The organism is Streptomyces sp. NPDC025784 (assembly GCF_055558435.1).
This window is the reverse complement of the sequence record NZ_JBVHMN010000012.1, coordinates 1-110,931: the sequence shown is the minus strand read 5'-3', so window position 1 is coordinate 110,931 and position 110,931 is coordinate 1. Positions and strand designations below refer to the sequence as shown.

The 110,931-nt window shown below is 72.3% G+C and carries 108 protein-coding genes, 2 pseudogenes and 1 riboswitch (1 of these 111 only partly in view); of the genes and pseudogenes, 57 read left to right on the top strand and 53 right to left on the bottom strand.

Annotation, left to right across the window (positions count from 1 at the left end; translation table 11 throughout):
- On the bottom strand, positions 1 to 943 hold the 5' portion of the coding sequence (locus ACZ4IF_RS26260) for a hypothetical protein (protein WP_467566914.1). It extends 89 nt beyond the left edge of the window; only the first 943 of its 1,032 coding nucleotides appear in the window; its start codon is at positions 941 to 943; its stop codon lies beyond the left edge, outside the window.
- An 88-nt stretch (positions 944 to 1,031) separates the two neighbouring features.
- Positions 1,032 to 1,805 (bottom strand): IclR family transcriptional regulator, encoded by a 774-nt coding sequence (locus ACZ4IF_RS26255; protein ID WP_028803360.1) that lies wholly within the window; start codon positions 1,803 to 1,805, stop codon positions 1,032 to 1,034.
- A gap of 131 nt (positions 1,806 to 1,936) precedes the next feature.
- Here ACZ4IF_RS26255 and ACZ4IF_RS26250 point away from each other — a divergent pair, with 131 nt between their 5' ends.
- Together ACZ4IF_RS26250 and ACZ4IF_RS26245 are read left to right on the top strand one after the other, a co-directional pair.
- The gene (locus ACZ4IF_RS26250; protein ID WP_467566911.1) at positions 1,937 to 3,466 is read left to right on the top strand and encodes an aldehyde dehydrogenase (NADP(+)); all 1,530 of its coding nucleotides are present in this window, start codon (positions 1,937 to 1,939) and stop codon (positions 3,464 to 3,466) included.
- A gap of 74 nt (positions 3,467 to 3,540) precedes the next feature.
- On the top strand, positions 3,541 to 4,149 hold the full coding sequence (locus tag ACZ4IF_RS26245; RefSeq protein ID WP_467566909.1) for a DUF1349 domain-containing protein: 609 nt from the start codon (positions 3,541 to 3,543) through the stop codon (positions 4,147 to 4,149).
- Between the two features lie 199 nt (positions 4,150 to 4,348).
- Here ACZ4IF_RS26245 and ACZ4IF_RS26240 read toward each other — a convergent pair whose 3' ends face one another.
- Positions 4,349 to 5,731, bottom strand: coding sequence for an MFS transporter (locus tag ACZ4IF_RS26240; RefSeq protein WP_467566906.1), 1,383 nt, complete (start codon positions 5,729 to 5,731; stop codon positions 4,349 to 4,351).
- Positions 5,732 to 5,801: 70 nt separating this feature from the next.
- Here ACZ4IF_RS26240 and ACZ4IF_RS26235 point away from each other — a divergent pair, with 70 nt between their 5' ends.
- From ACZ4IF_RS26235 to ACZ4IF_RS26210, 6 genes are all read left to right on the top strand, one after another.
- Positions 5,802 to 6,776, top strand: coding sequence for a GlxA family transcriptional regulator (locus ACZ4IF_RS26235; RefSeq protein ID WP_467566903.1), 975 nt, complete (start codon positions 5,802 to 5,804; stop codon positions 6,774 to 6,776).
- Between the two features lie 20 nt (positions 6,777 to 6,796).
- A complete protein-coding gene (locus ACZ4IF_RS26230; protein ID WP_467566900.1) occupies positions 6,797 to 7,309 on the top strand; it encodes a GNAT family N-acetyltransferase in 513 nt (170 codons plus the stop codon).
- Between the two features lie 154 nt (positions 7,310 to 7,463).
- Positions 7,464 to 8,183 (top strand): DsbA family oxidoreductase, encoded by a 720-nt coding sequence (locus ACZ4IF_RS26225; RefSeq protein ID WP_467566897.1) that lies wholly within the window; start codon positions 7,464 to 7,466, stop codon positions 8,181 to 8,183.
- Positions 8,184 to 8,243: 60 nt separating this feature from the next.
- Positions 8,244 to 9,329 carry an aminotransferase class V-fold PLP-dependent enzyme gene (locus ACZ4IF_RS26220; RefSeq protein WP_467566894.1) on the top strand — a complete coding sequence of 362 codons (1,086 nt, stop codon included), beginning with the start codon at positions 8,244 to 8,246 and terminating at the stop codon, positions 9,327 to 9,329.
- Between the two features lie 67 nt (positions 9,330 to 9,396).
- Complete coding sequence (locus ACZ4IF_RS26215; RefSeq protein ID WP_095933460.1) at positions 9,397 to 9,993, top strand: RNA polymerase sigma factor; 597 nt, start codon at positions 9,397 to 9,399, stop codon at positions 9,991 to 9,993.
- A gap of 103 nt (positions 9,994 to 10,096) precedes the next feature.
- The gene (locus ACZ4IF_RS26210; protein WP_467566890.1) at positions 10,097 to 11,221 is read left to right on the top strand and encodes a maleylpyruvate isomerase family mycothiol-dependent enzyme; all 1,125 of its coding nucleotides are present in this window, start codon (positions 10,097 to 10,099) and stop codon (positions 11,219 to 11,221) included.
- Positions 11,222 to 11,524: 303 nt separating this feature from the next.
- Here ACZ4IF_RS26210 and thpD read toward each other — a convergent pair whose 3' ends face one another.
- From thpD to ACZ4IF_RS26185, 5 genes are all read right to left on the bottom strand, one after another.
- Positions 11,525 to 12,421, bottom strand: a complete 897-nt coding sequence (gene thpD, locus ACZ4IF_RS26205; RefSeq protein WP_359504512.1) for an ectoine hydroxylase — start codon at positions 12,419 to 12,421, stop codon at positions 11,525 to 11,527.
- Positions 12,422 to 12,426: 5 nt separating this feature from the next.
- A complete protein-coding gene (locus ACZ4IF_RS26200) occupies positions 12,427 to 12,825 on the bottom strand; it encodes an ectoine synthase (RefSeq protein WP_095933457.1) in 399 nt (132 codons plus the stop codon).
- 103 nt (positions 12,826 to 12,928) lie between these two features.
- Positions 12,929 to 14,203 carry a diaminobutyrate--2-oxoglutarate transaminase gene (ectB, locus tag ACZ4IF_RS26195; protein WP_359504509.1) on the bottom strand — a complete coding sequence of 425 codons (1,275 nt, stop codon included), beginning with the start codon at positions 14,201 to 14,203 and terminating at the stop codon, positions 12,929 to 12,931.
- A gap of 67 nt (positions 14,204 to 14,270) precedes the next feature.
- Entirely contained in the window at positions 14,271 to 14,816 is a 546-nt protein-coding gene (gene ectA / locus ACZ4IF_RS26190) for a diaminobutyrate acetyltransferase (RefSeq protein ID WP_467566886.1), read from the bottom strand.
- Positions 14,817 to 15,256: 440 nt separating this feature from the next.
- Positions 15,257 to 16,357: a pyridoxal-phosphate-dependent aminotransferase family protein gene (locus ACZ4IF_RS26185; RefSeq protein WP_359504518.1), complete on the bottom strand. Its 1,101-nt coding sequence runs from the start codon at positions 16,355 to 16,357 to the stop codon at positions 15,257 to 15,259.
- A 269-nt stretch (positions 16,358 to 16,626) separates the two neighbouring features.
- On the opposite strand from ACZ4IF_RS26185, the gene ACZ4IF_RS26180 reads away from it, so the two are divergent.
- The 5 genes from ACZ4IF_RS26180 (at position 16,627) to ACZ4IF_RS26160 (ending at position 21,504) form a co-directional block, all read left to right on the top strand.
- Positions 16,627 to 17,472 carry a transporter substrate-binding domain-containing protein gene (locus ACZ4IF_RS26180; RefSeq protein ID WP_359504504.1) on the top strand — a complete coding sequence of 282 codons (846 nt, stop codon included), beginning with the start codon at positions 16,627 to 16,629 and terminating at the stop codon, positions 17,470 to 17,472.
- Complete coding sequence (locus ACZ4IF_RS26175) at positions 17,469 to 18,302, top strand: amino acid ABC transporter permease (RefSeq protein ID WP_359504501.1); 834 nt, start codon at positions 17,469 to 17,471, stop codon at positions 18,300 to 18,302. Before ACZ4IF_RS26180 ends, ACZ4IF_RS26175 begins: the two co-directional genes overlap by 4 nt.
- A complete protein-coding gene (locus tag ACZ4IF_RS26170) occupies positions 18,299 to 19,099 on the top strand; it encodes an amino acid ABC transporter ATP-binding protein (RefSeq protein WP_467566882.1) in 801 nt (266 codons plus the stop codon). The genes ACZ4IF_RS26175 and ACZ4IF_RS26170 overlap by 4 nt, the downstream gene beginning before the upstream one ends.
- 35 nt (positions 19,100 to 19,134) lie before the next feature.
- The gene (locus tag ACZ4IF_RS26165) at positions 19,135 to 20,226 is read left to right on the top strand and encodes an amidohydrolase family protein (protein WP_467566879.1); all 1,092 of its coding nucleotides are present in this window, start codon (positions 19,135 to 19,137) and stop codon (positions 20,224 to 20,226) included.
- 372 nt (positions 20,227 to 20,598) lie between these two features.
- Positions 20,599 to 21,504, top strand: a complete 906-nt coding sequence (locus ACZ4IF_RS26160) for an SCO1860 family LAETG-anchored protein (protein WP_467567269.1) — start codon at positions 20,599 to 20,601, stop codon at positions 21,502 to 21,504.
- A 119-nt stretch (positions 21,505 to 21,623) separates the two neighbouring features.
- Here ACZ4IF_RS26160 and cobC read toward each other — a convergent pair whose 3' ends face one another.
- From cobC to cobM, 5 genes are all read right to left on the bottom strand, one after another.
- Positions 21,624 to 22,754 (bottom strand): Rv2231c family pyridoxal phosphate-dependent protein CobC, encoded by a 1,131-nt coding sequence (gene cobC / locus ACZ4IF_RS26155; protein ID WP_467566876.1) that lies wholly within the window; start codon positions 22,752 to 22,754, stop codon positions 21,624 to 21,626.
- Positions 22,744 to 23,670, bottom strand: a complete 927-nt coding sequence (locus ACZ4IF_RS26150) for a sirohydrochlorin chelatase (protein WP_467566873.1) — start codon at positions 23,668 to 23,670, stop codon at positions 22,744 to 22,746. Before ACZ4IF_RS26150 ends, cobC begins: the two co-directional genes overlap by 11 nt.
- A 262-nt stretch (positions 23,671 to 23,932) precedes the next feature.
- Positions 23,933 to 25,624, bottom strand: a complete 1,692-nt coding sequence (gene cobJ / locus ACZ4IF_RS26145; protein WP_467566870.1) for a precorrin-3B C(17)-methyltransferase — start codon at positions 25,622 to 25,624, stop codon at positions 23,933 to 23,935.
- Positions 25,621 to 26,931, bottom strand: a complete 1,311-nt coding sequence (gene cbiE / locus ACZ4IF_RS26140; RefSeq protein WP_467566867.1) for a precorrin-6y C5,15-methyltransferase (decarboxylating) subunit CbiE — start codon at positions 26,929 to 26,931, stop codon at positions 25,621 to 25,623. The genes cobJ and cbiE overlap by 4 nt, the downstream gene beginning before the upstream one ends.
- Positions 26,928 to 27,752, bottom strand: a complete 825-nt coding sequence (gene cobM / locus ACZ4IF_RS26135) for a precorrin-4 C(11)-methyltransferase (protein ID WP_467566864.1) — start codon at positions 27,750 to 27,752, stop codon at positions 26,928 to 26,930. The genes cbiE and cobM overlap by 4 nt, the downstream gene beginning before the upstream one ends.
- 132 nt (positions 27,753 to 27,884) lie before the next feature.
- On the opposite strand from cobM, the gene ACZ4IF_RS26130 reads away from it, so the two are divergent.
- Positions 27,885 to 28,613, top strand: a complete 729-nt coding sequence (locus tag ACZ4IF_RS26130) for a ZIP family metal transporter (protein ID WP_467566861.1) — start codon at positions 27,885 to 27,887, stop codon at positions 28,611 to 28,613.
- A gap of 11 nt (positions 28,614 to 28,624) precedes the next feature.
- Here ACZ4IF_RS26130 and cobI read toward each other — a convergent pair whose 3' ends face one another.
- From cobI to ACZ4IF_RS26080, 10 genes are all read right to left on the bottom strand, one after another.
- Positions 28,625 to 29,374, bottom strand: a complete 750-nt coding sequence (gene cobI / locus ACZ4IF_RS26125) for a precorrin-2 C(20)-methyltransferase (protein ID WP_095933443.1) — start codon at positions 29,372 to 29,374, stop codon at positions 28,625 to 28,627.
- Positions 29,371 to 30,810, bottom strand: coding sequence for a cobyrinate a,c-diamide synthase (locus tag ACZ4IF_RS26120; protein ID WP_467566858.1), 1,440 nt, complete (start codon positions 30,808 to 30,810; stop codon positions 29,371 to 29,373). The genes cobI and ACZ4IF_RS26120 overlap by 4 nt, the downstream gene beginning before the upstream one ends.
- Entirely contained in the window at positions 30,810 to 31,409 is a 600-nt protein-coding gene (gene cobO / locus ACZ4IF_RS26115; protein ID WP_095933441.1) for a cob(I)yrinic acid a,c-diamide adenosyltransferase, read from the bottom strand. The genes ACZ4IF_RS26120 and cobO overlap by 1 nt, the downstream gene beginning before the upstream one ends.
- Positions 31,409 to 33,463 (bottom strand): putative cobaltochelatase, encoded by a 2,055-nt coding sequence (locus tag ACZ4IF_RS26110; protein ID WP_467566854.1) that lies wholly within the window; start codon positions 33,461 to 33,463, stop codon positions 31,409 to 31,411. Before ACZ4IF_RS26110 ends, cobO begins: the two co-directional genes overlap by 1 nt.
- A complete protein-coding gene (cobN, locus tag ACZ4IF_RS26105; RefSeq protein ID WP_467566851.1) occupies positions 33,460 to 37,113 on the bottom strand; it encodes a cobaltochelatase subunit CobN in 3,654 nt (1,217 codons plus the stop codon). The genes ACZ4IF_RS26110 and cobN overlap by 4 nt, the downstream gene beginning before the upstream one ends.
- Positions 37,110 to 38,618: a cobyric acid synthase gene (locus ACZ4IF_RS26100; RefSeq protein WP_467566848.1), complete on the bottom strand. Its 1,509-nt coding sequence runs from the start codon at positions 38,616 to 38,618 to the stop codon at positions 37,110 to 37,112. Before ACZ4IF_RS26100 ends, cobN begins: the two co-directional genes overlap by 4 nt.
- Before the next feature lie 49 nt (positions 38,619 to 38,667).
- Positions 38,668 to 39,630, bottom strand: a complete 963-nt coding sequence (locus ACZ4IF_RS26095; RefSeq protein WP_467566846.1) for a cobalamin biosynthesis protein — start codon at positions 39,628 to 39,630, stop codon at positions 38,668 to 38,670.
- 110 nt (positions 39,631 to 39,740) lie between these two features.
- Positions 39,741 to 39,881, bottom strand: a riboswitch (cobalamin riboswitch).
- A 264-nt stretch (positions 39,882 to 40,145) separates the two neighbouring features.
- Complete coding sequence (locus ACZ4IF_RS26090) at positions 40,146 to 40,367, bottom strand: hypothetical protein (RefSeq protein WP_095933436.1); 222 nt, start codon at positions 40,365 to 40,367, stop codon at positions 40,146 to 40,148.
- 12 nt (positions 40,368 to 40,379) lie between these two features.
- Positions 40,380 to 41,633: an inorganic phosphate transporter gene (locus tag ACZ4IF_RS26085; protein WP_467566843.1), complete on the bottom strand. Its 1,254-nt coding sequence runs from the start codon at positions 41,631 to 41,633 to the stop codon at positions 40,380 to 40,382.
- A 177-nt stretch (positions 41,634 to 41,810) separates the two neighbouring features.
- Positions 41,811 to 42,560, bottom strand: coding sequence for a lysozyme (locus ACZ4IF_RS26080; RefSeq protein ID WP_359500747.1), 750 nt, complete (start codon positions 42,558 to 42,560; stop codon positions 41,811 to 41,813).
- A 196-nt stretch (positions 42,561 to 42,756) separates the two neighbouring features.
- Between ACZ4IF_RS26080 and ACZ4IF_RS26075 the strand changes: the two genes are divergently transcribed.
- The 3 genes from ACZ4IF_RS26075 to ACZ4IF_RS26065 all read left to right on the top strand — a co-directional run bounded on the left by ACZ4IF_RS26075 (position 42,757) and on the right by ACZ4IF_RS26065 (position 46,570).
- Positions 42,757 to 43,479 carry a class II aldolase/adducin family protein gene (locus ACZ4IF_RS26075; protein WP_467566839.1) on the top strand — a complete coding sequence of 241 codons (723 nt, stop codon included), beginning with the start codon at positions 42,757 to 42,759 and terminating at the stop codon, positions 43,477 to 43,479.
- Between the two features lie 361 nt (positions 43,480 to 43,840).
- The gene (locus ACZ4IF_RS26070) at positions 43,841 to 44,965 is read left to right on the top strand and encodes an alpha/beta hydrolase (protein WP_467566836.1); all 1,125 of its coding nucleotides are present in this window, start codon (positions 43,841 to 43,843) and stop codon (positions 44,963 to 44,965) included.
- A 201-nt stretch (positions 44,966 to 45,166) separates the two neighbouring features.
- On the top strand, positions 45,167 to 46,570 hold the full coding sequence (locus tag ACZ4IF_RS26065; RefSeq protein WP_467566833.1) for a hypothetical protein: 1,404 nt from the start codon (positions 45,167 to 45,169) through the stop codon (positions 46,568 to 46,570).
- Positions 46,571 to 46,601: 31 nt separating this feature from the next.
- Here ACZ4IF_RS26065 and ACZ4IF_RS26060 read toward each other — a convergent pair whose 3' ends face one another.
- Positions 46,602 to 47,015, bottom strand: a complete 414-nt coding sequence (locus tag ACZ4IF_RS26060; RefSeq protein WP_095933540.1) for a VOC family protein — start codon at positions 47,013 to 47,015, stop codon at positions 46,602 to 46,604.
- A 187-nt stretch (positions 47,016 to 47,202) separates the two neighbouring features.
- Positions 47,203 to 48,093, bottom strand: coding sequence for a KPN_02809 family neutral zinc metallopeptidase (gene ypfJ, locus ACZ4IF_RS26055; RefSeq protein WP_359500755.1), 891 nt, complete (start codon positions 48,091 to 48,093; stop codon positions 47,203 to 47,205).
- Positions 48,094 to 48,526: 433 nt separating this feature from the next.
- Here ypfJ and ACZ4IF_RS26050 point away from each other — a divergent pair, with 433 nt between their 5' ends.
- The 4 genes from ACZ4IF_RS26050 (at position 48,527) to ACZ4IF_RS26035 (ending at position 52,586) form a co-directional block, all read left to right on the top strand.
- Entirely contained in the window at positions 48,527 to 49,351 is an 825-nt protein-coding gene (locus ACZ4IF_RS26050; protein WP_467566828.1) for a PQQ-binding-like beta-propeller repeat protein, read from the top strand.
- Positions 49,352 to 49,443: 92 nt separating this feature from the next.
- Positions 49,444 to 51,042: an ABC-F family ATP-binding cassette domain-containing protein gene (locus ACZ4IF_RS26045; RefSeq protein WP_467566825.1), complete on the top strand. Its 1,599-nt coding sequence runs from the start codon at positions 49,444 to 49,446 to the stop codon at positions 51,040 to 51,042.
- A gap of 394 nt (positions 51,043 to 51,436) precedes the next feature.
- Complete coding sequence (locus ACZ4IF_RS26040) at positions 51,437 to 51,658, top strand: helix-turn-helix domain-containing protein (RefSeq protein WP_006123601.1); 222 nt, start codon at positions 51,437 to 51,439, stop codon at positions 51,656 to 51,658.
- A 136-nt stretch (positions 51,659 to 51,794) separates the two neighbouring features.
- The gene (locus ACZ4IF_RS26035) at positions 51,795 to 52,586 is read left to right on the top strand and encodes an enoyl-CoA hydratase/isomerase family protein (RefSeq protein WP_467566823.1); all 792 of its coding nucleotides are present in this window, start codon (positions 51,795 to 51,797) and stop codon (positions 52,584 to 52,586) included.
- 173 nt (positions 52,587 to 52,759) lie between these two features.
- Here the strand turns inward: ACZ4IF_RS26035 and ACZ4IF_RS26030 are convergent, their stop codons facing one another.
- Positions 52,760 to 53,491, bottom strand: coding sequence for a nucleopolyhedrovirus P10 family protein (locus tag ACZ4IF_RS26030; RefSeq protein WP_467566820.1), 732 nt, complete (start codon positions 53,489 to 53,491; stop codon positions 52,760 to 52,762).
- Between the two features lie 87 nt (positions 53,492 to 53,578).
- Between ACZ4IF_RS26030 and ACZ4IF_RS26025 the strand changes: the two genes are divergently transcribed.
- From ACZ4IF_RS26025 to amaP, 5 genes are read left to right on the top strand one after another with little or no spacing between them, the layout of a single operon-like run.
- Positions 53,579 to 54,064, top strand: a complete 486-nt coding sequence (locus tag ACZ4IF_RS26025) for an Asp23/Gls24 family envelope stress response protein (RefSeq protein ID WP_028803319.1) — start codon at positions 53,579 to 53,581, stop codon at positions 54,062 to 54,064.
- Positions 54,065 to 54,123: 59 nt separating this feature from the next.
- Positions 54,124 to 54,309 (top strand): hypothetical protein, encoded by a 186-nt coding sequence (locus ACZ4IF_RS26020; protein ID WP_345658979.1) that lies wholly within the window; start codon positions 54,124 to 54,126, stop codon positions 54,307 to 54,309.
- Positions 54,310 to 54,312: 3 nt separating this feature from the next.
- Entirely contained in the window at positions 54,313 to 54,735 is a 423-nt protein-coding gene (locus ACZ4IF_RS26015; protein ID WP_467566815.1) for an Asp23/Gls24 family envelope stress response protein, read from the top strand.
- Positions 54,732 to 55,406, top strand: a complete 675-nt coding sequence (locus ACZ4IF_RS26010; RefSeq protein ID WP_467566812.1) for a DUF6286 domain-containing protein — start codon at positions 54,732 to 54,734, stop codon at positions 55,404 to 55,406. The genes ACZ4IF_RS26015 and ACZ4IF_RS26010 overlap by 4 nt, the downstream gene beginning before the upstream one ends.
- Before the next feature lie 4 nt (positions 55,407 to 55,410).
- Complete coding sequence (gene amaP, locus ACZ4IF_RS26005; RefSeq protein WP_467566809.1) at positions 55,411 to 55,989, top strand: alkaline shock response membrane anchor protein AmaP; 579 nt, start codon at positions 55,411 to 55,413, stop codon at positions 55,987 to 55,989.
- 248 nt (positions 55,990 to 56,237) lie between these two features.
- Here amaP and ACZ4IF_RS26000 read toward each other — a convergent pair whose 3' ends face one another.
- From ACZ4IF_RS26000 to ACZ4IF_RS25975, 6 genes are all read right to left on the bottom strand, one after another.
- Positions 56,238 to 56,993 (bottom strand): SDR family oxidoreductase, encoded by a 756-nt coding sequence (locus ACZ4IF_RS26000; RefSeq protein WP_359500772.1) that lies wholly within the window; start codon positions 56,991 to 56,993, stop codon positions 56,238 to 56,240.
- 5 nt (positions 56,994 to 56,998) lie between these two features.
- The gene (locus tag ACZ4IF_RS25995; RefSeq protein WP_467566806.1) at positions 56,999 to 58,885 is read right to left on the bottom strand and encodes a glycoside hydrolase family 15 protein; all 1,887 of its coding nucleotides are present in this window, start codon (positions 58,883 to 58,885) and stop codon (positions 56,999 to 57,001) included.
- A 128-nt stretch (positions 58,886 to 59,013) separates the two neighbouring features.
- The gene (locus ACZ4IF_RS25990) at positions 59,014 to 59,805 is read right to left on the bottom strand and encodes an SURF1 family cytochrome oxidase biogenesis protein (RefSeq protein ID WP_467566802.1); all 792 of its coding nucleotides are present in this window, start codon (positions 59,803 to 59,805) and stop codon (positions 59,014 to 59,016) included.
- Positions 59,806 to 59,876: 71 nt separating this feature from the next.
- On the bottom strand, positions 59,877 to 60,110 hold the full coding sequence (locus ACZ4IF_RS25985; protein WP_078629285.1) for a hypothetical protein: 234 nt from the start codon (positions 60,108 to 60,110) through the stop codon (positions 59,877 to 59,879).
- A gap of 189 nt (positions 60,111 to 60,299) precedes the next feature.
- The gene (locus tag ACZ4IF_RS25980) at positions 60,300 to 61,283 is read right to left on the bottom strand and encodes a DEDDh family exonuclease (RefSeq protein WP_467566798.1); all 984 of its coding nucleotides are present in this window, start codon (positions 61,281 to 61,283) and stop codon (positions 60,300 to 60,302) included.
- A gap of 111 nt (positions 61,284 to 61,394) precedes the next feature.
- Complete coding sequence (locus ACZ4IF_RS25975; protein WP_359500780.1) at positions 61,395 to 62,012, bottom strand: TetR/AcrR family transcriptional regulator; 618 nt, start codon at positions 62,010 to 62,012, stop codon at positions 61,395 to 61,397.
- Positions 62,013 to 62,138: 126 nt separating this feature from the next.
- Between ACZ4IF_RS25975 and ACZ4IF_RS25970 the strand changes: the two genes are divergently transcribed.
- From ACZ4IF_RS25970 to ACZ4IF_RS25935, 8 genes are all read left to right on the top strand, one after another.
- Positions 62,139 to 62,936, top strand: a complete 798-nt coding sequence (locus tag ACZ4IF_RS25970) for an acetoacetate decarboxylase family protein (protein ID WP_467566794.1) — start codon at positions 62,139 to 62,141, stop codon at positions 62,934 to 62,936.
- A 70-nt stretch (positions 62,937 to 63,006) separates the two neighbouring features.
- A complete protein-coding gene (locus ACZ4IF_RS25965; RefSeq protein WP_467566792.1) occupies positions 63,007 to 63,891 on the top strand; it encodes an SDR family NAD(P)-dependent oxidoreductase in 885 nt (294 codons plus the stop codon).
- A gap of 10 nt (positions 63,892 to 63,901) precedes the next feature.
- A complete protein-coding gene (locus ACZ4IF_RS25960; protein ID WP_467566789.1) occupies positions 63,902 to 65,185 on the top strand; it encodes an amidohydrolase family protein in 1,284 nt (427 codons plus the stop codon).
- Positions 65,182 to 66,438 carry an amidohydrolase family protein gene (locus tag ACZ4IF_RS25955; RefSeq protein WP_467566786.1) on the top strand — a complete coding sequence of 419 codons (1,257 nt, stop codon included), beginning with the start codon at positions 65,182 to 65,184 and terminating at the stop codon, positions 66,436 to 66,438. Before ACZ4IF_RS25960 ends, ACZ4IF_RS25955 begins: the two co-directional genes overlap by 4 nt.
- Positions 66,439 to 66,488: 50 nt before the next feature.
- Positions 66,489 to 67,199: a VIT1/CCC1 transporter family protein gene (locus ACZ4IF_RS25950; protein WP_359500790.1), complete on the top strand. Its 711-nt coding sequence runs from the start codon at positions 66,489 to 66,491 to the stop codon at positions 67,197 to 67,199.
- Between the two features lie 349 nt (positions 67,200 to 67,548).
- Positions 67,549 to 68,433 carry a sterol desaturase family protein gene (locus ACZ4IF_RS25945; RefSeq protein ID WP_467566783.1) on the top strand — a complete coding sequence of 295 codons (885 nt, stop codon included), beginning with the start codon at positions 67,549 to 67,551 and terminating at the stop codon, positions 68,431 to 68,433.
- Positions 68,430 to 69,104 carry a lysoplasmalogenase gene (locus ACZ4IF_RS25940; RefSeq protein ID WP_467566780.1) on the top strand — a complete coding sequence of 225 codons (675 nt, stop codon included), beginning with the start codon at positions 68,430 to 68,432 and terminating at the stop codon, positions 69,102 to 69,104. Before ACZ4IF_RS25945 ends, ACZ4IF_RS25940 begins: the two co-directional genes overlap by 4 nt.
- Before the next feature lie 39 nt (positions 69,105 to 69,143).
- Positions 69,144 to 70,187: a zinc-dependent alcohol dehydrogenase family protein gene (locus ACZ4IF_RS25935; protein ID WP_345658960.1), complete on the top strand. Its 1,044-nt coding sequence runs from the start codon at positions 69,144 to 69,146 to the stop codon at positions 70,185 to 70,187.
- 90 nt (positions 70,188 to 70,277) lie between these two features.
- Here ACZ4IF_RS25935 and ACZ4IF_RS25930 read toward each other — a convergent pair whose 3' ends face one another.
- From ACZ4IF_RS25930 to ACZ4IF_RS25920, 3 genes are all read right to left on the bottom strand, one after another.
- The gene (locus tag ACZ4IF_RS25930) at positions 70,278 to 71,288 is read right to left on the bottom strand and encodes a CopD family protein (protein WP_467566777.1); all 1,011 of its coding nucleotides are present in this window, start codon (positions 71,286 to 71,288) and stop codon (positions 70,278 to 70,280) included.
- 100 nt (positions 71,289 to 71,388) lie between these two features.
- Complete coding sequence (locus tag ACZ4IF_RS25925) at positions 71,389 to 72,846, bottom strand: CoA transferase (RefSeq protein WP_467566773.1); 1,458 nt, start codon at positions 72,844 to 72,846, stop codon at positions 71,389 to 71,391.
- A 185-nt stretch (positions 72,847 to 73,031) separates the two neighbouring features.
- Positions 73,032 to 74,558: a S8 family serine peptidase gene (locus tag ACZ4IF_RS25920; RefSeq protein WP_467566770.1), complete on the bottom strand. Its 1,527-nt coding sequence runs from the start codon at positions 74,556 to 74,558 to the stop codon at positions 73,032 to 73,034.
- Positions 74,559 to 74,933: 375 nt separating this feature from the next.
- Here ACZ4IF_RS25920 and ACZ4IF_RS25915 point away from each other — a divergent pair, with 375 nt between their 5' ends.
- The 3 genes from ACZ4IF_RS25915 to moaA all read left to right on the top strand — a co-directional run bounded on the left by ACZ4IF_RS25915 (position 74,934) and on the right by moaA (position 78,107).
- Positions 74,934 to 75,290, top strand: a complete 357-nt coding sequence (locus ACZ4IF_RS25915; protein ID WP_028803298.1) for a DUF485 domain-containing protein — start codon at positions 74,934 to 74,936, stop codon at positions 75,288 to 75,290.
- The gene (locus ACZ4IF_RS25910) at positions 75,287 to 76,906 is read left to right on the top strand and encodes a solute symporter family protein (protein ID WP_467566767.1); all 1,620 of its coding nucleotides are present in this window, start codon (positions 75,287 to 75,289) and stop codon (positions 76,904 to 76,906) included. The genes ACZ4IF_RS25915 and ACZ4IF_RS25910 overlap by 4 nt, the downstream gene beginning before the upstream one ends.
- Before the next feature lie 211 nt (positions 76,907 to 77,117).
- Entirely contained in the window at positions 77,118 to 78,107 is a 990-nt protein-coding gene (moaA, locus tag ACZ4IF_RS25905; RefSeq protein ID WP_467566764.1) for a GTP 3',8-cyclase MoaA, read from the top strand.
- 26 nt (positions 78,108 to 78,133) lie between these two features.
- Here the strand turns inward: moaA and ACZ4IF_RS25900 are convergent, their stop codons facing one another.
- Both ACZ4IF_RS25900 and ACZ4IF_RS25895 read right to left on the bottom strand, forming a co-directional pair.
- Positions 78,134 to 78,379 carry a hypothetical protein gene (locus ACZ4IF_RS25900; protein WP_028803295.1) on the bottom strand — a complete coding sequence of 82 codons (246 nt, stop codon included), beginning with the start codon at positions 78,377 to 78,379 and terminating at the stop codon, positions 78,134 to 78,136.
- A 222-nt stretch (positions 78,380 to 78,601) separates the two neighbouring features.
- On the bottom strand, positions 78,602 to 78,988 hold the full coding sequence (locus ACZ4IF_RS25895; RefSeq protein WP_467566761.1) for a DUF3099 domain-containing protein: 387 nt from the start codon (positions 78,986 to 78,988) through the stop codon (positions 78,602 to 78,604).
- Positions 78,989 to 79,233: 245 nt separating this feature from the next.
- Between ACZ4IF_RS25895 and ACZ4IF_RS25890 the strand changes: the two genes are divergently transcribed.
- Positions 79,234 to 79,515 carry a GlsB/YeaQ/YmgE family stress response membrane protein gene (locus ACZ4IF_RS25890; protein WP_095933381.1) on the top strand — a complete coding sequence of 94 codons (282 nt, stop codon included), beginning with the start codon at positions 79,234 to 79,236 and terminating at the stop codon, positions 79,513 to 79,515.
- 67 nt (positions 79,516 to 79,582) lie between these two features.
- Here the strand turns inward: ACZ4IF_RS25890 and tyrS are convergent, their stop codons facing one another.
- The 3 genes from tyrS to ACZ4IF_RS25875 are packed head-to-tail and all read right to left on the bottom strand — an operon-like array spanning position 79,583 to position 83,818.
- Positions 79,583 to 80,851, bottom strand: a complete 1,269-nt coding sequence (gene tyrS / locus ACZ4IF_RS25885) for a tyrosine--tRNA ligase (RefSeq protein ID WP_359500811.1) — start codon at positions 80,849 to 80,851, stop codon at positions 79,583 to 79,585.
- Positions 80,852 to 80,903: 52 nt separating this feature from the next.
- A complete protein-coding gene (locus tag ACZ4IF_RS25880) occupies positions 80,904 to 82,298 on the bottom strand; it encodes a metallopeptidase TldD-related protein (RefSeq protein ID WP_467566758.1) in 1,395 nt (464 codons plus the stop codon).
- Positions 82,295 to 83,818 (bottom strand): TldD/PmbA family protein, encoded by a 1,524-nt coding sequence (locus tag ACZ4IF_RS25875; RefSeq protein WP_095933378.1) that lies wholly within the window; start codon positions 83,816 to 83,818, stop codon positions 82,295 to 82,297. The genes ACZ4IF_RS25880 and ACZ4IF_RS25875 overlap by 4 nt, the downstream gene beginning before the upstream one ends.
- 300 nt (positions 83,819 to 84,118) lie before the next feature.
- On the opposite strand from ACZ4IF_RS25875, the gene fabG reads away from it, so the two are divergent.
- The 3 genes from fabG to ACZ4IF_RS25860 all read left to right on the top strand — a co-directional run bounded on the left by fabG (position 84,119) and on the right by ACZ4IF_RS25860 (position 86,183).
- On the top strand, positions 84,119 to 84,823 hold the full coding sequence (gene fabG, locus ACZ4IF_RS25870; protein WP_028803289.1) for a 3-oxoacyl-[acyl-carrier-protein] reductase: 705 nt from the start codon (positions 84,119 to 84,121) through the stop codon (positions 84,821 to 84,823).
- 5 nt (positions 84,824 to 84,828) lie between these two features.
- Positions 84,829 to 85,596: an enoyl-ACP reductase FabI gene (gene fabI, locus ACZ4IF_RS25865; RefSeq protein ID WP_095933376.1), complete on the top strand. Its 768-nt coding sequence runs from the start codon at positions 84,829 to 84,831 to the stop codon at positions 85,594 to 85,596.
- 203 nt (positions 85,597 to 85,799) lie between these two features.
- A complete protein-coding gene (locus tag ACZ4IF_RS25860; RefSeq protein WP_359500818.1) occupies positions 85,800 to 86,183 on the top strand; it encodes a hypothetical protein in 384 nt (127 codons plus the stop codon).
- Here ACZ4IF_RS25860 and ACZ4IF_RS25855 read toward each other — a convergent pair.
- The gene (locus ACZ4IF_RS25855) at positions 86,158 to 86,853 is read right to left on the bottom strand and encodes a FadR/GntR family transcriptional regulator (RefSeq protein WP_095933374.1); all 696 of its coding nucleotides are present in this window, start codon (positions 86,851 to 86,853) and stop codon (positions 86,158 to 86,160) included. The genes ACZ4IF_RS25860 and ACZ4IF_RS25855 overlap by 26 nt on opposite strands.
- A 111-nt stretch (positions 86,854 to 86,964) precedes the next feature.
- On the opposite strand from ACZ4IF_RS25855, the gene ACZ4IF_RS25850 reads away from it, so the two are divergent.
- The 4 genes from ACZ4IF_RS25850 to ACZ4IF_RS25835 all read left to right on the top strand — a co-directional run bounded on the left by ACZ4IF_RS25850 (position 86,965) and on the right by ACZ4IF_RS25835 (position 89,660).
- Positions 86,965 to 88,305, top strand: coding sequence for a CynX/NimT family MFS transporter (locus ACZ4IF_RS25850; protein ID WP_467566754.1), 1,341 nt, complete (start codon positions 86,965 to 86,967; stop codon positions 88,303 to 88,305).
- Between the two features lie 198 nt (positions 88,306 to 88,503).
- Positions 88,504 to 88,620, top strand: a complete 117-nt coding sequence (locus ACZ4IF_RS25845; protein WP_095933372.1) for an SGM_5486 family transporter-associated protein — start codon at positions 88,504 to 88,506, stop codon at positions 88,618 to 88,620.
- A gap of 193 nt (positions 88,621 to 88,813) precedes the next feature.
- Positions 88,814 to 89,029 carry a hypothetical protein gene (locus ACZ4IF_RS25840; protein ID WP_095933371.1) on the top strand — a complete coding sequence of 72 codons (216 nt, stop codon included), beginning with the start codon at positions 88,814 to 88,816 and terminating at the stop codon, positions 89,027 to 89,029.
- 112 nt (positions 89,030 to 89,141) lie between these two features.
- Complete coding sequence (locus ACZ4IF_RS25835) at positions 89,142 to 89,660, top strand: SixA phosphatase family protein (protein ID WP_467566751.1); 519 nt, start codon at positions 89,142 to 89,144, stop codon at positions 89,658 to 89,660.
- 73 nt (positions 89,661 to 89,733) lie between these two features.
- Here the strand turns inward: ACZ4IF_RS25835 and serB are convergent, their stop codons facing one another.
- Positions 89,734 to 90,945: a phosphoserine phosphatase SerB gene (gene serB, locus ACZ4IF_RS25830; RefSeq protein WP_467566749.1), complete on the bottom strand. Its 1,212-nt coding sequence runs from the start codon at positions 90,943 to 90,945 to the stop codon at positions 89,734 to 89,736.
- Between the two features lie 196 nt (positions 90,946 to 91,141).
- Positions 91,142 to 93,061, bottom strand: a complete 1,920-nt coding sequence (locus tag ACZ4IF_RS25825; protein WP_467566746.1) for a streptophobe family protein — start codon at positions 93,059 to 93,061, stop codon at positions 91,142 to 91,144.
- A 241-nt stretch (positions 93,062 to 93,302) separates the two neighbouring features.
- Between ACZ4IF_RS25825 and ACZ4IF_RS25820 the strand changes: the two genes are divergently transcribed.
- Positions 93,303 to 95,801 carry an ABC transporter ATP-binding protein/permease gene (locus ACZ4IF_RS25820; RefSeq protein ID WP_467566743.1) on the top strand — a complete coding sequence of 833 codons (2,499 nt, stop codon included), beginning with the start codon at positions 93,303 to 93,305 and terminating at the stop codon, positions 95,799 to 95,801.
- A gap of 110 nt (positions 95,802 to 95,911) precedes the next feature.
- Here ACZ4IF_RS25820 and ACZ4IF_RS25815 read toward each other — a convergent pair whose 3' ends face one another.
- The 3 genes from ACZ4IF_RS25815 to ACZ4IF_RS25805 form a co-directional block, all read right to left on the bottom strand.
- Positions 95,912 to 96,661, bottom strand: coding sequence for a transglycosylase SLT domain-containing protein (locus tag ACZ4IF_RS25815; RefSeq protein WP_467566740.1), 750 nt, complete (start codon positions 96,659 to 96,661; stop codon positions 95,912 to 95,914).
- A 298-nt stretch (positions 96,662 to 96,959) separates the two neighbouring features.
- The gene (locus ACZ4IF_RS25810; RefSeq protein WP_467566737.1) at positions 96,960 to 98,045 is read right to left on the bottom strand and encodes an S-adenosylmethionine:tRNA ribosyltransferase-isomerase; all 1,086 of its coding nucleotides are present in this window, start codon (positions 98,043 to 98,045) and stop codon (positions 96,960 to 96,962) included.
- On the bottom strand, positions 98,042 to 98,737 hold the full coding sequence (locus tag ACZ4IF_RS25805; protein ID WP_359500835.1) for an SDR family NAD(P)-dependent oxidoreductase: 696 nt from the start codon (positions 98,735 to 98,737) through the stop codon (positions 98,042 to 98,044). Before ACZ4IF_RS25805 ends, ACZ4IF_RS25810 begins: the two co-directional genes overlap by 4 nt.
- Before the next feature lie 188 nt (positions 98,738 to 98,925).
- Between ACZ4IF_RS25805 and ACZ4IF_RS25800 the strand changes: the two genes are divergently transcribed.
- The 4 genes from ACZ4IF_RS25800 (at position 98,926) to ACZ4IF_RS25785 (ending at position 101,625) form a co-directional block, all read left to right on the top strand.
- Complete coding sequence (locus tag ACZ4IF_RS25800; protein WP_467566734.1) at positions 98,926 to 100,104, top strand: GAF domain-containing sensor histidine kinase; 1,179 nt, start codon at positions 98,926 to 98,928, stop codon at positions 100,102 to 100,104.
- Complete coding sequence (locus ACZ4IF_RS25795; protein ID WP_095933362.1) at positions 100,097 to 100,738, top strand: response regulator; 642 nt, start codon at positions 100,097 to 100,099, stop codon at positions 100,736 to 100,738. The genes ACZ4IF_RS25800 and ACZ4IF_RS25795 overlap by 8 nt, the downstream gene beginning before the upstream one ends.
- 206 nt (positions 100,739 to 100,944) lie before the next feature.
- Positions 100,945 to 101,190: a chaplin gene (locus ACZ4IF_RS25790; RefSeq protein ID WP_345658937.1), complete on the top strand. Its 246-nt coding sequence runs from the start codon at positions 100,945 to 100,947 to the stop codon at positions 101,188 to 101,190.
- Positions 101,191 to 101,385: 195 nt separating this feature from the next.
- Complete coding sequence (locus ACZ4IF_RS25785; protein ID WP_467566731.1) at positions 101,386 to 101,625, top strand: chaplin; 240 nt, start codon at positions 101,386 to 101,388, stop codon at positions 101,623 to 101,625.
- A gap of 531 nt (positions 101,626 to 102,156) precedes the next feature.
- On the opposite strand, the gene ACZ4IF_RS25780 is transcribed toward ACZ4IF_RS25785, so the two are convergent.
- Positions 102,157 to 102,945, bottom strand: coding sequence for a hypothetical protein (locus ACZ4IF_RS25780; protein WP_467566728.1), 789 nt, complete (start codon positions 102,943 to 102,945; stop codon positions 102,157 to 102,159).
- Positions 102,946 to 103,066: 121 nt separating this feature from the next.
- Here ACZ4IF_RS25780 and ACZ4IF_RS25775 point away from each other — a divergent pair, with 121 nt between their 5' ends.
- The 3 genes from ACZ4IF_RS25775 (at position 103,067) to ACZ4IF_RS25765 (ending at position 105,511) form a co-directional block, all read left to right on the top strand.
- Positions 103,067 to 103,858: an ABC transporter ATP-binding protein gene (locus ACZ4IF_RS25775; RefSeq protein ID WP_095933425.1), complete on the top strand. Its 792-nt coding sequence runs from the start codon at positions 103,067 to 103,069 to the stop codon at positions 103,856 to 103,858.
- 127 nt (positions 103,859 to 103,985) lie between these two features.
- On the top strand, positions 103,986 to 104,420 hold the full coding sequence (locus ACZ4IF_RS25770) for an NfeD family protein (RefSeq protein ID WP_467566725.1): 435 nt from the start codon (positions 103,986 to 103,988) through the stop codon (positions 104,418 to 104,420).
- Positions 104,421 to 104,551: 131 nt separating this feature from the next.
- Complete coding sequence (locus ACZ4IF_RS25765) at positions 104,552 to 105,511, top strand: SPFH domain-containing protein (RefSeq protein ID WP_467566723.1); 960 nt, start codon at positions 104,552 to 104,554, stop codon at positions 105,509 to 105,511.
- An 84-nt stretch (positions 105,512 to 105,595) separates the two neighbouring features.
- Here ACZ4IF_RS25765 and ACZ4IF_RS25760 read toward each other — a convergent pair whose 3' ends face one another.
- From ACZ4IF_RS25760 to ACZ4IF_RS25750, 3 genes are all read right to left on the bottom strand, one after another.
- Positions 105,596 to 106,102 carry an HNH endonuclease gene (locus ACZ4IF_RS25760; protein ID WP_095933357.1) on the bottom strand — a complete coding sequence of 169 codons (507 nt, stop codon included), beginning with the start codon at positions 106,100 to 106,102 and terminating at the stop codon, positions 105,596 to 105,598.
- Positions 106,103 to 106,271: 169 nt separating this feature from the next.
- Positions 106,272 to 106,805: a YbhB/YbcL family Raf kinase inhibitor-like protein gene (locus ACZ4IF_RS25755; RefSeq protein WP_467566720.1), complete on the bottom strand. Its 534-nt coding sequence runs from the start codon at positions 106,803 to 106,805 to the stop codon at positions 106,272 to 106,274.
- Between the two features lie 70 nt (positions 106,806 to 106,875).
- On the bottom strand, positions 106,876 to 107,661 hold the full coding sequence (locus ACZ4IF_RS25750; RefSeq protein ID WP_467566717.1) for a sporulation protein: 786 nt from the start codon (positions 107,659 to 107,661) through the stop codon (positions 106,876 to 106,878).
- A 209-nt stretch (positions 107,662 to 107,870) separates the two neighbouring features.
- On the opposite strand from ACZ4IF_RS25750, the pseudogene ACZ4IF_RS25745 reads away from it, so the two are divergent.
- Positions 107,871 to 108,128: pseudogene (locus ACZ4IF_RS25745) on the top strand (DNA-3-methyladenine glycosylase); the annotation flags it as partial.
- 14 nt (positions 108,129 to 108,142) lie between these two features.
- Positions 108,143 to 108,754: a DNA-3-methyladenine glycosylase gene (locus ACZ4IF_RS25740; RefSeq protein WP_467566714.1), complete on the top strand. Its 612-nt coding sequence runs from the start codon at positions 108,143 to 108,145 to the stop codon at positions 108,752 to 108,754.
- Positions 108,755 to 108,965: 211 nt separating this feature from the next.
- Here ACZ4IF_RS25740 and ACZ4IF_RS25735 read toward each other — a convergent pair whose 3' ends face one another.
- From ACZ4IF_RS25735 to ACZ4IF_RS25725, 3 genes are read right to left on the bottom strand one after another with little or no spacing between them, the layout of a single operon-like run.
- Complete coding sequence (locus tag ACZ4IF_RS25735) at positions 108,966 to 109,358, bottom strand: Scr1 family TA system antitoxin-like transcriptional regulator (RefSeq protein ID WP_467566711.1); 393 nt, start codon at positions 109,356 to 109,358, stop codon at positions 108,966 to 108,968.
- Positions 109,359 to 109,361: 3 nt separating this feature from the next.
- Positions 109,362 to 109,565: a hypothetical protein gene (locus ACZ4IF_RS25730; RefSeq protein ID WP_467567266.1), complete on the bottom strand. Its 204-nt coding sequence runs from the start codon at positions 109,563 to 109,565 to the stop codon at positions 109,362 to 109,364.
- Entirely contained in the window at positions 109,550 to 110,086 is a 537-nt protein-coding gene (locus ACZ4IF_RS25725; protein ID WP_467566708.1) for a recombinase family protein, read from the bottom strand. The genes ACZ4IF_RS25730 and ACZ4IF_RS25725 overlap by 16 nt, the downstream gene beginning before the upstream one ends.
- 76 nt (positions 110,087 to 110,162) lie before the next feature.
- On the opposite strand from ACZ4IF_RS25725, the pseudogene ACZ4IF_RS25720 reads away from it, so the two are divergent.
- A pseudogene (locus ACZ4IF_RS25720) lies at positions 110,163 to 110,549 on the top strand (DNA-3-methyladenine glycosylase); the annotation flags it as partial.
- A 129-nt stretch (positions 110,550 to 110,678) separates the two neighbouring features.
- A partial coding sequence (locus ACZ4IF_RS25715) for a hypothetical protein (RefSeq protein WP_467566705.1) occupies positions 110,679 to 110,931 on the top strand: 253 nt, incomplete at its 3' end.

Below are 110,931 nucleotides of genomic sequence, written 5' to 3'. Positions count from 1 at the left end.
TCTGCACAGAGTAGGTGAGGTTCACCAGGCCCGTCGGGCGATCGGCGTCGTCCCCACCGCCCAGGCCCGCCAGCGACATCCAGCCGCCCCAGCACGCCACCGCGCCGGAACCTGCCCAGCCGAGGGCGAGCGGCACGGCCACGGGCAGGTCCCGGCCGCGCCGGAAGGCGAGCATCCAGGCGCCCGCGACCGTGCACAGCAGATAGACCACGTACATCGCCTCCAGCACCCGGAAGTCCCCGGACCGGTCGGCGATCCGCCCGGCGCTCAGCCCCGCCGTGCCGCCGCAGGCCCACACCAGGTGCGTGGTGAGCGGGAACAGCGTGAGCACGGCGGCGGCGACCGCCGTGGCCCGCCGGGCGGCGCCGACGGGACCGGCGGACAGCTCCCGCACCCGGCCCCGCCACAGGTGGGCCCAGCGGTCCCGCGCGTACAGCACGAACAGCGTGCCCAGTGCGAGGCCCTGCACGATGAACCCGGTGTAGACGACGCCGAAGACCCATTCGTCCAGGAACGGTTCGCGGCCCGCGCCGGCCGGCTCGCGCCCCGAACCACCGAGGAGCCGCACGAGGAGCTGCATCGGGTAGCCGGTCATGATCGGCGTGAGCAGGCCGGTCGCCACCCACATGGGGAAGGCGAGCAGCCAGGAGGGGACGCGCAGGCCCCATGGCCGGGTCAGCAGCAGCGCGAGCACGATCACCGCGCTGTCGAGCAGCACGCTCAGACCGTTGGCGACGGCCATGCCGACGCGGTGGTCCAGCAGCGAGCTGCCTTCAGGTATGCCGATACGGCTTCCCGCCACCCAGGCGATCTTGAGGGTCAGATAGGGCACGCAGGAGACGACGGCGACGGTGCGAAGGGCCCGGCGCGCCCGGCCGGGCCCTCCCCAGGACGGTTCCGACTGCGGCGGCGTGTCCGGCCCGGCGGTGGATGTCTGCGTCATGCCCTCCACGCTGCCGTGACGGGTCCCGCCGCACGTCGTGCCCGGCGACGATCCGCCTCCGCCGCGCGGGGGAGACGTGCCTGACCCGTCAGAGCCGGCGCGTCGCCAGGGTCAGACGGTCGCGCGCGTCGAACAGCGCGTCCTTGACCATCTGTTCGTGCGCGGGGGTGAGCCGGGCCACCGGCACCGAGCAGCTGATCGCGTCGCGGGCCGGCGTGCGGTAGGGGATGGCGACGCCGAAGCAGCGCAGCCCCAGTGTGTTCTCCTCGCGGTCCACGGCGAAGCCCTGCTCCCGTACCTGGTGCAGCTCCTCGATGAGCTTCTCCCGGTCGGTGATCGTGTGTTCGGTCAGTGCGGGCAGGGTCTCCGGGAGCATCTTGCGGACCTGCTCGTCCGTGTGCGTGGCGAGCAGTGCCTTGCCCAGCGACGTGGAGTGCGCGGGGAGCCGGCGGCCCACCCTCGTGAACGGGCGCAGGTAGTGCTGGGACTGGCGGGTGGCGAGGTAGACCACGTTCGTGCCGTCCAGGCGCGCGAGGTGGATGGTCTCCGTGGTGTCGTCGGACAGCCGGTCGAGTGTGGGCCGGGCCGCGGCCACCACCTCGTCGCCGTCGATGTACGACGTGCCGACGAGCAGCGCGCGCACCCCGATGCCGTACCGCGTGCCCGTCGCGTCGGTCTCCACCCAGCCGAGCTCCACGAGCGTGCGCAGCAGCATGTACAGGCTGGACTTGGGATAGCCGACGGCCTCCTGGACCGCGGCCAGGGAGTGCATTCCGGGCCGGCCGGCGAAGTACTCGAGCAATTCCACGGTCCGCACCGCGGACTTGACCTGCGCCCCGCCGCCTGTCTCGCCTGCCGACATCGCCCTTGACCCCTTCGTTGGACGGGAAATAGTCTCCGACAGCATATTCATCATCAGAGACAGCGTTCAGTATATCGAACGCCCTGGTGAGTGACACAAGAACTGCGGCATCACATCTGGAGGGACCCGCGGTGGCAGCAGCACCAGTCTGGAGTGTCGACCCCCGTACCGGGAAGCAGCGTGAACAGGTTGCGGTGGAGGCCACAGCCCAGGAAGTGGACGACGCCGTCCGCGCCGCCCACGCCGCCCGCCCGGCCCTCGCCGACCGCACCGTGCGCGCCGCGTTCCTGCGCACCGCCGCGGACGTCCTCGAAGGCGCCCGCGAGCAGCTCGTCGAGGCCGCCGACGCGGAGAGCGCGCTCGGCCCGGTCCGGCTCACCGGGGAACTCGCCCGCACCTGCTATCAGTTGCGAGCCTTCGCGGACATCGTCGACGAGGGCGCCTTCCTCGACGTGATCATCAACCACCCCGACGACACGGCGACCCCGCCCGTCCCGGACCTGCGCCGCTACAAGGTGCCGCTCGGCGTCGTCGCCGTCTACTCCGCCTCCAACTTCCCCTTCGCGTTCTCGGTCGCGGGCGGCGACACCGCGAGCGCGCTGGCGGCCGGCTGCCCGGTCGTCGTCAAGGCCCACCCGGACCACCCCGCCCTCTCCGAGCTGGTCGCGGCCGTCCTGCGCCGGGCCGCCGCCCGCCATGACATCCCCGAGGGCGTCATCGGCCTGCTGCACGGCTTCCAGGCAGGCGTCGACCTGGTCAAGCACCCCCTGATCGCCGCCGCCGGGTTCACCGGTTCGGTCCGCGGCGGCCGGGCCCTCTTCGATGCCGCCGCCGCACGCCCCGTGCCGATCCCCTTCCACGGCGAACTCGGCTCGCTCAATCCCGTGGTCGTGACCGAGGCCGCCGCCGCCGAGCGCGCCGAGGCGATCGGCGCCGGCCTCGCGGGCTCGATGACGCTGGGCGTCGGCCAGTTCTGCGTGAAGCCCGGCCTCGTGCTCGCGCCCGCCGGAGCCGCCGGCGACCGGCTGGTGAAGTCCCTGACCGACGCCGTCAGCGACACCGACGCCGGTGTCCTGCTCGACCACCGGATGCGCGACAACTTCATCGCCGGGGTCGCCGAGCGGGCCGAACTCCCCGAGGTGGAGACCCCGGTGACCCCGGGCGCCGGCAGCGAGCACACGGTGAGCCCCGGCTTCCTGACCGTGCCCGCGCACCGGCTCGCCACCGAGGGCGAGCACGACCTGCTCCTGGAGGAGTGCTTCGGACCCCTCACGGTGGTCGCGCGCTACGAGGACGAGTCCGAGGCGAGCGCGGTCCTCTCCCGGCTGCCCGGCAACCTCACCGCGACCGTCCAGCTCTCCGCCGAGGAGGCCGCGGGCGAGGGCCGCGGCGCCGAGATCCTCGCCGAGCTGACCCCGCTCGCCGGACGCGTCCTGGTCAACGGCTGGCCGACCGGTGTCGCGGTCGCCCCGGCACAGCACCACGGCGGCCCGTACCCGGCGACGACGTCCACCTCGACCTCCGTCGGCGGCACCGCCGTCGAGCGGTGGCTGCGGCCGGTGGCGTACCAGAACGCCCCCGAGGCGCTGCTGCCGCCGGAACTGCGCGACGACAACCCGCTGGGGCTGCCGCGCCGCTTCGACGGGCGCCTGGAGCGGTAGCAGCGCCGGAGCCGCGTCTGCCACTTTCCCGCGCCCCCTCCGGGGCGCGGGGACGGACCTGAGAGACTCGCGCAATGGACGTCGAACTCCCCGAACTTCCCTTCTCCCTGCGCACGTACGGACCCGACGGTCACTGGTCCTACGAGGACGGGGTGCTCGCCGGCTGGGCGGGCCCCCGCCAGGACCGGTTCGTGACGCCCACCGGTGAGGGGCTCGACCCCGCCTCCGACGCGCCCAGGCTGCTGGGCGCGCCCGAGGGGGACTTCCAGCTGATCGCCCGGGTCACGGTCGGCTTCGGGGCGGCCTTCGACGCGGGTGTCCTCTACGTCCACGTGGGCGAGCGTGCCTGGGCGAAGCTCTGCCTGGAGTACTCGCCGGACGTGCCGACGGTGTGCACGGTGGTCACCCGTGGACACTCCGACGACGCCAACTCCTTCACGGTGGAGGGCAGTTCCATCTGGTTCCGGGTCAGCCGGACCGGGCGGGCCTTCGCCTTCCACGCCTCGCGCGACGGCAAGCGGTGGACCTTCGTCCGGCTCTTCACGCTCGGCGAGGAGAAGGAGACCGGGGCGGCCCTCGTCGGCTTCATGACCCAGTCGCCCATGGGCGAGGGCTGCGTCGTCACCTACGACGGCATCGAGTACCGCCCGCACTGGCCGAAGGACCTGCGCGACGGCAGCTGACCCGCGGACGACGGCCGGCAGGGCGCCCGCGGGGTGCAGCCGGAGACAGCGCCCGCGGGGTGCAGCCGGAGACAGCGCCCGCGGGGTGCAGCCGGAGACAGCGCCCGCGGGGTGCAGCCGGAGACAGCGCCCGCGGGGTGCAGCCGGAAGCAGGGCGCCCGCCGGGACCGGCCATGGACGAGGCGCCCGCGTCCACCGGCTAGCGAGGCGTCCGCAGGCCGACCGTCGCCGCGGCCGTCACCGCGAGCAACCCCGCGCTCAGCGCCAGACTCACCCGCATCCCGGACTCGAAGTCCCCGGACACCAGGGAGCCGAAGGCGGCGACCGCGAGCCCGCCCGACACCTGGCGTGCCGAGTTGAGGACGCCCGCCGCGAGCCCCGCGCGCGCGGACGGCAGCGCGTCCATCATCGCGGCCGTCAGCGGCGGGACCGTCAGGGCGCACCCCAGGGCCGTCGGCACCAGCAGCAGCGCCACCGCCCAGGGGCGCGTCGCCGGACCGACGGCCAGCAGGAGCAGCAGTCCCCCGGCGGCCAGCGACTGCCCCAGCAGCATCGGCAGCCGCGGCCCGAACCGGCCCGCCAGCTTGCCCGCCACGACGTTCGTGACCGCGATCAGGCCGGTCATCGGCAGGAACATCAGCCCCGCGTACAGCGGGGAGCGGCCCTGGACCTGCTGGAAGAACAGGGAGAACACGAACACCACACCGTAGAAGGCCACACTGCACGCGGCGCCCGCGGCGACCACGACGGTCACCTGCCGGCTGCGGAACAGTCCGGGCGGGACCACCGGTTGCGGCTGCCGCGCCTCGACGCGGACGAAGACCACCCCCGCGACGACCGCCACCGCCAGGGCGACGAGCCCGGTCCCGCCGCCCTCGATGACCGCGAAGGTCAGCGCGGCGAGCGCCACGACGGCCGTCAGCTGGCCGGGCAGGTCGAGCGGCGCGGGCCGGGGACGGGACCGCGGCGCCCGCACCAGCAGGGCCGAGGCCACCGCGCCGAGCGGCACGTTGATGAAGAAGATGCCGCGCCAGTCCCACAGCGTGGTCAGCGCACCGCCCGCCACCGGGCCGAGCGCCACCGCGACCGAGCCGCCCGCGGCCCACAGGGACACCGCCCGCGCCCGACGGGCCGCGTCCGGATACGCCTGGCGCACCAGGGCGAGCGACGCGGGCAGCACCACGGACGCCGCGACACCCTGCGCGACCCGCGCACCGACCAGCACCGGCAGGTTCGGCGCCAGCCCGCAGGCCATGGACGCCAGGGTGAACACCGTGATCCCGATGCCGTAGGCCCGGCTCGCCCCGACCCGGTCGGAGAACGCCCCGGTGGACAGCATCAGCGCCGCGAACGCCAGCGTGTACGCGTCGACGACCCACTGCAGGCCCGACATCCCGCCGCCGAGATCGGCCCGGATCGACGGGAGCGCCACGTTCACGACGGACGCGTCGAGGGTGATGAGCGCGAAGCCGAGCAGGGCGGCGACGAGGGTGAGCGAGGCGGACTGCCCGGGCGACCGGCCCGGTACGGACGGGAGTCGGGTGTCGGACGGGGGCGCCTCGGTGGCCGGGTTCGTTGACATGCCCTCATGCTGCGGAAGAGCGTCCGCCTACAGTAGTGGCCCGAATGCCATACGTCCGGAGGTTCTGGCCATGTCCGTCACGCAGGGGACACCGCACCGCATCGCCGTCATCGCCCCGTCCCCCGTGTCGATGTTCAACCTCGCCATCCCCGAGCTCCTCTTCGGGAAGGTCGAGGCCGGCGGACGGCCGGGCTACGAACTGGCCGTGTGCACCCCGCGCCCGGGCCCGATCGCCACCACCGGCGGACTCGACCTGCACGTCGGACGCGGCCTGGACGCGGTGTCCGACGCGGACACGGTGATCGTCGCGGGCACCGGGCGGCGGTACGAGCCGGATCCGGCCACCGTGGCCGCCGTGCGCGAGGCGGACGCCGCCGGCAAGCGGATCGCCTCCATCTGCAGCGGCGCCTTCGTGCTCGCCGAGGCGGGACTCCTCGACGGCCGGAGCGTCACCACGTACTGGCAACTCGCGGACGAGCTGCGCGAGCGCTACCCGGCCCTCGACCTCAAGGGCGACGTCCTGTACGTCCAGGACGACCGGATCATGACCTCGTCCGGATACGCCGCCGGAATCGACCTCTGCCTGCACATCATCCGCACCGACTACGGTGCCGCGGCGGCCAACCGGGTCGCGCGGCTCGCGCTCGTCGCACCCGTACGGCCCGGCGGACAGACCCAGTTCACCCAGACCCCGCTGCCGCCCGAGCGCGGTGAGGCCTGCGCCGACACCCGCGGCTGGGTGATGCGCAACCTCGACAAGCCGCTCACGCTCACCGACCTCGCCCGGCACGCGGGCGTGAGCGTGCGCACGCTCACCCGCCGCTTCCACGCGGAGAGCGGAGTGAGCCCCTTGCAGTGGCTCCTGCACCAGCGAGTGGAACGGGCCAAGGAACTCCTGGAGACGACCTCGCTCCCGATGGACCAGGTGGCCCGCGCCTGCGGTCTGGGCACGGCCGACTCGCTGCGCGGGCACCTGGTCCGGCGCACCGGGCTCACCCCGAGCGCCTACCGCGCCCAGTTCAGCAGGCTGGGAACCGCGGCCTGACCGGGAGCGTCCTGGCCTGCATGATCGAAGACCGTGTCAGCTGTGTGAGCCGTGTGATCAGAACCGCGCTGCCCGCCGAGGCCGACGTCGTCGCGGCACTGCACGCCCGTGCGCGGGCCACCTACTACCCGGACGGCGTACCGCAGGACGGCACGGACTGGCTCGCCGCCTGGCGCGGCGCCATCGAGCGGCCGGACGGCCACGTGCTCTGCGTCGTCGAGGGCGGCCGGATCACCGGCGTCGCCTCCTTCCGCACCGCCGAGGGCGCCGCGGCCGACACCGTCAAGCTGTTCCAGTTCCACGTGGACCCCGACCACTGGCGGGCCGGGATCGGCACCGAGCTGCACAGGGCGTGCGTCGAGGAGTGGAGCGCCGACGGAAAGCGCACGGCCACCCTGGACGTGCACGTCGACAACCGGCGCGCGCAGGCCTTCTACGCCCGCCAGGGCTGGTTCCCGGACCCGGAGAACACGCCGGCCGAGGGGGACCACCACCTCTTCCTGCGGTACGCGGTGCCGGCGCCGGGGAAGTGACCGGGCGCCCCTCGCGGAGAGCCCGGGGGAGCGGTCTCGCGACACCTCGGGGTGCGGACCGGCCGGCACGGAATACGACGAGCCGCTTGAACGTTCACACACCGACCCGCCCGAGGGTCCGCCGGTACCCGCACGACCTGGAGAGAGCCGAGACATGCGCGTCGAGATCTGGAGCGACATCGCCTGCCCGTGGTGCTACGTGGGCAAGGCCCGCTTCGAGAAGGCGCTGGATGCCTTCCCGCACCGCGACGACGTCGAGGTCGTGCACCGTTCGTTCGAGCTGGACCCGGGCCGCGCCAAGGGCGACATCCAGCCCGTGCTCACGATGCTCACCAAGAAGTACGGCATGAGCGAGGCACAGGCGCAGGCCGGCGAGGAGAACCTGGGCGCGCAGGCCGCCGCCGAGGGCCTGGAGTACCGCACCCGGGGCCGCGACCACGGCAACACCTTCGACATGCACCGCCTGCTGCACCTCGCCAAGGAGCAGGGCCGCCAGGACGAGCTGATCGGCCTGCTCTACAAGGCGAACTTCGCGGAGGAGCGGACCGTCTTCGACGACGACGAGCGGCTCGTGGAGCTGGCCGTCGCCGCCGGGCTCGACGCCGACGCGGCCCGCGCGGTGCTCGCCGACCCGGCCGCGTACGCCGACGACGTCCGTGCCGACGAGCGCGAGGCGGCGGAGCTGGGCGCGAACGGCGTCCCCTTCTTCGTCCTGGACCGTAAGTACGGCGTCTCCGGCGCCCAGCCCGCCGAGGTCTTCACCCAGGCGCTCACCCAGGCATGGGGCGAGCGCGAGCCGCTGAAGCTGATCCAGCAGGGCTCCGCCGACGCGGAGGCCTGCGGGCCCGACGGCTGCGCCGTGCCCGGGCACTGAAAATCGCAGGTCGGGGCGGACGTATAAGGGTTCCTTGGCGGAACCACGCAGAAATCCGCAATGGACGGGGAGTTCCCGGGGCCGCAGAGTGGACCCATGGAGACCTTCGAGACCCTCGTCCGAGCCGAGTTCGCCCCGAAGAACACCTATCTGAACACCGCGAGCACCGGACTCGTACCGGCCCGCACGGTGACCGCCATGCGGGCCGCCGTCGAGTCCGTCGCCGCCGGGCAGCCCTCCGACATGTTCGCCGACGTGGAGGCCGCCCGCGCGTCGTTCGCGCGGCTCGTCGGGGTTCCGGCGAGCCGGGTGGCCGCCGGGGCCTCCGTCGCCGTGTACAGCGGCCTGATCGCCGCCTCACTGCCGCCGGGCGCCGAAGTCCTGACGGCCGAGGCGGACTTCAGCTCCGTCGTCACCCCCTTCCATGTCCGCGGCGACCTCAAGGTCCGCGCCGTACCGCTGGAGCGGATCGCCGAGTCCGTCCGTCCCGGCACGGCGCTCGTCGCCGTCAGCGCCGCGCAGTCCGCCGACGGCCGGATCGCGGACCTGGAGGCGATCCGCGACGCCGCGCGGACGCACGGGGCGCGTACGTACATCGACGCGTCCCAGGCCGCCGGATGGCTGCCCCTGCGGGCGGACGCCCATGACTACGTCTCCTCCGTCGCCTTCAAGTGGCTCGTCTGCCCGCGCGGCGTGGCCTTCCTCGTCGTCCCGGAGGACCTCGGCGGCCTCACGCCGGTGTTCGCGGGCTGGGTCGCGGGCGAGGCCCCCTGGGACAGCTGCTACGGCCCGGTCGAGGAACTGGCGCACTCCGCACGGCGGTTCGACGAGAGCCCCGCGCTCTTCTCCTACGCGGGAGCGCGACGGTCGCTGGAACTCGTCGAGGAGCTGGGCGTGGAGCGCGTGCACGCCCACGACCTCGCCCTCGCCGACCGCTTCCGCGCGGGCCTGCTCACGCTGGGCAGGCAACCCGTCCAGGCCCCCGGCTCGCCCATCGTCTCCGTCCCCGGGCTCGGTCACCGGCAGCCCGATCTGAGCCGTGCCGGGGTCGAGGTCTCCGACCGCGCGGGCAACCTGAGGGCGGCCTTCCACCTGTACAACACGGCTGCGGACGTCGACCGCCTGCTGGACGTGCTGTCCGGCTGAGCGACCGTGCGCCCGCCCCGGCCCCCTGGCGCGGGGTCCGGCGGGGCGCTAGGAAGGGCACCACGAGGTGGTGGTGCCGGTGGAACCTACGCTCGTCGACGCCGAGTTGCATCGGCGGCTGGTGTACGGGGACGAGTCCGCGCTGGGCGAGGCGTACGCCGCCTACGGCGGGCTGGTCCGGCGGGTCGCCCTGCGCGTCACGCGCAGCCAGGCCGCCGCGGAGGACGTGGCGCAGGAGGTCTTCGCCCACCTGTGGAGCCGGCCCTACGCCTTCGACGCGCGCCGGGGTTCGCTGCGCACCTGGCTCTCCATGCTCGCCCATCGCAGGGCCGTGGACTGGGTGCGCAGCGAGGCCCGGCACCGCAAGGACGCCCGCGCCGACGACTCCGCGCTGCACGCCATCCCCGACTCCGGGCCCGGTCCCGACGAGACCGTCGTCGACCGCGAGCGCGCCCTGCTGCTGCACAGTGCGCTCGCCGAACTCCCGCTGCCCCAGCGGGAGGTGGTCCATCTCGCCTACTTCGCGGGTCGCACCTACCGCCAGGCGGCGGTGGAACTGGGCATCCCGGAGGGCACCGCGAAGACCCGGCTGCGATCGGCCCTGCGCAAGCTCGCCGAGTCACTGGCCGATCCGCCGGACCCGGCCCTGGAAAGGGGCGCGTGATGGCGGCGCGGACGGTCCCGGCCGGGCCGGGCGTGCGTATCGTGGCCCCAGCGGGGCGGGGCCCGGCCGTGCTGCCGGCCGTGCCCCGGAAGGGCGGTGGACGATGAGCGGCGAGCACGAGGCGGTACGGGACCTGCTGGCGGCCTGGGCCGTCGGCGCGTTGACCCCCGCCGACGAGAGGACCGTCCCCCGGCATCTCGCCGCGTGCGAGTCCTGCGCGGCGGAGGCGGAACGCCTGCGTGAGACGGTACGGCTCCTGGACGGCCCGCGCGCCACACCCCCCGGCCCGGCGGCCGGCCCGGTGAACGGGGCGGGGACCGGCCGCGCGGCACGGGGCGCCCGGGACAAGGCACCGGCCGGACGGGGCCGGCCCACGGGACCCGACGGTGCGGCCGGCCTCCCGCCCGCCCTGCTCGCCGCGGCCCGCCGCGCCCGCCCCGCCGCTCCCCGCGTCGGCGCGCACGCCGCCCCGTACGCGGCGGCCGTCGCCGGGCTCGGAGCGCTGCTGCGGGAGCTGGACGACCCGAGGCGCTGGTCGACGCCGGTCGTGCACGACTGGGACGTGCAGGCCACGGTGGCCCATCTCATCGCGGCGGACGAACCGTTGGCGCGACGGCTGGGGCTCGCGCCGCTGGTGCCCCGGTCCGGAGACGCCGAGAAGGAGGGTTGGGAAGCGGCCTGGGCCGCGCGGACCGCCGAGGTGATCGCGCACGAGCGGGCCCGGCCCCCCGCCGAGACCGTCGCCGTCTGGTCCGCGCAGGCCGCCGCGCTCCTGGCCGCACCGGAGGCGGCCGACGCCGGACGGGCGGCGCACGCGACCACGCTGATGGGCGTACGGCTTCCCTTGGCCGACCACTTCGTCGTGCGGGCCTTCGAGGCGTGGATCCACACCGACGACATCGGCCGGGCCCTCGGGGTCGCCGTGCCCCCGCCGCCCGAGCCCCACTTGTGGCAGCTCGTCCGGCTGGCGGTGCGCATCCTCGGCAGGGCGCTCGGCCCCACGGCGGCGCCTGTCCTGTTCGCGCCGGCGGGCGGCGGGCGCGACGCGCAGTGGGTGCTCGGCTCCGAGGACGAGCCCGTGGCGGCGGAACTCGTGCTGGACCCGGTCGACTTCTGCCTGCTGATCGGCGGACGGTACGCGCCCGGCGAGGTGCCCCGGGGCGCGGTGGGGGACACCGCCGCCGTCACGGCCGTGCTGGAGCGCGCCGCGTCACTGGCGTGGCTCTAGTGCCGCGGCAGGCAACGTTCGCCCCGTCGCGACGCCCGGCACGCACTCTCGCCGCACCGGCCGAAAGCCCAAGTACGTCCGGTACGAGGACTTCCGGCCGGCACACCGAGAGCACGCACCGGACGCCGCTCCTTGACGGGCAAACGTTGCCTGCCGCGGCACCAGCACCCGGACCGCTGATGGGCCGCATCCGGCTCCCCGGCCCACCGTCGGACTTCAACTCCCGCTCCTACGAAGCTCTTTGCCCGGACACGCGCGTGGCCGGTGCCTCCCCACCCGGGAGGCACCGGCCACGCGCGGACGTCACTTCACCGGTGTGAAGTCCCGTGCCCCGATGAACTCGGGCCTGCGCACCGGCGCCGCGAACGGCTCCACCGCCGCGTTCTCCACGCTGTTGAACACGATGAAGACGTTGCTGCGCGGGAACGGGGTGATGTTGTCGCCCGAGCCGTGCATGCAGTTGCAGTCGAACCAGGTCGCCGAACCGGCCCTGCCGGTGAACAGCTTGATGCCGTGCCGTGAGGCGAAACGGGTGAGCGCCTCGTCGGACGGCGTGCCCGCGTCCTGCATCTGCAGCGACTTCTTGTAGTTGTCCTTCGGCGTGGCCCCCGCGCACCCGAGGAACGTCTTGTGCGACCCCGGCATGATCATGAGTCCGCCGTTGGTGTCGTGGTTCTCGGTCAGCGCGATCGACACGGACACCGTCCGCATGTTCGGCAGACCGTCCTCGGCGTGCCACGTCTCGAAGTCCGAGTGCCAGTAGAAGCCGCTGGCCCCGAAGCCCGGCTTCACGTTGATCCGCGACTGGTGGACGTACACGTCCGAGCCGAGGATCTGGCGGGCCCGTCCGACCACGCGCTCGTCGCGCACGAGCCGGGCGAAGACCTCGCTGATGCGGTGCACCTCGAAGACGGAGCGGATCTCCTGGGACGCCGGCTCCACGATGGACCGCTCGTCGGCGCGGATCGCCGGATCGGCGACGAGGCGCTCCAGCTCCTGTCGGTAGACGGCGACCTCGTCGTCGGCGAGCAGTTCCTCGACGGGCAGGAAGCCGTCGCGCTCGTAGCACTGGAGATCGTGCACCGTGATCGGGCCGGGCTCGCCCGGCGCGCTCCACACGACCGGGTCCTTGCGGGGTACGGACACCTCCGTGGCGCCGCGGCTGGGGTAAAGATCGGTGACTTCGGCGACGGTGGTCATCTGTCTCACACCTCCTCGGTGATCAGCGGGTAGACGCCGTTCTCGTCGTGGTCCTCCCGTCCGGTGACGGGCGGATTGAAGACGCAGACGCACCGGAAGTCGGTCTTCGGGCGCATGGTGTGGCGCTCGTGACCGTCCAGGAGATACATGGTCCCCGGGGTGATCCAGTGCTTCTCGCCGGTCTCGTCGTTGGTCAGTTCGGCCTCGCCCTCCACGCAGAGCACGGCCTCGATGTGGTTCGCGTACCACATCGACGTCTCGGTACCCGCGTAGAGAGTCGTCTCGTGGAGGGAGAAGCCGACCCGCTCCTTGGCGAGCACGATGCGCTTGCTCTCCCAGGTGCCGGACTTCGCCTTCACATGACGGTCGGTTCCCTCGATGTCCTTGAACGATCGGACGATCACGGTGCGTTGCTGCCTTTCTGCTCTGCTGGTGCGGGCTGCGCACGGCCGCCGCACGCGGGGGCGTACGGCGGACGTGGGCGCGTCGTACGGCTGCCGTACGCGGTCAGGCGGCCGTCTCGTGGACGGCGCGGGCGAGGGTGCGCAGCCCCTCGTCCAGCTCGTCGGGGGTGATGGTGAGCGCCGGGAGGAGTTTCACGACCTCGCTCTCCGGACCGGACGTCTCGATGAGCAGCCCGAGTTCGAAGGCGCGCTGCGCTACGCGGCCCGCGCGCGCCTTGTCCTTGAACTCCAGACCCCACACGAGTCCCCGGCCTCGGTACTCCTTGACGTCGGCCAGGTTCTCCTCGGTGATGGAGATCAGCGCCTGCTCGATCTGCTCGCCGCGGGCGCGGGTCTGCTTCTCCATGGCGGAGCCGTCGGTCCAGTACGTCTCCAGTGCCGCGGCGGCGGTGACGAACGCCGGGTTGTTGCCGCGGAAGGTGCCGTTGTGCTCGCCCGGCTCCCAGATGTCCAGCTCTGGCTTGAACAGGCACAGGGACATGGGCAGGCCGTATCCGCTGATGGACTTCGAGACGGTGACGATGTCGGGCACGACCCCCGCCTCCTCGAAGGAGAAGAAGGCGCCGGTGCGGCCGCAGCCCATCTGGATGTCGTCCACGATGAGCAGCATGTCGCGGCGGGCGCAGAGGTCGGCGAGGGCGCGCAGCCACTCGGGGCGCGCGACGTTGATGCCGCCCTCGCCCTGCACGGTCTCGACGATCACCGCGGCGGGCTGGTTGAGGCCGGAGCCCTGGTCCTCCAGGAGCCGCTCGAACCACAGGAAGTCCGGGACCTGGCCGTCGAAGTAGTTGTCGAAGGGCATCGGGGTGCCGTGCACCAGCGGGATGCCCGCGCCGGCCCGCTTGAACGCGTTGCCGGTCACGGCGAGCGACCCGAGGGACATGCCGTGGAAGGCGTTGGTGAAGGACACGATGGCCTCGCGCCCCTTCACCTTCCGCGCCAGTTTCAGCGCGGACTCGACGGCGTTGGTGCCCGTCGGCCCGGGGAACATGACCTTGTACGGCAGGTCGCGCGGGCGCAGGATCAGGTTCTGGAAGGTCTCCAGGAAGCCGCGCTTGGCCGTCGTCGACATGTCGAGGCCGTGCGTGACGCCGTCGCGCTCCAGGTAGTCGATCAACGCCCGTTTCAGTACGGGGTTGTTGTGGCCGTAGTTCAGGGACCCCGCGCCGGCGAAGAAATCCAGGTACTCGTGGCCGTCCTCGTCGTACATCCGGCTGCCCCGGGCCCGGTCGAAGACGGTGGGCCAGCCTCGGCAGTAGCTGCGCACCTCGGACTCCAGGGTCTCGAAGACGCTCAGGTCGGGCTGGGTGATGGTCACAGCGAATCGCTCCTCGGAACGTGGGGGGAGGGGGATCGGCGAAGTCTCGAAGGGAGGTCGGCGCGGGTCACAGGGAGAGCGGGCCGATGCGGTGCAGCACTTCCGGCTCGTGCGGTCCGTCGGGGAAGTGGGCCGTCCCGAACAGCACTTCGCGCTCGACGGTCGCGCCGTGGCGTCGGGCGTACGACGCGAACAGGCGCTCGGAGGCGGTGTTGCCGGGCGTGATGGTGGTCTCCAGGGCGGTCGGCGCCTGGGTGCTCTCCTCGGCGAGCCGGGCGGTCAGGCCGTCGAGCAGGGCCGCGGCCAGTCCGCGTCCGCGATGGGCCTCGTCGACGGCCACCTGCCAGATGAGCAGGGTGCGGGGGCGCTCGGGGCGGACGTACCCGGTGACGAAGCCGACCGGCGTCCCTTGCGCGTCGCGTGCGACCGCGGACGTGCGGGCGAAGTCACGGCACCAGAGGAGATAGCTGTACGAGGAGTTCAGGTCGAGGGTTCCGGAGTTCTTGGCGAGATGCCAGAGCGCGGCCCCGTCGGCCACCTCGGGACGGTCGATCCGAAGGCCCTCCGGCATTTCCCGGAATTCCGCTGGCAGGTCTGCTTGTGCGGCGGTCATGCGAATTGAATTTACCGAGGGAAAGCTGAAATTGCATCGCCGCGAGGGGTTACGGGAGGCTTGTCTGTGTGTTATCACGCGCCCGCGGGTGAGCGCGCGAGAACGCGATGTTAGATACCGTTCTGTCCGGAAAATACCGCACGAAAGGGATGCGTTGTGGAGTGCGTCACAGGAGATTAATGTGTAAGAGACCTGCCCGAATTACGCCGGTTGGCGTTCGCGAAATCTTTGCGTTTAGGGCCAGAAAAAGCGGGCAGAAGAATACGGGAAGCTGCACTTGATTAATATATGGATAAGCGGACGGAGTGGCCCTGAATTTCTTTTCGGTGAGTGTTCCGTCCGACCCGTTCCCGTCACCGTCGCGGAGGGCCGCGGGTCGCTACGGGCAGGGCGGCGTCCGGTGGAGGCGCTCCACCGGACGCCGGGGAACCGGCGGGAGCTCAGTCCCAGGCCTGCGCCACGGCCCGGCGTGCCCCCTCCAGGTCCACCGGGAAGCCGGACTCGGCCAGCGCGGCCCCCAGTCCCGCGAGGCTGGAGTGGACGACGCCCCGCGTCGCGTCGGGCCCGTAGTGGTTCACCCGGATCATCTCCTTGGCGAGCGCACCCCCGCCCGCGACCAGCGGCAGCACCGGGTCGGCGGCCAGCGCCTTCGCGACCAGCGCGGACGCGTCGGCCCCGGCGGGCACCCGCAGCGTGGTGGCGACCGGCGCCGCGTCGGAGGCCGCGTACACGTACGGCTCGAGGCCGCCGCCCAGGGCGAGCGCCCCGGCCCGGGTCGCCGCCGCGGCCGAGGCGTGGCGGTCCATCACCGCGCCCAGTCCCTCGCTCTCGATGCGCTCGACACAGGCCTCCAGCGCCAGCATCTCCAGCTGCGCCGGCGCGTGCAGCAGCGCCTTGCGGCCGCCGTCGACCCATCGCTGCTTCCAGTCCAGCAGCGACAGGTACGACCGGCGCGGGGCCGCCGGGTTGGCGGCCATCCGTGCCCATGCCCGCTCACTCACCGAGACCGCCGACACGCCCGCGGGGCCGCCCATCGCCTTCTGCGCCCCGATCACGCACAGGTCGACGCCCCAGGTGTCCGGCAGCACCGGCTCGGCGCCGATCGACGCGACCGCGTCCAGGTAGAACAGAGCGCCGTGCTCCCGGACGACCTCCCCGATCTCCGCGACGGGGTTGGTGTTGCCGGTGGCCGCCTCTGCGTGCACGAGCGAGACGAAGTCGATCGACGGGTGCTCGGCGAAGGCCTCGCGGATCTGCTCGGCGGTGACCGCCGAGTGGAAGGGCACCGCCAGGTCGATCACGGTCGCGCCGCAGTCCCGCAGCCAGTCGCCGAAGGTCTGCCCGTACGGGCCGGTGATCACGTTGAGCGCGGTCGTGCCGGGACCGGCCGTCGCGCGGATGGCCCCCTCCAGCGGGAGCAGCGCCTCGCCCTGCATGATCACGACGTCCTGCTCGGTGGAGAGCAGCCCGGCCACGCGGTCCTCGATCGAGGCGAAGTGCGCGGCGCTCAGCGGCGCCAGGTCCAGGAAGGGGTGGGTCACGGCGGTGCTCTCTTCGCTCACGGGTCCGGTACGCGGGTGCGTGCCTCCAGCGCGGGTGCGCGGGGGGACTCGTCGTGAGCGTAACCGGAGGCCGCCCCGGCGACCGGACCGTCCGTCGCCGCCCGCGCGGGACGCGTGAGCGGTGGCCGGGCGGCCCTTCCCGGGTGCGGGATCCGAGGCCGGACGGCCACCTGACCATCGGATTGATTTGAGCAACCCAAACCTTTCCTTATAATCGGAACCCACAGTTCCCCCACAGGAGGTCCCCCGTGAACTCGGTCCTCGGACGCCGGACGCGCATTCTGGCCGCCACCACCGCCACGGCCGGGCTGCTGCTCGTGGCCGGTTGTTCCTCGGACGGCAAGGACGGCGGCACCGCCAAGGGCGTCCCCGTGGTCAAGGCGGGCAAGCTCACGACCTGCACCCACCTCCCGTACCCGCCGTTCCAGTCGGAGATCGACGGCAAGGTGCAGGGCTTTGACGTCTCGCTGATCGACCTGGTCGCCAAGGACCTGGGCGTGAAGCAGACCATCGTCGACACCCCCTTCGAGAACTTCAAGACGGGCGCGTTCCTCAACTCCGGCCAGTGCGACCTCGCGGCGGCCGGCATGACGATCACCGAGGAGCGCAAGAAGAACGTCGACTTCTCCGACCCGTACTTCGACGCCACCCAGGCCGTCCTCGTCGACAAGAAGAGCGGCATCGACTCCCTCGCCGACGTGAAGGCCAAGGGCAAGAAGCTCGGCGCCCAGGCGCAGACCACCGGCGAGGAGTACGCGAAGAAGCAGGGCTTCGACCCGGTCTCCTTCGAGTCCTCCGACGCCGTCATCAACGGCCTGCGCACCGGCCAGGTCCAGGCCGTGGTCATCGACTACCCGGTCGTGCAGGGCTGGCTGAAGGACAAGGCCACCGCCGACGCCTTCAAGGTCGTCGACAACCTCGACACCGGTGAGCAGTACGGCTTCACGGTGAAGAAGGGCAACACCAAGCTCGTCGACGCCATCAACAAGGCGATCAAGGACGCCAAGGCCGACGGCACGTACAAGAAGCTGTACGAGAAGTGGATCGGCCCGTACGACGCGTCCGCGGCCGCCGCCTCCCCGTCCGCCTCATGAGCGGTGCCGACACACAGGTCCGGCCCCGCAGGTCCGGCCTGACCCGCCGGCAGAAGCGCGCGCTGTCGCGCGGCGTCCAGTACGCCGTCTTCATCGCCGCCGTGGCCGTCCTCGCGGCCACGGCGGACTGGGGACGTCTGAAGAACCAGTTCGCCCAGTGGGACCTGGTCCAGCAGATGTTCCCGGACGTCATCACGCTGGCGCTGAAGAACACCGTGCTCTACACGATGTCCGGCTTCGTGTTCGGTCTCGTGCTCGGCATGGTCATCGCCCTGATGCGGCTCTCGCCGGTGGGTCCCTACCGCTGGCTCGCCGGCATCTACATCGAGATCTTCCGCGGCCTGCCCGCCCTGCTGATCTTCGTCTTCGTCGGCGTCGCGGTGCCGCTGGCCTTCCCGGGCACGGAGATCCCCGGCGGCACCTACGGCAAGGTCGCGCTCGCGCTCGGTCTGGTCTCGGCCGCGTACATGGCCGAGACGATCCGCGCCGGCATCCAGGCGGTCCCCAAGGGACAGATGGAAGCGGCCCGTTCCCTGGGCTTCTCGCACGCGCGGGCCATGGTCTCGATCGTCGTCCCGCAGGCGTTCCGCATCGTGATCCCGCCGCTCACCAACGAACTGGTCCTGCTGTTCAAGGACTCCTCCCTGGTGCTGTTCCTCGGCGTCACGCTGGAGGAGCGCGAACTCACCAAGTTCGGGCGCGACCTGGCGAGCCAGACCGCCAACTCCACACCGATCCTGGTGGCGGGCCTGTGCTACCTGCTGGTGACCGTGCCGCTCGGATTCGTCGTACGACGTCTCGAGGCCAAGGCGGGGGAGGCCACCCGATGAGTGCAAGCGGTGCTCCGGAGATCCAGGTCCGCGACCTGCACAAGTCCTTCGGCGACAACGAGGTGCTGCGCGGCATCGACCTGGAGATCCGGCAGGGCGAGGTCGTCTGCGTGATCGGCCCGTCCGGCTCCGGCAAGTCGACACTGCTGCGCTGCGTCAACCTGCTGGAGGAGCCCACCGAGGGCCAGGTCTTCGTCGGCGGCACCGAGGTCACCGACCCGGACGTCGACATCGACGCCGTACGCCGCCGCATCGGCATGGTCTTCCAGCAGTTCAACCTCTTCCCGCACCTCTCGGTGACCGAGAACCTCACGCTGCCCCAGCGGCGGGTGCTGAAGCGGGACAAGGCCGAGGCCGCCCGGATCGCGGCGGCCAACCTGGACCGCGTGGGCCTGGCCGAGAAGGCGGACGCCTACCCCTCCTCGCTGTCCGGCGGCCAGCAGCAGCGCGTGGCCATCGCCCGTGCGCTCGCCATGGGCCCCGAGGTGATGCTCTTCGACGAGCCGACCTCGGCACTCGACCCCGAGCTCGTCGGCGACGTGCTCGCCGTCATGCGGATGCTCGCCGACGAGGGCATGACCATGATGGTCGTCACCCACGAGATGACGTTCGCCCGCGAGGTGGCCGACCGGGTCGTGTTCATGGACGGCGGCGTGATCGTCGAGGACGGCACCCCGGCCCAGGTCATCGGTGCCCCGAGCCACGAACGCACCCGCCACTTCCTGTCCCGGCTGCTCGACCCCGCGATGGCGGACGTCGAGGAGGAGGCGCCGGACGCGGCCGAAAAGGGCTCGTAGCGCCCGCCCGTACGGCACGAACTAAGGTGCGGTGCATGAGCGATCGCGCGGTGCTGCACGTCAAGGGGCGGGTGCTCGTCGGGCCCGACGACGTCCGGGACGACCTCTGGGTCGTCGGCGGGAGGGTCACGTACGAGCGCCCGGCGGGAGCCCGTGACGTGCGCACCGTCGAGGGCTGGGCGCTGCCCGGCCTGGTGGACGCGCACTGCCACGTCGGGCTCGACGCCCACGGCCCCGTCGAGCCGGACGTCGCCGAGAAGCAGGCCCTCACCGACCGCGAGGCCGGCACCCTCCTCATCCGGGACGCGGGATCGCCGTCCGACACCCGCTGGATCGACGACCGCGAGGACCTCCCGAAGATCATCCGTGCGGGCCGTCACATCGCCCGCACCCGCCGCTACATCCGCAACTACGCCCACGAGATCGAACCCGAGGACCTCGTCGCGTACGTCGCCCGGGAGGCCCGGCGCGGCGACGGCTGGGTCAAGCTGGTGGGGGACTGGATCGACCGGGGCACCGGCGACCTGAGCGCCTGCTGGCCGCGCGACGCTATCGAGGCCGCGATCGCCGAGGCGCACCGGCTGGGCGCGCGGGTCACCGCACACTGCTTCGCGGAGGACTCGCTCCGGGACCTCGTCGAGGCGGGCATCGACTGCGTCGAGCACGCGACCGGGCTGACCGAGGACACCGTCCCGCTGTTCGCCGAGCGAGGCGTCGCCATCGTCCCGACCCTCGTGAACATCGCCATTTTTCCGCGCCTGGCGGCAGGCGGCGAGGCCAAGTACCCGCGCTGGGCGGCCCACATGCGGCAGCTGCACGCACGGCGCCACGACACCGTGCGCGCCGCCTACGACGCAGGAATCCCCGTGTACGTGGGCACCGACGCGGGCGGCACCCTCGCGCACGGGCTCGTCGCGGCGGAGGTCGCCGAACTCGTCACCGCGGGCATCCCGCCCGTGGAGGCCCTCTCCGCCACCACGTGGGGCGCCCGCCGCTGGCTCGGGCGGCCCGGCCTCGACGAAGGAGCGCCCGCGGACCTCGTGGTCTACGAGGGCGACCCCCGCGAGGACGTCCGGGTCCTCGCCGCTCCGCGGCGGGTGGTCCTGAACGGGCAGGTCGTCGGCTGACCCGGCGCCCTCGGGCCGACTCAGGTCGCCCGGCTCGGCCGGCGCCCGCCCGCCGACCGTGTGGACCGGCGTCCGTCCGCCGACCCGGGCCGGCCGGCACGTGTCCGTCGGCCGGACTCCGTCCGTTGACTGACGGTGACGGGTGGGCCGGGCCGCTCGTTGTGCACTGCTGCGCGCACTCCGGCGCTCCGACCGGCGCTTTCGCCTCCTTGGGGTGGTCCGGGTGACGGTGGGGAACAAGCGTGCCGGGAGATTCGAATAAGTTCGCGGAATTCCCACGTTGGAGTGAAGTGGCGGAAGGTCGCTGACTGTTCACTCTCAGTGCGCAATTCTTTCCGGGTCCCGAGCTTTTCTCCCATGGGGGTCCCACCCGTGAACACCAACAGCTTCCGCCTGCCCGCACGCCGTCTCGCAGCCACCGCGGCCGCCACCGCCCTCGCCGCCGGTCCCGCGGCGCTGGCCGGCGCGGGCACCGCCCACGCGACCACCGACCACGGTCGCGCGAGCGCCGTCGTGCTCCGCACCGGACTCGACGTCTCCCTGCTCAACAAGACCGCGGACGTCCCGCTCGCGGTCTCCCTCAACGAGGTGCAGGCACCGCAGAGCGCGCAGAAGACCGCGCTCACCGCCCAGTTGGACGGGGTCGACGGAGGACGCCCGTTCAGCGTGCTGCGCGCCGACGTCGCCACCGCCAAGGCCACCGTGTCGGCGGACAAGGCCGAAGGCTCCACCACCCTCGCGCACGCGGCGGTCCACGTCCCCGGACTGCCCCTGCTCTCGGTCATCGAGGTCGAGCAGGTGACGTCGAAAGCGACGTGCGAGGCCGGGAAGAAGCCCGTCGCCACCGCGAACCTGCTCGGATCGGTCACCGTGCTCGGCAAGAAGGTGACGCTCTCGGCGGGCGGGCCGACGGAGGTCAAGGTGCCCGGCGTCGGCGAGGTCCGCCTCGACCTGTCCAAGACGCGGACGACGACCCGTACGGCCGCCGCCTCCGCCCTCGAACTCAAGGTCTCCATCAACCCGTTGAAGCTGAACGTGGCCGAGGTCGAGGGCACCCTGACCCTCGCGGGCGCGACCTGCGAGGCCCCGTCGGCGCCGGCCGCACCGGCCGGGCCCGGCGACCCGGTGGCCGACGTGAAGCCGCAGGGCGCGCCCGCGGAGGCGAATCTCGCGGAGACCGGGGGAAGTTCGACGACCCCGTACATCGCCGCCGGGGCGGCGGCGCTCCTCGCCACGGGCGCCGGCGTGGTGGTCCTGGCCCGCCGCCGCCGGGGCTGAGGCCGCCGGGGCGGCCCCGCCGAGGAACCGTGCCGGCCCGAACGGCCCCGTCCCCGGGTGCCGGGCGGGCTTCCCGGCCCGTCCGGCACCGGCGTCGCGGGCCCGGGGGCGAAGACCCCTCAGTCCCGCGACAGCGTGATCGCGCGATCGACGGCCTGGAGCAGCCGGTTGACCGTCGTCCGGTCCCGGACGGCGATCCGGAGCCAGTCCTCGTCCAGCCCGGGAAACGTGTCGCCGCGCCGCACCGCGAACCCGAGGTCGCGCAGATGCCGGCGCACCGCGGCCGCCCGTGGAAGACGGACCAGCACGAACGGTCCCTCCGACGGCTCCACGACGTACAGCCCGTCGGAGGCGAACTCCCTGAGCCCGGCCACGAGATGGGCCCGGTCCGCGGCGATCCGGTGCGCCGCGTGCGCGGCCTCAGCGAGCGCCTGGGAGGACACACAGGCCTCGGCGGCGGCGAGCGCGGGCGTGGACACGGGCCACAGCGGCTGGGCCCGCTCCAGCTCCTCGACCGTCCCGGGATCGGCGAGCACGTACCCGACGCGCAGCCCGGCCAGCCCCCACGTCTTCGTGAGACTGCGCAGCACGACGAGCCCGGGGACGTCCGTGCGGCCGGCCAGCGCCTCCCGCTCCCCGGGCACCGCGTCCACGAAAGCCTCGTCGACGACCAGCACCCGCCCGGGCCCGGCGAGCCGCGCGATCGACGCGGCCGGGTGCAGCACCGACGTCGGGTTGGTCGGATTGCCGATCACGACGAGGTCCGCGTCCTCGGGCACGGCCGCCGGATCCAGCCGGAAACCGTCCTCGGCCCGCAGCAGGACCCGGTCGACGGTGTGCCCGGCGTCCCGCAACGCGGCCTCCGGCTCCGTGAACTGCGGATGCACGACCACCGGCCGGCGCACCTTCAGGGCACGCGCGAGCAGCACGAACGCCTCGGCGGCCCCGGCGGTCAGCAGCACCCGCTCCACCGGGAGCCCGTGCCGCGCGGCCACCGCGGCCCGCGCCGCCCGCCCGTCCGGGTAGGCGGCCAGCCCGGTCAGCGACGCGGCGATCCGCTCGCGCAGCCACGGGGGAGGCGTGCCGGCCCGGACGTTCACGGCGAGATCGGTGAGCGCGGAGCCGTCGTCGCGCACCTCTGCGTCACCGTGGTGACGCAGGTCGTGGCCGCCGTCGCCCGCGGCCGGAGCGTCCGCCCCGGGGGCGTCCACGCGGCCCGCACCGCCCCCGTGCCCGCCGTCAGTGCGCATGCGAGTGCGAGTGGCCGCCGTGGTGGTGTCCGTGGTGGTGACCGTCGTCGTCGGGGTGGAAGTGCGGCTGCTGGGGGAGCCCCACCTTGTCCTCGAACCCGGGCATCGCGATCCGGTACACGCAGGAGTCGCAGTTCATCCGCAGATCGCCCCTGACGGCCTCCTCGTACCGCTCCATGACGAGGTCGAGCAACTCCGGCTCGGGTCCGATGACATCGGCGGAGCGCACCTCGACGTCAGGGTGCGCGGCGGCCCAGCCCTCGGTCTGCTGCCGCACCCGGTCGGGGAGGATGCCGGTGAACAGGAAGTAGGGGAGCACGACGATCCGGCGGGCGCCCAGCCTCACGCACCGGTCGAGCCCGGACGGCACGTCCGGCGCCGCCAGCGACACGAACGCCGTCTCGACCCCCGCGTACCCGCGGCCCTCCCACAGCAGCCGGGCCGCCTTGTGCACCTCGGCGTTGGCGTCCGGGTCGGTGGAACCGCGCCCCACGAGCAGCACGGTCACGTCGGCACGGTCCTCGGGCGTCCGCGCCGTCCCGCCGAGCGCCTCGTCGAGCCGCCGTTCCAGGACGGCGAGCAGCGACGGGTGCGGGCCCAGCGGACGCCCGTACGTGTACGAGATGCCGGGGTGCCGCTCCTTCTCGCGGGCGAGCGCCGCCGGGATGTCGCCCTTGGCGTGCCCGGCGGACACCAGCATCAGCGGTACGGCCGCGAAGCGCCGCACGCCCCGTCCGACGAGCTCGGCGACGGCCTCACCGAGCGGCGGCGGCGAGAGCTCGATGAACCCGCCCGCGACGGGCAGGTCGGGGTGGCGACGGCCCAACTCCCGTACGAAGTCGCGGAAGGCCTCGGCTCCGGCCTCGTCCCGGGTGCCGTGTCCGGCGATGAGCAGGGCGGGGGCAGGGGTGGTCACGATGTCTCCTTGGCGGATGGTGAAGCCTCGGTGGCCTGTGGAACGGGGTGGTACGGCAGGACGCCGGCTGCGGCGGTGACCGCCGGCCGGAGCCCGCCGGACACGGTGCGGGCGGCGGTCCGGCCGCTCGCGACGTGCGGTTCGGGTGCGGGGACGCCGGGCCGGCCGGTGCGCGGCCACCGGCGGGACGCCCGCCCGACGGACCGCGCCGGGCGGTCCGGTCCTTCGGTGTGCGGGACCCGCGCCCGCCGGGAGCGCGGGCTCATCCGGCCGTCTCCTGCCAGCGGTAGCCGCGCGGCGTCACCATGCGCCCGGCGATGTCACGGGTCGCCGTGTTCCCCACGGTGACCACGGTCATCATGTCCACCGTCGCCGGGTCGAGAGCCGAGAGGCTGGTGAGCCGGCTCGACTCGTCCGGACGCGACGCGTTGCGCACGACGCCCACCGGTGTCCGCGGCTCCCGGTGCTCGGCGAGGATCGCCAGCGCCTTCGGGAGCTGCCAGTCGCGGCCCCTGCTGCGGGGGTTGTAGAAGGTCACCACGATGTCGGCCTCGGCGGCGGCCCGCACCCGGCGCTCGATGACCTCCCAGGGCGTGTGCAGGTCGGAGAGGCTGATCGACACGTGGTCGTGGCCGAGCGGGGCACCCAGGATCGCTCCCGCCGCCAGCGCCGCCGTCACCCCGGGCACCCCGACCACGTCGATGTCGTCGGACGCCTCGGCCAGCGCGGGCGACGCCATCGCGTACACGCCCGCGTCGCCGCTGCCGATCAGGGCGACGGCCTGCCCGCGCCGGGCCTCGGCCACCGCGGTCCGCGCCCGCTCCTCCTCCGCACCCAGCCCCGACTCCAGGACCCGGGTGCCCGGGCGCAGCAGATCGCGGATCTGGTCGACGTACTGGTCGAGCCCGACGAGCACCGACGCCCGCCGCAGTTCCTCCTTGGCGCGCGGGGTGAGCAGGTCACGGGCGCCCGGTCCGAGACCGACGACCGCGAGCCGGCCGCGGGCCACCCGCCGCACGACCGCGCAGGTCGCCATCGCGGGCCGCCCGTCCGCGCGCTGCGACTTGCGCTTGGGGACGAGGAGTTCGCCACCGCCGACGAGGGCGGCGGCCTCCGCCACCGAGGGGGTGCCGACGGCGGCGAGCGGTGCGCCCGACGGGTTCGGCGCGTCCACGCGCGCCAGTTCGTCCGCGGCGTACGTCACCAGCGGCACCCCGAGGCGCTCGGCGGCCCCGACGATGCCGGGCTCACCCGCCTTGGCGTCCACGGTGGCGAGTTCGCCCACCGACCGCACGGACAGCCCGGCCTCCCGCAGGGCGTCCTCGACGAGCCCCAGCACCTCGTCGACGGGCGCGCCGCTGGACGCGCCGACGCCCACGACGAGCGACGGCGGACGCAGCACGACCTCCCGGTCGGCGGCCGGCACGAGCCGGTCGGTGACCCGGATCGTGCACACGCCCTCGTCCGTGACCGGCAGCGGGGGCAGCGGCCACGCCAGCTCGGCCGACAGCCCGACGGGCTCACCGTCCAGCAGGGCGCGGGTGACACCGGCGACGTCCCCCTCCACGGGGAAGCCGAGGGTGTCCAGACCGGGGACGCCCACCGCGTCGGTCGCCGTGGTCACCACGGGCGCGGCGCCGAGCACCTCGCCGACCTCGCGGGCCAGTTCGTTCGCCCCGCCGCCGTGACCGCCGACGAGGGACACCGCGAAGCGCCCCGCCTCGTCGACGCACACGATCCCCGGGTCCGACGTCTTGTCGCCCAGCAGCGGTGCGACGAGCCGTACGACCGCGCCGGTGGCGAGGAAGCACACGAGCTGGTCGCACTCCGCGAACGCCCGCCGCACGGCGTCGGCGACGGACCCGTCGTACACCCGCGTACGGGAGGGCCAGGCCGCGGCCAGCCGGTCACGCGCCGCCGCGCCGGCCGCCGTGGCGGAAATCAGGCCGATCACTGGGGGACTCCTTCGATACGGGCCGGGGGCCTGACACCCCACAGCAGGAAGACGGGGTTGGTGGCGGCGAGCCGGTCGACACCGCCGGGCAGCGGCGCCAGCCGGGACGACTGCAACAGCACGCCGTCGCAGTCGAAGCCGGCGGCGACGAGTGCGTCACGGGCCGCCGGCACCCGGTCCAGCGCGGCCATGGCCACCACCACGGCACGCCGGGCCCGCCGCGCGCACGCCGTGACGATGACGGGCAGTTCACGTCCGCCGCCGCCGATGAACACGGCGTCCGGATCGTCCAGGTCGGACAGCACCGTGGGCGCCGCCCCGTGCACGACGCGTACGTCCACGCCGTGCGCCTCCGCGTTGGCGCGGATCCGCTCGACACCGTCCACGGTCTTCTCGACCGCGGCGACCGCGGCGCCGAACCGCGCGCACTCGACGGCGACGGACCCGGAGCCCGCGCCGACGTCCCAGACCAGGTCACCCGGGCGCGGACCGAGCCGGGCCAGCGCGAGTGCCCGCACCTCGAACTTGCTGATCATCGAGTCGCGATGGGCGAACTCACTCTCGTCCAGGGCCCATCGGTCCGGCCCCGGCCGGGGCCCGGCGACGGTCCGCACCGGGCCGAGGGCGCGCGCCTCGTCCAGGCACAGCACGACGCTCACCGCCGTACCCCAGTCACGGGCGGCGGCCTCGGCGGGCGTCACCCGCTCCACGCGCTCGCGGCCGGGGTCGCCGAGGGCGCTCGCCACGACCAGGACACGTGTCCCGCAGCGGTGCGCGAGGGCCGCGCCCAGCTCGGCAGGACCGGAGCCCGGGCCGGTCAGCACGGCCACCTTCGGATGGGCGCGGCACACGTTCACGGCGGTGCGCACATCACGTCCGTGCGCGCTCACCACCACCGCGTCGTCCCAGGGCACTTTGAGCCGCGCGAACGCGGTGGCGACGGACGAGACTCCGGGGTGCACGTCCAGCCGGTCCGGCCCGAACCGCCCGGCCAGCGCCCGCACGATCCCGAAGAACCCCGGGTCGCCGGAGGCGAGCACCACGACCCCGTCGCCGTGCGCGCCGTCCGGCTCCCCGTCCGGCCGCGCGGACCCCGCCGCCCGCTCCGCGGAGCGTTTCTCCACGTACTGCTCGATCGCGTCCAGCGCGGGCGCCAGCGGCCCGAGGACGATCCGCTCCACCGCGTCCGGCAGCCCTGCCGCCGCCAGATGACGGCGCGCGCCCACCACCAGCCCGGCCCCGGCGAGCGCGGCCTCGGCGTCCGGCGACAACGGCGCCCCCGTCCCCGTACCGACGACGGTGATCACGACGAACCGCTCTTGCGCGCCGCGCGCAGCTCCGCGCGCGCCTGCGGGTCGGCCTTGCGGAAGCCGTGGAAGTGGCCGGGGTGGTAGAGGTGCGAGCGGGTGCCGCTCGCGTCGAGCGCCGGACCGACCAGGAACAGCGTGTGCTTCCACAGCTTGTGCTCCTTGACCGTCTCCTCCAGAGTGCCGATCGTGCACCTGACGACCAGCTCCTCGGGCCAGGTCGCCTGGTAGGCGACCACGACCGGCGTGGACGTCGGATAGCCGCCCTCCAGCAGCTCCCGGACGAGCTGCCCGCTGCGCGCGGCCGACAGGAACAACGCCATCGTCGTCCCGTGCCGGGCGAACTCCCGCACCTCCTCCCCGGGCGGCATCGGCGTCTTGCCGCCGCCGAGCCTGGTGAGGATCACGGACTGCGCGACCTCGGGGATCGTCAGCTCGCGCTGAGCGAGCGCGGCGACCGCGGAGAAGGAGGAGACACCGGGCACGATCTCCGTCTCGATCCCGAGGGCGGCACACCGGTCGACCTGCTCCTGCGTGCCGCCCCAGAGCGCCGGGTCGCCGGAGTGGATCCGGGCCACCCGCAGCCCCTGCGCCGCGGCCCGCTCGTACACGGCGACGACGTCCTCCAGGGACATCGCCGCGGAATCCAGGATCTCCGCCCCCTCCCGCGCGTGGTCGAGGACCTCGGCCTGCACCAGGCTGGCCGCCCAGATCACGACGTCCGCCTCGGCGATGGCGCGCGCGGCGCGGAACGTCAGCAGGTCGGCGGCGCCGGGGCCGGCACCGACGAACGTCACCTTGCCGGTGGGGGCTTCGGCCATGGGAATCGGTCCTCTCCTACACAGTGCGAGTACTACGGCTGCGGGCACCGCGGATGCGGTGATCGCGAAAAGTCAGCGGATGATCCGCTGTCGGACGTGCGCGAACGGGGGTTGATCGGATAGCAAGGGCGTATGGCGGTCCTCGTAGCGCTCGGCGCGTTCCTGATGACGCTGGCCGGCGGCTGGACGGCACAGCGTGTGACCGACCGCCGCCACCTGGTCCTGGGCCTGGCCGGCGGCCTGATGCTCGGCGTGGTCGGCCTGGACCTGCTGCCCGAGGCGCTCCAGGCGGCGGGCGAGGAGGTCTTCGGCGTACCGGCCGCGCTGCTGCTGTTCGTCGCGGGGTTCCTGCTGGCGCACCTGGTGGAGCGGCTGCTGGCGCATCGTCAGGCCGCGCACGGCGGCGAGGAGGACGGCGGACGCGCGCCCGAGGTGGGCCTGACGGCCGCCGCGGCGATGGTCGGCCACAGCGCGATGGACGGCGTCGCGATCGGCGCGGCCTTCCAGATCGGCGGCGGGATGGGCCTCGCGGTCGCCCTCGCGGTGGTCGCGCACGACTTCGCGGACGGCTTCAACACGTACACGATCACGAGCCTGTACGGGAACGCCCGCCACAAGGCGATCATGATGCTCGTCGCGGACGCCTGCGCCCCCGTGGTCGGCGCGGCCTCCACGCTCTTCTTCACCATCCCGGAGCAGGTGCTCGGCTGCTATCTCGGGCTCTTCGGCGGTGTGCTGCTCTATCTCGCCGCCGCGGAGATCCTCCCCGAGGCGCACCACGAGCACCCGGCCCGCTCGACCCTGCTGTGCACGGTCGCGGGCGTGGGCTTCATCTGGCTGGTGGTCGGCATCGCGGGCTGAGCCCGGGCGGTTCACAGTTTTCCGCCTCGGGTGCCGTCACGTCGCGCGGGCGCGATGAGCGTCGACAGGTAGGGGAGGGCGGCACCGTCCAGTTCGGCCGCGGAGCGGATGGACTCGCCCTCCAGGCCGAGCGCGGAACCCCACACGGCGTCGTCGATCCGGCCGGTCTCCCGCAACGCCTCGGCCACCTCCCGCGCCTGCCGCCCGAACTTGTACGCGACCACGGTGCCCGGTCCGCCGAGGGCGTCCTTCAGCACGGTGGCCCCCGCGGTCACCGGGACCAGCACCAGGGGCTCGGTCCCCTCGGTCAGTACCGCGCCCGACCGTGCGGCGAGGTCCTGCATGGCGGTGATCCCGGGCACGGTCTCGATCACCGTCCCCGGGACGAGCTCGCCGATCGTCTGAGCGAGATAGGTGAACGTCGAATACACGTTGGGGTCGCCGATGGTCGCGAACGCCACCGTGGCGTGCCGGGTGAGGAGTTCGGCGACCCGCCCGCCGGCGGCGTCCCAGGCGGCCTCGCGGCGTGCCCGGTCGGTCCGCTCGTTGAGCGCGAACACGACCCGTACGACCTTCTCCTCGGGCACGTAGTGCAGCACGGTCGCCTCCGCACGCCCGGGCTCGCCGCCGTCCTGTCCGTCCGGCGCGGCCATGACGGGTACGACGACGACCTCGGCGGCGCGCAGGGCGTTGACACCCTTGACGGTCACCAGCTCGGGGTCACCGGGGCCGACCCCGACTCCGATCAGCTTGCTGCTCATGACGTCAGGCACCTCTCCACGAACCGACGGGCGACACCGGGCTCGGACGCCCAGTGCGTGTGCAGATAACTCGCGTGCACACCTTGTTGTACGAAACCTTCGAGCCGCCGCTCAGGGGCGCGCACACCCCAGGCGGGAGCCGCCCCGGCGCCGGGGTCGACGACGGTCCGGTGGAACTCGTGCCCGCGCATCCGTGTTCCGGCCGCGGCGAGCACACTGTCGGACACGGCGACGGCATCGCGGTAGCCCAGCGTCAGCCGTTCCGTCATGCGTGCCGTGGCGTCGAGCACCCCGCACATGGGCCGCCCGTCGAGCTCACGGCACAGGTACAGCAGTCCGGCGCACTCGGCGGCGACGGGAGCACCGCTCAGCGCCAGCTCCGCCACGGCCTTGCGCAGCGGCTCGTTGGCGGACAGCTCGGCCGCGTACACCTCGGGGAAACCACCGCCGACGACCAGTCCCGCGGTGCCGTCCGGCAGTTGCTCGTCGTGCAGCGGGTCGAAGGTGACGACCTCGGCACCGGCGGCGGCCAGCAGCTCACCGTGCTCGGCGTAGGAGAAGGTGAACGCGGCGCCGCCCGCGACGGCGATCCTCGGCCGCGGCCCGTCCGCCGCCCGGGGGCGGGAGCGTCCGGGCGGCCCCGAGGGGCCCGCGGGCCCGGTCTCCGCAGACGGGCCGGGCCGGGGCTGAAGGAGAGGACCGGCCACGGCGTGGGCCGGATCCCACGCGGCACCCGGCAGTGCCCCGGCGCCTCGCGCCAGCGCGGCCAGGGCCTCCAGGTCGCACCCCTCGGCCACCTGCGCGGCCATGGCCGCCACGGCCTCGACGGCGGCGGCCCGCCGCTCGGCGACGGGCACCAGCCCGAGGTGCCGCGACGGCGTGTCCACCTGCGGAGCGCGGCGCAGCACGCCGAGCACGGGCACGCCCGCCGAGTCCAGCGCGTCGCGCAGCAACGCCTCGTGCCGGTCGGAGCCGACCTTGTTCAGCACGACCCCGGCGACCCGGACCTCGGGGTCCCAGGAGGCGAAACCGTGCACCAGCGCGGCCACCGACCGCGACTGCGACGAGGCGTCGACGACGAGTACGACCGGCGCCCGGAGCAGCTTCGCGACCTGCGCGGTGGACGCCAGCTCGCCCTCCCCGGCGGCCCCGTCGTACAGACCCATCACGCCCTCGACGACCGCCAGGTCGCAGCCGCGCGCACCGTGCGCGAACAACGGCGCGACGAGTTCCGGCCCGCACAGGTACGCGTCGAGATTCCGTCCCACGCGCCCGGTGGCGAGCGCGTGATACCCGGGATCGATGTAGTCCGGCCCCACCTTGTGCGGGGACACGGCGAGCCCCCGCGCGGCGAACGCCGCCATCAGCCCCGTGGCAACGGTGGTCTTGCCGCTGCCCGAGGAGGGCGCGGCGACGACCAGCCGGGGGACGGACATCACCACTCGATGCCCCTCTGGCCCTTCTGACCGGCGTCCATGGGGTGCTTCACCTTGGACATGTCGGTCACCAGGTCCGCGAGGTCCACGAGCTTCTCCGGCGCGTTCCGCCCGGTGATCACCACGTGCTGGGTCCCCGGCCGGTTCCGGAGCACGTCGACGACCTCGTCGGTGTCGACCCAGCCCCAGTGCATCGGATACGCGAACTCGTCGAGCACGTACAGCCGGTACGTCTCGGCGGCCAGGTCCCGCTTGACCTGCTCCCAGCCCTCCCGGGCCTTCTCCTCGTTGTCCAGCTGCTCGTCGCGCTGGACCCACGACCAGCCCTCGCCCATCTTGTGCCAGTCGACGGTCCCGCCCTCGCCGGAGGCGCCGAGCACCTTGAGCGCGTTCTCCTCGCCGACCTTCCACTTCGCCGACTTGACGAACTGGAACACCCCGATGGGCCACCCCTGGTTCCAGGCGCGCAGCGCGAGCCCGAACGCGGCCGTGGACTTGCCCTTGCCGACGCCCGTGTGCACCACGACCAGCGGACGGTTGCGCCGCTGACGCGTCGTCAGACCGTCGTCCGGCACCACGCTCGGCTGTCCCTGCGGCATTACGCGGCCCTCCTGTCGCCCTGAACTTCCCTGACCAGCCCGGCGATCGAGTCCGCCCGCAGCTCGTCCAGCGTCACCGCCGTACCGGCCAGCTCGCCCGCGAGCCGCCCGGCGAGACCCAGCCGTACCGGCCCCGTCTCGCAGTCGACGACCACGGACGCGATCCCGTCGGCCGCGAACAGCCGCGCCGCGCGCCCCGCGAGCGCGACCGGCTCCGTCCCGCCCGTCGCCCGGCCACCACCCCGGCCCGGGGCGCTTCGCGCCGCCCCTCCGTCCGTGGCCCGCCCGTCCGTCACCAGGACGACCAGCGGCCGTCGTGCCGCGTCCCGCAGCCGCTCGACCCGCAGCACCTCGTGGGCCCTGAGCAGCCCCGCGGCGAGCGGCGTGCGCCCGCCGGTGGGCAGCGACTCCAGCCGCGCCGCCGCCGCGTCCACCGACGACGTGGGCGGCAGCGCCACCTCGGCGGCCGACCCGCGGAAGGTCACCAGCCCCACCTTGTCCCGCCGCTGGTACGCGTCGAGGAGCAGCGACAGCACGGCACCCTTCACCGCGCCCATCCGCTGCCGGGCCGCCATCGAACCGGAGGCGTCCACCACGAAGAGGACGAGGTTCCCCTCGCGGCCCTCCCGCGTCGCCTGCCGCAGATCGTCGCGCCGGACGACCAGACCGGGCCCGGACCGCCCGCGCGCCCGCTGGTGCGGCGCCGCCGCCCGTACGGTCGCCGCCAGGTGCAGCTTGGTCAGGGCACCCCGGGGCCGCCGCGACCCGGTCGTGCGGCCGTGCTCGGTCCGCGCGCGCGAACGCCGCCCGGCCGCGCCCTCCCCGAGCCCGGGAACGCTCAGCATCTTCGTGCGGAACGGCTCCGCGGCCCGCACCGGCGACTGCTCGCCCGCACCGGAGGCCTGCGGCTCCCCGCCCTCCCCGGACTCGGGACGGGCGGCCGTGTCGCCACCGGCCGGACCCTCGTCCGGCGCCGGCCGCCCTCCGCCACCGGGTCCGTCCGGCCCGGGGTCCGGATCGTCGTCGCCCTGGTCCGTGTCCTGACCGCCGAACTCCTCCAGCGTCTCGTCGAGCTTGTCCTCGTCCAGCCCGGGCGCGTCGAAGGGGTTGCGGCGCCGCCGGTGCGGCAGCGCCAGCAGCGCCGCCTGGCGCACGTCCTCGGCGAGCACCTCGGTGCGCCCCGCCCACGCGGCGAGCGCGGTCGCGGTCCGCGCCATGACGATGTCGGCCCGCATGCCGTCCACCTCGAAGGCCGCGCAGGTTGCCGCGATCTGCCGCAGCGCCCCGTCGCCGAGCCGCACCGACGGCAGCAGGGCGCGCGCGGCCACGATCCGGGCCCGGACCGCGTCCTCCTCGTCGGCCCAGCGCGCGGCGAAGGCCTCCGGGTCGTCGTCGTGGGCGAGCCTGCGCCGGACGACCTCGACGCGCTGGTCGGGCTCCCGGGACGCCGCGACCTCGACGGTCAGCCCGAACCGGTCGAGCAACTGCGGCCGCAGCTCGCCCTCTTCCGGGTTCATCGTCCCGACCAGCAGGAAACGGGCGGCGTGCCGCACCGAGACGCCCTCGCGCTCCACGTACGAGGCGCCCATCGCCGCCGCGTCCAGCAGCAGGTCGACGAGATGGTCGTGGAGGAGATTGACCTCGTCGACGTACAGGATGCCGCGGTGCGCGTCGGCCAGCAGGCCCGGCTCGAAGGCCTTCACGCCCTCGGCGAGCGCCCGCTCGATGTCGAGCGCCCCCACCAGCCGGTCCTCGGAGGCGCCGACCGGCAGCTCCACCATGCGGGCCGGACGCGACTCGGACGCCCCCGGCCCGTGGGGCCCGTCCGGGCAGGCCGGGTCGGGGGCCGCCGGGTCGCAGGAGAACCGGCATCCGGAGACGACGTCCACCACCGGCATCAGGGCCGAAAGGGCGCGCACGGCCGTGGACTTGGCGGTGCCCTTCTCGCCGCGCACCAGCACGCCGCCCACCGCGGGCGACACGGCGTTCAGCAGCAGCGCGAGCCGCAGGTCGTCCTGGCCGACGACGGCCGTGAACGGGAACGGGGTACTCACTTCTCGTCGCCCTCCAAGTCGCCTTCGAGCTCCAGATAGGTGGCGCGCAGCTCTTCGATCGTGTCGGCGTCCGGCTCGGCCCACAGCCCGCGGTCGGCGGCCTCCAGGAGCCGTTCGGTGATGCCGCGCAGCGCCCACGGGTTGGACTTCTTCATGAAGTCCCGGTTCTCGGCGTCGAAGACGTACTCCGCGCTGAGCTTCTCGTACATCCAGTCGTCCACGACCCCGGCGGTGGCGTCGTAGCCGAAGAGGTAGTCGACCGTCGCCGCCATCTCGAAGGCGCCCTTGTAGCCGTGGCGGCGCATCGCCGCCATCCAGCGCGGGTTGACCACCCGGGCGCGGAAGACGCGGTGGGTCTCCTCGCCGAGCGTACGGGTCTTCACCTGGTCAGGGACGGCCGAGTCGCCGACGTACGCCTCGGGGGAGGCCCCCGTCAGGTGCCGCACCATGGCGACCATGCCGCCGTGGTACTGGAAGTAGTCGTCGGCGTCCACGAGGTCGTGCTCGCGGGTGTCGACGTTCTTCGCGGCCACCGCGATCCGCCGGAACGCGGTCTCCATGTCCCCGCGCGCCGCCCGCCCGTCGAGCCCGCGCCCGTACGCGTAACCGCCCCACACCGCGTACACCTCGGCGAGGTCGGCGTCGGAGCGCCAGTTGCGGGCGTCGATCAGCGGCAGCAGACCGGCGCCGTACGCGCCCGGCTTGGAGCCGAAGACCCGGGCGGTCGCCCGCCGCCGGTCTCCGTGCTCGGCGGTGTCCTCGTCCGCGTGCGCCTTCACGAAGTTCCGCTCGGCGGACTCGTCCAGCTCGGCCACCGCCCGCACCGCGTCGTCGATCAGCCCGACGACGTGCGGGAACGCGTCCCGGAAGAAGCCGGAGATACGGACCGTCACGTCGATGCGCGGCCGGCCGAGCTCCTCCAGGGGCACGATCTCGAAGCCGGTGACCCGGCGTGAGGCGTCGTCCCAGACCGGACGGCAGCCCAGCAGCGCGAGGATCTCCGCGATGTCGTCGCCCTGGGTGCGCATCGCCGAGGTGCCCCACACGGTGAGCCCGACGGAGGTCGGGTACGCGCCCGTGTCCTGGAGGTAGCGCTGCACCAGGGAGTCCGCGAGGGACTGCCCGACCTCCCAGCTCAGCCTGGACGGGATCGCCTTGGGGTCGACGGAGTAGAAGTTCCGGCCCGTCGGAAGGACGTTGACCAGCCCGCGCGTCGGCGAACCCGAGGGCCCCGCCGGCACGTAACCCCCGTCCAGCGCCTTGAGGATGTGTCCGATCTCGTCCGTCGTCCTGGCGAGCCGTGGCACCACCTCACGGCAGGCGAACTCCAGCACGGCCACCGCGTCCGGCAGTTCGGTGCCGACGACCTCCCGGACGAGGCCCGGGCCCTCGGCGACCGCCCAGCCGCGCTCCTCCATGCCCTCCGCGATCCGCCGGCACAGCTGCTCCAGCAGGTCGATCGCGTCCGCGCCGGTCCGGGAGGGCCCGGCGACCAGATCGGTCAGCCCGTCCGGCACCTTGACCGGCGCGCCCGGCTCGGCGAGCAACTCCTTCTCGACCAGGCCGAAGTGCGCGGCCAGGCAGGCCCGCAGACCCGGCAGGGCGTTCGCCGTGCCGCCCCACACCTGCGAGGCGCGCAGCACGGCCAGCACCAGGTTCACGCGCGGCTCGGCCTCGGGACCGCCACCGAGGACGTGCAGGCCGTCCCGGATCTGCACGTCCTTGATCTCGCACAGATAGCCGTCGATGTGCATGACGAACTCGTCGAAGTCGTCGTCGCCCGGCTGCTCGTCGACGTGCAGGTCGTGGTGCAGCTCGGCCGCCTTGACCAGCGTCCAGATCTGCGCGCGCACCGTCGGGGCCTTCGTCGGGTCCAGGTCGGAGACGAGCGCGTACTCGTCGAGCAGCTGCTCCAGCTTGGCCAGGTCGCCGTAGGTGTCCGCGCGCGCCATCGGCGGCACGAGGTGGTCGACGACGGTGGCGTGCCCGCGGCGCTTGGCCTGGGTGCCCTCGCCGGGGTCGTTGACGATGAACGGGTAGATCAACGGCAGCTCGCCGAGCACGGCGTCCGGCGCGCAACCCCCGCTGAGGCCGAGGCCCTTGCCCGGCAGCCACTCCATCGTGCCGTGCTTGCCCATGTGGACGATCGCGTCGGCGCCGAAGCTGTTCTCCAGCCACCGGTAGGCCGCCATGTAGTGGTGGGAGGGCGGCATGTCGGGGTCGTGGTAGATCGCGATCGGGTTCTCGCCGAAGCCGCGCGGCGGCTGGATCATCACGACGACGTTCCCGAACTGCAGGGAGGCGAGCACGATCTCGTCCCCGTCGACGTACAGGCTGCCCGGCGGCTCGCCCCACGCCTCCAGCATGGCGTCCCGCAGCTCCGGGTCGAGCTCGTCGAACCAGGCCCGGTAGTCGGCGAGCGGCACCCGCGCGGGAGCGGCGGCCAGCTGGTCCTCGGTGAGCCACTCGACGTCGTGACCGCCCGCCTCGATCAGCCGGTGGATCAACTCGTCGCCGTTGTCGGGGTATTCGGTCAGCGAGTACCCCGCGCCCCGCAGTGCGTCCAGGACCCGCACCGCCGAGGCGGGCGTGTCCAGGCCGACCGCGTTGCCGACCCGCGAGTGCTTGGTCGGGTAGGCGGTGAAGACCAGCGCGAGCTTCTTCTCCCCGTTCGGCTTGTGCCTGAGCCGGGCGTGCCGCACCGCGATCCCGGCGACCCGCGCCGCCCGCTCGGGATCGGCGACGTACACCGGGACGTCGTCCGGGCCCTGCTCCTTGAAGGAGAACGGCACCGTGATCAGCCGCCCGTCGAACTCCGGGATGGCGACCTGCATCGCCGCGTCCATGGGGGACAGGGCGGCGTCCGAGGCGTCCCAGGCGCTCCGCGAGGAGGTCAGGCACAGCCCCTGGAGGACGGGCACGTCCAGGTCGGCGAGCGCGCCGATGTCCCACGCCTCCTCGTCGCCGCCCGCGGACGCCGGGGAGGCGTGCGTGCCGCCCGCCGCGAGCACGGTGGCGACCAGCGCGTCGGCCCTGCCGAGGATCTCGTACAGGCCCGGGTCCGCGCCGCGCAGCGAACCGCAGAACACCGGCAGCGCGTTGGCGCCCCGCGCCTCGATCGCGTCGCACAGCGTGTCCACGAACGCGGTGTTGCCGGACAGCTCGTGGGCCCGGTAGAACAGCACGCCGACCGTGGGACGGCCCTCGGCGGCCACGCGCTCGCCGTGCACACCGAACTCGGCCGTCCGGTGCGGCTCCTCGAAGCCCTCCCCGGTGAGCAGCACGGTGTCGGAGAGGAACCGCGCCAGTTCGGTGAGGTTGGCCGGGCCGCCCTCCACCAAGTAGCGCAGCGCCTCCGCGACCACACCGGCGGGCACCGACGACTCGGCCATCAACTCGGCGTCGGGCACGGACTCGCCGCCGAGCAGGACGGTCGGCACACCCGACGCCCGCAGCACGGCCAGGCCCTCCTCCCAGGCGCGCTTTCCGCCCAGCAGCCGTACGACGGCGACGTCCGCGCCGTCGAGAAGAGCGGGCAGCTCCGTCACGACGTCCACCCGGGTCGGATTGCCGATCCGGTACGGGGCGCCGGAGGCACGGGCCGCCAGCAGATCCGTGTCGGCGGTCGACAACAACAACACTGTGCTCATGCGGGCGCTCCCGGTGGAATGAAAGGCAGTCCTTGCGGCGCGCCCGACTCGATGAGCCGCAACAGCGCTTCCGTGTCCGCGTGTTCGTCGATCAGATCGCCGAGCCGGTCCAGCTGCTCCTCGCGCAGCGCCGCGAACGACGTGTCGGCGGCCAGCACGAAGCGGCGGCCCGCGGCGGCGGCTACCTCGCGCAGGAAGGCCCGCCGGAATCCGTCCGACTCCAGCGAACCGTGCCAGTGGGTGCCCCACACGGAGCCGACGCGGCATCCGTCCAAGAAGGGTTCCCCGCCGGTGACATCGGCGACACCGTGGTGGATCTCGTACCCCTCGACCCGTTCGCCCAGGGCCTCGCCGACCGGTCTGGTCAGCGTCTTCTCGTGCGCGAACCGCACCCGCACCGGGAGCAGTCCGAGCCCGTCGACGTGGCCTGCGCGGCTCTCCACGTCGTCCTCGATGTGCTCGCCGAGCAGCTGGAAGCCGCCGCAGATGCCGAGCGTGGGCCGCCCCTCGGCGGCCCGGCGCAGCAGCGCGTCGGCGAGGCCGCGCTCGCGCAGCCACTCCAGCGCCTTCACGGTTCCCCGCGTCCCGGGCACGACGACCAGGTCGGCGTCGGCGAGTTCCTCGGCCCGGTCCACGAACCGCACGACCACGCCGGGTTCGGCGGCCAGCGCGTCGACGTCCGTGAAGTTCGACATCAGCGGCACCGCGCAGACGGAGACCCGCAGGACGTCCTCGCCGACCGGGGCGGTGACCTCCGACTCGCGGACCGCCCCGCGCAGCGACACCCGCAGCCCGTCCTCCTCGTCGATGCCGAGGCCGTGCCGGAACGGCAGCACGCCGTAGGAGGGCCGCCCGGTGAGGTCCTTCAGCATGTCGAGACCGGGTTCCAGCAGCGACACGTCGCCGCGGAACTTGTTGACGAGGAACCCGGCGACGAGCGCCTGGTCCTCGCGCGACAGCAGCGCGACGGTCCCGAAGAACGAGGCGAACACACCGCCGCGGTCGATGTCGCCGACGACGAGCACGGGCAGCCCCGCGTTGCGGGCGATGCCCATGTTCACGATGTCGGTGCGCCGCAGATTGATCTCGGCAGGGCTGCCGGCCCCCTCACAGATCACCGCGTCATACGTGCCCCGCAACTCGGCCAGACAGTCCAGGACCGTGCCGAGGAGCGCCTGTTGGCGGCCCCCGTGGTAGCCGCGCGCGCTCATCTCGCCCACGGGCTTGCCCATGAGCACGACCTGACTGCTCCGGTCGCTGCCCGGCTTGAGCAGCACGGGGTTCATCAGCGCGGTCGGCTCCACGCGCGCGGCCTGCGCCTGCATGGCCTGCGCGCGCCCGATCTCGGCACCCTCACGGGTGACGAAGGAGTTGAGGGACATGTTCTGCGCCTTGAACGGCGCGACCTTGACGCCCCGTCGCACCAGCCACCGGCAGATCCCGGCGGTGACGACGCTCTTGCCGGCGTCGGAGGTCGTCCCGGCGATCAGCAGTCCGCCGCTCATGACACTGCTCCTTCGCGCGCTCCGGCATCCATGGCGTACCCCTCCCCGGTCATGCCCCGGCCCCTCTCCGCCGAGCGGCGGCGCGCCCGACGAGCGTCCGCCCGACGGCGCACGCGCCCAGCGCCAGCCAGCCCACGCGGCGCGACAGCCGTACGGCCCGTTCGATGTCGGCGACGGCCACCGCACGGCCGTCGCCGTTGAGGACGGGCCGGTGCTCGACCCGGCCCGCGTACGAGAGCGTCCCGCCGAGCCGCACCCCGAGCGCCCCCGCGAACGAGGCCTCCACCGGACCGGCGTTGGGACTCGGATGCTTGTGGGCATCCGTGCGCCAGGCGCGGGCGGCGCTGCGCGGGGCGCCACCGGCGACGGTCGCGAGCACGGCGGTCAGCCGCGCCCCCGGCCAGCCGGCGACGTCGTCGAGCCGCGCCGAAGCCCAGCCGTACCGGCGGTACTTGGGCGACTTGTGTCCGACCATCGCGTCGAGCGTGTTCACGGCGCGGAAGGCGACCAGACCGGGCGCACCGCCGACGGCACCCCACACCAGGGCTCCCACCACGGCGTCGGAGGTGTTCTCGGCCACGGACTCGACGACGGCCCGCGCGATCCCGTCGGCGTCCAGCGCCTGGGGGTCGCGCCCGCACAGGTGCGGCAGCCGTTCCCGGGCCACCTCCACGTCGCCGGTGGCGAGCGCCGAGCCGATCGCCCGTGCCTCACGGCCGAGTGTGGTGCCGCCGACGACGGCCCAGGTGGCGGCGGCGGTCAGCGCGACGGAGGCGGCGGGGGAGGGCCGGACGGCACGGTGGGCGAGGGCGGCGAGGGCGGTGGCACCGCCCACGCACACGGCGGCGTGCAGCGCACCCCGTCCGCGGTCGTCCCGCCACAACACCCGTTCCACGGCGCCCGCGGCCCGCCCGAACACGGCGACCGGATGCCCCCGGCGAGGATCGCCGAGCAGCAGGTCGCCGAGAAGGCCGGCGGCGGCGCCGTACGCGAAGACGCGATCGGCACGCATCGGTTCAGCCGGCCGTCAGGTCGGTCTCAACCGTCGTTCGCGTCCTGCGCAGAGCACTTGGGCAGCCGTGCATGGCGACATGTCCTCACTCAGGGTGTCCACGCCCTGGTTCGACGAGACCGGCGGTGAGAGTTCCTGGCTCCCGGGACATCTCTTCCCCGGTGACAGTGGCGGGACCGCGCCGGACTTGCACCGGCTTCCTCTCTTGCCGCCGTACTTGGCTCCGGCAGTCCACCACGGGGCGAGAACAGCCGTCAACTTGCTGTTGACCTGCGAGGAGAGAGTGTGCTGAGCCCCACACCGCCACCACGCCCGGCTGCCCGCCAAGACCGAATTGCGCCGTTCTCCGGGGCCGTTGCACAGGCCCGCGGACCGCCCTCCGACGACCCGGAACGCATCCCGCCGCGCGCGTCCGCCTGTCGTCCCCTCGCGCCGGAGGGCCCCGGCACGACGAAGGGCGGGTACGGGACTACGTGTCCCGTACCCGCCCTTCGTGCGGCAGAGCGTCGCCCGTGTCAGGAGACGATGATGAAGATCCCGTACGCCACGGCCGCCGCGCAGGCCGCGAAGCAGGCGTACGCGCCGGTGACCGCGAGGGCCGCCGAGTCGCCCCGGGCGGACGCCGACTCACGCTTGGAGAGGCCGACGATGCCGAGGGTGAAGAGGCCGACGAGTGCCACGGTGGCCCCGAGGCTGACTCCGAAGACGGAGCCGAGAGCTGCCCAGTCGATGTTCATGCTGTTCGTTCCTTACACCGTGGCCGGGCGGGTGGGTTCGGCGGAGGGGCCGGGGTCCGGCACCGGGATGGTGGCCTTGAGCTCGGTGTCGGCCGCGGTGACCGGGCCGGCCGGCGGCACGGCGACGGCGGCCATCGCCGTGGTGACGACGCCGGCGGGCTCGGCGTCGACGTCGTTCACGTTGTCGACGGTGACCGGCTGGCGGCGCGACAGCGTCCAGATGACGCCGGCGCCGGCGACCAGCAGCACGCCCGTGAGGACGATGCCCCAGGTGCCCTGCTTGGTCAGGAACTCGGCGGAGGCACCGGCCAGACCCGCGGCCGGCAGGGTCAGACCCCAGGCCACGAACATGCGGGTCGCGGTCGACCAGCGGACCACACCGCCCTTGCGGCCGAGGCCCGAGCCCATCACGGCGCCGGAGCAGACCTGGGTGGTGGAGAGGGAGAAGCCGATGTGCGAGGAGGCCAGGATGGCCGTCGCGGCGCTGGTCTGGGCGGCGAAGCCCTGCGGCGGCGCGAGATCGGTGAGGCCCTTGCCCATCGTGCGGATGATGCGCCAGCCGCCCAGGTAGGTGCCGAGCGCGATGGCCATACCGGCCGAGACGATGACCCAGGTGGGAGGGTTCGAGCCGGGGGCGATGACGCCGCCGGTGACCAGGGCCAGGGTGATGATGCCCATCGTCTTCTGCGCGTCGTTCGTGCCGTGGGCGAGGGAGACCAGGCCGGCGGAGGCGATCTGGCCGGCGCGGTAGCCCTTGGCGGTCGCCTTCTCCTCGACGCGACCGCCGATGCGGTAGGTCAGCCGGGTGGCCAGCATGGCGGCGATTCCGGCCACGATCGGCGCGGCCACCGCGGGGATGAGCACCTTGGTGACGACGGTCGAACCGTTCACCGACGACCAGCCCGCCGACATGACGGCGGCACCGATGAGGCCGCCGAAGAGTGCGTGGGAGGAGCTGGAGGGCAGACCCAGGAGCCAGGTCAGCAGATTCCACAGGATGGCGCCGACGAGCGCCGCGAAGATCACTTCGGTGCGTATGCCCTCTTCGTTGATGATTCCGCCGGAGATCGTCTTGGCGACCTCCACCGAGAGGAACGCACCGACGAGATTCAGCACGGCGGACATGGCCACCGCCGTCTTGGGCTTGAGAGCGCCGGTCGAGATGGTCGTCGCCATCGCGTTGGCAGTGTCGTGGAAACCGTTCGTGAAATCGAACACGAGAGCGGTGACGATCACGATTCCGAGGAGGAGCGTGATGTGTTCCATTTACCCAGGCTTCTGTTGGACGTCAGTGGCATGTGGACCGTAAGCAACCTGGGTGAACGGAAGATGAACTGAGGCAGGCTGTGGGGTGTCTCAATCGGTGGGATGCCCCTCCGTTTGTGCCGGAGGGGTCCCTCGTTCCTCGAACGCAGGCGGAATATCGGGCTCCGCTACCAGTGTCTAGCCTCGGGTGAGCCTCTTGAGTCCGGTTATGGACCCATTGAAGAGATTTTGGTCACCCGGCAGGCTGCCGCTGTTGTCGTACTGCCAGAACGTCCAGTAGGACCAGCCGGCCGGCAGGGCGCCGGCGTCCGCGGAGTCGTAGCGCGCAAGCCACAGGGCGTGGTTCGCGCCGAAGGCCCGGCTGGCGCCGGTGCAGGTGTTCCACCAGTGCGTGGTCGTGTAGATCACCGGGCGGCGGCCGGTCTGCCGCTTGACCTCGTCGCTGAACGCCTTGATCCAGCTCACCATCCTGGCCTTGCTCAGGCCGTAGCACTTGCGCTTGCCGTACGGGTTGTACTCGATGTCCAGCGCGGGCGGCAGCGTCCAGCCGTCCGCGCGCCAGGCGCCGCCGTTGCGTACGAAGTACGCGGCCTGGGTGGTGCCGGAGGACTTGTCCGGCACCGCGAAGTGGTAGGCGCCGCGGAGGATGCCCGCGTTGCGCGCGCCGTTGTACTGCCGGCTGAAGTAGGGGTTGCGGTACGTGTGGGACTCCGTCGCCTTGACGTAGACGAACCGGGCGCCCTTCGCCCTGGCGCTCCGCCAGTCGACGTTCTTCTGGTGAGAGGAGACGTCGTGCCCCTTGGGCTTGCCCGCGGCGCTCGCCGGGAGCGCGGTGAGGGCGGTGCCCGCCGCGGTGAGCGCCGCCACGACGGCCGTCGCGGCCGTGGCGCGGACATGGTGATGGAGTGGTTTGTGATCACGGGCCATATTTCCCCCCGGAATGGCGACGTGTACGACAAATCCCCCAGAGGCTACTGGAAGATCGGTGATCAGAGGTCGATCACCGGCCAATCCGCCTCGGAGGGTGATCCGTGCCCATATGCGCCCTTACGGAGGCGTGGGCTCCGGCCTAAAGTGCCCTCGCCCGCGACACGGCGAGGTCGCCTGCTGGCAGGATCGCGGCATGGCTGAACAGCGGCGGGACGCACGGGACGTGCGGGAGGAAGCACAGGCCGCGGGTGCGCGGGACGCGAGGGGCGCGGGGGACGCGGTGGCGCGGGCCTGGGAGGAGCTCGTGGCGACGGCCCGTCGGACAGTGGCCGACGGGCTGGTCGTCGGAACGTCGGGCAACGTCTCGGTCCGGGTCGGCGACACCGTCCTGGTCACGCCGACGGGAGTGCCGTACGACCGTCTCGCGCCGGAGGACGTCGTCGGCGTCGGCCTCGACGGGCGGCAGGTGCTCGGTTCGCTGCTGCCGACGAGCGAGCTGCCGATGCATCTCGCGATCTACCGCGCCACGGACGCCGTCGCCGTCGTCCACACCCACGCGGCCCACGCGACGGCCGTCTCGACGCTCGTCCCCGAGCTCCCGCTGATCCACTACATGGCCGGCGCCCTCGGCGGACCGGTCCGTGTCGCCCCCTATGCGACGTACGGCACCGCGGAGTTGGCCGAGAACATGCTCCGGGCCCTCGACGGCCGCACCGCCTGCCTCCTCCAGAACCACGGCACCGTCGCCCACGGCGCGTCCCTGTCCCAGGCGTACGACCGCACGGCCCAGCTGGAGTGGATGTCCCGCGTCTGGCTCCTCGCCGCGTCGGTCCCCGGTCTCACCCCGAACCTGCTGACTCCGGCCCAGGTGACCCGGGCGGGCGAACACCTGAGGACCTACGGCCAGAAACCCTAGCCCCGACCCTCACCCTCACTCCTCCGGCCGATTCCGGACACGGGGGCCGCGCAGGCAGGGCATCCCGGGCGGGGGACGCCTTTCGCTCCGCTGTGGCGCCCTGCCGGGGCCGCCTTTCCCACCGCCGTGGCGCTCGGCCGGGACGGACTGTTCCGGCGGAGCCGAGCCCGCGCTCGGGTGGAGCCCCGCCCGCCCGGCCAGGGGAGAGATTCCCTCCCACCGACGCGGCGCCCGGCCGGGACGGGCCACTCCGGCGGTGCCGAACCCCGGCGCGCCCAGCCCCACGGAACGAACCCCCGCCCTCGGATGTGCCCCCGCGCTCCCACTGGCCGACCACGGGCTCCCCCGGGAGACTGAAGCCGTGCGCACTGTCAAAGCGACGGCCGCAGCCGTCACCGTAGCCATCGCCGCGGGCGCAGCCTCCGTGGCGGCGGGCCGGTTCGCCAGCGACGCCGCACTGAAGGCGTCACCCGGCCGGCCCCTGCCCACCGAACCCCGGCTCACCGTGCACGCCACGACGTCCGGCGGGATCACGCTCACCCGCGACCTGGCCTCACTGCGTCCGGGCACCTACGGCCTCGCCGGCAACGGCTCCCACGCGGTCGTCGGCCCGGTCCTGCGTGGCACGCCCCACCCCGCCGACACGGTCGTCCGCCGCCTGGAGCGCGTCACCCACGGCGCCCTGGAGCCCGGCGACAAGGTGTGGCTCACCCCCAACCTGCACATCGGCGACCCGAGCTCCGCCCTCGGCCTGGAGACCGCCGACGTCGACGTCCCCGGCGAACTCGGCGCACTGCCCGCCTGGTTCGTGCCCGCCGTCCGCGACACCTGGGTGATCGCCGTGCACGGCCTGGGCACCACCCGCGAGCACCCCATGAACGTCATGGAGTTCCTGAACCGCTACCACTTCCCGGTGCTGGACATCGCCTACCGCGGCGACCTCGGCGCCCCCCGCCCCCAGGACGGGCTGAGCCACCTCGGCGAGACCGAGTGGCGCGACCTCGACGCCGCCATCCGCTACGCCGTGCGGTACGGCGCCGAACAGGTCGTCCTCTACGGGTGGTCCACCGGCGCCACCATGGCCCTGCTCGCCGCCACGCGCTCAGCCCTGCGCGAGCGGATCTCCGGGCTCGTCCTGGACTCCCCGGTCCTCGACTGGAAGGCCACACTGCGCGCCCTCGCCACGGCCCGCCACACGCCGGGCGCGCTGCTGCCCCTCGCGGTGCGCGCCGCCCAGGGCCGCACGGGTCTGCGCGACGAGCGGCTCGACGGCGCGCATCCCGACCACCTCAAGGTGCCCACCCTGCTCGTGCACGGGCCGGACGACACCATCGCCCCCTGGGGACCCTCGCGCCGCTTCGCGCAGCGCCGCCCCGACCTGGTCACCCTGCACACCGTCCCGCAGGCCCCGCACGGCGCCATGTGGAACGCCGACCCGGAGACCTACGAGGAGGCGCTGCGCCGCTTCCTCACCCCCTTGATGTAGCCCGGGGCCGGCTCTTCCGCCACTTCGCGGGAACCCCTCCGGCGGGGCCGCACACCCGCTTCCGGTTCGGCGTCGGACGACTCCCGCGACGGCCCGTTCCCGCGTGTGAAGAGCCCCCGGAGCCCCGCCCCGCGAGCACCCCCGTCGCCCTCCGCGGCATTCCGTTTGGGTTTTCGGACCGTCAACCGGAAGACTGCACCCGTGACGTCCCGTAATCCGCGCGACTCCAGGCTCCGACTCGTCAGCCCACGGCCCCTGGCCGCTGCCCCCCGAGCGGTGACCCAGCGCCGCACGCGCCGCCCCGCACCGCGGCCGCCCGAGGGCACGCCCCCGCCCGCGGAGCTGGCGCGCATGGCGCGCACCCGCCTGGCCGGCGCGGCCCGTGTCGCCCGCTGGGCGGACGCCGCCCTGCGCCCGGGTCGTGACGGCGGAACCCCCGACGGCAAGGGCACCCTGTCCGAGGCCACCGCCGAACGGGCGGCGGCCGACCTCGCGCTGAGCACGGTTCAGGTCCGCGCGGACTGGGACACGGCACGCCTCGCGGGCCTCGTCGAGGTGCACGGCGACAGCGCCCGTCCGGGATGGCGGCTGCGCGCCTGGAACCGCGACGACAGCGCCGTCCTGCGCGGCTGGGTCGCCCTCTTCGACGCCTGGTCGCTCGCCCATCCGGAACCCGAGGACCGCGAACCCGCCGCCGTCGCCGAGGTCGTCTCCGCGATGCCCCAGGTGCTCTCCTTCCTCCAGCTCTCCGCCGGGCCCGTCCCGATGGAGCAACTCCTCGACCTGCTGGAGCAGCGCGTCACGGAACTGCGCACCGCGCGCTGCGAGGTCTCCTACGGCCCCCAGCCCGAGGCGGCGCCGGAGGGCCCCGAGGTCGCGGACGCGGAACTCGCCCCCCTCCTCGACTGGGCCCTGCACGCCCTGGCCTCCGTCGGTGCGCTCACCTACGGGGACGGACAGGCCACCCTCACCCCGCTCGGCAGCTGGGCGGTCTGGGTCAAGCTGGAGCAGATCTGCGTCGCCGCGCAGAGCCCCGCCGGGAACATCGAGCAGTCCGCCGAGGACATGCTCCGGGGCTGCGCCCAACTGCGCCCGAACGCGGCCCGTGCCGAGTACCGCGCCTGGCTCGCCGCCCGTCCCGTCGGCAGCGCGGTCACCGAACTCCTCGACGCCGCCCGTGGCGAGGACGCCCTCACCCGCGGCCTCGCCTTCGAAGCCCTGCGCGTCGTCGGCGCCCCCGCCGAGCCCGATGTGCGTGCCGTGGCCGGCGAGACCCCGCTGCGTCCGTACGCCCTGCTGTGGCTGGCCGAGCACGACGGCCACGACCCCGAGGACGCCCACGAGGTGCTCACCCGGGAGGAAGCGACCTGGCTGTGGGTGGACACCGCCGCCGCCGTCGCCGACCACGGCGAAGCCCCGCTCCTCGTACGGCACTTGGAGTCGGCCGTGCAGCCGACCGTGCCCGCGCTCCTCGACGCGGTCCGCGCGGTCGGACACCCGCGCACGGTGCAGGTCCTGGTCGCGCTCGCGGCCGCCCACCCGGATCCGGCGCTCGCCAAGGCCGTACGCCGGGCGGCCTTCCAGGTGCACACCGGAGGCAGCTGACGGGCGCGTCCCGCGAGCCGGTCCTGGAGCCCTACGCCCCTGTCTCGGGGGCGTAGGTGCCGAAGCTCCAGATGTTGCCCTCCAGGTCGCGGGCCATGTAGTCGCGGGAGCCGTAGTCCTGGTCGGTCGGGGGCATCACGATCTCGGCACCGTGGTCCACGGCCCGCTGGTGGTGGGCGTCGATGTCGTCCACCACCACATACACCCCGGCGGGGCCGGCGTCCTTCATCGCGGTGTCGAACGCTCCGCCGCGGCCCTTGGACCCCAGCATCACCGCGCCGTGGCCCTGGACCAGCTCGGCGTGCATCACCGTGCCGTCCTCGCCCTCGTACACCGACGCCTCGGTGAAACCGAAGGCCTCCGTGAGCTGCCTGATGGCCGCTTTCGCGTCCGCGTACAGCAGGGTCGGGTAGATGCTCGGGCGCCCGCCGTCCAAACCTGCCATGCCGATCACTTCCTCTGGTCCCGCCGCCGGATCTCGACCTGCCGCCCAGTCTTGCACCGGCCACCGACAACGCCCCGCCGATCGCGGGCCGCCACGACGGCGACCGGCGGCACGTGCGACCCGGCGGAGCCTGGAAGCCACCGGAGCACGTGATCCGACGGGGCGTACGGACCGGGGGAGCGGCGGCTCAGCGGAACGTGTTGCACTGCGCCATGTCGCCGCTGCTGAAGCCCCGGTAGAACCACTGCTGCCGCTGCTCGGAGGAGCCGTGCGTCCAGGTCTCCGGGGTCACCCGGCCCTGGAACCTCTCCTGGATCCGGTCGTCCCCGACGGCCGCCGCCGCGTCCAGGCCGTCGCGGATGTCGGCGTCCGTGAGGCTGGTCAGCAGCGCCTTGCCGGTCACCGGGTCCTTCGTGGTCGTCGCGTGGCTCGCCCACACCCCGGCGTAGCAGTCGGCCTGCAGCTCCGTCCGCACCGAGTTGCTGTTCGCGCCGGTCACGCCGTCCTGTGCCTTGGCCAGCGTGCCCATCAGGTCCTGCACGTGATGCCCGTACTCGTGCGCCACCACGTACGCCTGGGCGAACGGCCCGCCGCTGGAGCCGAACTTGTCGCGCAGTTCGTCGAAGAAGCCGAGGTCCAGGTAGACCTTCCGGTCTCCCGGGCAGTAGAAGGGCCCGACGGCGGACGTGGCCGTGCCGCACGCGGTGCCGACCCTGTCGGTGAAGAAGACCGTCGGGGAGGGCGTGTAGGTGCCACTGCGGCGCGCGAACTCCTGTGTCCAGAAGTCCTGGACGCTGTTGACCACCGCCACCATGCGGCAGTCCTCCTTGGTGTTCGCGTCGCTTCCCTTCTTGCAGGTCTGCTGGACCTGCGCGAGGGAGGAGCTGGCCGCGTCCGGCTGGCCGTCGCCCGAGGACAGGCCGAGCTGGTCGGGGCCGACCCCGAAGAACAGACCGAGGATCAGGGCTATGAGCGCGGCGACGCCGCCGCCGACGGTCGCTCTGCCGCCGGGGATTCGACTGCCGCGCACATCCTGGACCTCGGAGGTGTCCAGGTCGGCGTCGTCGTCGAACTGCATGCGCACACCATCCTCTGCCGCACGTCTCTCCGTGCCGCCATCCTCGTACGCCCCCGGACGCCCGGCCATTCGGGCGGAGGTCCGAACGGGCTACGCGCCGGCCCCCGCCCGTCGTGTCGGCGGCCTCCTGCGGACCGCGGCGTCTACGCTTTGCGCCTGTCCCGTGGGACGGCCCGTGACCGTCGGAACACCCGGGACGGTCCGTGTTCCCTGCGCGGGCCGCCGAACATGGCCGTCGGGGCGAGGGGGCAAGGTGGTCGTCGCGCGCATCGGTGTACCGGACGCGCCGCCCACGGCCCCGGACACCTCGCCCGCCCCGACCGCTCCGGCCCCTGCCGGTCCGGCAGCACCGTCAGCCTCTCCAGGTCCGGCCACGTCGAACGTCTCCGCGGGTCCGGCCCAGCCGTCCGTCCGCGCCACTCCGGCCGCCCCGGTGACCCTGGCAGCACCCACCGCCCTGGTGACCTCGGCCGCCTCCACGGGCCCGGTGACCCCGGCCCCGCCCACCGTCCCACGTACCACCCCTCCCGACCGCCGGGACGCCCGGCGCCGCAGCGCCCGCGCGTTCCTGCCCGTCGCCCTCGTGATCCTGCTGGTGGTGCCGCTTCTCGTGGCGGCCCACAAGGCACGCTCCGCGCCCTTCGGGGACCGCCTCACCGTCCACGCGCGCGTGGAGCACGGCCCGCGGCCCGCGCTGCGCGCGCGGGCGGCGACGGTCGAGGCGTACGACACGGCGACCGGGCACCCCCGCTGGACCTACGCGCGCGAGGGGCGGCGGCCGCTCGTCGTGCTCCCCGCGCGCGGGGACGCGATCGCCCTCTGGGACGACGGGCTGGTCACCGCGACCGTGCGGGACGACGGCCGTGCGGTCCGCTGGCACCGGGCGCTCCCCGGAGCCGCACCCTGGCTCGCGGGCCGCGGGGGAGCGGGCGTGCTGCGTGTCCTCGGTCCCCGTGTGCTCGCCGTGGTCACCCCGCGGCGCGTCGCCGCGTACCGCCTCGCCGACGGCGACCTGCGCTGGGTACTGCCCGCCCGCCCGGGCTGCGCCTTCGCTCCCGCGCGCGCGGTGCGCCACGACGGCGCCCTGCTCGTCGCCCAGCCGTGCGCCACCGCGGCCGACTGGACCGGCGAGATCGTCGCCGTCGACGAGCTGGGCAGGATCACCCCCGACCGCGCCCCCCTGGGCGGCGAACGGCGGGGCGAGCATCACAGTGCCGAACACCCGCACGCAGAAAAAGTGCTTGCACGGCCCCGTTAGACTTGGCCCCATGGCCATTCTCCTCGCGCAATAGACGGCGGGAACGTCCTCAGCCGCCCATCCCGCCACCCATCCGCCCCAGGAGCATGTCCGTGATCTCCGCCTCCGCCATCGAGCTGCGCGCCGGCGCCCGTGTCCTCATCGAGTCCGCCACCTTCCGTATCGCCAAGGGCGACCGCGTCGGTCTGGTCGGTCGCAACGGCGCGGGGAAGACGACCCTCACCAAGGTCCTCGCGGGGGAGGGCATCCCCGCCGGCGGCACCGTCACCCGCTCCGGAGAGGTCGGCTATCTGCCGCAGGACCCCCGCACCGGCGACCTCGACGTGCTCGCCCGCGACCGCATCCTGTCCGCGCGCGGCCTGGACACCCTGATCCGCAAGATGCGGCAGAACGAGGAGCGGATCGCCACCGGCACCGGCGCCACCCGTGACAAGGCCATGCGACAGTACGAGCGCCAGGAGACGGAGTTCCTCACCAAGGGCGGGTACTCCGCCGAGGCCGAGGCCGCCACCATCGCCGCCGCGCTCAACCTGCCCGACCGTGTGCTCGGCCAGCCGCTGCACACGCTCTCCGGCGGTCAGCGGCGCCGTATCGAGCTGGCCCGCATCCTGTTCTCGGACGCCGACACCCTGCTGCTGGACGAGCCGACGAACCACCTCGACGCCGACTCGATCGTCTGGCTGCGCGACTACCTGAAGACGTACCGCGGAGGCTTCATCGTGATCTCCCACGACGTCGACCTCGTCGAGACGGTCGTCAACAAGGTGTTCTACCTCGACGCCAACCGCTCCCAGATCGACGTCTACAACATGGGCTGGAAGCTCTACCAGCAGCAGCGCGAGGCCGACGAGAAGCGCCGCAAGCGCGAGCGCCAGAACGCCGAGAAGAAGGCCGCCGCACTGAATGCGCAGGCCGACAAGATGCGCGCCAAGGCGACCAAGACGGTGGCCGCGCAGAACATGGCCAAGCGCGCCGACAAGCTGCTCGCCGGCCTCGAGGCGGTCCGCGTCTCGGACAAGGTCGCCAAGCTGCGTTTCCCCGAGCCCGCGCCCTGCGGCAAGACGCCGCTGACGGCCGAGGGGCTGTCGAAGTCGTACGGCTCGCTGGAGATCTTCACCGACGTCGACCTGGCCATCGACAAGGGCTCGCGCGTGGTCATCCTCGGCCTCAACGGCGCGGGCAAGACGACCCTGCTGCGGCTGCTCGGCGGCGCCGAGCAGCCCGACACCGGCCAGGTCGTCGAGGGCCACGGCCTCAAGCTGGGCTACTACGCGCAGGAGCACGAGACCCTCGACCCGGAGCGCACGGTCCTGGAGAACATGCGCTCCGCCGCCCCCGACCTCGACCTGGTCGAGGTCCGCAAGGTGCTCGGTTCGTTCCTGTTCTCCGGCGACGACGTCGACAAGCCGGCCGGTGTCCTCTCCGGTGGCGAGAAGACCCGTCTTGCCCTCGCGACCCTCGTGGTCTCCTCGGCGAACGTGCTGCTGCTCGACGAGCCGACGAACAACCTCGACCCGGCCAGCCGCGAGGAGATCCTCGGCGCGCTGCGCACCTACAAGGGCGCCGTCGTCCTCGTCACCCACGACGAGGGTGCCGTCGAGGCGCTCCAGCCGGAGCGGATCATCCTGCTGCCGGACGGCGTCGAGGACCTGTGGGGCGCCGACTACGCGGACCTGGTCGCCCTCGCCTGACCCCCCGTGACGCGGCCACGGCCCGTCCCCGCCACGAGCGGGCGGGTCAGCCGCGCTTGATCGCATGACTGATCCACTGCGTATGGATCATTCGGCCGATCCGTGATCCATCATCTGTGTGAGATCTCCTCGTACCGAGGTGTGTCGTACATCGATTTTGCGGCCGAGTCCTTTGTTCCCAAGGGCTCGGCCGTCCTGCGTCGCTGACCAGGTACTTCGCCGAAGAACCCGTTCGGGTGTACGGAACGCGACAGCCGGAACGCAAGATTCCACTCGTGGGGACGGGCTCCTGTCGTCAAAACCTTGTCTTACGGACCTTGCCGAATGGGTGGCCATGACGCCCAGGAGGGGTGATCATGAGAGTCCAGAGCGCACTTCCCATGAGGAGGCACGGGTGGCCGAGACTCTGAAGAAGGGCAGCCGGGTGACCGGCGCCGCGCGCGACAAGCTCGCGGCAGACCTGAAGAAGAAGTACGACTCCGGTGCGAGCATCCGGGCGCTGGCCGAAGAGACCGGCCGCTCGTATGGCTTCGTGCACCGGATGCTCAGCGAGTCGGGCGTCACGCTCCGAGGGCGTGGCGGAGCGACGAGGGGCAAGAAGGCCGCCTCGGCCTGAGGCCGGGCGTCCCCATCGGCTTCGGTGGTGGCCACCCGGTCGGTCGCGCGATCGGCCGGGTGGTTACTGTGCAGTCACTTAGGTGTGTCTCCTGTGGGCACGCACCTGATCCGACCGCACCCATCGGAGGCGCCCCATGGCTTCGCTCGACCCGGTACTCGACAAGGACGGCGTACGGCTCACCGTCGACGACGCGATCGCCACGGTGACGCTGACCAACCCGGCCAAGCGCAACGCCCAGAGTCCTGCTCTGTGGCGGGCGTTGACGCAGGCCGGCCGGTCGCTGCCGGGCTCCGTCCGGGTGGTCGTCCTGCGCGCCGAGGGCAAGTCCTTCTCCGCGGGGCTCGACCGGCAGGCCTTCACGCCGGAGGGGTTCGACGGGGAACCGTCGTTCATCGATCTGGCGCGCGGCTCCGACACCGAGCTCGACGCGACCATCGCCGAGTACCAGGAAGCGTTCACCTGGTGGCGGCGCAGCGACATCGTGTCCATCGCCGCTGTCCAGGGGCATGCGATCGGCGCAGGGTTCCAGCTCGCTCTCGCCTGTGATCTGCGTGTCGTCGCGGACGACGTGCAGTTCGCCATGCGCGAGACCAGTCTGGGACTCGTCCCGGACCTGACGGGGACGCATCCGCTGGTGGGCCTGGTGGGCTATGCCCGTGCGCTCGAGATCTGCGCGACGGGCCGGCTCGTGACGGCCGACGAGGCCGAGCGCACCGGACTCGCCAACCTCGCCGTGCCCGCCGACCAGCTCGACGAGGCGGTACGGGACCTGTCCGCCGCGCTGCTCGCCGCACCGCGCGACGCCGTCATCGAGACGAAGGCGCTGCTGCGTGGTGCCCAGGAGCGGACGTACGAGGAGCAGCGCGTCGCCGAGCGGGCGGCGCAGGCCCGACGCCTCCGCGACCTCGCCGGCGTGGGCGACTGACACCGCGGCACCAGCAGCGAGGCACCCGTCCGCACGGTGACCCGCGCCGCCGCTCCGTGGGCCGCGGCGCCCCGCACTCGCCGTACGTCTTGCGGATGAAGGGCACCCCGGCACGCCGTGGTGCCCTTCGCGCGTCCCGCCTCACTCCCGGGCAGCATCGCGCCCGGCGGGGATCAGTCCGTCACCGCCGTCACCAGGACCGTCACCGACGGGGCGTCCGGGAGGGCTCGGGCCGCCGCCGCCCTGACGGCTCCCACCACCTCGACGGCGTGGCTGCGCGCGGTCACCGCCAGTTCGACGCGCACATGGCGTCGGGGCAGCGCCGCGTCACCGCCGGGACGGACCTCGATGTGCACCGGGTGGCCCAGGACGTCCGTCAGACGGCTCACCCCCGGCACGGACCGCGCCGCCGCGGCCACCTGTGCCTCCTCGGGGTCCGTCGGCTCGGGCGCCGGCCGCGGAGCGTCAGGGTGTTCGGCGACCGGCACCTCGTCCTCCTCCAACAGTCCCGTGATCCGCAGGTCGACCCGTGCGACCACCAGGCCGAGACGGTCCGCCGCCCCGACGAGGGCCGACCGCAGCCGCGCCGCGGTGGCCGGCAGCGGCTCGGCACCCGGCGCCGTCGGATCCGCGGAGGCCCGGAACTCGGCGTCGATCCGCAGGGGCCCCGGCGGCAGCGCGCCGGGCGGGGGCACCACGACCGGGTCGTACACCTCGTCCGGATCGGCGAGTGCGATCCGCAGCGCGCCCACCCGTACCCCGCGCACGCGCCCCGCCGCGCTCCGCAGGACCGGTCCGGCCGCCGCCTCCGCGATCCACGCGCCGTCCTGCGGGAGCCCCAGGGGCAGCAGTCTGCCGAGCCCGAGCTGATGCCGCACCACCTGATTCCACCGGTCCGCCGTCATTGCTCCAGCCTGCCCCATCCCCGGCGCGCGACCACGCAACCGCACTTACTGTGGGCACAGGAGGACGACCGAAAGGGACGTACGGCCATGACCGACATGACGGAGCCGAACCGGACGGGGAGCCCCGAAGGCGGGACGGAGTCGCCGCAGATCCGCAAGCCCACCAGACGCGGCGGCGGGGACCCCGCGACGCGCGGACGCACCACGATCGCCGACGGTGTGGTCGAGAAGATCGCCGGGCTCGCCGCCCGCGACGTGCTCGGCGTGCACGCGATGGGCAGCGGACTGAGCCGGACCTTCGGGGCGGTGCGCGACAGGGTGCCCGGCGGCGGCTCGAAGTCCGTCACACGGGGCGTGAAGGCAGAGGTCGGCGAGCTGCAGACCGCGCTCGACCTGGAGATCGTCGTCGACTACGGGGTCTCGATCGGTGATGTCGCCCGCGCCGTACGGGAGAACGTGGTCGCGGCCGTCGAGCGCATGACGGGACTCGAGGTGGTGGAAGTCAACATCGCGGTGAGTGATGTGAAGCTTCCCGAGGAAGAAGACGAGGAGCCGGAGTCGAGGCTCCAGTGACCACCCGGCCACCGGACCACCGGTGATCACTCGGCCACCGAACTGCTGAGGAGCGCACCATGAGTTTGGCCGTGATCGGCATGATCGCCGGAATGGCGCTGGGCTTCGCCGGATATTTCGGGGGTTTCGGAGCCTTCCTCCTGGTGGCCGCCCTGGGCGCCGTCGGCTTCGTCGTCGGGCGTTTCCTCGAAGGGGACCTGGACGTCGGCGACCTGTTCCGCACCCGCGACGACCGGCGGCGGTGACGCGTGCCAGGTCAGGCGGACCGGCTCGGTGAGAGGCGGCGGCCCCTGACGGTCGTGCCGGCCGGCGAGCGCGGCGCGACCCGGATCGCCGACCGGGTCGTCGCGAAGATCGCCGCACAGGCGGCCCGCGAGGTACTTCCCGCGCTGCCCGCGGAGGCCGGGGCCCCGCACGCCACCGTGGTCGTGCGTCGCCACGAGAAGGGCTCGGGCCGGTCGGCGGACGCCCCGGCCGAGAGCGCCCACGTCCGGGTCAGCCTCGAACTCGACTACCCCTCCGACATCGGCGGCCGCTGCGGCGCGGTGCGTCGGCACGTCGCCGAGCGGGTAGAGGCGTTGGCGGGGATGGAAGTTCCGGAGGTGGCCGTCCAGGTGGAGCGGTTGCACCTGGCACAGACGCCCGGCGCGGCACAGGGGAGGACGCGATGAGCGAGCCCCAGGGCTCGGAGAACACCCGGCGCATGCCCGTCATGGAGAAGGCCGGCGAGAGCGCACTCGGCCAGTCCGCCTCCGCGGCGGACTACGAACCACTGCGCACCGACGCGGACGAGGACGGCGGCCAGGGCCGCTTCTGGTCCGCCCGCCGGATCCCGGCGGGCGTCCTCGCGGTGCTGATCCTCCTCTGCGCGGGCGCCTTCCTGTACGACGTGGCGGCCGTGCGCGCGCACCGGCCCGCCATGCGCTGGCGCAGGACCCTGGCCGACTCGCTCGCCGAACGGCCCCTGGACGACACCTGGGTGCTCGTCGGCGCGGGTGTCGCCGCGGCCGTCGGACTGTGGCTGATCGTCCTCGCGGCCACACCGGGACTGCGGGACGTCCTGCCGATGCGGCGCACCCACACGGACGTCCGGGCCGGGCTGCACCGGGGCGCCGCGGCGATGGCGTTGCGCGACCGGGCCATGGAGGTCGCCGGCGTGCAGGCGGTCCGGGTCCACATGGGCCGGCACAAGGCTTCCGTGCGCGCGCTCTCGCACTTCCGCGAACTCGACGACGTACGTGCCGACCTGGACGCCACACTCGCCGACGGCATCCGGGGGCTCGGGCTCGCCCGGCCGCCCTCCCTGTCGGTGCACGTCAGGCGCCCCGGACGGAAGGGGTGAGACAGTGCTGCGCGTCGTCAACCGCGTACTGATCGGGATCATCGGTCTCGCGCTGCTCGTGCTCGGCGGATCCGTGCTCGCCGTCGGGCTCGGCGTGCGCCCGCCGTCGTGGTGGATCCACGAAGGGCGGCACGACGTGCTGCTCAGCGACGCCGACCGGGCCCGTTGGCGGGACCACGGGTGGTGGTGGCCGACCGTCATCGCCGCCCTCACGGTCCTGCTGCTCCTCGCCCTGTGGTGGCTGGTGGCCGTGCTGCGGCGCCGTCGGCTCGCCGAGGTGCTCGTGGATACCGGCGACGGCGAGGGCGCGCTGCTGCGCGGACGGGCCCTGGAAGGCGTACTGGCCGCCGAGGCGGGCAGGCTGGACGGCGTCGCGCAGGCGCACGTGCTGCTGACCGGACGGCGCAGCACGCCGGAGGCACGCGTGCAGCTCCAGCTGGAACCGCACGTGGACCCCGGGGACGCGCTGCATCTGCTCACCACGGAGGCGCTCGCGCACGCGCGGGACTCGGCGGGCCTCGCCGCGCTCCCCGCGGAGGCGCGCCTGCGCGGGGTCAAGCACCGGGCCGAGCGCGTGAGCTGACCCGCCGAGCCGTCCGTGCGCCGGCCGGCAGCCGTGCCGCACGGCGGTGTCGAGCGGCCGTACCGCGCACCGGTGTTCAGAGGCGGGACCGCCCGCTCGTGCCGAGCAGCCGTGCCGCACGGCCGCGTTGTGCAGCCGGCACGGCCCGTGGTGCAGCCGGCACGGCCCGTGGTGCAGCCGTGCCGCACAGTCGCGTTGCGCAGTCGTACCGCACAGCGGTGTTCGGAGGCGGAACCGTCCGTCGGCGGTCAGAAGCCGTGCCGCATGCCGCCGTCCACCGGCAGCATGATGCCGGTGAGGTAGGAGGCTGCCGGCGAGAGCAGGAACGCGGCCGCGCGGCCGAACTCCTCGGGAGTGCCGTAGCGGCGCAGCGGGATGCGCGCCTCGTTGGCCGCGCGGGTGGCCTCCGGGTCGGCGGACAGACCGTCCAGCTCGCGGACGCGGTCGGTGTCGATGCGCGACGGCAGCAGCCCGAGGACGCGGATGCCGCGCGGGCCGAGCTCGTCCGCGAGGGACTTGGCGAAGCCCGCGAGGCCGGGACGCAGGCCGTTGGAGATGGTCAGCCCGGGGATCGGTTCGTGCACCGAGCCGGAGAGCACGAACCCGATGACCCCACCCTCGCCGAGTTCCGCGGCGGCCGTGCGGGCCAGTCGCACCGCGCCGAGGAAGACCGAGTCGAACGCGGCCGTCCACTGCTCGTCGGTGTTGTCGGCGACGAATCCCGGCGGCGGTCCGCCGACGCTGATCAGGATGCCGTCGAAACCACCGAAGTGCTCATGGGCCGCCGCGACGAGCCGGGTCGCGGCCGCCGGGTCGCCGTTGTCGGCGGCGACGCCGACCGCGTTCGGGCCGAGCGCGGACGCCGCCTCGGCGGCGCTCTTCTCGTCGCGCCCGGTGACGATCACCTTCGCGCCGTCGGCGACGAGTTCACGCGCGGCGGCGTTGCCCAGCCCGCGGGTGGCTCCCGTGACGACGTACACACGGTCCTTCAGTCCAAGATCCATGCCCCCTATCCTGCCCGGTCGCCCCCGAACAGGGCGAGGGCGGTGCTCACCAGGCCGATGTGGCTGAACGCCTGGGGGAAATTGCCGAGCTGGCGTCCGGCGACGGGGTCGTACTCCTCGGACAGCAGACCCACGTCGTTGGTCAGCGCCACCAGCCGGTCGAACAGCTCGCGGGCCTCCTGCTTCCTGCCCGTCGCGTGCAGCGCCTCCGCGAGCCAGAACGAGCAGACGAGGAACGTTCCCTCGCCGCCGGGGAGCCCGTCGACGACGTGCCTGCCGGGGCTGCTGAGGGACATCTCGGTCTCGCTCAGGGACACCTCGGTCTCGCTCACGGACACCTCGGCCTCGTCGACGGACACCTCGACGGCGCCGGACGGGTCGATGTCGTAGCGACGCAGGAAGCCGTTGTTGTCGAGCTCCGCCCGGACGGCGTCGATCGTGCCGACGACCCTCGGATCGTCGGGCGGCAGGAATCCGACGCGGGGGATCAGCAGCAAGGAGGCGTCCAGCTCGCGCGAGCCGTAGGACTGGGTGAACGTGTTCCGTTCCGGGTCGAAGCCGCGCTCGCACACCTCGCGGTGCACCTCGTCGCGCATCGCGCGCCAGCCCTCCAGGTCGCCGCCGAGTGCCGGCTCGCTCTCCAGGGCGCGCACCGCGCGGTCGGCGGCCACCCAGGCCATCACCTTGGAGTACACGAAGTGCCTGCGCGGGCCCCGGACTTCCCAGATGCCCTCGTCGGGCTGCCGCCACGCCGTGCGCACGAAGTCCATCAGGGCGCACCACACCCGCCACATGTGGGGCTTGAAGGGCAGACCCGAACGGCGTGACAGCGCCAGCGAGTCGATGACCTCGCCGTACACGTCCAGCTGCAGCTGCTCCACGGCGGCGTTGCCGATCCGGACCGGGGTCGAGCCCGCGAAGCCGGACAGCCACGGCAGCTCGAACTCGGTCAGCCGGCGTTCCCCGGACAGGCCGTACATGATCTGCAGGTCCGCCGGGTCGCCCGCGACCGCGCGCAGCAGCCAGTCGCGCCAGGCCTCGGCCTCCTCGTGGTAGCCGGCCGACAGGAGCGCGCCGAGGGTGAGGGTGGAGTCGCGCAGCCAGCAGTACCGGTAGTCCCAGTTGCGGACGCCGCCGAGCTCCTCGGGCAGCGAGGTGGTGGGAGCGGCCACGATGCCGCCGGTCGGCGAGTAGGTGAGGGCCTTGAGGGTGATCAGGGAGCGCACGACGGCGTCCCGGTGCGGGCCGTCGTAGCGGCAGCCCGCCGCCCACGCCTGCCAGTCCTCGACGCTGCTGCGCAGCGCCTCGAAGGGGTCGCCCAGTGGCGGACGCGGTTGGTGCGAGGGGTGCCAAGTCAGGACGAAGGCCACCTTCTGTCCGGCCTCGACCGTGAACTCCGAGTACGTGCGGAAGTCCTTGCCCCAGGTCCGCACGGGCGGCTCGCTGCGCAGCCAGACCGAGTCGGGGCCCGCGACCGCCACCCGGTGGCCCTCCGCGCGGCGCATCCACGGCACGATCGAGCCGTAGTCGAAGCGCAGCCGTAGCTGGCTCTGCATGGTGACCCGGCCGCTCAGCCCCTCGATGACGCGTACGACGTCGGGGGCGACGTCGCGTTGCGGCATCAGGTCGGTCACCCGGACCGCCCCCTCGTCGGTCTCCCACTCGGTGTCCAGCACGAGCGTGTCCGGGCGGTAGGCGCGCCGGGTGCAGGCGCCGGCGCCCTTGGGGGAGATCCGCCAGTGGCCGTTGTCCTCGTCGCCCAGCAGCGCGGCGAAGCAGGCCGCCGAGTCGAACCGGGGCAGACACAGCCAGTCGATGGAGCCGTACCGGCTCACCAGGGCCGCGGTCTGCTCGTCCCCGATGAGCGCGTAGTCCTCGATGCGTGGGTCCACGTGGGGCGAGTTCCCCGGTCGGGGGCGGAGTCAATCCGGGCGGGGGCCGACCGGGTGACCTCCGGTCGGGACCGCCCGGCCCGGGGCGTGGGCGGGCGGCGCGACGGCCGCCGGCCCGGGGCGTGGGGCTACACGCCCGCGGGGGCCGCCTCCGGAGCGGCCTCCGCCTGCGCGGACGCCGCCCTGTCACGGCGTTCACGGCGGACCAGGACCGCCCAGCCCACGGGAACGCCCGCGGAGAACAGCCACCACTGGATCGCGTAGGCCATGTGCGGGCCGATGTCGCTGTGCTCGGGATCGGGGATCAGCTCGGGGGAGCCGCCCTTCGGCCGCGGCGCGGTCTGCTCGATGTAGCCGCCGAGGACCTGCTTGCCGAGCCGTCGGGCCTCCTGCCCGCTGTCGATCAGCATGACCTGCCGGTCGGGCAGGCCCTTGACGTTCTTGATGCCGCTGTCGGCGGTCGTCTGGTCGGCCATCAGCCGTCCGGTGACGGTGGTCTCGCCGCGCGGCGGAGCCGGGATCCTGGGGAACTGGGTCTGTGCGCCGTCCGCCGGGACCCAGCCCCGGTTGACCATGAGCACCCGGCCGTCGTCGAGGACGAACGGGGTGAGGACGTGATAGCCGACCTCGCCGTCGGAGTTCGTGCGACGGCGTACGACCTCTTCGTCTGCCGTGTCGAAGCGACCCTTCGCGGTCACCCGGCGGTACAGGTCGTCATGGGCGATCTGCCGTCCCGGCGCGGTCAGTGACGCGGCCGGTACCGGATCGGCGGCGAGCGAGTCGGAGATCACCTTGTTCAGTGCGACCTTGTGCTCGTGCCGGTGCAGCTGCCAGTAGCCCAGCTTGATCATCGTCGGGATGAGCGCGAGGGTCACGAGGGTGAGGATCACCCACTGCCGGGACAACAGGAAGCGGTACACCCCATTGACGGTACTCGGCACGATTCGGCCCCCGACGGGAGGGTCCCGTCGGGGGCCGTGCGGCCCGGCGGTCAGACCTTGTCGATGATCCCCACCTTCCCCTCCGCGCGGGCGCAGTGCGCCCCGCAGAACCAGTGGCCCTCGACCTCGACCCCCTGGCCGATGATCTGCACGCGACAGTGCTCGCAGATGGGGGCCATCCGGTGGATCGCGCAGGAGAAGCAGTCGAAGACGTGCACCGAGCCCTGCGCGTGCACCTCGAACGTCATGCCGTAGTCATTGCCACATACTTCGCATCTCGCCATGCGCCACAGGGTGAGGCGCCGACGCGGCGCGGGCGAGCGGGAGCCGGGCGAGTCGTGCGCCAATCACCCGTACGTCCGTCAGTGGCCCGCGCCCCGGCTCCGCCCGTTGCCGCGGGTTCGCGTCCCCGGGACGAGGCGTCCTTCCGCGGTCGAGGGGCCCTCGCGCGGCGGGTCCGTCCCCGCGGCCGGTCACCCCTCGGTGGCCGGCTCCACGTCCCGCAGGAGCTGGCCGAACGCGGCCTCGTCGATCACCGGTGTGCCGAACTGCCTGGCCTTGACCACCTTGGACGTGCCGGAGTCCGGGTCGTTGGTGACGAGCAGGCTGGTGAGCCGGGACAGGCTCGTCGCGACGTGCAGTCCGGCCTCGACGGCGCGGTCCTCCAGCAGCTCGCGGTCGACGGACGTGTCCCCGGAGAACGCCACCCGCATGCCCTGCTTGAGTGGTTTGCCCTCTTCGTATCGCCCTGGGTTGGGATAGGGGCATGCGGGGCGCTTGCGTGAAGGGCGCCAACTTCCGGACGGATAACCGCCGGACTGCCGGCCGATCCGCGGCGCGGCCGGACTGTCGGACCACTCCTTGAGCGGCCGGCACTCCAGCAGCGGCAGCCGTACCCCGTCGCGGGCGGCGGCCCGCAGGCTCGGCCGGAACGCCTCGGCCAGCACGCGTGCGTCGTCCAGCGCGTGGTGCGCGCGCTGCTGCACGACGCCGAAGTGCGCGGCCAGCGACTCCAGCTTGTGATTGGCCAGCGGCAGCCGCAGCTCCTTGGAGAGGGCGATGGTGCACAGCCGCTGCCGCACGGGGGCCTCGCGCTCCACGCGCGCGTACTCGCGGGCGATCATGGACCAGTCGAAGACCGCGTTGTGCGCGACCAGCACGCGGTCCGCGAGCCGGGCGGCGAACTCCTCGGCGACCTCGTGGAAGAACGGGGCCCCTTCGAGCATCTCGCTCGTCAGCCCGTGGATCCACACGGGGCCCGGATCGCGCTCCGGATTGACCATCGTGTACCAGTGGTCCTCGACCTCGCCGCGCGCGTCCAGCCGGTAGACGGCGGCGGAGATGATCCGGTCGTCGCGGGCCAGTCCGGTGGTCTCCACGTCAACGACCGCGTATCCCTGCGGATACGCGGCCGGCCAGGAGGCTGGGGACGCTGCGGTCGTGAGGTCTTCGAGCATGGTCCATGAGGATACGGGCCGCGACTGACAGCCCGGGCCCCGCCTTCCCGGAAGCGGAGAGCGCTCCGGCGTACCGCGGGCCGCCGCGGCACGGCCGTCCCGGGCCGCCGCTCAGCGTGCCAGGAGTCCGTCCACCAACGCCCGTACGGAGGTGACGAACAGCCTCTCCTCGTCCACCGGACGGGCGAGCGCGCGGGCCAGGGCCGCGTCCCGCCCGGCGGTCTCGGCGTCCCACGCCTCCTCCTCGGCGGGCCGCTGCGCCGGCGCGCGTTCGCGGTTGCGTTCGACGAGCACGAAGCCGACGACCTGGAACTGCACCGCGCGCACCACCTCGGCCGCCCGCGCGCCCTCCAGCCCCGCCGCGTGCGCCTCGCGCACCAGGGCCTGCCGGGCGGGCAGGAACATCCGCTCGGTCAGACCGCGTTCGTGCACCATCGCGACGAGGTGCGGATGGGCGCGCAGCTGCCGGCGCAGGGCGCGGGCCAGCGACACGATGCGCTGGGCCGGGGTGCGCCCGGTGGGGCGCAGCGCACCGAGGTCGGCGACGGTCCGCTCGACGAGGGCGTCGAGCAGCGACTCGCGGTTGCCGACGTGCCAGTAGATCGAGGTGACGGCGGTGCCCAGCTCGGCGGCGAGCTTGCGCATCGTCAGAGCGTCCGGGCCGTGCTGGGTCACCAGACCCGCGGCGGTGTCGAGCACCCGCTCGCGGGTGAGTACCGGTCTGCTCACGGGCGCCCCCAAGGCTTTGTCACGCACACGTATTTACCCTTCGCGGACTCTGCTGTAACTGTGTTACAGGCGCCAGTGACGGACCATCAGAAACCTTCCGAAGCACCTGACGAAGGGCGGTACGACATGGCACGCGTGAGGTACGGCGCGCGGACCGGGGCGGAGATCGCCGCCGCGCGCGCCGCGAGCTCCAGGCTCCCCGACATCTGGTCCACCGGCGTGGTGGCCGTCTGGGAGAGCGATCCGGACGCGGTCGCGGCGGTCCTGCCGCCGCCGCTGAAACCCACCGGTCGCCCCCTGGTGCGGGTCAACATCAGCAAGGTCGACCTGCCCGGATATCCGCTGGGCGCGGGTTCGTTCGCCGTCGCCGCCGCACACGACGGTGTCGAGGGCTGGTATCCGCTCGTCATGCCGATGACCCACGAGCGGGCCCTGATCGGCGGCCGTGAGGTCTTCGGGGAGCCCAAGAAGCTCGGCGAGGTGACGGTCGAACGCGACGGCCTCGTCGTACGCGCCGCGCTCGCCCGGCACGGCATCGCGTTCGTCGAGGTGCGCGGCGCGGTGAGCGGTGACCTCCCGCTGCCCGGGCCCGTGCAGAAGACCGACTTCTACTTCAAGTTCCTTCCCGCGGTGGACGGTTCGGGCTTCGACGCCGATCCCGTCCTCGTGCACTGCGTGCGCAACGAGAAGGTGCGCAGGCTGGAGCGCGTCACCGGGGACGTCGTGCTGCGCGAGTCCATGTACGACCCGGTCGCCGACCTCCCCGTGCGCGAACTCGTCGAGATCACCATCGGCGAGAAGACCACCGACCAGCAGGGCAGGGTCGTGGAACGCGTCAGCGCCCAGGCCCTGATGCCGTACATCCACCAGCGCTACGACGATCCGCAGCAGATCCTCGACGGACCACCCGAGGGGAGCGTCTGATGCCGCGTCCTCCCGGTGCGCACCACTCCCAGGACCACCCCACGGGGCCGGCACGGAAGGGCGGGCGGCCATGGAGCTGACACCGGGCCAGGTCGCCGTGGTCACCGGCGCCGCGAGCGGCATCGGTCTCGCCATGGCGCGCCGTTTCGCCGCGGACGGTCTGAAGGTGGTCCTGGCGGACGTCGAGGAGGGCGCCCTGGAGGACGCCGCCGCCGGGCTGCGCAAGGACGGCGCCGACGTGCACGCGTGCGTGGTGGACGTCGCGGACCGCGCGCAGGTGGAGGCGCTCGCCACCGAGACGTACGAGCGGTACGGCGCCGTCCACGTCCTGTGCAACAACGCCGGTGTCGGCTCCGGCGCCGAGGGCCGCATGTGGGAGCACGACCCCAACGACTGGAAGTGGGCGTTCGCCGTCAACGTGTGGGGCGTCTTCCACGGCGTCCAGGCGTTCGTCCCGCGGATGATCGCCGGGGGAGAGCCGGGACACGTCGTCAACACCTCGTCCGGGGACGGCGGTATCGCCCCGCTGCCCACCGCGTCCGTGTACGCCGTCACCAAGGCGGCCGTCGTGACGATGACCGAGTCGCTCTACGCGCATCTGAAGGCGGAACGCGCGCGTGTGGGAGCGTCCGTGCTCTTTCCCGGTCCCCACATGCTCCGTACCGGCCTGTGGGAGTCGCACCGCAACCGGCCCGCGCGCTACGCGAAGCAGAAACCCAGGAAGACCCCCTACCGCAGCCTCGGCCAGTGGGAGGCCGCCATGAAGGAGGCCGGCCACGAGGTGCGGTTCACGCCCGTCGAGGACGTCGCCGACCTCGTCGCCGAGGGCATCCGCGCCGGCCGCTTCTGGCTGCTGCCCGAGAGCGAGCACAGCGACCGGCAGATCCGCGCGCGGTCGCAGTCGATGCTCGACCGGGCCGACCCGTCGTATCTCGAACACTTCATCCTGGACTGAGGGAGCCGTGATGCCGGACCAGGACCCCTACCTGATCATCTCCTCCGACTGTCACGCCGGACTCCCCACCGAGGAGTACCGGCCCTATCTGGACTCCCGCTTCCACCGGGACTTCGACGACTTCCTCGCGGGCCGGGACCGGCGCCGCGAGGAGATGACACGGCTCGGCATCCGCAACGAGTCCTTCGCGAACAAGTGGTTCCAGGACAACGAGGAGGGGCTGCGCGGCGGCTGGGACACCGCGCAGCGCCTCAAGGAGCTGGACGGCGACGGTGTGGCGGCCGAGGTGGTCTTCCCCGACGCGGACGCCGTGGACAGTCGGACCGCCGCCCCCTTCGGCGTCGGTCTCGGCCTGTCCGGCGACCACGACCCGGAGCTCGGCATGGCCGGCGCGCAGGCCCACAACCGCTGGCTCGCCGACTTCGTCTCCGAGAACCCCGAACGGCACTGCGGGGTCGCCCTGCTGCCGGTCACCGCGGACACCGGGCGGGTCGTCGCCGAGGTGCACCGGGCGAAGGAATCGGGACTCGGCGCCCTCATGATCCCCTCCATGTGGGTGGACAAGGAGCCGTACCACGACCGCCGTTACGACCCCGTGTGGGCGGCGGCGGCCGAGTGCGGGATGCCGGTGGTCACCCACTCCGGGGCGGCCCCGCGCCACGAGTACGGCGACCACCTCGGCATCTACGTCAGCGAGGTGACCTGGTGGCCCGCCCGCCCCCTGTGGTTCCTGCTCTGGTCGGGCGTCCTCGAACGGCACCCGGGCCTGCGGTTCGGGGTCGCCGAGTCGGGCTGCTGGTGGCTGCCGAACCTGCTGTGGTTCATGGACCGCCTCTACCTCGGCGCGCACGGCGGCAAGAAGCTGTCCCCCTTCGCCGAGCTGAAGCGGCCCCCGCACGAATACCTGGACCGCCAGCTCTTCATCTGCGCGACCAACACCAAGCGCCGCGAACTGGCCCAGCGCTACGAGATCGGTGTCGACAACATCCTCTGGGGCAGCGACTTCCCGCACCCCGAGGGCACCTGGCCCGACACGCGCGCGTGGCTGAGGAGGACCTTTCACGACATCCCCGTCGCCGAGACGCGCCGCATGCTCGGCCTGGCCGCCGCCGAGGTCTTCGGCTTCGACGTGGAAAGGCTGGCACCGCTCGCCCGGCGCATCGGCCCGACGCCCGGCGAACTCGGCCAGCCGGACGACCAGTCGGCGGTCGAGGCCTCCTGGGCACACTCGCGCGAGGTGGGCCGCCACTGGCTCACGGACCATGACTTCCCCGCCCTGGGGGTGACCCCGTGACGGAAGCCCGACACGACCCGGGCGGGCCGGACGACCGGTACACGGTGATCTCCGCCGACTGCCACGCCGGCGCCGATCTCCTCGACTACCGGCCGTACTTGGCGGCGAGACACCACGACGCCTTCGACGCCTGGGCGGCCACCTACGTCAACCCCTACGCGGACCTGCTCGCCGACACGGCCGACCGGAACTGGAACTCCGAGCGGCGCGTCGCGGAGCTGGAGGCGGACGGAATCGTCGCGGAGGTCGTCTTCCCCAACACCATCCCGCCGTTCTTCCCCTCCGCCTCCCTGATGGCGCCCGCCCCGACCGCGGAGGAGTTCGAGCAGCGGTGGGCCGGACTGCGCGCCCACAACCGCTGGCTCGCGGACTTCTGCGCGGCCGCCCCGGGACGCCGGGCGGGCGTCTTCCAGATCCTCCTGAACGACGTGGACGAAGCGGTGAAGGAGATCAGGTGGGCGGTCGGCGCGGGCCTGCGCGGCGGCCTGCTGCTCCCCGGCACACCGCCGGGCTCGGGCCTGCCCGAGCTCTACTCCTCGGTGTACGACCCGATCTGGGCGGTCTGCGACGAACTGGACGTCCCCGTCAACCACCACGCGGGCTCGGCGTCACCGCCCCTGGGCGACGAGCCGGCCGCCCGCGCGGTGTTCATGGTGGAGACGACGTGGTTCTCGCACCGGGCGCTGTGGCACCTCGTGTTCGGCGGCGCGTTCCGCCGCCACCCCGGCCTGAAGCTCGTCCTCACCGAGCAGGGCTCCGGCTGGATCCCCGGCGTGCTGGACATGCTGGACTACTACCACGGGCGACTGGTGGCCGCGGCCACGAAGGCGTCGACGGCCGAGTCGAAGTTCGGCGCGGGACTCGCCGCGGCGATGGGCAAGGGGCCCTCGCAGGTCTGGCGGGAGAACTGCTTCGTCGGGGCCAGCTTCATGCGTCCGCACGAGGTGCCGCTGCGCGACCGCATCGGCCTCGACAAGATCATGTGGGGCAGCGACTACCCGCACGACGAGGGCACCCACCCGTACTCCCGCGAAGGGCTGCGCATCGCCTACGCGGGCCTGCCGCGGGACGAGGTCGCGGCGATGGTCGGCGGCAACGCGGCGCGCGTGTACGGCTTCGACCTGGACCGGCTGGACGAGATCGCGGCGAAGGCAGGGCCGACGGTGGCCGAGATCGCCGAGCCGCTCGGCGCCCCGCCCGCGGACGCGACCAGCCCGGTGTTCGCGAAGGGGGGCTCCGTACGGGTGTGGTGACCGAAGCGTCGGTACGCCGACGGCGGCGCCCGGGGTGGGATCCTCGCCGTGTGACGGAACCGACGCACGACGAGGTCCACCCAGGCGCACTCGGCACCCGGCTGAACTGGCTGCGGGCCGCCGTCCTCGGCGCCAACGACGGCATCGTCTCCACCGCGGGCCTCGTCGTCGGCGTGGCGGGCGCCACCGACGACCGCGCCGCGCTGCTCACGGCCGGGCTCGCGGGCCTGCTGGCCGGGTCGATGTCGATGGCCGCGGGCGAATACGTGTCCGTCTCCACCCAGCGCGACTCGGAGCTGGCCGCCCTGGCGGCGGAGAAGCGCGAGCTGAAGGAGCAGCCGGAGGCCGAGCTGGAGGAGCTGACCGAACTGCTGGAGGAGCGCGGCCTGTCCCGGGCGGTGGCCCGTGAGGCGGCGCAGCAGCTCACCGAGCGGGACGCGCTCAGAGCTCACGCGCGCGTGGAGCTCGGCATCGACCCCGACGCGCTCACCAATCCGTGGCATGCGGCGTGGGCCAGCTTCCTGGCGTTCACCGTGGGGGCGCTGCTTCCGCTGCTGGCGATCGTGCTGCCGCCCGCGGAGTGGCGGCTCGGGGTCACGGTCCTGTCGGTGCTCGCGGCACTCGTCCTCACCGGGTGGAGCAGCGCCCGGCTGGGGGCGGCCGACGCGAGGCGCGCGGTGCTGCGCAACGCCGCCGGGGGCGCGCTGGCGATGGGGGTGACATACGCGGCGGGAAGCCTGCTGGGTGCCGCGGGGGTGTGAACCCCGTCGGACACACCGGACTTGCCGGACACGGCCGTTGGGGTGCGGGGGAGCCCGCCGGCCGCGCGGCGCGATGGCCGGGGGAACCCCGCGGGTCGGCCCGCGCGGTGGCCGTGTGGAGCCTGCGGGGTGCCCGGCGCGGTGGGCGTGTGGAGCCCGCGGTGCCGCGCGGTGCGGTGGCGGGCGAGCCCCGCCGGGCAGCCGGCCGGTGAACCCGCTGGTGGGCGGCGTGCGGCGGGTGAGCGCCGGGACTTTGGCGGAGATCGCCAACAAGCAAGCGCGTACCGGCGGTAATACTTGTCGGTAACCACCCCTAGCCGCAGCCGATCAGCGGCTCTACGGTGCACCCATGCCGAACCTCCCCGACGTCGTGGTCTGGTCGATCCCCGCCTTCGTGCTGCTCAGCGTCATCGAGATGATCAGCGTCCGCATCCACCCCGACGAGGACGCGGCAGGGTACGAGGCGAAGGACGCCGCGACCAGCGTCGGCATGGGCCTCGGCAGTCTCCTGTTCGACTTCTTCTGGAAGATCCCGATCGTCGCGGTCTACTCGGCGGTCTACGCACTGACGCCGCTGCGGGTGCCCGTCCTGTGGTGGACGATCCTGCTGATGCTGCTCGCGCAGGACTTCTTCTACTACTGGTCGCACCGCGGGCATCACGTGATCCGCATCCTGTGGGCCTGCCACGTCGTCCACCACTCCAGCCGGAAGTTCAACCTCACCACCGCGCTGCGCCAGCCGTGGACGTCCTGGACGTCCTGGCCCTTCTACCTGCCGCTCGTGGCGCTCGGCGTGCATCCCGCCGCGCTCGCGTTCTGCTCGTCCGTGAACCTCGTCTACCAGTTCTGGATCCACACCGAGCGCATCGACAAGCTGCCCCGGCCCTTCGAGTTCGCCTTCAACACGCCCTCCCACCACCGTGTCCACCACGCGTCGCAGGGCGGCTACCTGGACCGCAACTTCGGGGGCATCCTCATCGTCTGGGACCGCCTCTTCCGGTCGTTCGTCGCCGAGACCGAGCGACCCGTGTACGGACTCACCAAGAACATCTCCACGTACAACCCCCTGCGCGTCGCCACCCACGAGTACGTCGCCATCGCCAGGGACGTGAAGGCGGCGACGAGTTGGCGCGAGCGGGCCGGGCGGGTCCTGCGCGGGCCCGGCTGGCAGCCCGTACCGGCCGCCGCCGGCACGCCCGTCGCGGAGCCGTCCGTCTCGGAGTCCGTCGCGTGAGCCGGAGCCCCGCGCGGGTGCTGCTCGCCGCGTTCGCCGCGGCGACCGCCGTGGACCTCGTCTCCCTGGTCACCGGCTTCGACCCGGGTCACACGGTCGCCAAGCCCCTCCTGCTCCCGCTGCTCGCCGTCCATGTGGTCGTGCGCGGCGGCCCGCGCCTGCTCGTCGCGGCCCTGCTCTGCGGGTGGGGCGGCGACGTGCTGCTCCTGTCCGACGCGGACGCCGCCTTCCTCGCGGGCATGGCCTCCTTCGCCGCGGGCCACGTCTGCTACCTGGTCCTCTTCCGCAGGACCGCACCCGCACGGGCCGGCCTCCCGCTCGCCGGGGCGTACGCCCTCGCGCTGACCGCTCTCGTCGTCCTGCTGTGGCCCGATCTGCCCGCCGGCCTCCGCGTTCCCGTCGCCGGCTACAGCCTGCTGCTCACCGCGATGGCGTACAGTGCCACGCGGCTCGGACCGGTCGCGGGTCTCGGCGGTGCGCTCTTCATGGTCTCGGACACGCTCATCGCCACCGGCGTCGCCGACTGGCCGCAGCTTCCGGAACCAGCCTTCTGGATCATGCTCACGTACGCCGCCGCCCAGTTCCTGCTGGTCCGCGGCGTGCTGGGCACCCTCGGCGCGCGGCCCGCGCCCGCGGCGGCGTACGGTGAGATGCGCTCAACCACCCCCTGAGCGCATCCACCGACGCCCCGCACGAGAAGGACCCTCGCCATGCGCGCCACCACCATCCACGCCCCGTTCGACATGCGCGTGGAGGACGTTCCCGAGCCCGTGGTGCAGCTGCCCACCGACGCCGTCGTACGCGTGCTGCGCTCCTGCATCTGCGGCAGCGACCTGTGGGCGTACCGCGGTGAGGCGGAGCGGCAGCCCGGCCAGCGCATCGGGCACGAGTTCCTCGGCATCGTCGAGGAGACCGGCTCCGAGGTCGGCACCGTCCGGCGCGGCGACCTGGTCGTCGCGCCCTTCATGTGGTCCGACGGCGTGTGCGACTACTGCCGTGAAGGACTCACCACCTCGTGCGAGCACGGCGGCTTCTGGGGCTCCGTCGGATACGACGGCGGCCAGGGCGAGGCCGTGCGCGTCCCGTTCGCCGACGGCACCCTCGTCCAGCTGCCCAAGGAGGCGGCCTCCGACGACCACCTGCTGGCGGCGCTGCTGACGCTCTCCGACGTCATGGGCACCGGCCACCACGCGGCCCTGGGCGCCGGTGTCCGGGCGGGCTCCACCGTCGCCGTCGTCGGCGACGGGGCCGTCGGGCTGTGCGCCGTGCTGGCCGCCAAGCGGCTCGGCGCCGAGCGGATCATCGCGCTCGGCCGCCACCAGGTGCGGACGGACATCGCCCGCCGCTTCGGCGCCACGGACGTCGTCGCCGAGCGCGGCGACGCGGCGGTCGAGGCCGTCCGTGAGCTGACCCGCGGGCAGGGCGCGCACTGCGTCGTCGAGGCGGTCGGCACCGAGCAGTCCATGCGGACGGCCGTGAACATCACCCGTGACGGCGGCGCCATCGGCTTCGTCGGCGTGCCGCACGGCAGCGGCACGGGCCTGGACCTGGGCGTCATGTTCGACCGGAACATCGCCCTGCGCGGCGGTGTGGCGCCAGTGCGCGCCTACATCCCGGAGCTGCTGCCCGACGTCCTCGACGGGACCATCGACCCGTCGCCCGTCTTCGACATGACCATCGGCCTCGAAGGCGTGCCGGAGGGCTACAAGGCCATGGACGAGCGCACGGCCCTCAAGGTCCTCGTCGCGAGCTGAACCACCGCTGAACCACCCGGCCGGCACCGCGAGCCGGGACCGTACCCGGTCCGCCTCGTCGCGCGCGGAGGCCGACCACCCTCGCCGTGGTCACCACCTGATGGGCAGCGGCAGGGCCGTCAGTACGCCCGAGACCGCGACGACCACGCCCAGCGCGACGACCTCCGCGCGCGCGGGGGAACAGGCCCCGAGCGGGTCCGCCGCCCGGCCCATCCGCAGACGGGCCCACAGGGCCAGGACGGCGACGACGGCGACGACGAGCACCTTGGCGAGCAGGGTGCGCCCGTACGCCGTCGTCGTCAGCTGCTCCAGGACCGTTCCCGGTGGCATGCGGCGCAGCGCGCTCCATGTGCCCGTCGCGGTCAGCACCGCGAACAGGACGGCCGCCACGCGCGCGTAGAGGCCGAGGAGCGCGGCCCCGGCCTCCCTCGCGCGCCAGGTCCGCAGCAGTCGCAGGACGTGCAGCAGACCGCCCACCCACAGGGCCGCGCAGGTCACATGAAGGAACGTCAGGCCGGAGCCGATCAGCGGGTCGTGCTCCGCCGCGGGGTGGACGCGCAGCGCCTCCGCGACCGCCACCACGGCCGACGGCCACGCCCGGACGGCCGGCCGGCGCGAGCGGGCGCACAGCCAGGCGGCCGCGAAGGCGTTGACCTCCAGGAGCGCCGATTTGCCGTCCCTGGTCCGGTACAGCCCTCCGACGTCCATGTCGGAGAGGTGCTGCGGCAGCAGATTGCCCGTGGCGACGACCGACGCCAGCCCGAGGGAGGCGACGAGCCCGGCGGCGGCCGCGAGGGGGGCCCAGCTGCGCGGCGCGTCCTCCGGCGGGGCGCCCGGCACACGGCGGGCCAGCCGGGCCGCGAGGAGTTCGCCCACGGGCACGCACAGCGCGGCGAACAGCACCGTACGCAGCAGGGCTATGCCGCCGGTGCCGGGTGCCGCCGCCTCGCCCGTCCCCTGCAACGCGCCTCGTGGGCCCAGCAGCGGTATCAGTGCGGCGACGGCCACCAGACCGAGCACGGCGACGGCGCGCCCGGCGGAACCCGGCCGGCCCGGCCCGGCCCCGTCCGCCGACCGGGCCGTCGGTCTCGTCGACGTCACGTCACGATCCTCACCAGGTGCCGCTGATGCGGGCAAGCACGGAGGAACAACTGGGGCGGCACCATTCCGCCCACAGGTACGTGTCCGGTCGGCGGGACGCTCATGACCACCGGGCCGTGTCCGCACCCCAGGTCCCCGGCGGCCGTGCCCAGTCGGCCGGTCCGCCGGCGAACGAGACGGGGGACCGGGCGTACCTGAGACGCCCGAGCGGGCTGTCCGTCACGGCGAGCCACGGATCGGGGGTGTCGTATCGGCCCGCGTTGTCGGCCTGCCCCGCACCGCCCGTCCCGCCCACGGGTACGGTCCTGTTCGCGGCCGCGTTCTCGCCCGCGGGCACGGCCCCGTCCGTGGTGCCGTCCACGTCGTCCATCAGCCAGGCCGCCGTCCGCGCCAGGGCGAGCCGCACGGACCGGCTGCCGCCGTCACCGGCCTGTTCCGTCAACGCCCGCAGCACTCCCGCGGCGAGCAGGTATCCCGTCCCGTGGTCGAGCGCCTGCGCGGGCAGCGCGCCCGGCCGCTCCGGCGACCCTTCCACGGCGGCGATGCCCGTGGCGACCTGCACCAGACTGTCGAAACCCCGGCGTCCCGCCCACGGACCGCGGTCGCCCCAGGCCGACAGCTGCGCCACGACCAGTCCTGGCCTGCGCTCGGCCAGCGCCTCGGGCGAGAGACCGAACCGGTCCAGGGTGCCCGGGCGGTACCCGGTGACGACGACGTCCGCGGCGGCGAGCAACTCCTCGAAGGCCCGCCGGTCGGTCGCGAGGTCGAGGACGGCGGACCGCTTGCCGAAGCCCGTGTCGGCGTGCGCGTCGGCGAGTTCGGGCAGCCGCGGCGAGTCCACGCGCAGCACGTCGGCCCCCAGCAGGGCGAGCGTCCGGGTGGCGACCGGGCCCGCGATCACCCGGGTGAGGTCGAGGACGCGCAGACCCGCCGCGGGCAGCAGCGGATCACCGTGGTGCGCGGGGAGCCCGCGCACCGGCGCGTCGTCCAGTCGCTCCCGTCCCAGCAGCGGTCCGTGCGCCACGGCGGCGCCCTGTTCGTGCGCCCTCCACTCCTTCGCCGTGCGCAGCGCGACGGCTAGGCCCCCGGCGGCGTACACCGTGTCCTCCACGGCCACGGCGGACCGCTCCGAGAGATGCGCGGCGACCGTGTCCACGGAGGCGTCCCCGGGCAGCCCCAGCGCGCCCAGCAGCCGTGTCCGGTGGTGCGGATAGTTGGCGTGCGTGCGCACCCACCCGTCGGCGGTGCGCCAGAACCGCGACACCGGCGCGAAGGTCACGGGCGCCCGACCGTCGATCAGCAGATGCCGCTCGCTGACGAACGCGGTCGCGACGGCCCCGTCGTCGACCCGCACCTCCGGCACGTCCGTGCGCCCCGCCCGCAGCGCCCCGAGCTCGGCCGCGGCCAGCGCGCAGCCGCCCACGCAGGCCCGGGCCATGGCACGTACGGGGAGCCGCGACTCCAGAGCGCCTTCACGCGGCACGGTCGACACCCGGGGGAGCAGCGCGGGATCGCCGCCCAGTCCCTCCCACACAGCAGCTATCGGCGAATGCTTCATACCAGGCACTATGCAGGGTGGACCGGATCAACATGAGAGGCGGCCGCCCCCACGGGCGCGGTTCTTCGCGCACGTCCGAGGAGTTCCTCCCCCCGGTGGACGAACCGGGCCGGGCGGTCGCGCCGCCCGGCCCGGTTCGTCGAGGTCGTGCCGCCTGCACGGCGCGACCGGCTTTGCGGTGACGGCTACTTGACCGCCCGCAGCGCGTTGACGATGCCCCAGCCGTAGAAGCCGTTCACACGCTTGCCGCCCGAGCAGGTGGCGTCGACGACGCCGTCGCCGTTCCCGTCGTACGGGTCGGTCGGGCAACCCGGGTTGTCGGCCTGCGCCTTGAGCAGCGCCTGGAGCTGTGCCGGGCCGGCCCAGGGGTACTTGGACTTCAGCAGCGCGGCCACACCGGCGACGTGCGGTGTCGCCATCGAGGTGCCCTGGAGGTAGCCGTACTGGTTGTTGGGCATGGTGGACAGGATCCGACCGTTCTTCGACGGCGTGTCCGGGATCTGGTACCGGTCGCCGCCGGGCGCGGACACGTCGATGACGCCGTCGCCGTAGCTGGAGAAGTACGACTTGGCGCCCTTCACACCGGTCGAGCTGACCGTGACGACACCCGGCAACTGGGTCGGCACGTCGAAGCACTTGTGGGGGTCGACGGTGCGGGTGACCGGTGTCGAGTCGTCGGGGCTGGACGCGTCGGTGAGGGCGTCGGAGTCCAGGTCGTCGTTGGAGTTGCCGGCCGCGGCGACGTTCAGCGTGCCCTTCTTCTGGGCGTAGGTCTGGGCCCGGTTCACCGCGTCGACGATGGCCCGCTGGTCGGGGTCGTCGAGGCAGTTGTAGAGCCACGGGTCCACGTAGTAGCTGTTGTTGGTGATCTCGACACCGTGGTCGGCGGCGAACACGAAGGCGCAGACGACGCTTTCGGGATAGAAGAGCTGCGTGGAGTCCGGCTGGGCCACCGTGATGCCCGAGACCTTCACTCCGGGCGCCACACCCGCGACGCCGACGCCGTTGCGGGCCGCCGCGATCTCGCCCGCGACATGCGTGCCGTGGTAGTGGTCGGCGTCGACCGGACGCCAGGAACCGTACGTGGTGTCCGGCTTGCCGCCCACACAGTTCGCGGACTGCGACGGCGAGAAGTTCGGGGCGATGTCCGGGTGGGTGTCGTCGACGCCGACGTCGATCACGGCGACCGTCACCTTCTTGCTGCCCGGGTTGATCTTCGCCGCCTTGTCGGCGCCTATCGCGCGCAGGTCCCACTGGTCGGCCTCGAGGGGTTCCTCGTCCGCCGTGGCGGCGCGCGAGACCTTGGCGGCCTCGGCGGCCGACAGCACCTGCGCGGAACCCTCGTCCGTCGTCCCCGCGGGCGTCAGCGGCGAGGTGCGCGTCGCACCCGCGGACTGCACTCCGCGCACCGTCCGGATCTGCTTCCCGAAGTCCGGGTTGGCGGAGTGGACGACGATCACACCGATCTGCTCGTACGCGATGACGACACTGCCACCGGCCGCCTTGATCGCCTTCCTCACCGACTCGATCGTCCGGTGGTCCGTCCGGGTGTTGACCACGTACGACAGGTTGGGTCCGTCCGCGGTGGTCGCGGCGGGAGCGCCGAGGGGGGCGGCGGAGGCGGCACCCGGCAGGAAGCCGAGCGAGGCCGTGAGCGACAGCACGACCGGTACGGCGAGGCCGAGGCGGCGTCTGGATCGCAGATGAGCCATGGGATCTCCACATCATCCGGAAAACGAAGCTGCCCGAACACAGGTGGTGCCCGGGCAGGTGCATGACGGAGTGGTGCAGGGCGAAAGCTATCCCCGGTCCGAGCTGGGCAGCAACGACTTCCGGCGATGACTTCCGAAAGAAGTCGGGGGAGTTGAACCGGTCCACGCGTGGCGCCGTGACCTTGAGCAGGGAGCCCGAGGACGATCGAGCCCCCTGACGGATCACTTACGAGAGCCTTATGATCACGCCCCGTCATGTGATCCATATCACTGTGAGGTCAGAACTGCATGTCCGTAAGCGAGCCGTCCCCGTCCGCGAGCCCCGGCTCGCCCCCGTCCACCGTCGCAACAGCACCCGCAACGCGAGGAGACAACGTGGCCACCGACGCACCGCCACCCTCGAAAGCCGGAACACCCCTCCCCTCCACCGAGGAGTTCGTCCAGGTGCAGGAGAGCGCCGAATTCGGTGAACTGCGCAGCTCCTACCGCTCCTTCGCCTTCCCGCTGACCGTCGGTTTCATCGTCTGGTACCTGCTGTACGTCCTGCTGTCGAACTACGCGGGCGACTTCATGGGCACCAAGCTGTTCGGCAACATCAACGTCGCCCTGGTGCTCGGCCTCGGGCAGTTCCTCACCACGTTCCTCATCGCCTGGTGGTACTCGCGGCACGCCGCCGCCAAGCTCGACCCCAAGGCCGAGGCGATCAAGTCCCGGATGGAGGGCGGCGCATGAGCCCCGCGATCACCCTGGCCGCAGGCGAGGCCAGCGAGCACCGGCCGCTGATCATCACCCTGTTCGCGGTGTTCGTCGCCGCGACCCTCGTCATCACCGTCTGGGCCGGCCGCCAGACCAAGGACGCCTCCGACTTCTACGCGGGCGGCCGTCAGTTCACCGGCTTCCAGAACGGTCTCGCGGTCTCCGGCGACTACATGTCCGCCGCGTCCTTCCTCGGCATCGCGGGCGCGATCGCCCTCTTCGGCTACGACGGCTTCCTCTACTCCATCGGCTTCCTGGTCGCCTGGCTGGTGGCCCTGCTCCTGGTCGCCGAGCCGCTGCGCAACTCCGGCCGGTACACCATGGGCGACGTCCTCGCGTACCGCATGCGCCAGCGCCCGGTGCGCACCGCCGCGGGCACCTCCACGATCGTCGTCTCGATCTTCTACCTGCTGGCCCAGATGGCGGGCGCGGGTGTCCTCGTGTCCCTGCTCCTCGGCATCACCAGCGACGGCGGCAAGATCGGCATCGTCGCCCTCGTCGGCGTCCTGATGATCGTGTACGTCACCATCGGCGGCATGAAGGGCACCACCTGGGTGCAGATGGTCAAGGCGGTGCTGCTCATCGTCGGCGCCCTCCTGCTCACCTTCCTGGTTCTGCTGAAGTTCGACTTCAACATCTCCGACCTGCTCGGCAAGGCCGCCGACAACAGCGGCAAGGGCGCGCCCTTCCTGGAGCCCGGGCTCAAGTACGGCGCGACCTCGACCACCAAGCTGGACTTCATCTCGCTGGGCATGGCGCTGGTCCTCGGCACCGCGGGCCTGCCGCACATCCTGATCCGCTTCTACACCGTGCCCACGGCCAAGACCGCGCGGAAGTCCGTGAACTGGGCGATCGGCCTCATCGGCGCCTTCTACCTGATGACCCTCGCCCTCGGCTTCGGCGCCGCCGCGCTGATCAAACCGGACGAGATCATCGCGTCCAACAAGGCGGGCAACACGGCGGCCCCGCTGCTCGCGCTGCATCTGGGAGGCGTCGACTCCAACTGGGGCGCGATCCTGCTCGCCTCCATCTCGGCCGTCGCCTTCGCCACGATCCTCGCCGTCGTCGCGGGACTGACGCTCGCCTCGTCCTCGTCGTTCGCGCACGACATCTACGCGAACGTCATCAAGAAGGGCCAGGCGTCGGAGAAGCAGGAGATGAAGGCCGCCCGGTACGCGACGGTCGGCATCGGCGCCGTGTCCATCCTGCTGGGTGCCCTCGCCCGCGACCTGAACGTCGCCGGCCTGGTCGCACTGGCCTTCGCCGTCGCCGCCTCCGCCAACCTGCCGACGATCCTCTACAGCCTGTTCTGGAAGAGGTTCACCACGCAGGGCGCCCTCTGGTCGATCTACGGCGGTCTGGTCACCGCGGTCGGCCTGGTGCTGTTCTCGCCGGTCGTGTCCGGCAAGCCCACCTCGATGTTCCCGGACGTCGACTTCCACTGGTTCGCGCTGGAGAACCCGGGGCTCATCTCCATCCCGGTCGGCTTCCTGCTGGGCTGGCTCGGCACGATCCTGTCGAAGGAGGAGCCGGACGCCGGGAAGTACGCGGAGCTGGAGGTCCGCTCGCTCACCGGAACCGGGGCGCACTGAGCACGCGCCGCCACGGCCGCCGGGACCGCACCGGGCCCCGGCCCGGCCCGTACCGGTTCCCCATCCGGACCGTACCGCTCGCGGCCGCGTCGTAGATCCCTACGACGCGGTCGCGTCGCACCTCGTGGGATCGGGCCGCTGTCGATGTCCGTCCCGTCACGTAGGCTCGCAGTGTCAGGCAAAGTGATCCGCATAGCGGGAGGGGGCCCACGTGCTCATCGACACCTACGGCCGGGTGGCCACCGACCTGCGTGTCTCGCTGACGGACCGCTGCAACCTGCGGTGCACGTACTGCATGCCCGAGGAGGGCCTGCAGTGGTTGTCCAAGCCGGACCTGCTCACGGACGACGAGATCGTCCGGCTGATACGCGTGGCTGTCACCGATCTCGGCATCACCGAGGTCCGTTTCACCGGCGGTGAGCCCCTGTTGCGCCCAGGTCTGGCCGGCATCGTGGAGCAGGTCGCCGCGCTCGACCCCCGCCCCCAGATGTCCCTGACGACCAACGGCATCGGCCTGAAGCGCACCGCGACGGCCCTCGAGGCGGCGGGCCTGGACCGGGTGAACGTCTCGCTGGACACCCTGCGCCCCGATGTCTTCAAGACCCTCACGCGCCGTGACCGCCACAAGGACGTCCTCGAAGGTCTCGAAGCCGCCCGGGACGCCGGCCTGACCCCGGTCAAGGTCAATTCGGTCCTCATGCCCGGACTGAACGACGACGAGGCACCCGACCTGCTCGCCTGGGCGGTGGAGCACGACTACGAACTCCGCTTCATCGAGCAGATGCCCCTGGACGCCCAGCACGGCTGGAAGCGCGAGGGCATGGTCACCGCCGGTGACATCCTCGCCTCACTGCGCACCCGGTTCGAGCTCACCCCGGAGGGTTCCGGCGAGCGGGGCTCCGCCCCCGCCGAGCGCTGGCTCGTCGACGGCGGACCGCACCGCGTCGGTGTGATCGCCTCGGTCACCCGCCCGTTCTGCGCGGCCTGCGACCGCACCCGGCTCACGGCCGACGGCCAGATCCGCACCTGCCTGTTCGCCACCGAGGAGACCGACCTGAGGGCCGCGCTGCGCTCGGACGCCCCCGACGAGGAGATCGCCCGGATCTGGCGGCTCGCGATGTGGGGCAAGAAGGCGGGCTCGGGCCTGGACGACCCGTCGTTCCTCCAGCCCGACCGACCGATGTCCGCGATCGGCGGCTAGTTCCGGGAGAGGTCGTCCGGCACTCCTTAGGCCCCTTCGGGCGCTTCCCAGTCCGCCAGTTTCACGACGTCCTTGAGGAACCCGCGCACACCGAGGAACTGAGACAGGTGCTCGCGATGCTCCTCGCACGCGAGCCACGTCTTGCGCCGCTCCGGCGTGTGCAGCTTCGGATTGTTCCAGGCGAGCACCCACACGGCGTCGGCACGACAGCCCTTGGCGGAGCACTGCGCGGTGGCGGGAGCGGATGACGGATCGGGCAGCGGGAGGTTCACGCCTCAACCCTAGACGGCCCCCAAAAGGCGACGCCGAGCAGCCACGGGGGGAGCTGCCCGGCGTCGGTCCGTCGCTCCGACGGGGGATGCGGAGCGCGTACGAAGTATGTCACGGGTAACCCGTCGCCCGGCACCGGAACAACATGATTGATCTGAGCTTTTCTTGAGCTTGATGCGCGACGGCGTTCCGTTTCGGAAGGAGTCCCGGTGGCCGGGCCGGGGTCAGTTCATGTCCTGCCGTTCGGCCCGCGAACCCCTGTCGGGATCGGCCGTGACGTCCTCCGGAACGTCTTCCGAAGGGGCGTCCTCACGCGGCGGCGCGATCATCGGACGGGTGGGGGCGGCGACGAATGTCGAGGGGAGCGACGGCGCGTTCTCGCGCCCCGCGTTGGCGATGACCACCGCGATGTAGGGGAGCACCAAGCCGAGCACCAGCGCGACGATCGCGACGTGCCGCTCCACGTTCCACAGGGTGGCCGCAAGGATCACGGAGACCGTGCGCACGGACATCGAGATGACGTAGCGGCGCTGCCGTCCGCGTACGTCCTCGTCCAGTCCCTGCCTGGCTCCGGTGATCCGGAAGACCTGGACATTGCTCTGCTTCCGCATCACGTTCCACCACCCGCCTGTGTCGGACGCTCCCCGGTCCGTACCCGGCCCGGACCTCGTCGAGGAAGCAGGTCCGAACAGCTCCACGTTACGCCGCGGCTGCGCCGCCTTCGAGACCGGGGCGGAGACCCGACGGGGTGGACCGGATGCGCCGTAGCGCGTACGGCGCCGCCCGACATGCGCCGTATGGCGGACAGGCCGAGACTGGGCGTACTGCTCATAGGGAGCCGCACTAGGAGGCAGACATGGGCTGGTTGTGGGCCATCATCGTCGGGTTCGTGCTGGGTCTGCTGGCCAAGGCGGTCCTCCCGGGCAAGCAGCACAGCCCTCTCTGGCTGACCACCATCTTCGGCATGCTCGGCGCCATCGCCGGCAACGCGATCGCCCAGGGGCTGGGCGTCGCCGAGACGCGTGGCATCGACTGGAGCCGGCACGCCTTCCAGCTCGTGGCGGCGATCATCATCGTCTTCCTCGGCGACATGGCCTACATGGCGGTGTGGGGCAACAAGAGGAAGCAGCGCGCCTGAGCGGGGCGCGTACGCACGGCGAAGGGGGCGGTCCCGACGGGACCGCCCCCTTCGTGCGTGTTCCGGCTCAGCCGCCCGTGACCTCGACGGCCGCCAGGTTCTTCTTGCCGCGGCGCAGCACGAGCCAGCGCCCGTGCAGCAGGTCCTCCTTGGCGGGGACCGCGTCCTCGCCGACGACCTTCACGTTGTTCACGTACGCGCCGCCCTCCTTGACCGTGCGGCGCGCGGCGGACTTGCTCGCCACCAGGCCGACCTCCGCGAAGAGGTCCACGACGGGACCGAGCTCGGCGACCTGGACGTGCGGCAGCTCGGAGAGGGACGCGGCCAGCGTCTTCTCGTCGAGCTCCGCCAGCTCGCCCTGGCCGAAGAGGGCCTTCGACGCGGCGATCACCGCGGCCGTCTGGCCGGCGCCGTGCACCAGCGTCGTCAGCTCCTCGGCCAGCGCACGCTGCGCGGCACGGGCCTGCGGACGCTCCTCGGTCTGCTTCTCCAGCTCCTCGATCTCCTCACGGGACCTGAAGCTGAAGATGCGCAGGAACTTGGAGACATCCCGGTCGTCCGCGTTCAGCCAGAACTGGTAGAACGCGTACGGCGTGGTCATCTCGGGGTCGAGCCAGACCGTGCCCGACTCCGTCTTGCCGAACTTGGTGCCGTCCGCCTTGGTGATCAGCGGAGTGCCCAGCGCGTGCACCACGGCGTCCGGCTCGACCCGGTGGATCAGGTCGGTGCCCGAGGTGAGGTTGCCCCACTGGTCGCTGCCACCGGTCTGCAGCGTGCAGCCGTACCTGCGGTACAGCTCCAGGAAGTCCATGCCCTGCAGGATCTGGTAGCTGAACTCGGTGTAGCTGATGCCCTCCTGGGACTCCAGGCGCCGGGCGACGGCCTCCTTGGTGATCATCTTGTTGACGCGGAAGTGCTTGCCCACGTCACGCAGGAACTCGATGGCCGACAGGCCCTGGGTCCAGTCCAGGTTGTTGACCATGACCGCCGCGTTCGGCCCCTCGAAGTCCAGCAGCGGCTGGATCTGGGCGCGCAGCCGCTCCACCCACTGGGCGACGACCTCGGGCGCGTTCAGCGTGCGCTCGGAGTTCGGCTTCGGGTCACCGATCAGACCGGTGGCACCACCGACCAGGCCCAGCGGACGGTTGCCCGCCTGCTGGATGCGGCGCATCGTCAGGATCTGCACGAGGTTGCCGAGGTGCAGGCTGGGCGCGGTCGGGTCGAAGCCGCAATAGAACGTGACGGGACCGTCCGCGAACGCCTTGCGCAATGCGTCCTCGTCCGTGGAGAGGGCGATCAGCCCGCGCCACTTCAGTTCGTCGACGATGTCCGTCACGGTCTTGTGTCTCCTTGAAAGCGAAGGATGGGCACCGGTCAGTCTAGGCGGGTCACACGCCCTGGCTGACCGAGCTCATGTTGAAGTCCGGCACCCGCAGCGCCGGCATCGCAGCACGAGTGAACCAATCGCTCCATTCACGCGGCAATGTCTTTTCCGTGCGCCCCGCCTCCGTGGCCCGCCCCAGCAGGTCCACCGGCGACTCGTTGAAGCGGAAATTGTTCACCTCGCCGACGACCTGGCCCTTCTCCACGAGGTAGACGCCGTCCCTGGTCAGCCCCGTCAGCAGCAGCGTCGCCGGGTCGACCTCGCGGATGTACCACAGGCAGGTCAGCAGCAGACCGCGCTCGGTGGCGGCGACCATCTCCTCCAGCGAGCGGTCCTCGCCCCCGTCCAGGACGAGGTTCCCGATCGACGGCGCCACCGGGAGCCCGGTCAGGTCCGCGCTGTGCCGGGTGGTGGACAGACGGTGCAGCGTGCCCTCGCGCACCCAGTCCGTCGCGGCCAGCGGCAGCCCGTTGTCGAACACGGAGGCGTCGTCCCCCGAGGAGTGCGCGAGGACGAACGGGGCCGTCTCCAGGCCCGGCTCGTTCGGGTCGCTGCGCAGCGTCAGCGGCAGCTCGGTGAGTTTCTCGCCGACGCGGGTGCCGCCCCCGGGCTTGCTGAACACGGTGCGGCCCTCGGCCGCGTCCCGGGCCGCGGCCGACCACATCTGGTAGATCAGCAGGTCGGCGACGGCGGTCGGCGGCAGCAGCGTCTCGTAGCGCCCCGCGGGCAGCTCGACGCGCCGCTTAGCCCAGCCGAGCCGCACCGCCAGCTCCGCGTCCAGCGCCGCCGGGTCCACGTCCTTGAAGTCCCGGGTCGAGCGCCCCGCCCACGCCGACCGCGTACGGTCCGGCGACTTGGCGTTGAGCTCCAGCGTGCCGTTGGGCTGGTCGTGCCGCAGCCGCAGCCCGGCCGACGTGCCCAGGTAGCTGGAGACCAGCTCGTGGTTCGCGAAACCGTACAGCTCGCGGCCGCCGTGCCGGGCGCGGGCGAAGGACTCGCCGAGCGCCGGCGCGAAGTCGGCGAAGACGGCGGACGACGTCTCGGCGGGCGCGTCCGTGAAGTCCGGGGACTCCGACACTCCCGTCACGAGCGGCTGTGCGTCCTCGGCGGGACCGGCACCGCGCGCGGCGGCCTCGGCGGCCCGCACCAGCGGCTCCAGCTCGTCGGCGGTCACGGCCGAGCGCGAGACGACCCCGGACGCGGTGCCCTCACGGCCGTCGACGGTCGCGATGACGGTCAGCGTGCGCCCGCGGGTGACGCCGTTCGTGGTGAGCGCGTTGCCCGCCCAGCGCAGGTTCGCCGTGGACTGCTCGTCGGCGATCACCACGCAGCCGTCGGCGCGGGACAGTTCGAGGGCGCGCTCGACGACCTCGTGCGGCTTGTTCGTACGAGCGGTCATCGACCGGCCTCCTGCGTGGTGTTGAGGATGTTCACGCCCTTGAAGAGGGCTGCCGGGCAGCCGTGCGAGACCGCGGCGACCTGGCCCGGCTGGGCCTTGCCGCAGTTGAAGGCACCGCCCAGGACGTACGTCTGCGGGCCGCCCACCGCGGCCATCGAACCCCAGAAGTCGGTGGTCGTGGCCTGATACGCGACATCCCGCAGCTGGCCGGTGAGCCGGCCGTTCTCGATCTTGAAGAAGCGCTGGCCGGTGAACTGGAAGTTGTAGCGCTGCATGTCGATCGACCAGGACCGGTCGCCGACCACGTAGATGCCGCGGTCCACGCTCCCGATCAGGTCCTCGGTGGACATCCCGGCCGGGTCCGGCCGGAGCGACACGTTGGCCATGCGCTGCACGGGCACGTGTCCGGGGGAGTCGGCGTACGCGCAGCCGTTGGACCGCTCGAAGCCGGTCAGCCGCGCGATGCGCCGGTCCAGCTGGTAGCCGACGAGCGTGCCGTCCTTGACCAGGTCCCAGGACTGTCCCGCGACACCCTCGTCGTCGTACCCGACGGTCGCGAGTCCGTGCTCGGCGGTGCGGTCACCGGTGACGTTCATCAGCTCGGAGCCGTACCGCAGCTTGCCCAGCTGGTCGAAGGTGGCGAAGGAGGTGCCGGCGTACGCCGCCTCGTAGCCCAGCGCGCGGTCCAGCTCGGTGGCGTGCCCGATGGACTCGTGGATCGTCAGCCAGAGGTTGGAGGGGTCGACCACGAGGTCGTACACGCCGGCGTCGACGCTCGGCGCCCGCATCTTCTCCGCGAGCAGTTCCGGGATCTGCGCGAGCTCCGACTCCCAGTCCCAGCCGGTGCCCGTCAGGTACTCCCAGCCGCGCCCGACCGGCGGCGCGAGGGTCCGCATCGAGTCGAACTCGCCGCTGGACTCGTCGACGGCCACGGCCGTGAGCTGCGGGTGCAGCCTGACCCGCTGCTGGGTGGTCACGGTCCCGGCGGTGTCGGCGTAGAACTTGTTCTCGTGCACGGTCAGCAGCGAGGCGTCGACGTGGTTGACGCCGTCGGCGGCCAGCAGCCGCGCGCTCCAGTCCGCGAGCAGCCCGGCCTTCTCCTCGTCGGGCACGGAGAAGGGGTCGATGTCGTACGAGGAGACCCACGTCTTCTCGGCGTGCACGGGCTCGTCCGCCAGCTCCACGACCTCCTCGGACCCGGCGGCCCTGATCACCTGGGCGGACAGCTTCGCCATCGCCACGGCCTGCGAGGCGACCTTCGCGGCGGCGTCCATCGTCAGGTCCACACCTGACGCGAAGCCCCAGGTCCCGCCGTGCACCACCCGCACCGCGTACCCGAGGTCCGTGGTGTCCGACGAACCGGCGGGCTTGGCGTCCCGCAGCCGCCAGGACGCGCTGCGCACCCGCTCGAAGCGGAAGTCCGCGTGCTCGGCGCCCAGGGCCCGCGCCCGCGCGAGCGCGGCGTCGGCCAGGGCGCGCAGCGGTAGCGCCGTGAAGGCTTCGTCGATGGAATGAGGCACCGAGGTCTCCCTGCTGTCGTGGCCTGTCGGATCCGATCATGTCGCGCGGGCGGGCCCGGCGGCCATGCCTTTCCTCCAGCAGGCGCAGGTTTCGGGCCGGTACGTCCGGCGGGCCGCGGGATTCGGCGGGCCGGCCGGGTCCCGGCCCCTGCCGAGCAGGGATTTCTGTAGGGACCCGACAGCGACTCCCCGGCGCCACTGTCGGTGCCCGATTCTCCGAGCGGCCTGCCGGACCGATAGGTTTCCGAGGAAGGCGCCTGTCTTGCAGGGGTTCCAGTCCGCTATCGAAAGGGTGATCCGTTGAGCCGCTCGGTTCTCGTCACCGGAGGAAACCGGGGCATCGGCCTCGCCATCGCCCGCGCGTTCGCCGACGCCGGCGACAAGGTCGCGATCACATACCGTTCCGGTGAGCCGCCGTCCGGCTTCCTGGCCGTCAAGTGCGACATCACCGACACCGAGCAGGTGGAGCAGGCCTACAAGGAGATCGAGGCCGAGCACGGCCCGGTCGAGGTCCTCGTCGCCAACGCCGGCGTCACCAAGGACCAGCTCCTGATGCGCATGTCCGAGGAGGACTTCACCTCGGTCATCGACACGAACCTCACCGGTGCCTTCCGCGTCGTCAAGCGCGCCAACCGCGGCATGCTGCGCGCCAAGAAGGGCCGCGTCGTCCTGATCTCGTCGGTCGTCGGACTGCTCGGTTCGGCGGGGCAGGCCAACTACGCCGCCTCCAAGGCCGCCCTGGTCGGCTTCGCGCGTTCCCTCGCCCGGGAGCTCGGCTCGCGCAACATCACCTTCAACGTCGTCGCGCCCGGTTTCGTCGACACCGACATGACCCAGGCGCTCACCGACGACCAGCGCGCGGGCATCGTGTCGCAGGTGCCGCTGGGCCGCTACGCGCAGCCCGAGGAGGTCGCCGCGACGGTGCGGTTCCTCGCCTCGGACGACGCCTCGTACATCACTGGAGCCGTCATCCCCGTTGACGGCGGACTGGGAATGGGTCACTGATCACCATGAGCGGAATTCTCGAGGGCAAGCGCGTCCTGATCACCGGTGTGCTGATGGAGTCCTCCATCGCCTTCCACACCGCCAAGCTGGCCCAGGAGCAGGGTGCCGAGATCATCCTGACCGCGTTCCCGCGGCCCACGCTGACCGAGCGCATCGCCAAGAAGCTCCCCAAGCCCACCAAGGTCATCGAGCTCGACGTCACCAACGAGGAGCACCTCGCCCGCCTCGCCGACGTCGTCGGTGAGGAGCTCGGCGGCCTGGACGGCGTGGTTCACTCCATCGGCTTCGCCCCGCAGGACGCACTCGGCGGCAACTTCCTCAACACGCCGTTCGAGTCGGTCGCCACGGCCATGCACGTCTCGGCGTTCTCCCTGAAGTCGCTGACCATGGCCTGCCTGCCGCTGATGCAGAACGGCGGATCGGTCGTCGGCCTCACCTTCGACGCCCAGTACGCGTGGCCGCAGTACGACTGGATGGGTCCGGCCAAGGCGGCCCTGGAGGCCACCAACCGCTACCTCGCCCGGGACCTGGGCAAGCAGAACGTGCGCTCCAACCTGATCTCGGCGGGCCCGATCGGCTCCATGGCCGCCAAGTCCATCCCGGGCTTCAGCGAGCTCGCCGCCGTGTGGGACACCCGCGCGCCCCTGGAGTGGGACCTCAAGGATCCGGAGCCGGCCGGCCGTGGTGTCGTCGCCCTGCTGAGCGACTGGTTCCCGAAGACCACGGGCGAGATCATCCACGTCGACGGCGGTCTGCACGCGATCGGCGCCTGACACCTCGCGACGCGTCGCCCCGGGACACCGGCGAGGCCTCCCGGCACGGCCCCGCGGACGCTCGTACCCGACGCCCCGTTCCCCGCAGCCGCGGGGGGCGGGGCGTCCCCCGTTCGGCCCAACAGACCGGGCGCCCGGGGTGGCCCGGCACGCACGATTGGAGTAGCACCGCCCCGCAGCCGTACGGCCGAGGAGGTCCCCTTGTGCGCCTGTCCCGCCGCTTTGCCCCGGTGTTCGCAGCTGTCGCTCTCGTGATGGCCGTGCCGTACGACGCGATACCCCACGCGCGCGTGGGACACGACGACGCCCAGAACCCCTCGACCGACGACGGCCGGCCCGCCGATCCCGAACCGTTCGGTGCCGAGTGCCGTACCACCATCGACGGCTCGCACGCCGTCGCGTACTGCCACAACCCCTATGTGGACACCGACCGCGTCCGTCTGCACGTCGAGTGCGACCGCTGGTGGGACATCGACACCGACAGCGCCCCGGCCGACGCCGGTGCAGCGGCCACGGTGAAGCTCACCGGCCGGTGCTGGAAGGAGATCCGTTCCGTCTGGGTCAGTCACCAGAAGCAGCCGAGCTGAACCTCCCGGGACGGCACAGGAACGGATAGCCCGCGGCCTCCGTGGCCGCCGCCTCCGCGTCGCCCGTGCGGATGGCGTCGACGAGCCGCGTGTGGTCCATGTACGTCTCCGGCGTCAGCTCCTCGCCGACGTCCTCGCGCAGCCAGTCCCGGAGCACCTCGCCCAGGTCCGCGTACATCGCCCTCATGACGTCGTTGTGGGACGCGGCCACCACCGCCAGGTGGAAGGTCGCGTCCGCTGTCACGAACGCCTCCGTGTCGCCCGACTCCCACGCCTCCTCGCGGCGCAGGAGCAGGGTGTCCAGCTGCTTGAGATCACGCTCGGTGCGCCGCTCGGCCGCCAGCTTCGCCGCGCTCGACTCCAGCGTGGAGCGCAGTTCGGCGATGTGCCGCGGGTCCGCGTCCGCGAAGCGGCGGTGCATCACTCCGGCCAGTTCGCTGGTCGCCACGACGTAGGTGCCCGAGCCCTGACGGATGTCGAGCAGGCCGTTGTGGGCGAGGGCACGGACGGCTTCGCGGACGGTGTTGCGGGCGACGCCCAGCTGCTCGACGAGCTCCGGCTCGGTGGGGATGCGTGAGCCGACCGGCCACTCGCCCGAGGTGATCTGCGTCCGCAGCTCGGCGATGACCTGCTCGGACAGGGCCGAACGGCGTGGGTGGCTCAGCGGCATGTCGGTCCTTCGTACGGGCCCGGTGTGGTCGGTCGCACGGGGCCGGAGGTTTCGGAGATTAACGCAGGCGGATTGGACAGCCAATCATCCCATGATTCTATGATGGGCGACATGCCAAGCGAGGAGACCCGGACGATGACGTCCACACCGATACGCAGCTCCGAAGGGAGCACGGAATCCCGATCGCCCGCCACGCGCGCGTGGACGACGCGACTCGTGGTCGTCGGCATCGTCCTCACCGCGCTCAACCTGCGTCCGGCGATCACCAGCCTCGGCGCCCTCCTCGAAGAGGTGCGCGACGGCCTCGGCATGAGCGGCAGCCTCGCAGGGCTGCTCACCTCCGTACCGCCGCTCTGCTTCGCGGTCTTCGGTGTCATGGCGCCGCGGCTGGCCCGCCGCTTCGGGTCGGGCGCGGTCGTCTGCGCGGGCATGGCCGCCATCGCGGCGGGCCTGGCCATCCGCCCCTACGCGGGGAACACGGCCGGCTTCCTGGCCGCCAGCGCGCTCGCGCTCATGGGCATCGCCGTCAGCAACGTCCTGATGCCGGTCATCGTCAAGCGCTGGTTCCCGGACCGGGTCGGCTCCATGACCGGCCTGTACTCGATGGCCCTGGCGCTCGGCACCTCGGCCGCCGCGGCGGTGACGGTGCCCATGGCCGATGTCCTGGGCGGCAGTTGGCAGTCCGGGCTGGCGGTCTGGGCGGGGCTCGCGGCGGCGGCCGTGCTGCCGTGGCTCTTGCTCGCGCGCGCACGGGACGCGGAAGCCGGTGCCGGCCCCGCCCGGCGCGCCGGTTCCCGGGACGCGCGGGCGGACTCCGGGGCCGCCGCGGCGGCGGGATCCGAGCCGGACGGGCTGCGCATCACCCGCAGCCGTACGGCCTGGGCGCTCGCCGTCTTCTTCGGGCTCCAGGCCACCGCCGCCTACATCACGATGGGCTGGATGGCGCAGATCTTCCGCGACGCGGGCGTCTCGGCCGGCACCGCCGGACTGCTCCTCGCCGTCACGATGGTCATGGGCGTTCCGCTGGCCTTCCTCATCCCGCGCCTCGCCACGCGCCTGCCCCACCAGGGGCCGATCGTGCTCGCCCTCGGCGTCTGCGGGCTCGCCGGGTACGCCGGGCTCTACTTCGCGCCGGCGGGCGGCGCCTGGGCCTGGGCGCTGCTCCTCGGCGTCTCCAACTGTGCCTTCCCCCTCGCGCTCACCATGGTCGGCATGCGGGCCAGGACCGGGGCGGGCGTCGCCAAGCTGTCGGCCTTCGCCCAGAGCACCGGTTACCTGCTCTCCATCCCGGGCCCGCTGCTCGTCGGCGTGCTCTACCAGCACAGCGGCGGCTGGGGCCTGCCCCTCGCCCTCATGGCCGCGCTGATGATTCCGCAGATGGCGGTGGGCGTCCTGGCCGGCCGCGACCGCACGGTGGAGGACGAGGCGGCGGCGCAGGGCGCGCAGGGCTGAGACCGCGGCCCTGGGACGAGGCCATGGCCCGCGGGAGAGGCCGTGGTCCCCGGCCGAGACCGTGGCCCGCGGGGGAGGCCATGGCCCGCCAGGGGAGGAGGCCACGGCTCGGGGCGTGACGGCGGGGCCCGCACGCTGGCGGCCGGCGTCCCGGACCCCACCCTCCGAGGCCCGGACGAAGGGTGCGAGACTGGCCGTATGCCTGCGCTCGACCCGAACCCCCAGAACGGCCAGAAGAAGCTCCTGCTCGTGTTTGGAGCGATGCTGGCCATCACCGTGATCATCGGCATCATCGCGTCGATCGCCTCGCCGTGACCCGAGGCCCCCTCGGCCACCCGGGCCACGCGTCCCACCGCGATGGTGGGGCTATCCCCCCTGTCCCCTAGGGGGTGAGTGTCAGGGTCAAGTGGGTGGATCACCGGATGGGTTGAGCGCGCCCGAGTCCGTAGTTTCGAGATGTGGCCGCGAGGACGCCGGTCACGGACCACTCGAAGACCACGGAGGCGGCATGTCGGCCCGAACGCACACCCGGCCCCACCCGGCAACCCCGGGCCGCGTCGACATCCGTCTGCCCTGGTGGGCCCTGGCCCTGCCCACGCTCGCCTTCGTCACCCTGCTGCTCCTGATCCTCAACCCCGCCGACGCGCACGCCGCGGGCGGCGACCCCGCGATCACCCACGTCTTCGAGCAGGTCCAGCAGACAGTGCTCCACCGGGCGCCCTGAGTCACCGCACGTCCGGCCCGGCCCGCGCCGTCCGGGGGACCTCATCACCCCTGGCGGGTGAGCACGTCAACTCCCAGCGCCCCGTGGCGTGTTTCATGCGAAGCTGGAACGCATGAGCGTCGCAGAACCCCGCAGGATCATCCTCTTCCGGCATGCGAAAGCCGACTGGCCGCAGGTGGCCGACCACGAGCGGCCGCTCGCTGACCGGGGCCGCATGGACGCGGCCGTCGCCGGACGCAAGCTGGCCGACACCGGCATCACCTTCGACCTGGCCCTCTGCTCCACCGCGATCCGGACCCGCGACACCTGGAAGCTCGCGGTCCACGAACTCGCGCACCGGCCGAAAACAGTCTATGAGGAGCGGCTCTACGAAGCCTCGCCCGGCGAGCTGATCGCCGTGCTCAACGAAACCCCCGACGACGCGCGCCAGGTGGTCCTCATCGGCCACAACCCCGGGGTGCACGGCCTGGCCGAGATCCTGGCCGGCCAGGCCGAGGGCGACGCCCGCACCCGGATGAACAGCAGAGGGTTCCCCGCCGCCGCCTTCGCGGTGCTCACCTTCGACGGCTCCTGGAAGACCCTGGAGCCCGGCGTGGCCACCCTCGTCGACTACTGGGCGCCGACGGAGTGACCCGCCCGCCCTCGTGACGAAGGGGGGTCCGGCACCTTGTGCCGGACCCCCCTTCGTCATATCACCGGACGGGTCAGTGGTCGTCCGTGTGCATGTCCGCCGCCTCGACCTCTTCGCGGGTGACGCCCAGCAGATAGAGGACCGTGTCGAGGAACGGGAAGTTCACCGCCGTGTGTGCGGCCTCGCGCACCACCGGCTTCGCGTTGAACGCCACGCCGAGCCCGGCCGCATTGAGCATGTCCAGGTCGTTGGCGCCGTCACCGATCGCCACGGTCTGCGCGAGCGGGACACCCGCCTCGGCGGCGAACCGGCGCAGCAGCCGCGCCTTGCCCGCCCGGTCCACGATCTCGCCGGTGACCTTGCCGGTCAGCTTCCCGTCGACGATCTCCAGCGTGTTGGCCTGCGCGAAGTCGAGCCCGAGCCGTTCCTTCAGGTCGTCCGTGACCTGGGTGAACCCGCCCGACACGACGCCGACTTGGAAACCGAGCCGCTTCAGCGTACGGATGAGGGTGCGCGCGCCCGGCGTCAGCCGCACCTCCTCGCGCACCTTGTCCACCACGGAGGCGTCGAGCCCCTTGAGCAGGGCCACACGCGCGTGCAGCGACTGCTCGAAGTCCAGCTCCCCGCGCATCGCCGCCGCCGTCACCTCGGCGACCTCGGCCTCGCAGCCCGCGTGCGCCGCGAAGAGCTCGATCACCTCGTCCTGGATGAGCGTCGAGTCCACGTCCATGACGACCAGACGCTGGGCCCTGCGGTGCAGACCGGCCGCGACGACCGCGATGTCGACACCCAGCGCCGCCGCCTCCGTCACCAGCGCGGTGCGCAGCGCCTCGGTCTCCGTACCGGACACGGCGAATTCGACGGCCGTCACCGGGTACTTGGCGAGCCGGAAGATGCGGTCGATATTGCCGCCGGTCTTCGTGATCCGCGCGGCGATCGCGGCGGTCGACTCCGCGGTCAGCGGATGTCCGAGCACCGTGACGAGCGAACGTCCGAGCCCACGGGGCCGGTTGTCGCCGTGACCGGAGATGATCTCCGCCTGCATCTTCATCGACTCCGCCCAGCTGTGGACGGTGGCCCGCAGATCACCCTCGAGCCCGACGTGCGGCTCGGTCACGAGCGCGCACAGCACGATCCGGCCACGGGTGACGACCTGCTCGATGTCGACCACGCCGACGGAGAAGGCGGCGAGGGTGTCGAACAGTCCGGCGGTGATGCCCGGCCGGTCCTTGCCGAAGATCTTGACGAGGAGAGTGGGGACGTCGGAGGTCTGCGAAGCGCTCATGGTGCTTCCACCGTATCCGGCACCGAGTGCCTTCCGCCTTCCTGGTCCGCCTGGCGGACGGGGAACACTGGATGTCACCTGAGTGGCGCGCTCATGACCGTCCGCCGACGCCGTACCGCCCTCGCGTGCGCAAGGCGCCCGCACCCAGCGGGAACGGGGTCGTGCCGGTCGGACGCACGCGCGCGACGCGGGCCTGTCAGCGTCCTCCGCGGGGCCGGCGCGGAGGGGGCGTCCCCTCGTCCGGAGGCGGAGGCGGGGGAGGCGGCGGCGTCCCGCCCAGCCCCTGCCCGCCCGGCCGGGGCCGACGCGGAGGCGGCGGCCCGATGGGCCCGGCCACCGTCGGCGCACCGTACACATCGCCGGGCGCCGGTCCGCTCCCCGGCGACCGCGTGCCCTCGGAGGGCGGTCCGCCGTCCCGCGGTCCGGCTTCTCGTGAGGGCGGTCCGCCGTCCCTGGGTCCGGCTGCCCGCGAGCGCTGCCCGTCGCGTCCCGGTGCCGTGCCCGGCGCGGGCCCCCGCGCCCTCGCGCCGCCCGGCCTCCGCAACTCCTCCGGCAGCTGGAGGTAGGGATTCGTGTCCGGGTTCGGCGGCCGGTAGGAGGCCTGCGGACGGTAGGGCCCGGACTCCCCGGCAGGCACGGCGTACTCGGCCGCGGCCACCGGGCGACCCCCGACGTCACCCGGTGCCGAAGGCGCGGCCCTTCGTCCCGCGGCGCCGCTCGCGTACGCCAGCAGCGCCCCGGCCGCGCCCGCACCCGCACCCCACGCGACGCCGAGCAGCAGCGCGATGCCCAGGCGTCCGTGCAACTCGATCCCCGCGCCGAACGCGTCGAAGCCGAGCACCGACAGCGAGGCGTCCGCGGACACCTCCGTCAGCCACGCCATCAGGGGCAGTGCGGCCGCGGTCACCACCGCGAGCGGAAGAGCGCAGCGCCCTGCGAAGGACAAGGCACCCCTGCCCCGTACGTCTGCGGCAGCCGCGCCTCCCGCGACGGCGGCACCCGGGTCCCGTACAAAAGGCGTACGCGTCGCCGTCAGAACGCCCGCGAACAGCATCATGAGGGCGGTCGCGACACCCAGCAGCCACACCCGTCCGTCGAGTTCGGCGAGACGGCCCAGGGTGACGGGCCGGCCGGAGTCGACACCGAGCAACCGGTCCAGCGGGTCGGGGAGCAGCTTGGCGAGTTCGCCCGTGGCCCTGCCGTCCCACGGCACGAAGAGGCCGACGGGCACGCCGAGCCACACGCCGTTGGGCGCACCGAGCAGGGCGGCCCCGGCGATCCGCTTCGGGTGGTCGTCGCCGATCGCCGCGTACGCCGCCGCGGCGAGCCCGGCCAGGACGGCGACCAGCAGCACCGTGACGAGTGCGGAGGCGGCCGGCCGCACCACGCGGTGCACGACCTCCCAGCCGCGCGGCAGCGGTGTGCGCCGCGAGGCCAGCAGAGCGATCACCAGGACCCCGGCCGCCCACGCCGCACCGCCCAGCAGCGTGGGCACCGTGTCGACGGTGAACCCCACGGCCGCCTTCGCGTCGACCAGGTCGCCGATCCTGTCGGGGAGCAGTCCGCCCAGGTCGCCCAGTCCGCCGGGGAGTTTGTCGGTGATGTCGCCGAGTCCGCCCCCGCCCGCGACCCGGTCGAGCCCGAGCTTGCTCCCGTCGATCGTGATGACGTCATGACCGGCCCAGGCGAGGCCGCCCAGCGTGGCGACGAAGAGCACCACCACCGAGGCCCCACGCGCGAGGAGTTCGGACGGAGAGATCACAACTCCCGCCCCGCGCAAGGACCTCAGGAAGAACCAGGCCAGCAGCAGCGCACCGACCAGGCCCACACCCAGCGGTGTGACCTGGATCGTGGTGTGCGCCTCCGCTCCCTTCAGGCCGAAGGCCGACACGTCGCCCGACGGCTTGACCGCGCCGTTCGCCCCAAGTGCCACCACCGCCGCGGTCATCGGCCCCAGCGAGCCCGCCGAGTCCGCCCCGAGCAGATGCAGACCGAGCGCGGCCGTACCGGCCATGCCGATCAACGCCCAGCTCACGGAGGCGATCGCGGACAGTGCCACGTCTCCCCACGGCACGCTCCTGGTGCCCGCCTCGTGGTCCGCGGTCCCGATGCTCATCGTCAGACCCCCCGATCCGCGCCGCGGCGATCCACCGCGGATGTCCCCCTCGCGTGGGATTACCACTCTCCGGGCCGGTTTCAACCCCGTCAACGGAAACGGGCAACCCGCCCGTACTCATCCTTCACAAGGCCCGACTTTCGGTCGGGGGGCTCCTACTGAAATAGTTCCCCACGATGTTCGACATCCCTAGACTCCCTGTGATGGGGGTAACTCGGGGGACAACTCAGTGGGGCATGGAGTGCCGGAACTCGTACTGGAATTGAATGGACGGACCTGGACGCTCGATGCGTCCAGGCCACACACCCTCGGACGCGATCCGCAGGGGGACATCGTGCTCGACGACGCCAGGGTGTCCTGGCGTCACGCCACGATCAGCTGGGGCGGCCGCAGTTGGGTCATCGAGGACCACGGCAGCACCAACGGCACATTCGTGCAGGGCCAGCGGATCCACCAGATGGAGATCGGCCCGGGCTCGGCCGTGCACCTGGGCAACGCGACCGACGGGCCGCGCCTGAACGTGTCGGGTGCCGCCGCCTCGGTCGCGCAGCCGCAGCAGCAGCCGTACGCCGCGCAGGGCGCGAGCCCCGGCTGGGCTCAGCAGCCGCAGCAGCAGGCGCCCGACCAGAGCTGGCAGCAGCCGCAGCAGTCGGCACCGAGTGTGCCGCAGCAGCAGGGACCCGGTGGAGCCGCGGGGGCGCCGCCGGTCTACGGCGACCGCAGCCCGACGACCTTCCACCAGTTCTCGCTCGGCCGCGTGATGCGCATCGGCCGTGCGCTGGAGAACGAGCTGGTCGTCTCCGACCTCCAGGTCTCGCGCCACCACGCCGAGTTCCACGCGACGCCCGACGGCCGCTTCGAGATCCGTGACCTCGGCTCGCACAACGGCACGTACGTCAACGGTATGCCGATCGCCAAGGGCGGTTCGGCGCTGCTCGGCCCGAACGACATCGTCGGCGTCGGCCACTCGACGTTCCGCCTCGTCGGAGACCGCCTCGAGGAGTTCGTCGACACCGGTGAGGTCTCCTTCTCGGCCCGCCACCTGACCGTGACGGTCGACGGCGGCAAGCAGATCCTCAAGGACGTCTCCTTCGGCGTGCCGGAGAAGTCGCTCATCGCGGTCATCGGCCCGTCCGGTTCCGGCAAGTCGACGCTGCTGAAGGCGCTCACCGGCTACCGGCCCGCCAACCAGGGCGACGTCCTCTACGACAACCGGAACCTGTACAAGCAGTTCGCCGAGCTGCGTCAGCGCATCGGTCTGGTCCCGCAGGACGACATCCTGCACAAGGAACTGACCGTCAAGAAGGCCCTCAAGTACGCGGCCAAGCTGCGCTTCCCCGCCGACACCACGGCCGAGGAGCGCGAGGCCCGCATCGACGAGGTGCTGCGCGAACTGAAGCTGGACATCCACAAGGAGAAGAAGGTCACCTCCCTCTCCGGTGGCCAGCGCAAGCGTGTCTCGGTGGCTCTGGAGCTGCTCACCAAGCCGTCGCTGATCTTCCTGGACGAGCCGACCTCCGGCCTCGACCCGGGCATGGACCGTGACGTCATGCAGCTGCTGCGCGGCCTCGCCGACGACGGCCGTACGGTCCTCGTCGTCACGCACTCCGTGGCCGAGCTGGCGATCTGCGACAAGCTCCTCGTCATGGCGCCCGGCGGCTCCGTGGCCTACTTCGGCCCGCCGGAGGAGGCGCTGAACTTCTTCGGCTACGACACCTGGGCCGATGTGTTCTCCGCCTTCGAGAACTACCGCGACTACGACTGGGCGGGCCGCTGGAAGGGCTCGCAGCACTACCAGATGTACGCCGCGGACATCGACGCGGTCGCCCCGCAGTCGACGCAGATGCCGCCGCCGCAGGCGATGAAGCCGCCGAAGCCGCAGAGCTGGGGCTCCCAGCTGATGACCCTGATCCGCCGCTATGTCTCGGTGATCGCCTCCGACAAGGGCTTCCTGGCGCTGACGGTGATCCTGCCGGCGGTGCTGGGCGCGGTGAGTCTGCTCATCGACTCGGACAAGACGCTGCTGGTCAACCCGATCATCACGAAGGGGGGCTTCCACGTCGCCAACGGCACGGCCACGACGGTGCTCCTCATCCTCGCGGTCGGCGCGTGCTTCGCCGGCGCCGCCAACTCCGTCCGCGAGCTGATCAAGGAGCGGGTGATCTACGAGCGGGAGCGCGCGACGGGTCTGTCACGTTCCGCGTATCTCATGTCCAAGGTCATCGTCCTCGGCGTGATCACCATGCTGCAGGGTGCCTTGATCGGTGCCATCGGCTTCGGCAGCCGCACGGTCCCGGAAGAGGGCCTGATCCTGACGGGCCTGCCCAAGGTCGAGCTCACCATCCCGATCATGGCCCTCGGCTTCGCGTCGATGATGTTCGGCCTGGTCATCTCCTCGCTGGTGAAGACCGCCGAGAAGACCATGCCGCTGCTGGTCATGTTCGCGATCGTCCAGGTCGTCTTCACCGGCTGTCTGTTCATCCTGAACGGCACGCCCGGCGTCAACCAGTTCTCGTACCTGATGCCGGCCCGCTGGGCTGTCGCCGCATCCGGTACGACGCTGGACTTCAACAACATCTTCCCGAACCAGGACGACCCGAGCAGTACGGACCCGCTGTGGGACCACACGGCCGGGGCCTGGACCCTGGACATGGTCGCCCTGATCGTCCTCGGCGTGCTCTGCGGCTTCTTCGTGGCCCGCTTCCTGCGCCGCCACGAGCCCGAGGTCATGCGCAAGTAGTCGCGCGGACCGGCTGCCCGCAGACGCGGTCCGGCCGGCACGGGCGAAGGGCGGCACCCCGACCGGGGTGCCGCCCTTCGGCGTCTGCGTGGGAGCTCCGCGCCAAGCCCTCAGTAGGCGCTGTTGACGTTGTCCATCGAGCCGTACTTGTCGGCCGCGTAGTTGGCGGCGGCGGTGATGTTGGCGACCGGGTCGTAGATGTTCCACGAGGTGCCGGGCACGTGATAGGCGTTGAAGGTCGGCTGGATGACCTGCAGCAGACCCTTCGACGGGATGCCGTTGATCGCGTTGATGTCCCAGCCGTTGATGGCGTTCGGGTTCCCCGACGACTCCCGCATGATGTTGCGGTACAGGCCGTTGTAGGTGCCCGGGATGCCGTGCTTGGCCATGATCGAGAGGGACTTGCGGATCCAGCCGTCGAGGTTGTTGGTGTAGGTCGTCGCGGCGACCGTCTCGACGTGGATCGGCGCGGAGCGGCCGGCGGCCAGCGTCGTCACACGGGATTCCGCGGCCTGCTGCTCGGCGAGGGCCTCGGCCTTCTGCGCGGCCTTGGCGGCGGCGGCCTTCTTCGAGGCGGCGGCGTCGGCGACGGCCTTCTGCTTCGCGGCGATGTCCTGGGTCTTCAGGTCCTTGGCGGCCAGCTGGTCGGTGATGCGGGCCTTGACGTCCTGGATGTGCGTCTCGCTGTAGGAGACCGGGGCCGGGGCGACGGCGACGTCGGTCGTGGTGGTCCCCGAGTGACCCGGTACCAGCGAGAACCCGAGGGCAGCGGCGCCGAGGGTGGCGACACCTGCGAGCGAGAGCTTGCGGACCTTGGTCAGCTTCGGACTATGTCCAGGAGTGGTGTTGTTCTTGGGCATGGCTGATGGACCTCTTCGAATAGCGCGGAGGTCGCTCGGGGCCCGGTGGGGGACAAATCGTTTCCGGAACGAACACCGTGGGGCGAAACCCTCGGTGCTGAGCGACGGAGGCAATTCTTAGCGGCCGCAAAATCCTGTGGCAAAGGTGTGACGTACGAAGCCGGATAGTGGGAGCGGAACGGGCAAATCGGGGCAGACTGTCACGTCTGCCCCGGTCAATGCGTCCTGTTTATCTCCTATGCTCCCTCGTACGTGATGTGTGCCCTATGTGCGGGCTCACACCGCTCCCTCCCCGATATCACCAACAGTTGCCGGAGCAATGCCGAGAGCGAGCACCCTCCTCGGGGAGGATGAGGTGGACGTCCCCGAACTCGTGCCAGAGGTACAGCCCGCGCAGCGCCTCGTCGTAGCTGCTGTCGATCGCAGCGCGGCCGGCGACCGCCTCCAGCATCAGAAGATGCGAGGCCTCGGGCTCGTGCAGCCCGGTCAGCAGCCCGTCGACGACCCGCACCCCGCGCTCCGGGGTCACCACCAGATCGGTCCAGCCCTTCGCCGCCCGCACCACCCCGTCGGTGCCGGTCGCGGACTCGACGGCACGCACCGCGGTCGTGCCGATCGCGATGATCCGGCCTCCGCCGGCCTTCGCCGCGTTGATCAGCCGGGCCGAAGCCTCCGGCACCTCGTACCTCTCCGGATACGGCGGCTCGTGCGACTCCGCCGACGCCACCCCCGTGTGCAGCGTGATCGGCGCGAACTGCACGCCCCGGCTCACCAGCTCCGCCACCAGCCGAGCGGTGAAGGGCCGCGCCGCGCTCGGCATCTCCGCACTGCCCGCGCCGTCGGCGGACGGCAGCGCGAACACCGTCTGGTACACGGACAGCGGCTGGTCCCTGTCCGTATAGGAGTAACGAATGGGTCGCCCGTGCCGCCGCAGCAGCCCCAGGACGTCGGCCTCCGACACCCGTCCCCACCACAGCCGCGGGCTCCGCGAGGTCAGCGGCTCCTCCAGGACGAGCCGCACGTCCCCGGGCAGACACACCTCTGTACCCGCAGGCCCGCCCGCCCGCGCGCGCGTAGTACCAGCACCGTCGGGATCCCGCAGCTCGACGGCCCACCGCCCGTCGTCCCCTCGTGTGGAGAAGTGGACGACCACCCGCGCGTCCCCCACCCGCCCGTCCACCGCCGCCGCCAGGGTGGCGGAGGTGTTGACCACGAGCAGGTCACCCGCCTTCAGCTCCCGGGGCAGCTCCACGAACTCGTGATGCGACACCTCTGTGCCGCGCGACACCAGCAGCCGTACCGAGTCCCGGTCCAGGCCGGGACCGCGCTGCTCGGCCGGCACCCGCGCCGACAACTCCTCCGGAACCCGCACCGCCGTCGTCATCGCTCCTCCAGGAGGGCCGGAGCGGAGTAGCGTCCACTCGCCGGCCGTTCGTCGATCAGTCGCAGAAAGGCAGGAACCACGCTGTCCGGCGCCGGCCGTGGATCGTCGTCCTCCGGTACGGCCGCCGCGTACAGGTCCGTACCCATGTCCCCGGGGTCGACGGCCCAGACCCGAAGACCGGGCTCCTCCTCGCCGAGGACCGCCGACAGATGGTCGAGCGCCGCCTTAGACGCGCCGTAGCCGCCCCACGTCTCGTACGCCTCGGCGGCCGCGTCCGAGCTGATGTCGACGACCGTGCCCGCCTCCGCGGCCCGGAGCAGCGGCAGCGCCTCCTGGACCAGGCCCAGCGCGGCCACCACATTGACCTCCAGCGCCTGCCGCAGCCCGTCCAGCGTCAGATCCTCCAGACGCACCAGCGGCTCGGCGCCGAGCGCGCTCGCGTTGTTCACCAGCAGATCGACACCCCCGAGCTTGCGGGCCGTCGCCACCAGCTCCGCGCGGTGCCCCGCGTCCGTGACATCCCCGGGCAGAGCCTCGACACGGGTCCCGTACGCGGACAGTGCCACCGCGGTCTCCTCCAGAACCCCGGCCGTCCTGGCGTCGAGCACCAGGTCCCAGCCGCGCTCCGCCAGGGCCGCACCGAGCGCCCGCCCCAGCCCCTTCGAAGCCCCCGTGATGATCGCTACCGGCATGACAACCGTCCCCTCATCCCTTGACCGCCTTTCCCGGCGGGTGTCTTCAAGGTAGGAACCGGGCCCACCCCGGCGCCTCGTGCGCGGGCCGCAATGATCCGGGTTCCTTCGTCCTAGGCCCACCGGCCTAGGCGGGGGCCACCACAGGTCCGATACGCGCCGTCACACCCCGCCGGTACCTTGAGGTCATGAGCCAAGGACCCCGTTCCGGCCTGTCCGCGGTGAGCTCCGCGCTGCTGGCCATGAGCAGGCACCTCGAGGTGCGCGACGTCCTCAAGACGATCGTCGCCTCGGCCCGTGAACTGCTCGACGCGCAGTACGCGGCGCTCGGCGTGCCCGACGACCACGGCGGCTTCGCCCAGTTCGTCGTCGACGGCGTCAGCGACGCACAGTGGAAGGCCATCGGCCCGCTCCCGCGCCAGCACGGCATCCTCGCCGCCATGCTCCACGAGGCCCGCCCGGAACGCCTCGCCGACGTGCGCAAGGACCCCCGCTTCGAGGGCTGGCCCTCCGCCCACCCGAACATGTCCGACTTCCTGGGCCTGCCCATCCGCGACGGGGACGAGGTCATCGGCGCACTGTTCCTCGCCAACAAGGTGCGCCCCTCCGCGGGCCACGGACAGGACGTCCCGGCACCCCGGACGGGCGGCGGCTGCGGATTCACCGAGGACGACGAGGAACTGCTCACGATCCTCGCCCAGCACGCGGCGATCGCCCTGACCAACGCCCGCCTGTACGAGCGCAGCCGCGAGCTCACCATCGCCGAGGAGCGGTCCCGGCTCGCCCATGAACTGCACGACGCGGTCAGCCAGAAGCTTTTCTCCCTGCGCCTCACCGCGCAGGCGGCAGCCGCCCTCGTCGACCGCGACCCGTCACGCGCCAAGGGCGAACTCCAGCAGGTGGCCGCGCTCGCCGCGGAGGCGGCGGACGAACTGCGCGCCGCCGTCGTCGAGTTGCGCCCCACCGCGCTCGACGAGGACGGCCTGGTCGCCACCCTGCGCAATCAGATCCAGGTCCTCGACCGCGCCCACTCGGCGCGGGTCGCGTTCTCCAGCCGCGGGGTCCGCGCGCTGCCCGCGGCCCAGGAGGAGGCCCTGCTGCGCGTCGCCCAGGAGGCCCTGCACAACGCGCTGCGGCACTCCGGCGCCACCCGGGTCGACGTCACCCTGGAGAAGCACGGCCCGGGTGCCGTCCTGCGCGTCACCGACGACGGCGGCGGTTTCGAACCCGCCGCGATACGCAGCGCCGGCCGCCACCTCGGACTGGTGTCGATGCGCGACCGGGCGAGCGGGGTCGGCGGCAACCTCACCGTGGAATCGGCGCCCGGAAAGGGCACCACGATCGAGATGGAGGTCCCTGGTGGCTGACGCAATCAAGGTGCTGCTCGTCGACGACCACCAAGTGGTCCGCCGCGGTCTGCGCACCTTCCTCGAAGTACAGGACGACATCGAGGTCGTGGGAGAGGCCTCCGACGGTGCCGAAGGGGTCGAGCGCGCCGAGGAGTTGAAACCCGACGTCGTCCTCATGGACGTCAAGATGCCGGGCATGGACGGCATCGACGCGCTGCGCCGGCTCCGCGAACTCGCCAACCCGGCACGGGTGCTGATCGTCACCAGCTTCACCGAGCAGCGCACCGTCGTGCCGGCCCTGCGCGCCGGAGCCGCCGGCTACGTGTACAAGGACGTGGATCCGGACGCCCTGGCCGGCGCCATCCGCTCCGTGCACGCCGGACACATCCTGCTGCAACCCGAGGTCGCGGGTGCCCTGTTGTCCCAGGACGAGGCCAACTCGGGTCAGGGGAGAGGCGGTTCGCTCACCGAGCGGGAGCGTGAGGTGCTGGGCCTGATCGCTGACGGCCGCTCCAACCGGGAGATCGCCCGCGCCCTCGTCCTGTCCGAGAAGACGGTGAAGACCCATGTCTCGAACATCCTGATGAAGCTCGACCTCGCCGACCGGACCCAGGCCGCGCTCTGGGCCGTGCGGCACGGCGTCGGGGGCTGAGGCCGGGGCCGGTCACCAGGGAGAGGGCGCTCCGGCGCACTTCCCTGGACGGTCGGCGTCCGGCAATTCGGAGGGTTCCGCTCCGGGATGAGATTCATACCGTCGTGTGTATGTCCCTCGAATGGCGCATCCTTTGGTGATCTCCGCCGTTCTCCAGTGCGTGCCGCGGCGACCTGCCGCGGTGATCGCCAGGAGGGGTTGAAGAAGTGAAGAACCTGAAGAAGGTCACGGCAGTCGCGATGGTGGCCGGCGGCCTGGTCGCCGCGGGAGCCGGCATGGCCTCCGCCACCGACGGTGCGTGGGCGGGCGGCAAGGCCGCGGGCTCCCCGGGTGTCGTCTCCGGCAACCTCGTCCAGGCCCCGGTGCACGTCCCGGTGAACGCGGTCGGCAACACGGTGAACGTCATCGGTGCCCTGAACCCGGCCTTCGGCAACCTGGGCATCAACCACTGAGGCCCGCACCGGACCGTTCGTGACCACCGGCCTTCCAGGGGTCCTTGGGAGGCCGGTCAGGTTGTCGAATGATCAGTTGACTGGCCCGATCGGGGCTTTCGTCGCGGCATCCCGTGCCGCGTCGGACCTCCTCGCGTTGCTCAGCGTACGACCCTCGGCCGGGTCGGATAAGCGAACGCAGGAGGAACGTTTTTTATGAAGATCGCCAAGAAGGCAGCCCTGGCCCTCACCGTCGCCGGGATCGCCGCGGGCGCCTCGGCCGGTGCCGCCGTCGCCGACTCGGGTGCCGACGGCGCTGCCGCGCAGTCCCCGGGCGTCGCCTCGGGCAACACCGTGCAGGTCCCGGTCCACGTCCCCGTGAACGTGTCCGGCGACAGCGTGAACGTCATCGGTCTCCTGAACCCGGCCTTCGGCAACCAGGCCGTCAACGACTGATCCGTACGGTCGTCAAGGGCCCCGCGCCGGAAGCGCGCGGGGCCCTTCGCGTACCGGGAGCGCCCACCCCGCGGGCCAGGAGCGTCGGCCCGGCGTCCCGCGCGCGGTGAGCGCTCACGCGCCGTGGAGGCTCCGTCCCGCACGCCGTGAGCGCTCCCGTGAGGCCCGAAGGTCCCTGTCCCGCGCCACGAGCGCGCCCGCGGGGCGCAGGCTCCTTCCGTGTCCCCGGCCCCTTCGCGCGGGAGCGCGACTCGGGATCCCAGGCCGCCTCTCAATGCCGCTCGGTCCGCCGCGACCCCCAATCCGCCCGGACCCCGCACAGCCCCCGGTGCGCCGCCGGCCCCGGCACCTCCGGCTCGGGCCCGCTCACCGCCCCCGCACTGCTCAGGCTCGGGCCCGCTCACCGCCCCCGCACTGCTCAGGCTCGGGCCCGCTCACCGCCCCCGCACTGCTCTCGGGCCCGCTCACCGAGCCCCCGGAGTCTCCCGCTCACCCAGGTCGGCCGACCCCCGCGCCGCCCCCCCCGGACGCTCACCGAGCCCCCCGTTCCCGCTCCTCCACGAAGGCGTTGTACGCGGCCACCTGCGCCCGTCGGGCCGTCCGCTCCACCGGGCGCAGCGCGAGGGAGCGTGCGCCGATCTCCGAGGCGCTCACCGCTCCGCCGTGGCCGTTCTCGTAGGCCACGGAGATCAGCAGCCCCACCCGCTGGGCGAGCTCCAGTACACGCACGGCGCGCGGCGGATAACCGGGAGCGAGCACCTCGCGACCACGCTCGGCACGCGCCCGGTACGCGTCGATCGCGGCCTCCGCGACCGGCCCCGATCCGGCCACGTCCAGTCGCGACAACACCTCGGTCGCCTCGCGCAGCGCCTCCGCCAGCTCCCGCTCCGCCTCGCCGAGGGACGGCACGTCGGCGGGCGGCGCCTCCCGCACGGCGAGACAGTGCCAGAGGACCTCGACGTGCACATCGCCTTCGGGCCCGGCCTCGTACACCTCGGGCACGAGCCCGAGCGCCGCGCCGTGACAGACGACGGCCTCCTCGGCGTCGAGGGCGCGCGCGTTGAACTCCGGCGGACCGCTCAGCCCGAGCGGATGACCCGGCGCCGGCAGCGCGACCCGCAGTCCCGTCACGCCGAGCGCGCGGAGCCGTCCGAGGGCGAACGTCAGGCCCACGGGCCCGGACTCGCCGGGCAGCCCCTCGACCCGGTGCACGGCGTCCTCCCCGACGACGGCGAGCACCGCGTCGTCCGGTGAAACAAGTCCGGCCAAAAGGGCATTTCCCCATGCGGCCAGTCGTCCTGAGCGTGGTTCCGAGAGCATGCCTCCACCCTAAGGACCGGCCGATGGATTGGAGCGGCCGACCGGTGGCGTAGGTTTTCCCTGGGGGCTGCGTCGACAGACGTCAGCGACGGCCGAGACTGCAATGGGAGACAACGCGCTCATGAGCGATGTACTGGAGCTGGAGGACGTGTCCGTGGTCCGCGAGGGCCGGGCTCTGGTGGACCAGGTCTCCTGGTCGGTCAAGGAGGGCGAGCGCTGGGTCATCCTCGGCCCCAACGGCGCCGGGAAGACGACCCTCCTGAACGTCGCCTCCAGCTACCTCTTCCCCAGCCAGGGCACCGCCACCATCCTCGGCGAGACCCTCGGGAAGGTCGACGTCTTCGAACTGCGTCCGCGCATCGGCGTGGCCGGCATCGCCATGGCGGAGAAGCTCCCCAAGCGCCAGACCGTCCTGCAGACCGTGCTGACCGCCGCCTACGGCATGACCGCCGGCTGGCACGAGGACTACGAGGACGTCGACGAGCAGCGCGCCCGCGCCTTCCTCGACCGGCTCGGCATGAGCGACTACCTCGACCGCAGGTTCGGCACGCTCTCCGAGGGCGAGCGCAAGCGCACCCTGATCGCCCGCGCCCTGATGACCGACCCCGAGCTGCTGCTGCTCGACGAGCCCGCCGCGGGCCTCGACCTGGGCGGCCGTGAGGACCTCGTACGCCGCCTCGGCCGCCTCGCCCGCGACCCCATCGCCCCCTCCATGATCATGGTCACCCACCACGTCGAGGAGATCGCGCCCGGCTTCACCCACGTCCTGATGATCCGTCAGGGCAAGGTCCTCGCCGCCGGCCCGCTGGAGCTCGAACTCACCTCGCGCAACCTCTCGCTCTGCTTCGGACTCCCGCTCGTCGTCGAGCAGGTCGGCGAGCGCTGGACGGCGCAGGGCCTCCCGATGGCCTGAGCGCCCGACCCGGCCACCCGGCCACCCGGCCACCCGGCCACCCGGCCACCCGGACGCGCCCTGGGCCGCGCGTCCCGGTTGATCGTGCGCCCTGTCCGCCGAGGGCACACGGTCCTACCATGACCGTGTGAACGACATCAACGCATGGGTGTGGTGGCTGGTCGCCGCGGCCGGACTCGGCATCCCGCTCGTCGTGACCGCCATGCCGGAGTTCGGCATGCTCGCCGTCGGCGCCGTCGCGGCCGCGGCCACGTCCGGCCTCGGCGGTGGTGTCGTCCTCCAGGTCCTCGTCTTCGCCGTCGTCTCGGTCGCCCTCATCGCCGTGGTGCGGCCCATCGCGGCCCGACACCGCGCCCAGCAGCCTCAACTGGCCACGGGCGTGGAAGCATTGAAGGGGAAACAGGCAGTCGTCATGGAGCGGATCGACGGCTCCGGCGGCGGCAGGATCAAGCTCGCCGGGGAGATCTGGTCCGCGCGCGCCCTCGACGCCGGACAGTCCTACGAGGTAGGCCAGGAAGTGGACGTCGTGGACATCGAAGGAGCTACCGCGATCATCATGTGACCTCGTACGACGCAAGTGAACCGAACGCCCCACGTGGCAGACGGCGGTCTGTCAGACTCGTCCAGCAAGATCTTCAACAACCATAAGATCTTTCGGAATCACCGAGGCGGAGAAGGGTACGGGGAGCAACGATGGAACCGATCATCATCGTCCTGATCATTCTGGTGGTGCTGGTCTTCATCGCCCTGATCAAGACCATCCAGGTCATCCCACAGGCGAGCGCCGCCATCGTCGAGCGCTTCGGCCGCTACACACGCACACTGAACGCCGGCCTGAACATCGTCGTCCCGTTCATCGACTCCATCCGCAACCGCATCGACCTGCGCGAACAGGTCGTGCCGTTCCCCCCGCAGCCGGTGATCACCCAGGACAACCTGGTCGTCAACATCGACACCGTGATCTACTACCAGGTCACCGACGCCCGGGCCGCGACGTACGAGGTCGCCAGCTACATCCAGGCGATCGAGCAGCTCACCGTCACCACGTTGCGCAACATCATCGGCGGCATGGACCTGGAGCGCACGCTGACCTCCCGCGAGGAGATCAACGCGGCCCTGCGCGGCGTCCTCGACGAGGCCACCGGCAAGTGGGGCATCCGCGTCAACCGCGTCGAGCTCAAGGCCATCGAGCCGCCCACCTCCATCCAGGACTCGATGGAGAAGCAGATGCGCGCCGACCGTGACAAGCGCGCCGCGATCCTCACCGCCGAAGGCATCCGCCAGTCCCAGATCCTCACCGCGGAAGGTGAGAAGCAGTCCGCGATCCTGCGCGCCGAAGGTGAGGCCAAGGCCGCCGCACTGCGCGCCGAGGGCGAGGCCCAGGCCGTCCGCACGGTCTTCGAGGCGATCCACGCCGGGGACCCGGACCAGAAGCTCCTCTCCTACCAGTACCTCCAGATGCTCCCGAAGATCGCCGAAGGCGACGCCAACAAGCTCTGGATCGTGCCCAGCGAGATCGGCGACGCCCTCAAGGGACTCAGCGGCGCCATGGGCAACTTCGGTGCCATGGGCGGCGGTTCGGGCAACGGCGGCACGTCGGGCGGCTCCGGCGGCGGCACGGAGCGCCGCGAGAAGCCGTCGATCACCGACTGACCTCTCCGCATACGGCGATGGGGCCCACCTCCACGAGGGAGGTGGGCCCCATCGCCGTACCGGTCACGGGCCGCGCCGCGCGGATCAGGCGGCCGGCTGCACCAGCCACTGAGGCAGTGCGTCGAAGTCGTCCTGCCCGAGCGCCAGCAGCATCGCGTCCGCCGGCGTCGGCTCGAACGGCTGCCGCAGCAGCGGCATGCCCGCCTGCTCCGGCGTACGGTCCGCCTTGCGGTGATTGTCCACCGCACACGAGGCGACCGTGTTCAGCCACGAGTCCTGACCACCCTGCGCCCGCGGCACCACGTGGTCCACGGTCGTCGCCCGGTGCCCGCAGTACGCGCACCTGTGCCGGTCGCGTACCAGCACACCCCGCCTCGACCACGGGGCTTGTCTTCGGAAGGGCACCCGGACGTAGCGGCAGAGCCTGATCACCCGGGGCACGGGTATGTCCAGGTCGGCTCCGCGCATGCGCAGCTCGGGGTGGGCCTGCTCGACGACCGCCTTGTCCTGCAGCACCAGAACGACGGCTCGGTTCAACGTCACCGTCGACAGCGGCTCAAAGCTCGCGTTGAGTACCAGCGTGTCCCGCATCCAGCCCACCTCCTGTGCGCACCGGCCCACCCCCCTGGCGGGCTGGATCAACTCTGGCCGGGCACGCCGAGATGGACAACGCAATAAAAAATGCCCGCCCCTGATCACTTCCAAGACCAGAGGCGGGCAAACGTTCAATGAACGTCAGTCTTCGACACCGCGAGGTGCCTCACGCGGGAGCGGCGTACTCACCGATCAGCTGGGCGCGCCCCAGCGTGTGGAACCGCAGATTGAAGCCCACCACGGCGGCCGACACGTCCGAGTCAGGACCGAGCTTCTCCTGATCGACGGCGTAGACCGTGAACACATACCGGTGAGCCGGGTCCCCGGACGGCGGCGCCGCACCGCCGAAGTCCTTCGAGCCGTAGTCGTTGCGCACGTGCACCGCGCCCTCGGGCAGGCCCTCGAACTTGCCGGTGCCGGCCCCCGTGGGCAGCTCGGTGACCGACACCGGGATGTCGAACAGGACCCAGTGCCAGAATCCGCTCCCCGTCGGCGCGTCCGGGTCGTAGCAGGTCACGGCGAAACTCTTGGTCTCCGGCGGGAAACCCTCCCAGCGCAGCTGCGGAGAGGTGTTCCCCGCCGCGTAGACCTGAGCGTCCTTGAGCGTCGCACCCTGCTCGACGTCCTCGCTCGTGACCGTGAACGCCGGCACGGGCGGATGGAAGTCGTGGGGGAGTGGCGGCCGCTTGAGCTCGGTCACGTCGGTACCTCCTGATCGGTTCCTGGTCGGTTGCCGGGCGGTTCCTGAAGCGGAATCTCCCGACCCGAGCCTAGAACCAGCTGCGCTTGCTGCCGACCTCCGACAGCCACTGGTTCAGGTAGGCCGCCCAGTCCGTGCTCTGGTAGTCGTGCAGCCCCACCTGGAACGAGCGGAACGAGTCGCTGCCCTCGCTGAAGAGGCCCGGCTTCTTGTCCATCTCCAGCACGACGTCCATCGCGTGCTCGTCCGCGACGAAGCTCAACTCCACCTGGTTCAGACCGCGGTACTGCGACGGCGGGTAGAACTCGACCTCCTGGTAGAACGGCAGCTTCTGCCGCGTCCCCCGGATGTGACCGCGCTCCATGTCCGCGGTCTTGAAGCGGAAGCCCAGCTGGATGAACGCGTCCAGGATGGCCTTCTGCGCCGGCAGCGGGTGCACGTTGATCGGGTCCAGGTCGCCCGAGTCGATGGCGCGCGCGATCTCCAGCTCCGTCACCACACCGATGTTCATCCCGCGCAGGCTCTGCCCGTCGATCATGGTGACCGGCGTCTCCCACGGGATCTCCAGACCGAACGGCACCGCGTGCACCGCGCCGGCCTGGAGCTCGAAGGCGCCGCCGAGGCGCACCTTCGTGAAGACGATGTCCTGCTTGTACTCCTGGTCGTCGTGGCCCTCGACCTCGACCCGGGCCTGCAGACCGACGGACAGGCCCTCGATGGACTGGTCCACCGACCCGCCCTGGATCCGCACCTCGCCCTGGACGACGCCGCCCGGGACGGTGTTGGCCTCCGTCAGCACCGTCTCGACCGAAGCGCCACCGGCACCCATGCTCGCGAGCAGCCGCTTGAACCCCATGTCACTACCTCCCCAGGCAACGCCTGTTCCGTCCTGATGTCCGTCTGGATTCCTTGATCCTTACAAACGCGATCCAGCCGCGGCCGGTTCCGTGCCCACACTTTTCCAAGGAGCGGAGCACCTGACCACCCCGTCGACGAGCATCCGCCCGCACCGGCCCCGGACCGCTCCCGGCTCCCGTCCCGGTTCCTGGACTACGCTCGTACGCCATGATCGTGGCCCCTGACCGTACGCCTCTCACGCGCGACTTCTTCGACCGCCCCGTACTGGACGTCGCCCCCGACCTCCTGGGGCGCATCCTCGTGCGCTCCACCCCGGACGGTCCGATCGAGCTCCGCATCACGGAGGTGGAGGCGTACGACGGCCCGAACGACCCCGGCTCACACGCCTGTCGCGGCCGCACGGCCCGCAACGGAGTGATGTTCGGTCCGCCCGGCCATGTGTACGTCTACTTCACCTACGGCATGTCAAGGCGGTCAGCATGAGCTTCATGGATCTTGCTCACCCCGCTGAAGAAGTCGCCCCCAAGCTGCTCGGTGCCATCCTCACCCACGAGACCCCCGAGGGAACCGTGAGCATCACCATCACGGAGACCGAGGCGTACTCCGGTTCGGCCGACCCTGCCTCCCACGCCTATCGAGGCAGGACACCCCGAAACGCCGTCATGTTCGGACCTGCGGGACACCTGTACGTGTACCGGTCTCACGGACTCCACTGGTGCGCCAACATCGTCACCGGGGCAGACGGCATCGCTACAGCTGTCCTCATCCGGGCAGGCAGGGTCATCGAAGGGGAAGACCTGGCCCGCGAGCGGCGAGGGGGCAAGGTCGAGAGTCCACGTCTCGCGCGGGGTCCGGGGAACTTCTGCCAAGCGCTCGGCATCACGGCGGAGCACAACGGCGCAGACCTACTGACAGGCGCCTCGGTCGCGCTGTCCGAGGGCGAGCCAGTACCTGCCGCACTCATCCGGGTTGGTCCTCGGGTAGGCGTGAGCAAAGCCCACGACTGGCAGCACCGCTTCTACCTCGCCGGTGATCCAACGGTCTCGGCGTACCGACTGAGCCCGAGAGCCAAACCGCCGGCCGGAGCATGAGCCCGCGGGCCCACGTTCTCGTCCGACACCTGTGAGTAATCCCCGACCGACGTGGCGTTCGCGCGAGCCACCGCGTACCGAAGGCACTCACGACACCCCGACACAGGGTCGGGCGGCGCAGAGGGAAGGGTCACGTATACCGGCCCGTCCATCGAGGATGATCCCCCGGGGCGCCTACGGGATGGCGCCTCAGTCGCGTGGTCGACGGAAGTCATGCGCGGCAAGCGGCGGACCACTCGGCGAGCCGTGCCCGAAGGTCTTCGCCGAAGAGGGCGTATTCCTCGTACCCGGCGAACTCCTTCAGGTACGCCTGAACATCTCGGCCGTCGCGGAGTACGAGACTTCCCGCCGTCGTCTCGATGGTCACCAACGCGGCGTCGTGGACGGTGAACGTACTCAGAGGGGTTCGGGGCGTCGGTGTCCCCAGGGGGATCACCCCGATCCGAACGTTCGGGAGGTAGGACAGGGACGCCAGACGGTCCATCTGCTCGGCCAGTGCCAGCGGGGAGACGACCGGCCGGCGAACCGCCTGCTCGGTCAGAACGAACGTGAACCGTTTCGAGGCGTCGTAGAGGACGGCTTGCCGCGGAACATCGCCCGCCACTCCTCACCGTCCAAGAGCACGAACGGCCTCCCGAAGAACACTCTCGGGGATCTCCACGAGCCCTTCCCCCTGCGGGGGAGTGAAGGCGTCGGACACGTCGCCCTGAACCACGATGGCGCCGGACGCGGTGCGGTAGACGTTCGGGCAGTCATCGTCTCCACACGTGCCGTTGCCGTTGCCGGTGAGCCGAGTCAGTTGCGCACAGATGCATCTGAGGGATGTCCGGCCCCTCCCTCGCCGGCCTGGCGAGGGGCCCCGCCCGACTCCCTGCGCCGCTGGTGTCCGAGTACCTGGTGTTCCACTCGCATCTCAGTCTCGTTGCGAGCCACCACAGCGCCGATGCGAGCAGCGAGGCGGCCGGAAGTAGTGGACAGGTCGAGTACTCCCTGAGCCTGTGCGGCGGCCAGCGTGACGCCGGTCGCCTCGGCCAGGTCCACCAGGTCTTCAAGATCCCAGGGGGTGCGGTGCATACGGTCGTAGTGTCGGGACACGATGGCGTCTGCCTTGCCGTCCTCTACCAGAGCTTTCACGCGCTCCCACTCGGCGCTTCGCTTGGCTCCCCGCTTGGTTGAAGCTGACGTGTCCTTCTCAACGACCACGGCTATGACCGACCAGCCCTTCCGGTCGCACCGTGCCTGACTCAGCTCGACCTGTTGTGTCAGGTTCCCGCCCTTGGATCCCTCGCCCCTCGGGGTGGGGCTGAGCCTGGCGTAGATGATCGCTCGCACTGTCTGACTCCTGCTTGTCGTCGCCTTGCGGATGACGCCGGATCAACGACATGCATGCACAGTGAGTCACCTACGCATGTGGTTCTGCATGAACCTGGGGGCGGTCCCGGTGACAGGCCCAGCGGCGTCCTGCTCCGGGCCGGCGAGATCACCGAGGGCGTCGACCTGGATCGCAAACGTCGAATCTCGGCCCGCAATGACAAGGAACTGGCCAAAGGGCCGGCGCGCCTTGCCACGGCTCTCGGGGTGGTCCGTGCGCTCGACGGCACCGACGCCTGCGGCCCCGAAGGCTCCCCGCTGACCTTGCGCGCGGGCACTCCCGTCCCCTCCGACCAGGTACGGAACGGTCCCCGTACCGGTGTGTCCGGCGACGGCGGAGTCCACCCTTGGCGCTGCTGGATCGCCAACGACCCTACGGGTGAGCCCATATCGGGCGCATACGCCCCGTCGGCGCTCAACTTGACGCGTCCCTGGGGGATCCGTAATGTAGCCCGAGCCGCTTGAACCGGGTACGGCGTTCAGCCAGCAGCCGGAAGCGGCCAACCCACTACCTACGACTTCCCCTCAGCGGGGGCGAATTCGGTGTGCCTGCATGCCCGAATTCGAACTCGCGCAACTCGATTATGAGTGGACGCGGGAATCGGTTAACGTAGTGAATGTCGAAAGGCCGCGGGGCGAAAGCCATCGAAAGCCCGAAGACAATCCCGCCGACAGGGAATCGGACACGAAAGAGTCTGATAGAGTCGGAATCGCCGGAAAGGGAAACGCGAAAGCGGGAACCTGGAAAGCACCGAGGAAATCGGATCGGAAAGATCTGATAGAGTCGGAAACGCAAGACCGAAGGG

Excerpts from the sequence above, each read along its gene's own strand:
- ACZ4IF_RS26255 (WP_028803360.1), bottom strand. The coding sequence starts at position 1,805 with ATGTCGGCAGGCGAGACAGGCGGCGGGGCGCAGGTCAAGTCCGCGGTG.
- ACZ4IF_RS26245 (WP_467566909.1), top strand. The coding sequence starts at position 3,541 with ATGGACGTCGAACTCCCCGAACTTCCCTTCTCCCTGCGCACGTACGGA.
- ACZ4IF_RS26240 (WP_467566906.1), bottom strand. The coding sequence starts at position 5,731 with ATGTCAACGAACCCGGCCACCGAGGCGCCCCCGTCCGACACCCGACTC.
- ACZ4IF_RS26235 (WP_467566903.1), top strand. The coding sequence starts at position 5,802 with ATGTCCGTCACGCAGGGGACACCGCACCGCATCGCCGTCATCGCCCCG.
- ACZ4IF_RS26230 (WP_467566900.1), top strand. The coding sequence starts at position 6,797 with ATGATCGAAGACCGTGTCAGCTGTGTGAGCCGTGTGATCAGAACCGCG.
- ACZ4IF_RS26225 (WP_467566897.1), top strand. The coding sequence starts at position 7,464 with ATGCGCGTCGAGATCTGGAGCGACATCGCCTGCCCGTGGTGCTACGTG.
- ACZ4IF_RS26220 (WP_467566894.1), top strand. The coding sequence starts at position 8,244 with ATGGACGGGGAGTTCCCGGGGCCGCAGAGTGGACCCATGGAGACCTTC.
- ACZ4IF_RS26210 (WP_467566890.1), top strand. The coding sequence starts at position 10,097 with ATGAGCGGCGAGCACGAGGCGGTACGGGACCTGCTGGCGGCCTGGGCC.
- thpD (WP_359504512.1), bottom strand. The coding sequence starts at position 12,421 with ATGACCACCGTCGCCGAAGTCACCGATCTTTACCCCAGCCGCGGCGCC.
- ectA (WP_467566886.1), bottom strand. The coding sequence starts at position 14,816 with ATGACCGCCGCACAAGCAGACCTGCCAGCGGAATTCCGGGAAATGCCG.
- ACZ4IF_RS26175 (WP_359504501.1), top strand. The coding sequence starts at position 17,469 with ATGAGCGGTGCCGACACACAGGTCCGGCCCCGCAGGTCCGGCCTGACC.
- ACZ4IF_RS26170 (WP_467566882.1), top strand. The coding sequence starts at position 18,299 with ATGAGTGCAAGCGGTGCTCCGGAGATCCAGGTCCGCGACCTGCACAAG.
- ACZ4IF_RS26165 (WP_467566879.1), top strand. The coding sequence starts at position 19,135 with ATGAGCGATCGCGCGGTGCTGCACGTCAAGGGGCGGGTGCTCGTCGGG.
- cobC (WP_467566876.1), bottom strand. The coding sequence starts at position 22,754 with ATGCGCACTGACGGCGGGCACGGGGGCGGTGCGGGCCGCGTGGACGCC.
- cobM (WP_467566864.1), bottom strand. The coding sequence starts at position 27,752 with ATGGCCGAAGCCCCCACCGGCAAGGTGACGTTCGTCGGTGCCGGCCCC.
- ACZ4IF_RS26130 (WP_467566861.1), top strand. The coding sequence starts at position 27,885 with ATGGCGGTCCTCGTAGCGCTCGGCGCGTTCCTGATGACGCTGGCCGGC.
- cobI (WP_095933443.1), bottom strand. The coding sequence starts at position 29,374 with ATGAGCAGCAAGCTGATCGGAGTCGGGGTCGGCCCCGGTGACCCCGAG.
- ACZ4IF_RS26120 (WP_467566858.1), bottom strand. The coding sequence starts at position 30,810 with ATGTCCGTCCCCCGGCTGGTCGTCGCCGCGCCCTCCTCGGGCAGCGGC.
- cobO (WP_095933441.1), bottom strand. The coding sequence starts at position 31,409 with ATGCCGCAGGGACAGCCGAGCGTGGTGCCGGACGACGGTCTGACGACG.
- cobN (WP_467566851.1), bottom strand. The coding sequence starts at position 37,113 with ATGAGCACAGTGTTGTTGTTGTCGACCGCCGACACGGATCTGCTGGCG.
- ACZ4IF_RS26100 (WP_467566848.1), bottom strand. The coding sequence starts at position 38,618 with ATGAGCGGCGGACTGCTGATCGCCGGGACGACCTCCGACGCCGGCAAG.
- ACZ4IF_RS26095 (WP_467566846.1), bottom strand. The coding sequence starts at position 39,630 with ATGCGTGCCGATCGCGTCTTCGCGTACGGCGCCGCCGCCGGCCTTCTC.
- ACZ4IF_RS26090 (WP_095933436.1), bottom strand. The coding sequence starts at position 40,367 with ATGAACATCGACTGGGCAGCTCTCGGCTCCGTCTTCGGAGTCAGCCTC.
- ACZ4IF_RS26085 (WP_467566843.1), bottom strand. The coding sequence starts at position 41,633 with ATGGAACACATCACGCTCCTCCTCGGAATCGTGATCGTCACCGCTCTC.
- ACZ4IF_RS26080 (WP_359500747.1), bottom strand. The coding sequence starts at position 42,560 with ATGGCCCGTGATCACAAACCACTCCATCACCATGTCCGCGCCACGGCC.
- ACZ4IF_RS26075 (WP_467566839.1), top strand. The coding sequence starts at position 42,757 with ATGGCTGAACAGCGGCGGGACGCACGGGACGTGCGGGAGGAAGCACAG.
- ACZ4IF_RS26060 (WP_095933540.1), bottom strand. The coding sequence starts at position 47,015 with ATGGCAGGTTTGGACGGCGGGCGCCCGAGCATCTACCCGACCCTGCTG.
- ypfJ (WP_359500755.1), bottom strand. The coding sequence starts at position 48,093 with ATGCAGTTCGACGACGACGCCGACCTGGACACCTCCGAGGTCCAGGAT.
- ACZ4IF_RS26035 (WP_467566823.1), top strand. The coding sequence starts at position 51,795 with ATGGCTTCGCTCGACCCGGTACTCGACAAGGACGGCGTACGGCTCACC.
- ACZ4IF_RS26030 (WP_467566820.1), bottom strand. The coding sequence starts at position 53,491 with ATGACGGCGGACCGGTGGAATCAGGTGGTGCGGCATCAGCTCGGGCTC.
- ACZ4IF_RS26025 (WP_028803319.1), top strand. The coding sequence starts at position 53,579 with ATGACCGACATGACGGAGCCGAACCGGACGGGGAGCCCCGAAGGCGGG.
- ACZ4IF_RS26020 (WP_345658979.1), top strand. The coding sequence starts at position 54,124 with ATGAGTTTGGCCGTGATCGGCATGATCGCCGGAATGGCGCTGGGCTTC.
- ACZ4IF_RS26010 (WP_467566812.1), top strand. The coding sequence starts at position 54,732 with ATGAGCGAGCCCCAGGGCTCGGAGAACACCCGGCGCATGCCCGTCATG.
- ACZ4IF_RS26000 (WP_359500772.1), bottom strand. The coding sequence starts at position 56,993 with ATGGATCTTGGACTGAAGGACCGTGTGTACGTCGTCACGGGAGCCACC.
- ACZ4IF_RS25985 (WP_078629285.1), bottom strand. The coding sequence starts at position 60,110 with ATGGCGAGATGCGAAGTATGTGGCAATGACTACGGCATGACGTTCGAG.
- ACZ4IF_RS25980 (WP_467566798.1), bottom strand. The coding sequence starts at position 61,283 with ATGCTCGAAGACCTCACGACCGCAGCGTCCCCAGCCTCCTGGCCGGCC.
- ACZ4IF_RS25970 (WP_467566794.1), top strand. The coding sequence starts at position 62,139 with ATGGCACGCGTGAGGTACGGCGCGCGGACCGGGGCGGAGATCGCCGCC.
- ACZ4IF_RS25965 (WP_467566792.1), top strand. The coding sequence starts at position 63,007 with ATGGAGCTGACACCGGGCCAGGTCGCCGTGGTCACCGGCGCCGCGAGC.
- ACZ4IF_RS25960 (WP_467566789.1), top strand. The coding sequence starts at position 63,902 with ATGCCGGACCAGGACCCCTACCTGATCATCTCCTCCGACTGTCACGCC.
- ACZ4IF_RS25945 (WP_467566783.1), top strand. The coding sequence starts at position 67,549 with ATGCCGAACCTCCCCGACGTCGTGGTCTGGTCGATCCCCGCCTTCGTG.
- ACZ4IF_RS25935 (WP_345658960.1), top strand. The coding sequence starts at position 69,144 with ATGCGCGCCACCACCATCCACGCCCCGTTCGACATGCGCGTGGAGGAC.
- ACZ4IF_RS25925 (WP_467566773.1), bottom strand. The coding sequence starts at position 72,846 with ATGAAGCATTCGCCGATAGCTGCTGTGTGGGAGGGACTGGGCGGCGAT.
- ACZ4IF_RS25920 (WP_467566770.1), bottom strand. The coding sequence starts at position 74,558 with ATGGCTCATCTGCGATCCAGACGCCGCCTCGGCCTCGCCGTACCGGTC.
- ACZ4IF_RS25910 (WP_467566767.1), top strand. The coding sequence starts at position 75,287 with ATGAGCCCCGCGATCACCCTGGCCGCAGGCGAGGCCAGCGAGCACCGG.
- ACZ4IF_RS25895 (WP_467566761.1), bottom strand. The coding sequence starts at position 78,988 with ATGCGGAAGCAGAGCAATGTCCAGGTCTTCCGGATCACCGGAGCCAGG.
- ACZ4IF_RS25890 (WP_095933381.1), top strand. The coding sequence starts at position 79,234 with ATGGGCTGGTTGTGGGCCATCATCGTCGGGTTCGTGCTGGGTCTGCTG.
- ACZ4IF_RS25880 (WP_467566758.1), bottom strand. The coding sequence starts at position 82,298 with ATGACCGCTCGTACGAACAAGCCGCACGAGGTCGTCGAGCGCGCCCTC.
- fabI (WP_095933376.1), top strand. The coding sequence starts at position 84,829 with ATGAGCGGAATTCTCGAGGGCAAGCGCGTCCTGATCACCGGTGTGCTG.
- ACZ4IF_RS25855 (WP_095933374.1), bottom strand. The coding sequence starts at position 86,853 with ATGCCGCTGAGCCACCCACGCCGTTCGGCCCTGTCCGAGCAGGTCATC.
- ACZ4IF_RS25850 (WP_467566754.1), top strand. The coding sequence starts at position 86,965 with ATGCCAAGCGAGGAGACCCGGACGATGACGTCCACACCGATACGCAGC.
- ACZ4IF_RS25845 (WP_095933372.1), top strand. The coding sequence starts at position 88,504 with ATGCCTGCGCTCGACCCGAACCCCCAGAACGGCCAGAAGAAGCTCCTG.
- ACZ4IF_RS25840 (WP_095933371.1), top strand. The coding sequence starts at position 88,814 with ATGTCGGCCCGAACGCACACCCGGCCCCACCCGGCAACCCCGGGCCGC.
- ACZ4IF_RS25835 (WP_467566751.1), top strand. The coding sequence starts at position 89,142 with ATGAGCGTCGCAGAACCCCGCAGGATCATCCTCTTCCGGCATGCGAAA.
- serB (WP_467566749.1), bottom strand. The coding sequence starts at position 90,945 with ATGAGCGCTTCGCAGACCTCCGACGTCCCCACTCTCCTCGTCAAGATC.
- ACZ4IF_RS25825 (WP_467566746.1), bottom strand. The coding sequence starts at position 93,061 with ATGAGCATCGGGACCGCGGACCACGAGGCGGGCACCAGGAGCGTGCCG.
- ACZ4IF_RS25815 (WP_467566740.1), bottom strand. The coding sequence starts at position 96,661 with ATGCCCAAGAACAACACCACTCCTGGACATAGTCCGAAGCTGACCAAG.
- ACZ4IF_RS25810 (WP_467566737.1), bottom strand. The coding sequence starts at position 98,045 with ATGACGACGGCGGTGCGGGTTCCGGAGGAGTTGTCGGCGCGGGTGCCG.
- ACZ4IF_RS25805 (WP_359500835.1), bottom strand. The coding sequence starts at position 98,737 with ATGCCGGTAGCGATCATCACGGGGGCTTCGAAGGGGCTGGGGCGGGCG.
- ACZ4IF_RS25800 (WP_467566734.1), top strand. The coding sequence starts at position 98,926 with ATGAGCCAAGGACCCCGTTCCGGCCTGTCCGCGGTGAGCTCCGCGCTG.
- ACZ4IF_RS25785 (WP_467566731.1), top strand. The coding sequence starts at position 101,386 with ATGAAGATCGCCAAGAAGGCAGCCCTGGCCCTCACCGTCGCCGGGATC.
- ACZ4IF_RS25780 (WP_467566728.1), bottom strand. The coding sequence starts at position 102,945 with ATGCTCTCGGAACCACGCTCAGGACGACTGGCCGCATGGGGAAATGCC.
- ACZ4IF_RS25775 (WP_095933425.1), top strand. The coding sequence starts at position 103,067 with ATGAGCGATGTACTGGAGCTGGAGGACGTGTCCGTGGTCCGCGAGGGC.
- ACZ4IF_RS25765 (WP_467566723.1), top strand. The coding sequence starts at position 104,552 with ATGGAACCGATCATCATCGTCCTGATCATTCTGGTGGTGCTGGTCTTC.
- ACZ4IF_RS25760 (WP_095933357.1), bottom strand. The coding sequence starts at position 106,102 with ATGCGGGACACGCTGGTACTCAACGCGAGCTTTGAGCCGCTGTCGACG.
- ACZ4IF_RS25750 (WP_467566717.1), bottom strand. The coding sequence starts at position 107,661 with ATGGGGTTCAAGCGGCTGCTCGCGAGCATGGGTGCCGGTGGCGCTTCG.
- ACZ4IF_RS25740 (WP_467566714.1), top strand. The coding sequence starts at position 108,143 with ATGAGCTTCATGGATCTTGCTCACCCCGCTGAAGAAGTCGCCCCCAAG.